Origin of the sequence: Baekduia sp. (assembly GCF_035685985.1) — a bacterium.
In the GTDB taxonomy this organism is placed as follows: Bacteria; Actinomycetota; Thermoleophilia; order Solirubrobacterales; family Solirubrobacteraceae; genus Baekduia.
The window spans coordinates 56,098-169,319 of sequence record NZ_DASRZV010000033.1 but is presented as its reverse complement, the minus strand read 5'-3'; the positions used below and the strand labels follow the sequence as shown (position 1 = coordinate 169,319).

100 protein-coding genes and 1 riboswitch (2 of these 101 only partly in view) are annotated in these 113,222 nt (G+C 73.8%); of the genes, 51 read left to right on the top strand and 49 right to left on the bottom strand.

Annotation, left to right across the window (positions count from 1 at the left end; all coding sequences use genetic code 11):
• On the bottom strand, positions 1–435 hold the 5' portion of the coding sequence (locus VFG42_RS22270; RefSeq protein ID WP_324911019.1) for a PASTA domain-containing protein. It extends 111 nt beyond the left edge of the window; the window shows 435 of its 546 coding nt (coding positions 1–435); its start codon is at positions 433–435; its stop codon lies off the left edge, out of view.
• 49 nt (positions 436–484) lie between these two features.
• Between VFG42_RS22270 and VFG42_RS22265 the strand changes: the two genes are divergently transcribed.
• On the top strand, positions 485–1,645 hold the full coding sequence (locus VFG42_RS22265; protein ID WP_324911018.1) for an SLC13 family permease: 1,161 nt from the start codon (positions 485–487) through the stop codon (positions 1,643–1,645).
• A 113-nt stretch (positions 1,646–1,758) separates the two neighbouring features.
• Here the strand turns inward: VFG42_RS22265 and VFG42_RS22260 are convergent, their stop codons facing one another.
• Both VFG42_RS22260 and VFG42_RS22255 read right to left on the bottom strand, forming a co-directional pair.
• The gene (locus VFG42_RS22260; protein WP_324911017.1) at positions 1,759–2,007 is read right to left on the bottom strand and encodes a hypothetical protein; all 249 of its coding nucleotides are present in this window, start codon (positions 2,005–2,007) and stop codon (positions 1,759–1,761) included.
• A 112-nt stretch (positions 2,008–2,119) separates the two neighbouring features.
• Positions 2,120–2,794: a transglycosylase family protein gene (locus tag VFG42_RS22255; RefSeq protein ID WP_324911016.1), complete on the bottom strand. Its 675-nt coding sequence runs from the start codon at positions 2,792–2,794 to the stop codon at positions 2,120–2,122.
• Between the two features lie 7 nt (positions 2,795–2,801).
• Positions 2,802–2,967: riboswitch (cyclic di-AMP (ydaO/yuaA leader) on the bottom strand.
• 128 nt (positions 2,968–3,095) lie between these two features.
• Here VFG42_RS22255 and ftsH point away from each other — a divergent pair.
• The 3 genes from ftsH to VFG42_RS22240 all read left to right on the top strand — a co-directional run bounded on the left by ftsH (position 3,096) and on the right by VFG42_RS22240 (position 5,847).
• Positions 3,096–5,132 (top strand): ATP-dependent zinc metalloprotease FtsH, encoded by a 2,037-nt coding sequence (gene ftsH / locus VFG42_RS22250; protein ID WP_324911015.1) that lies wholly within the window; start codon positions 3,096–3,098, stop codon positions 5,130–5,132.
• Between the two features lie 184 nt (positions 5,133–5,316).
• Positions 5,317–5,511 (top strand): hypothetical protein, encoded by a 195-nt coding sequence (locus tag VFG42_RS22245; protein ID WP_324911014.1) that lies wholly within the window; start codon positions 5,317–5,319, stop codon positions 5,509–5,511.
• 111 nt (positions 5,512–5,622) lie between these two features.
• Positions 5,623–5,847, top strand: a complete 225-nt coding sequence (locus VFG42_RS22240; protein WP_324911013.1) for a hypothetical protein — start codon at positions 5,623–5,625, stop codon at positions 5,845–5,847.
• Positions 5,848–5,854: 7 nt separating this feature from the next.
• Here VFG42_RS22240 and VFG42_RS22235 read toward each other — a convergent pair whose 3' ends face one another.
• Positions 5,855–7,015 (bottom strand): helix-turn-helix domain-containing protein, encoded by a 1,161-nt coding sequence (locus VFG42_RS22235; RefSeq protein ID WP_324911012.1) that lies wholly within the window; start codon positions 7,013–7,015, stop codon positions 5,855–5,857.
• An 87-nt stretch (positions 7,016–7,102) separates the two neighbouring features.
• Between VFG42_RS22235 and VFG42_RS22230 the strand changes: the two genes are divergently transcribed.
• From VFG42_RS22230 to VFG42_RS22210, 5 genes are all read left to right on the top strand, one after another.
• The gene (locus VFG42_RS22230; protein ID WP_324911011.1) at positions 7,103–8,029 is read left to right on the top strand and encodes an acyl-CoA desaturase; all 927 of its coding nucleotides are present in this window, start codon (positions 7,103–7,105) and stop codon (positions 8,027–8,029) included.
• Positions 8,030–8,137: 108 nt separating this feature from the next.
• Positions 8,138–8,461, top strand: coding sequence for a YbjQ family protein (locus VFG42_RS22225; protein ID WP_324911010.1), 324 nt, complete (start codon positions 8,138–8,140; stop codon positions 8,459–8,461).
• Between the two features lie 93 nt (positions 8,462–8,554).
• The gene (gene lon / locus VFG42_RS22220; RefSeq protein WP_324911009.1) at positions 8,555–10,855 is read left to right on the top strand and encodes an endopeptidase La; all 2,301 of its coding nucleotides are present in this window, start codon (positions 8,555–8,557) and stop codon (positions 10,853–10,855) included.
• Positions 10,856–10,883: 28 nt separating this feature from the next.
• Positions 10,884–13,193 carry a SpoIIE family protein phosphatase gene (locus VFG42_RS22215; RefSeq protein ID WP_324911008.1) on the top strand — a complete coding sequence of 770 codons (2,310 nt, stop codon included), beginning with the start codon at positions 10,884–10,886 and terminating at the stop codon, positions 13,191–13,193.
• A gap of 127 nt (positions 13,194–13,320) precedes the next feature.
• Positions 13,321–13,491, top strand: a complete 171-nt coding sequence (locus tag VFG42_RS22210; RefSeq protein ID WP_324911007.1) for a hypothetical protein — start codon at positions 13,321–13,323, stop codon at positions 13,489–13,491.
• On the opposite strand, the gene VFG42_RS22205 is transcribed toward VFG42_RS22210, so the two are convergent.
• The 4 genes from VFG42_RS22205 to VFG42_RS22190 are packed head-to-tail and all read right to left on the bottom strand — an operon-like array spanning position 13,488 to position 17,541.
• Complete coding sequence (locus VFG42_RS22205) at positions 13,488–14,474, bottom strand: COX15/CtaA family protein (RefSeq protein WP_324911006.1); 987 nt, start codon at positions 14,472–14,474, stop codon at positions 13,488–13,490. The genes VFG42_RS22210 and VFG42_RS22205 overlap by 4 nt on opposite strands.
• 38 nt (positions 14,475–14,512) lie before the next feature.
• The gene (locus VFG42_RS22200) at positions 14,513–15,556 is read right to left on the bottom strand and encodes a hypothetical protein (RefSeq protein WP_324911005.1); all 1,044 of its coding nucleotides are present in this window, start codon (positions 15,554–15,556) and stop codon (positions 14,513–14,515) included.
• Between the two features lie 14 nt (positions 15,557–15,570).
• Complete coding sequence (locus VFG42_RS22195) at positions 15,571–16,752, bottom strand: glycosyltransferase family 4 protein (protein WP_324911004.1); 1,182 nt, start codon at positions 16,750–16,752, stop codon at positions 15,571–15,573.
• A 3-nt stretch (positions 16,753–16,755) separates the two neighbouring features.
• Entirely contained in the window at positions 16,756–17,541 is a 786-nt protein-coding gene (locus VFG42_RS22190; protein ID WP_324911003.1) for a hypothetical protein, read from the bottom strand.
• Positions 17,542–17,569: 28 nt separating this feature from the next.
• Between VFG42_RS22190 and VFG42_RS22185 the strand changes: the two genes are divergently transcribed.
• Positions 17,570–18,553, top strand: a complete 984-nt coding sequence (locus tag VFG42_RS22185; protein ID WP_324911002.1) for a hypothetical protein — start codon at positions 17,570–17,572, stop codon at positions 18,551–18,553.
• Here the strand turns inward: VFG42_RS22185 and VFG42_RS22180 are convergent.
• Entirely contained in the window at positions 18,543–19,508 is a 966-nt protein-coding gene (locus VFG42_RS22180; RefSeq protein WP_324911001.1) for a glycosyltransferase, read from the bottom strand. The genes VFG42_RS22185 and VFG42_RS22180 overlap by 11 nt on opposite strands.
• Before the next feature lie 21 nt (positions 19,509–19,529).
• On the opposite strand from VFG42_RS22180, the gene VFG42_RS22175 reads away from it, so the two are divergent.
• The 8 genes from VFG42_RS22175 to VFG42_RS22140 all read left to right on the top strand — a co-directional run bounded on the left by VFG42_RS22175 (position 19,530) and on the right by VFG42_RS22140 (position 26,209).
• On the top strand, positions 19,530–20,405 hold the full coding sequence (locus tag VFG42_RS22175) for a hypothetical protein (protein WP_324911000.1): 876 nt from the start codon (positions 19,530–19,532) through the stop codon (positions 20,403–20,405).
• Between the two features lie 92 nt (positions 20,406–20,497).
• The gene (locus VFG42_RS22170; protein WP_324910999.1) at positions 20,498–21,115 is read left to right on the top strand and encodes an SIS domain-containing protein; all 618 of its coding nucleotides are present in this window, start codon (positions 20,498–20,500) and stop codon (positions 21,113–21,115) included.
• Entirely contained in the window at positions 21,112–21,720 is a 609-nt protein-coding gene (locus VFG42_RS22165) for an HAD-IIIA family hydrolase (RefSeq protein ID WP_324910998.1), read from the top strand. Before VFG42_RS22170 ends, VFG42_RS22165 begins: the two co-directional genes overlap by 4 nt.
• 15 nt (positions 21,721–21,735) lie before the next feature.
• The gene (locus VFG42_RS22160; RefSeq protein ID WP_324910997.1) at positions 21,736–22,746 is read left to right on the top strand and encodes a Gfo/Idh/MocA family oxidoreductase; all 1,011 of its coding nucleotides are present in this window, start codon (positions 21,736–21,738) and stop codon (positions 22,744–22,746) included.
• A complete protein-coding gene (locus tag VFG42_RS22155; protein ID WP_324910996.1) occupies positions 22,743–23,570 on the top strand; it encodes an SDR family oxidoreductase in 828 nt (275 codons plus the stop codon). The genes VFG42_RS22160 and VFG42_RS22155 overlap by 4 nt, the downstream gene beginning before the upstream one ends.
• The gene (locus VFG42_RS22150) at positions 23,567–24,556 is read left to right on the top strand and encodes a glycosyltransferase family 2 protein (RefSeq protein WP_324910995.1); all 990 of its coding nucleotides are present in this window, start codon (positions 23,567–23,569) and stop codon (positions 24,554–24,556) included. The genes VFG42_RS22155 and VFG42_RS22150 overlap by 4 nt, the downstream gene beginning before the upstream one ends.
• A gap of 4 nt (positions 24,557–24,560) precedes the next feature.
• Positions 24,561–25,265: a sugar phosphate nucleotidyltransferase gene (locus tag VFG42_RS22145; RefSeq protein ID WP_324910994.1), complete on the top strand. Its 705-nt coding sequence runs from the start codon at positions 24,561–24,563 to the stop codon at positions 25,263–25,265.
• Positions 25,262–26,209: a lysylphosphatidylglycerol synthase domain-containing protein gene (locus VFG42_RS22140; RefSeq protein WP_324910993.1), complete on the top strand. Its 948-nt coding sequence runs from the start codon at positions 25,262–25,264 to the stop codon at positions 26,207–26,209. Before VFG42_RS22145 ends, VFG42_RS22140 begins: the two co-directional genes overlap by 4 nt.
• Here VFG42_RS22140 and VFG42_RS22135 read toward each other — a convergent pair.
• Genes VFG42_RS22135 through VFG42_RS22115 form a run of 5 tightly spaced genes read right to left on the bottom strand, consistent with a single transcriptional unit; the run spans position 26,094 to position 31,548 of the window.
• Entirely contained in the window at positions 26,094–26,924 is an 831-nt protein-coding gene (locus VFG42_RS22135; protein ID WP_324910992.1) for a class I SAM-dependent methyltransferase, read from the bottom strand. The genes VFG42_RS22140 and VFG42_RS22135 overlap by 116 nt on opposite strands.
• Entirely contained in the window at positions 26,921–27,553 is a 633-nt protein-coding gene (locus VFG42_RS22130) for a class I SAM-dependent methyltransferase (RefSeq protein WP_324910991.1), read from the bottom strand. The genes VFG42_RS22135 and VFG42_RS22130 overlap by 4 nt, the downstream gene beginning before the upstream one ends.
• A complete protein-coding gene (locus VFG42_RS22125; protein ID WP_324910990.1) occupies positions 27,550–28,785 on the bottom strand; it encodes a glycosyltransferase family 2 protein in 1,236 nt (411 codons plus the stop codon). Before VFG42_RS22125 ends, VFG42_RS22130 begins: the two co-directional genes overlap by 4 nt.
• Positions 28,782–29,768 (bottom strand): NAD-dependent epimerase/dehydratase family protein, encoded by a 987-nt coding sequence (locus tag VFG42_RS22120; RefSeq protein WP_324910989.1) that lies wholly within the window; start codon positions 29,766–29,768, stop codon positions 28,782–28,784. Before VFG42_RS22120 ends, VFG42_RS22125 begins: the two co-directional genes overlap by 4 nt.
• A 1-nt stretch (position 29,769) precedes the next feature.
• Positions 29,770–31,548: a hypothetical protein gene (locus VFG42_RS22115; RefSeq protein WP_324910988.1), complete on the bottom strand. Its 1,779-nt coding sequence runs from the start codon at positions 31,546–31,548 to the stop codon at positions 29,770–29,772.
• A gap of 284 nt (positions 31,549–31,832) precedes the next feature.
• On the opposite strand from VFG42_RS22115, the gene VFG42_RS22110 reads away from it, so the two are divergent.
• The 3 genes from VFG42_RS22110 to VFG42_RS22100 are packed head-to-tail and all read left to right on the top strand — an operon-like array spanning position 31,833 to position 34,527.
• Positions 31,833–32,543: a transaldolase gene (locus VFG42_RS22110; protein WP_324910987.1), complete on the top strand. Its 711-nt coding sequence runs from the start codon at positions 31,833–31,835 to the stop codon at positions 32,541–32,543.
• Positions 32,544–32,569: 26 nt separating this feature from the next.
• A complete protein-coding gene (locus tag VFG42_RS22105) occupies positions 32,570–33,544 on the top strand; it encodes an NAD-dependent epimerase/dehydratase family protein (protein WP_324910986.1) in 975 nt (324 codons plus the stop codon).
• Entirely contained in the window at positions 33,541–34,527 is a 987-nt protein-coding gene (locus VFG42_RS22100; RefSeq protein WP_324910985.1) for a galactokinase, read from the top strand. The genes VFG42_RS22105 and VFG42_RS22100 overlap by 4 nt, the downstream gene beginning before the upstream one ends.
• Positions 34,528–34,530: 3 nt before the next feature.
• Here VFG42_RS22100 and VFG42_RS22095 read toward each other — a convergent pair whose 3' ends face one another.
• Positions 34,531–35,139 (bottom strand): hypothetical protein, encoded by a 609-nt coding sequence (locus VFG42_RS22095; protein ID WP_324910984.1) that lies wholly within the window; start codon positions 35,137–35,139, stop codon positions 34,531–34,533.
• Between the two features lie 12 nt (positions 35,140–35,151).
• Positions 35,152–36,369, bottom strand: a complete 1,218-nt coding sequence (locus tag VFG42_RS22090) for a glycosyltransferase (protein ID WP_324910983.1) — start codon at positions 36,367–36,369, stop codon at positions 35,152–35,154.
• Positions 36,370–36,390: 21 nt separating this feature from the next.
• Here VFG42_RS22090 and VFG42_RS22085 point away from each other — a divergent pair, with 21 nt between their 5' ends.
• Positions 36,391–37,341 (top strand): hypothetical protein, encoded by a 951-nt coding sequence (locus tag VFG42_RS22085; protein WP_324910982.1) that lies wholly within the window; start codon positions 36,391–36,393, stop codon positions 37,339–37,341.
• A gap of 19 nt (positions 37,342–37,360) precedes the next feature.
• On the top strand, positions 37,361–37,936 hold the full coding sequence (rfbC, locus tag VFG42_RS22080; protein WP_324910981.1) for a dTDP-4-dehydrorhamnose 3,5-epimerase: 576 nt from the start codon (positions 37,361–37,363) through the stop codon (positions 37,934–37,936).
• On the opposite strand, the gene VFG42_RS22075 is transcribed toward rfbC, so the two are convergent.
• Positions 37,933–39,135 carry a hypothetical protein gene (locus tag VFG42_RS22075; RefSeq protein ID WP_324910980.1) on the bottom strand — a complete coding sequence of 401 codons (1,203 nt, stop codon included), beginning with the start codon at positions 39,133–39,135 and terminating at the stop codon, positions 37,933–37,935. The two genes, rfbC and VFG42_RS22075, sit on opposite strands and share 4 nt — an antisense overlap.
• 119 nt (positions 39,136–39,254) lie before the next feature.
• Here VFG42_RS22075 and rfaE2 point away from each other — a divergent pair, with 119 nt between their 5' ends.
• The gene (rfaE2, locus tag VFG42_RS22070) at positions 39,255–40,739 is read left to right on the top strand and encodes a D-glycero-beta-D-manno-heptose 1-phosphate adenylyltransferase (RefSeq protein ID WP_324910979.1); all 1,485 of its coding nucleotides are present in this window, start codon (positions 39,255–39,257) and stop codon (positions 40,737–40,739) included.
• Here rfaE2 and VFG42_RS22065 read toward each other — a convergent pair.
• Both VFG42_RS22065 and VFG42_RS22060 read right to left on the bottom strand, forming a co-directional pair.
• Entirely contained in the window at positions 40,736–41,806 is a 1,071-nt protein-coding gene (locus VFG42_RS22065) for a glycosyltransferase family 9 protein (protein WP_324910978.1), read from the bottom strand. The genes rfaE2 and VFG42_RS22065 overlap by 4 nt on opposite strands.
• Positions 41,807–41,814: 8 nt before the next feature.
• A complete protein-coding gene (locus tag VFG42_RS22060; protein WP_324910977.1) occupies positions 41,815–42,405 on the bottom strand; it encodes a D-sedoheptulose-7-phosphate isomerase in 591 nt (196 codons plus the stop codon).
• A gap of 59 nt (positions 42,406–42,464) precedes the next feature.
• Between VFG42_RS22060 and VFG42_RS22055 the strand changes: the two genes are divergently transcribed.
• From VFG42_RS22055 to VFG42_RS22045, 3 genes are read left to right on the top strand one after another with little or no spacing between them, the layout of a single operon-like run.
• Positions 42,465–43,403, top strand: a complete 939-nt coding sequence (locus VFG42_RS22055) for a class I SAM-dependent methyltransferase (RefSeq protein WP_324910976.1) — start codon at positions 42,465–42,467, stop codon at positions 43,401–43,403.
• Positions 43,393–43,932, top strand: a complete 540-nt coding sequence (locus VFG42_RS22050) for a hypothetical protein (RefSeq protein WP_324910975.1) — start codon at positions 43,393–43,395, stop codon at positions 43,930–43,932. Before VFG42_RS22055 ends, VFG42_RS22050 begins: the two co-directional genes overlap by 11 nt.
• Positions 43,933–43,935: 3 nt before the next feature.
• Positions 43,936–44,835, top strand: coding sequence for a decaprenyl-phosphate phosphoribosyltransferase (locus VFG42_RS22045; protein ID WP_324910974.1), 900 nt, complete (start codon positions 43,936–43,938; stop codon positions 44,833–44,835).
• Here VFG42_RS22045 and VFG42_RS22040 read toward each other — a convergent pair.
• From VFG42_RS22040 to VFG42_RS22030, 3 genes are all read right to left on the bottom strand, one after another.
• The gene (locus VFG42_RS22040; RefSeq protein ID WP_324910973.1) at positions 44,819–45,778 is read right to left on the bottom strand and encodes a hypothetical protein; all 960 of its coding nucleotides are present in this window, start codon (positions 45,776–45,778) and stop codon (positions 44,819–44,821) included. The genes VFG42_RS22045 and VFG42_RS22040 overlap by 17 nt on opposite strands.
• Before the next feature lie 66 nt (positions 45,779–45,844).
• Positions 45,845–48,034, bottom strand: a complete 2,190-nt coding sequence (locus tag VFG42_RS22035; RefSeq protein WP_324910972.1) for a LamG domain-containing protein — start codon at positions 48,032–48,034, stop codon at positions 45,845–45,847.
• A 216-nt stretch (positions 48,035–48,250) separates the two neighbouring features.
• Positions 48,251–50,470 carry a hypothetical protein gene (locus VFG42_RS22030; RefSeq protein ID WP_324910971.1) on the bottom strand — a complete coding sequence of 740 codons (2,220 nt, stop codon included), beginning with the start codon at positions 50,468–50,470 and terminating at the stop codon, positions 48,251–48,253.
• A gap of 212 nt (positions 50,471–50,682) precedes the next feature.
• On the opposite strand from VFG42_RS22030, the gene VFG42_RS22025 reads away from it, so the two are divergent.
• Positions 50,683–53,637 (top strand): glycosyltransferase, encoded by a 2,955-nt coding sequence (locus VFG42_RS22025; RefSeq protein WP_324910970.1) that lies wholly within the window; start codon positions 50,683–50,685, stop codon positions 53,635–53,637.
• A gap of 11 nt (positions 53,638–53,648) precedes the next feature.
• Here the strand turns inward: VFG42_RS22025 and VFG42_RS22020 are convergent, their stop codons facing one another.
• The 7 genes from VFG42_RS22020 to VFG42_RS21990 form a co-directional block, all read right to left on the bottom strand.
• The gene (locus tag VFG42_RS22020; RefSeq protein ID WP_324910969.1) at positions 53,649–55,523 is read right to left on the bottom strand and encodes a methyltransferase domain-containing protein; all 1,875 of its coding nucleotides are present in this window, start codon (positions 55,521–55,523) and stop codon (positions 53,649–53,651) included.
• A complete protein-coding gene (locus tag VFG42_RS22015) occupies positions 55,520–56,311 on the bottom strand; it encodes a class I SAM-dependent methyltransferase (RefSeq protein ID WP_324910968.1) in 792 nt (263 codons plus the stop codon). Before VFG42_RS22015 ends, VFG42_RS22020 begins: the two co-directional genes overlap by 4 nt.
• 294 nt (positions 56,312–56,605) lie before the next feature.
• On the bottom strand, positions 56,606–58,792 hold the full coding sequence (locus tag VFG42_RS22010; protein ID WP_324910967.1) for a glycosyltransferase: 2,187 nt from the start codon (positions 58,790–58,792) through the stop codon (positions 56,606–56,608).
• Positions 58,793–58,802: 10 nt separating this feature from the next.
• Positions 58,803–59,714 (bottom strand): ABC transporter permease, encoded by a 912-nt coding sequence (locus tag VFG42_RS22005; protein WP_324910966.1) that lies wholly within the window; start codon positions 59,712–59,714, stop codon positions 58,803–58,805.
• Complete coding sequence (locus VFG42_RS22000; protein WP_324910965.1) at positions 59,711–61,024, bottom strand: ABC transporter ATP-binding protein; 1,314 nt, start codon at positions 61,022–61,024, stop codon at positions 59,711–59,713. The genes VFG42_RS22005 and VFG42_RS22000 overlap by 4 nt, the downstream gene beginning before the upstream one ends.
• A 35-nt stretch (positions 61,025–61,059) precedes the next feature.
• The gene (locus VFG42_RS21995; RefSeq protein ID WP_324910964.1) at positions 61,060–63,246 is read right to left on the bottom strand and encodes a hypothetical protein; all 2,187 of its coding nucleotides are present in this window, start codon (positions 63,244–63,246) and stop codon (positions 61,060–61,062) included.
• 5 nt (positions 63,247–63,251) lie between these two features.
• The gene (locus VFG42_RS21990; protein ID WP_324910963.1) at positions 63,252–64,427 is read right to left on the bottom strand and encodes a glycosyltransferase family 2 protein; all 1,176 of its coding nucleotides are present in this window, start codon (positions 64,425–64,427) and stop codon (positions 63,252–63,254) included.
• 73 nt (positions 64,428–64,500) lie between these two features.
• Between VFG42_RS21990 and VFG42_RS21985 the strand changes: the two genes are divergently transcribed.
• Entirely contained in the window at positions 64,501–65,667 is a 1,167-nt protein-coding gene (locus VFG42_RS21985) for a glycosyltransferase family 4 protein (RefSeq protein WP_324910962.1), read from the top strand.
• Here VFG42_RS21985 and VFG42_RS21980 read toward each other — a convergent pair.
• Both VFG42_RS21980 and VFG42_RS21975 read right to left on the bottom strand, forming a co-directional pair.
• Positions 65,631–66,758 (bottom strand): glycosyltransferase family 1 protein, encoded by a 1,128-nt coding sequence (locus VFG42_RS21980; RefSeq protein ID WP_324910961.1) that lies wholly within the window; start codon positions 66,756–66,758, stop codon positions 65,631–65,633. The two genes, VFG42_RS21985 and VFG42_RS21980, sit on opposite strands and share 37 nt — an antisense overlap.
• Complete coding sequence (locus tag VFG42_RS21975) at positions 66,740–67,867, bottom strand: glycosyltransferase family 1 protein (RefSeq protein ID WP_324910960.1); 1,128 nt, start codon at positions 67,865–67,867, stop codon at positions 66,740–66,742. The genes VFG42_RS21980 and VFG42_RS21975 overlap by 19 nt, the downstream gene beginning before the upstream one ends.
• Before the next feature lie 28 nt (positions 67,868–67,895).
• On the opposite strand from VFG42_RS21975, the gene VFG42_RS21970 reads away from it, so the two are divergent.
• The gene (locus VFG42_RS21970; protein ID WP_324910959.1) at positions 67,896–68,489 is read left to right on the top strand and encodes a class I SAM-dependent methyltransferase; all 594 of its coding nucleotides are present in this window, start codon (positions 67,896–67,898) and stop codon (positions 68,487–68,489) included.
• 6 nt (positions 68,490–68,495) lie between these two features.
• Here the strand turns inward: VFG42_RS21970 and VFG42_RS21965 are convergent, their stop codons facing one another.
• The 7 genes from VFG42_RS21965 to VFG42_RS21935 are packed head-to-tail and all read right to left on the bottom strand — an operon-like array spanning position 68,496 to position 76,011.
• Positions 68,496–69,611 (bottom strand): hypothetical protein, encoded by a 1,116-nt coding sequence (locus VFG42_RS21965; RefSeq protein WP_324910958.1) that lies wholly within the window; start codon positions 69,609–69,611, stop codon positions 68,496–68,498.
• A gap of 12 nt (positions 69,612–69,623) precedes the next feature.
• A complete protein-coding gene (locus tag VFG42_RS21960) occupies positions 69,624–70,298 on the bottom strand; it encodes a CatB-related O-acetyltransferase (RefSeq protein WP_324910957.1) in 675 nt (224 codons plus the stop codon).
• A 12-nt stretch (positions 70,299–70,310) separates the two neighbouring features.
• Positions 70,311–71,804: an oligosaccharide flippase family protein gene (locus tag VFG42_RS21955; protein WP_324910956.1), complete on the bottom strand. Its 1,494-nt coding sequence runs from the start codon at positions 71,802–71,804 to the stop codon at positions 70,311–70,313.
• A gap of 3 nt (positions 71,805–71,807) precedes the next feature.
• Positions 71,808–72,764 (bottom strand): glycosyltransferase, encoded by a 957-nt coding sequence (locus VFG42_RS21950; protein WP_324910955.1) that lies wholly within the window; start codon positions 72,762–72,764, stop codon positions 71,808–71,810.
• Entirely contained in the window at positions 72,761–73,891 is a 1,131-nt protein-coding gene (locus tag VFG42_RS21945; protein ID WP_324910954.1) for a glycosyltransferase family 4 protein, read from the bottom strand. Before VFG42_RS21945 ends, VFG42_RS21950 begins: the two co-directional genes overlap by 4 nt.
• Positions 73,888–74,511: a class I SAM-dependent methyltransferase gene (locus tag VFG42_RS21940; RefSeq protein ID WP_324910953.1), complete on the bottom strand. Its 624-nt coding sequence runs from the start codon at positions 74,509–74,511 to the stop codon at positions 73,888–73,890. Before VFG42_RS21940 ends, VFG42_RS21945 begins: the two co-directional genes overlap by 4 nt.
• A gap of 15 nt (positions 74,512–74,526) precedes the next feature.
• Positions 74,527–76,011, bottom strand: a complete 1,485-nt coding sequence (locus VFG42_RS21935) for a lipopolysaccharide biosynthesis protein (RefSeq protein ID WP_324910952.1) — start codon at positions 76,009–76,011, stop codon at positions 74,527–74,529.
• A gap of 44 nt (positions 76,012–76,055) precedes the next feature.
• Here VFG42_RS21935 and gmd point away from each other — a divergent pair, with 44 nt between their 5' ends.
• Positions 76,056–77,021 (top strand): GDP-mannose 4,6-dehydratase, encoded by a 966-nt coding sequence (gmd, locus tag VFG42_RS21930; protein ID WP_324910951.1) that lies wholly within the window; start codon positions 76,056–76,058, stop codon positions 77,019–77,021.
• Between the two features lie 6 nt (positions 77,022–77,027).
• On the opposite strand, the gene VFG42_RS21925 is transcribed toward gmd, so the two are convergent.
• Positions 77,028–77,981: a GDP-mannose 4,6-dehydratase gene (locus tag VFG42_RS21925; RefSeq protein ID WP_324910950.1), complete on the bottom strand. Its 954-nt coding sequence runs from the start codon at positions 77,979–77,981 to the stop codon at positions 77,028–77,030.
• Between the two features lie 92 nt (positions 77,982–78,073).
• Here VFG42_RS21925 and VFG42_RS21920 point away from each other — a divergent pair, with 92 nt between their 5' ends.
• Genes VFG42_RS21920 through VFG42_RS21905 form a run of 4 tightly spaced genes read left to right on the top strand, consistent with a single transcriptional unit; the run spans position 78,074 to position 81,476 of the window.
• Positions 78,074–78,916, top strand: a complete 843-nt coding sequence (locus tag VFG42_RS21920) for a WecB/TagA/CpsF family glycosyltransferase (protein ID WP_324910949.1) — start codon at positions 78,074–78,076, stop codon at positions 78,914–78,916.
• 11 nt (positions 78,917–78,927) lie between these two features.
• Entirely contained in the window at positions 78,928–80,178 is a 1,251-nt protein-coding gene (locus VFG42_RS21915; RefSeq protein ID WP_324910948.1) for a nucleotide sugar dehydrogenase, read from the top strand.
• A gap of 13 nt (positions 80,179–80,191) precedes the next feature.
• Positions 80,192–81,160, top strand: coding sequence for an NAD-dependent epimerase/dehydratase family protein (locus tag VFG42_RS21910; protein ID WP_324910947.1), 969 nt, complete (start codon positions 80,192–80,194; stop codon positions 81,158–81,160).
• 43 nt (positions 81,161–81,203) lie between these two features.
• Complete coding sequence (locus VFG42_RS21905; protein ID WP_324910945.1) at positions 81,204–81,476, top strand: hypothetical protein; 273 nt, start codon at positions 81,204–81,206, stop codon at positions 81,474–81,476.
• Here the strand turns inward: VFG42_RS21905 and VFG42_RS21900 are convergent.
• From VFG42_RS21900 to VFG42_RS21890, 3 genes are all read right to left on the bottom strand, one after another.
• Positions 81,473–83,023 (bottom strand): fused MFS/spermidine synthase, encoded by a 1,551-nt coding sequence (locus tag VFG42_RS21900; RefSeq protein WP_324910944.1) that lies wholly within the window; start codon positions 83,021–83,023, stop codon positions 81,473–81,475. The genes VFG42_RS21905 and VFG42_RS21900 overlap by 4 nt on opposite strands.
• Positions 83,024–83,098: 75 nt before the next feature.
• Positions 83,099–84,037, bottom strand: a complete 939-nt coding sequence (locus tag VFG42_RS21895) for a GDP-mannose 4,6-dehydratase (RefSeq protein ID WP_324910943.1) — start codon at positions 84,035–84,037, stop codon at positions 83,099–83,101.
• Positions 84,038–84,082: 45 nt separating this feature from the next.
• Positions 84,083–85,204 (bottom strand): glycosyltransferase, encoded by a 1,122-nt coding sequence (locus tag VFG42_RS21890; protein ID WP_324910942.1) that lies wholly within the window; start codon positions 85,202–85,204, stop codon positions 84,083–84,085.
• A gap of 37 nt (positions 85,205–85,241) precedes the next feature.
• On the opposite strand from VFG42_RS21890, the gene VFG42_RS21885 reads away from it, so the two are divergent.
• The 6 genes from VFG42_RS21885 to VFG42_RS21860 all read left to right on the top strand — a co-directional run bounded on the left by VFG42_RS21885 (position 85,242) and on the right by VFG42_RS21860 (position 93,108).
• Complete coding sequence (locus VFG42_RS21885) at positions 85,242–86,936, top strand: glycosyltransferase (RefSeq protein WP_324910941.1); 1,695 nt, start codon at positions 85,242–85,244, stop codon at positions 86,934–86,936.
• Positions 86,933–88,093: a glycosyltransferase gene (locus VFG42_RS21880; RefSeq protein WP_324910940.1), complete on the top strand. Its 1,161-nt coding sequence runs from the start codon at positions 86,933–86,935 to the stop codon at positions 88,091–88,093. Before VFG42_RS21885 ends, VFG42_RS21880 begins: the two co-directional genes overlap by 4 nt.
• Complete coding sequence (locus tag VFG42_RS21875; RefSeq protein ID WP_324910939.1) at positions 88,090–89,181, top strand: glycosyltransferase family 4 protein; 1,092 nt, start codon at positions 88,090–88,092, stop codon at positions 89,179–89,181. The genes VFG42_RS21880 and VFG42_RS21875 overlap by 4 nt, the downstream gene beginning before the upstream one ends.
• A 64-nt stretch (positions 89,182–89,245) precedes the next feature.
• Entirely contained in the window at positions 89,246–89,878 is a 633-nt protein-coding gene (locus VFG42_RS21870) for a hypothetical protein (protein WP_324910938.1), read from the top strand.
• A complete protein-coding gene (locus tag VFG42_RS21865) occupies positions 89,853–92,015 on the top strand; it encodes an O-antigen ligase family protein (RefSeq protein WP_324910937.1) in 2,163 nt (720 codons plus the stop codon). Before VFG42_RS21870 ends, VFG42_RS21865 begins: the two co-directional genes overlap by 26 nt.
• Before the next feature lie 7 nt (positions 92,016–92,022).
• Positions 92,023–93,108 carry a glycosyltransferase family 4 protein gene (locus VFG42_RS21860; protein WP_324910936.1) on the top strand — a complete coding sequence of 362 codons (1,086 nt, stop codon included), beginning with the start codon at positions 92,023–92,025 and terminating at the stop codon, positions 93,106–93,108.
• Positions 93,109–94,956: 1,848 nt separating this feature from the next.
• On the opposite strand, the gene VFG42_RS21855 is transcribed toward VFG42_RS21860, so the two are convergent.
• The gene (locus VFG42_RS21855; RefSeq protein WP_324910935.1) at positions 94,957–95,538 is read right to left on the bottom strand and encodes a TetR/AcrR family transcriptional regulator; all 582 of its coding nucleotides are present in this window, start codon (positions 95,536–95,538) and stop codon (positions 94,957–94,959) included.
• 60 nt (positions 95,539–95,598) lie between these two features.
• Here VFG42_RS21855 and VFG42_RS21850 point away from each other — a divergent pair, with 60 nt between their 5' ends.
• From VFG42_RS21850 to efeB, 3 genes are read left to right on the top strand one after another with little or no spacing between them, the layout of a single operon-like run.
• Complete coding sequence (locus VFG42_RS21850) at positions 95,599–96,087, top strand: nuclear transport factor 2 family protein (protein ID WP_324910934.1); 489 nt, start codon at positions 95,599–95,601, stop codon at positions 96,085–96,087.
• Complete coding sequence (locus VFG42_RS21845) at positions 96,084–96,524, top strand: hypothetical protein (protein ID WP_324910933.1); 441 nt, start codon at positions 96,084–96,086, stop codon at positions 96,522–96,524. Before VFG42_RS21850 ends, VFG42_RS21845 begins: the two co-directional genes overlap by 4 nt.
• 36 nt (positions 96,525–96,560) lie before the next feature.
• Positions 96,561–97,784 (top strand): iron uptake transporter deferrochelatase/peroxidase subunit, encoded by a 1,224-nt coding sequence (gene efeB, locus VFG42_RS21840; protein WP_324910932.1) that lies wholly within the window; start codon positions 96,561–96,563, stop codon positions 97,782–97,784.
• A 7-nt stretch (positions 97,785–97,791) separates the two neighbouring features.
• Here the strand turns inward: efeB and VFG42_RS21835 are convergent, their stop codons facing one another.
• From VFG42_RS21835 to VFG42_RS21825, 3 genes are all read right to left on the bottom strand, one after another.
• On the bottom strand, positions 97,792–99,306 hold the full coding sequence (locus VFG42_RS21835) for a sugar transferase (protein ID WP_324910931.1): 1,515 nt from the start codon (positions 99,304–99,306) through the stop codon (positions 97,792–97,794).
• Positions 99,307–99,416: 110 nt separating this feature from the next.
• On the bottom strand, positions 99,417–100,364 hold the full coding sequence (locus tag VFG42_RS21830) for a UDP-glucuronic acid decarboxylase family protein (protein ID WP_324910930.1): 948 nt from the start codon (positions 100,362–100,364) through the stop codon (positions 99,417–99,419).
• A 37-nt stretch (positions 100,365–100,401) separates the two neighbouring features.
• Positions 100,402–101,565: a molybdenum cofactor biosynthesis protein gene (locus VFG42_RS21825; protein WP_324910929.1), complete on the bottom strand. Its 1,164-nt coding sequence runs from the start codon at positions 101,563–101,565 to the stop codon at positions 100,402–100,404.
• Positions 101,566–101,624: 59 nt separating this feature from the next.
• Here VFG42_RS21825 and VFG42_RS21820 point away from each other — a divergent pair, with 59 nt between their 5' ends.
• The 5 genes from VFG42_RS21820 (at position 101,625) to VFG42_RS21800 (ending at position 108,951) form a co-directional block, all read left to right on the top strand.
• Complete coding sequence (locus VFG42_RS21820; protein WP_324910926.1) at positions 101,625–103,373, top strand: hypothetical protein; 1,749 nt, start codon at positions 101,625–101,627, stop codon at positions 103,371–103,373.
• A gap of 59 nt (positions 103,374–103,432) precedes the next feature.
• The gene (locus VFG42_RS21815; RefSeq protein ID WP_324910925.1) at positions 103,433–105,052 is read left to right on the top strand and encodes an acyl-CoA mutase large subunit family protein; all 1,620 of its coding nucleotides are present in this window, start codon (positions 103,433–103,435) and stop codon (positions 105,050–105,052) included.
• A gap of 141 nt (positions 105,053–105,193) precedes the next feature.
• Positions 105,194–107,047, top strand: a complete 1,854-nt coding sequence (locus VFG42_RS21810) for a diguanylate cyclase (protein WP_324910924.1) — start codon at positions 105,194–105,196, stop codon at positions 107,045–107,047.
• Positions 107,048–107,056: 9 nt separating this feature from the next.
• On the top strand, positions 107,057–107,527 hold the full coding sequence (locus tag VFG42_RS21805) for a DUF2269 family protein (protein ID WP_324910923.1): 471 nt from the start codon (positions 107,057–107,059) through the stop codon (positions 107,525–107,527).
• Between the two features lie 101 nt (positions 107,528–107,628).
• Positions 107,629–108,951: an RCC1 domain-containing protein gene (locus VFG42_RS21800; protein ID WP_324910922.1), complete on the top strand. Its 1,323-nt coding sequence runs from the start codon at positions 107,629–107,631 to the stop codon at positions 108,949–108,951.
• Between the two features lie 2 nt (positions 108,952–108,953).
• On the opposite strand, the gene VFG42_RS21795 is transcribed toward VFG42_RS21800, so the two are convergent.
• Genes VFG42_RS21795 through VFG42_RS21785 form a run of 3 tightly spaced genes read right to left on the bottom strand, consistent with a single transcriptional unit; the run spans position 108,954 to position 111,441 of the window.
• A complete protein-coding gene (locus VFG42_RS21795; RefSeq protein ID WP_324910921.1) occupies positions 108,954–109,964 on the bottom strand; it encodes a multicopper oxidase domain-containing protein in 1,011 nt (336 codons plus the stop codon).
• Entirely contained in the window at positions 109,961–110,347 is a 387-nt protein-coding gene (locus VFG42_RS21790; protein ID WP_324910920.1) for a cupredoxin domain-containing protein, read from the bottom strand. Before VFG42_RS21790 ends, VFG42_RS21795 begins: the two co-directional genes overlap by 4 nt.
• Positions 110,344–111,441, bottom strand: coding sequence for a hypothetical protein (locus VFG42_RS21785; RefSeq protein WP_324910919.1), 1,098 nt, complete (start codon positions 111,439–111,441; stop codon positions 110,344–110,346). The genes VFG42_RS21790 and VFG42_RS21785 overlap by 4 nt, the downstream gene beginning before the upstream one ends.
• A 244-nt stretch (positions 111,442–111,685) precedes the next feature.
• On the opposite strand from VFG42_RS21785, the gene VFG42_RS21780 reads away from it, so the two are divergent.
• Complete coding sequence (locus tag VFG42_RS21780) at positions 111,686–112,231, top strand: hypothetical protein (RefSeq protein ID WP_324910918.1); 546 nt, start codon at positions 111,686–111,688, stop codon at positions 112,229–112,231.
• 42 nt (positions 112,232–112,273) lie between these two features.
• Positions 112,274–113,222, top strand: partial view of an acyl-CoA carboxylase subunit beta gene (locus VFG42_RS21775; protein WP_324910917.1) — the 5' portion only. It continues 623 nt past the right edge of the window; only the first 949 of its 1,572 coding nucleotides appear in the window; the start codon lies at positions 112,274–112,276; its stop codon lies beyond the right edge, outside the window.

The window sequence follows — 113,222 nt, the reverse complement described above, 5'->3', positions numbered from 1 at the left end:
GAACCCGCCCTTGTCGGTCTGCAGGTCGGCCTTGAGGTTGGCGTCCTGAAGCTGCTTCTGGGCGTCGTCGGCCGACAGGCCGGTGACGTCGGGGACGTCGACCTCGACGACGCGCCGCACGCGCAGCGCGGTCAGCGCCGGGCGGGCGGAGCCCGAGGAGGCCAGGACGTCGACGACGTTGACGCCGGGCTCGAGGCTGACCTGCGCGCTCCACGAGCCGCCGGAGACCGACGCCTTCTTGCCGCGGACCACGACGGTCGCGCCCGACGGCGAGACCGTGCCGCGGATCTCGACGTTGTCGTCGCGCACCGTGTCCTGGTCGGCGGGCGTCGTGACCTGCAGGCGCACGGGCGCCTGGGCCGTGGCGGGCTTGCCGCCGCCGCAGCCGGTCATGAGGAGGGCGCAGGCCGCGCCGGCGAGGAGTCCGATCCGCATGGGTGCTGCCTTGAGTATGCGACAGGCGCAGCGGGCACGATGGCGGCTCGTGGACGGCAAGCGCGTCGAGCGTGTCCTGGTGACGCCCGCGGTGGCGGGCGCGGTGGTCGCCTTCGCCCTCGACGAGCGGGCGCGCGACGCCGCCGACCAGGCCCGCGGGCCGTTCCTGCTGGTCGCCGGGCTGCTGATGCTCGGGCTGGTCGCCGACCGCGACGGCGTCTTCGCGTGGGCCAGCGCGCGGCTGCTGGGCGTCACCGACCACCCGCGGCGGCTGCTGGCGGTGGCGCTGGCGCTGGTGGCGGTCGTGACCGCGCTGCTGAACCTCGACACGGCCGTCGTCTTCCTGACGCCGGTGCTGATCGGCGCGGCGCGCGGCGCCGGGGTCGGCGTCGAGCCGTTCCTCTACGGATCGGTGTTGATGGCCAACGCGTCGTCGCTGCTGCTGCCGGGCGCCAACCTCACCAACCTGATCGTGCTGGCGGGCGAGCCGGTGTCGGGCGCGACGTTCGTGGCCCGGACGCTGCCCGCGGCGCTGGCGACGGCGGTGGTCACGGCGCTGGGGCTGATGGCGCGCCAACGGCGACGCACACGGGAGGAGGCGCGGCGGGACGGCGACCCCGGCGCGCGCGCCACCCGCGGCCCCGAGGCCGACGCCGACCTCGACCGCGCCGCCGTCCCCCGCCCCCGCGCGCTCGGCGTCGTGGCCTGCGCGGTCGCCGCCGTGCTCGTGCTCGCCCTGCCCAACCCCGGCCTGCCGGTGCTCGCGGTCGGCGTCCTCGCCGTGCTCACGCGCCGCGACGTCGGGCGCGCGGCGGTGATCGAGGCGGTCGGGCCGCTGGCGCTGCTGGGGCTGTTCAGCGTCGCGGTCCTGCTCGGGGCCCTGGCGCGCGCCTGGTCGGGCCCGGCCGACCTGCTGGCCTCCGCGTCGCCGGCCGAGACGACCGCGATCGGCGCGCTGGCCGCGATCCTCGTCAACAACCTCCCCGCCGCCGTCCTGCTCAGCGCCACGCCGCCGCCCCATCCCCGCGCGCTGCTGCTCGGCCTCAACGTCGGGCCGAACCTCGCGGTCACCGGCGCGCTGTCGTCCTACCTGTGGTTCAAGGCGGCCCACGCCGCCGGCGAGCGGCCGAGCGCCCGGCGCTTCAGCCTGATCGGCGCGCCGCTGGCGGTCGTCGCGATGGCGGCGGCCCTGCTGACCGGCGCCCATTAACGGCCGAAGCCCCTGCTGGCGCAGGGGCTCCGGTCGAAGGAGGTCAAACAACGAGCTCGAGGAGGAGGTTCGTGCTCACCCCGGTGATCGGCACGCGCCGCCCGGACTTGAGGTCAGTCGGCCGCGACCAGGCGGACGGTCCGGCGGCCGCCGGCCAGCGCGCGCTGCCAGGGGCCGTCGCCGTCCAGGTCGCCGCCGGCGTCCAGCAGCAGCGCGGCGAGCGTCAGCGCGTCGTCGCGCTGCTGGGGCGGCGACGCGTAGGCGCGGTCGTGGCGGCCGGTGAGGCCGGGGCTGAAGCGATCCTCGACGTGGACCGTGTACGACGGCCCGAGCGTCAGGCTGAGCTGGTCGGAACCGGACACGGGGCGGAAGCCTCGCACAGATGCGCGCGACGCCTCCGCCGCGGCCATCCCGCGCGCGTCTCGGCCGCGCGGGACGGATCGGCATGTCCGGTGGTGGCTCGGTGGCCGTCGTCTAGGCCGAGGCGCCGCAGACCGGCCAGGGCGCCGTGCCCTGCGCGGACAGCAGCGCGGCGGCGCGCTGGTCCTGCTCGGCCTCGGAAGCCGCGGCGGGATCGCCGCTGCCGCCCATGGCCTGCCAGGTCGCCCGCGTGAACTGGTACTTGCCGCGGTACTTGCCGTCGGCGGAGATCGCGGCCGGGTTGCCGCCCGACTCGCACCGCGCGATGCGCTGCAGCGTGGACGACCCGGCGCCGGAGGACGCGGCGGCCGTCGACGCGGTCGAGGCCGCGCTCGCCAGGCCCGAGGAGAGCCCGAGCGCCGACGCGGTCTGCGGTCCGACGATGCCGTCGACCGCCAGCCCGTTCCGGCGCTGGAACGTCTTGACGGCCCGCGTGACGGCCGGGGTGAAGCGGCCGGTCGCCTTGAGGCCGAGCGCCGACTGCAGCGCCTGGACGGCGGTGCCCGACGAGCCGTACTGCAGGATCCGCGGCGCCGGGGCCTGCGCGGTCGTCTGGCCGAGGGCCAGCGGGGCGCCGAGCGCGAGCACGGCGGCCAGCGAGGCCACCATGCCGGTCGAGCCACGCCGGCGTCGTCTACGCATCGTCGCCAGCCGCTGGGCGACGGCCGCGCGACGGGCACGCGAGCGCTCCAGGGACGCCTGGCAGGCGCGTTCGAAGTCAGAGATCAACGGTGCTTCCTTTGCTCTTTCGCGCCTACGGGGTTAGCTGCCGGGCTCGCGCTGAAGAGCTGCGCTACGGCGCCGCGATGGCGCCGATTCGCCCCGGGAGCCGCGCGATCGCGACTCCAATGGGTCCCCCGTTCCCGGACGCCGTGGCGACCGGGACTCGGCTGGTGTACGGCCGCAAAGACAAGCACATCCGAGCGCGGCGTGCGACTTCACATAACCGTTCGGCGGCGACCTTTTCGGTGCGTCGGCCAACGCACGGGCCGAAGGCCGCCGTCATGGCTCGTACACTGCGCGCCACCGCATGCCTCCGGAGTCCGAAGCCCCCCGCCGCCGGGACGACCGCCAGCCGACCCCGTGGCGCGTCGAGGGCGCGCCCGAGGAGAAGAAGCAGGGCCCGATGGGCATGCCGCGCCCGCCCGGAGGCCGGCGCTTCATCTACTTCGTCGTCGCGCTGCTGGCGCTGAACTTCCTGTTCGCGTCGCTGGTGCCGTCCTCGCCCAACCGGATCGAGGTCCCCTACACGCAGTTCCTCAACGAGGTCGACGCCAACAACGTCAAGGAGGTCTTCGCCAAGGGCGACAGCCTCCAGGGCACGTTCAAGAACAAGGTCAAGCCCCAGGACTCCGACCACGAGCCCGAGACCAAGTTCACGACCTTCCGGCCGGCGTTCGCGCCGTCCAACGACAACCTGCTCAGCGAGCTGCGCCAGAAGAACGTCGTCGTCACGGCCAAGGCCTTGGACAACGGCCGCTCGATCTGGGCCGACATCCTGCTGTTCTTCGGCCCGACGCTGTTGTTGGTGGGCATCTTCGTCTTCGCCGCGCGGCGCGCCGGCGGCGCGGGCGCGGCGGGCCTCGGCGGCCTGGGCCGCTCGCGCGCCAAGCGCTACGACGCCGCCCAGGCGGCGCGCGTGACGTTCGCCGACGTCGCGGGCATCGACGAGGCCGAGGACGAGCTGGAGGAGGTCGTCGACTTCCTCAAGCAGCCCGACAAGTACCGCGAGCTGGGCGCGACGATCCCCAAGGGCGTGCTGCTCTCCGGCCAGCCGGGCACCGGCAAGACGCTGCTGGCGCGCGCGGTCGCGGGCGAGGCCAACGTCCCGTTCTTCTCGATCAGCGCGAGCGAGTTCATCGAGATGGTCGTCGGCGTGGGCGCGTCGCGCGTGCGCGACCTGTTCTCGCAGGCCAAGGCCGCGGCGCCGTCGATCATCTTCATCGACGAGCTGGACGCGATCGGCCGCCAGCGCGGCGGGTCGGGGTCGATCGGCGGCCACGACGAGCGCGAGCAGACGCTCAACCAGATCCTCACCGAGATGGACGGCTTCGACGGCTCGGAGGGCGTGATCGTCCTCGCGTCGACCAACCGACCTGATGTCCTTGACGCCGCGCTGCTGCGCCCGGGACGCTTCGACCGCCGGATCACCGTCAACCCGCCGGACGTCGAGGGGCGCGAGAAGATCCTGGAGGTCCACACGCGCTCGGTGCCGCTGGCCGACGACGTCGACCTCAAGGGCATCGCCGCCACGACGCCGGGCATGGTCGGCGCCGACCTGAGGAACTTGGTCAACGAGGCCGCGCTGCTGGCCGCCAAGGGCGGGCACAAGAAGGTCGAGTCGGCCGACTTCTACAACGCCTTCGAGAAGATCGTGCTCGGCACCGAGCGGCGGATCACGCTGTCGCGCGAGGAGCGCGAGCGCACGGCCTACCACGAGGGCGGCCACGCGCTGCTGGGGATGCTGGAGCCCGGCGCCGACCCGGTCCGCAAGGTCTCGATCGTCCCGCGCGGCCGCGCGCTGGGCGTGACGTTCCAGTCGCCGGAGAGCGACCGCTACGGGTACGACAAGGCCTACCTGCTGGGTCGCATCGTCGGCGCGCTGGGCGGCCGCGCGGCCGAGGAGATCATCTACGGGTCGGTCACCACCGGCGCCGAGTCCGACCTCCAGCAGGTCACGTCGATCGCCCGCTCGATGGTCGGCCGCTGGGGCATGTCGGACGAGATCGGCCTGGTGACGGTCATCAGCGACGAGCCGCAGTACCCCGGCGCGGGGCCCGCGTCGGAGGCGACGCGCGAGCTGATCGACCAGGAGGTCCGGCGCATCGTCGAGGAGTGCTACGCCCGCGCCGTCGCGCAGCTGCGCGACAACCGCGACCGCCTCGACGGCCTGGCCCGCGAGCTGCTGGTCCACGAGACGCTCGACGAGGGCGAGGCCTACGCGGCCGCCGGCTTCGTCCGCGGCGACGCCCCGGGCGACCGCCCGCCGCACGGCATGCTCAAGGAGCCGTCGGTCACGCCCCGCGCGCTGGGCCAGGCGCCGGCCTCGGAGCCGGAGCGGGACTAGCCAGGGATCCGGGTCACTCTATGACGAATAGTTCGTCATAGAGTGACCCGGATGGCCGGGGTCGAGGTCTGGTTGGGCCGGCCGCAACTTCCGCACCCCCGCGGCCGTTCTCCCCAGTGACGGCCCGCGGGGCGCACTGCAGTCCTCCCGATGAACGCGTCCCGGGGCCGTCCTCCCTCTCGCCATGTCCATCAGGAACGCCCTTGCCGGGGCGGCGCTCGTCGCCGCCGATCCCAACGCCTATGACTGGGGCGGCTACGGACGGCTGATCGACGCCGCGCACGCGCGCGGGTGGAAGGTGATGGTCACGTTCCGCGTGCGTTGGACCGCTTCGGACGGGGCGACGTACGTTGGTCCACCTGTAGGGGTGTACGGCTAGCCGGGGGGCAGGACACGGGGCCACACCCCCGAAGGGGAACCACCGATGCGATTGGATACCCGTAACCCGACGTGAGTTGATCCGTTCCTCGGGTAGAACCCCACCGCAGCGATGCCCACCGAAATCCCGACCATGTACGCCTCCGAAGTCCGTCAGCACCTCCTCCTCCTCGGCGAGGAGCGCGTCCTCGCGCACGAGGCCGGGCTGGACCACGACCGCGCGTACATGGCCGACCTCGACGACGAGATCGCCACGTACCGGTCGGCCTACATGGGCGCGGTCGTGACCGAGATCGCGATGCTGCGCGCCCGCATCGACGGCCCGCTGGTCGGCTAGAGACGGCCTAGGCGCCGGGCGCCGTGGCGCGCAGCGCCAGCGCCAGCTCGAAGCGCGCGTCGGGATCCTCGAGGCGCTCGCCGAAGAGGTCGCGCAGCTGGGCCATCCGATAGCGCACGGTCTGCGGGTGCACGTGCAGGCGCTCGGCGACGCGCGTCACCTGGCCGGGCTCGTCGAGCCACGCGCGCAGGGTCTCCAGCAGGCGCTCGCGCGCGCCGTCGCGCAGGTCGTCCAGCGGCGCGAGCGCGCGGGCGGCGAGGTCGGCGGCCAGCGCGCCGTCGCCGTGCAGCAGCAGGTCCGGAAGGTGGGCGTCGCTGAGCAGCGGCGAGCGCGGCGGCAGCACGCCGCGCTCCTGCAGGCCGAAGGCGGCCTGCGCGCGGTGCAGCGAGATCGCGGCGCGCTCCAGCGGGACGGTCGGCCCCAGCGCGGCGGGCGCGTCCTCCAGCGCCTGCTGCAGCTCGGCGGCGCGGCCGGGCGCGTCGGGATCGGGCAGGAACGCGAGCGCCAGGCCCTGCTCGGTGACGACGATCGCCTCGCCGCCCAGGCGCGAGGCGAAGCGGTCGGCGTCCTCGGCGCGCGTGACGAGGCCCGCCACGGTCTGCGGGCGCGGCCAGACCGCGAGCTGGGCGAGGTCGCGGACCTCCTCGGCGCCGGCGTCGTCGCGCGCGAGCAGGCGGACGAGCGCCCGGCGGCGCCGCTGGCGCTCGGCGAGCGTGACCGACTGCTCGGCGGCGAAGCCCTCGACCGACTCGGCGGAGATGCGGTCGATGTAGTCGAAGATCGCCGAGGCCAGGCGGTAGAGCGTGTCGGGGTCGAAGCCCGCCTTCTGGCCGAGCGCGACGCAGCGCTCCCAGGCGATCCGCGCGCCGAGGCGGTAGGCCGACAGCAGCGCGTCGAGCGAGCGGCCGGCGCGCATCTCGCCGCGCCCCAGCTCGACGTAGACCTCGCGGCGGTCGGTGGCGTCGGCGGCGCGCGGGTCCACCAGCGTGTCGACGAAGCGGCCGAGCGCGCGCTCGACGCCGTGGCGCAGCCCCCGGCCGAACGGGCCCTCCAGCGGGCGGCGGTACTCCGGGACCTCGTGGCCGATCGCGCCGATGATCTCCTCCGCCAGGCTCGGGAGGCCGGGCCGCAGCACCTCGGCCAGCTCTGACGGAAGCCGCTCCTGCATTTGTCATGAGGCTACAGATGCGCCCCGGACAGGCTGTGCCAGATCGATGTATGAGGCGCGCCGTTTGAGGGATAGCCTTCATCCCGCATGAGCCGAGCCCAGCGCAACACCAACCTCGCGGCGGTGATCCTGCCGCTCGTCGCCTTCGTCGTCGCGATCGTCCTGCTGTGGAACTCGTGGGTCGGCTGGTCCGACCTCGTGCTGATGGGCGTGTTGTACGTGTTGACCGGGCTCGGCATCACGGTCGGCTTCCACCGGATGCTCACGCATCGCTCGTTCCAGACTTCCAAGGCCGTCGAGCGGACGTTCGCCGTCCTGGGGTCGCTCGCCGTCCAGGGCCCGGTGATCCAGTGGGTCAGCGACCACCGCAAGCACCACGCGCACACCGACGAGGAGGGCGATCCGCACTCGCCGCACGCGGGCTTCGCGGGCGGCGGCGTGAAGGGCACCCTGCGCGGGCTCTTCCACGCGCACGTCGGGTGGATCCTGACCGAGGAGGGCGGCGCCAACCGCGCCAAGTACGCCAAGGACCTCGTCGAGGACCGCGGCATGAAGCGCATCAGCGACAACTTCCACTGGCTGGTGGTCGTCTCGCTGCTGCTGCCGGCCGCGCTCGGCTTCGCGATCGCCGGCGGCGACTGGAAGGGCGCGGTGACCGGCCTGCTGTGGGGCGGCTTCGTGCGCATCTTCCTGCTGCACCACGTCACCTGGTCGATCAACTCGATCTGCCACTTCTTCGGCACGCGCCGCTTCGCGGTGGACGACCACTCCACCAACGTCTTCTGGCTGGCGCTGCCGAGCTTCGGCGAGGCGTGGCACCACAACCACCACACGTTCCCGCGGTCGGCCCAGCACGGGCTGGCGCGCTGGGAGCGGCTGATGGATCCGTCCGCCGGCCTGATCTGGGCGATGGAGAAGCTCGGCCTGGTGTGGAACGTGGTGCGGATCACGCCCGAGCGCCAGGCGGAGAAGCTGGCGACGGCGTCGCGGAAGACGCCGGCGTCGGTCGGGTGAGGGCGCGAGCCCTCCGCCCGACGGCGAGGGTCGATGGCCCAACGTCCCCGTGCCGCGCCCCGTCGCGCGGCACGGGGGCGTAGCTCCTTCCGCGAGTAGGGTCGCCGCATGCTCATCAGCACCATGAACGACCTGCCCGGCTACGAGATCGAGGAGGTCCTCGGCGAGGTCTTCGGCCTCACCGTCCGCTCCCGCAACCTCGGATCGCAGATCGGCGCCTCCTTCAAGTCGCTGGTCGGCGGCGAGTTGAAGGGCATGACCAAGATGCTCGCCGAGGGCCGCGACCACGCGACCGAGCGCCTGCTCGAGAACGCCCGCGGCCTGGGCGCCGACGCGGTGCTGGCGTTCCGGTTCGACACCAGCGAGCTGGGGTCGACGTGGACGGAGATCTGCGCCTACGGGACGGCGGTGCGGGCGCGGAAGATCGCCTGAACGACGAGGCGTGAGGAGATGTGAGTCCGACGCGCTAAGATCCATGCGACGGTTGCACTTGCAACGGTTTCGCGGACACAAGGATCTTCTCACGTGACCTCTCTCCTCCTCATCCCGCTCGACGACACCGTCGTCTTCCCGACCATGGACGTGACGCTGCCGGTGGACGCCGCCGGCGAGGAGCGCGTCCTGCTCGTGCCTCGCCACGAGGGCGAGTACGCGAGCGTGGGCACGATCGCCACGGTCGCCCAGAACGTCCGGCTGCCCGGCGGCGGCCGCGGCGCGATGCTCGAGGGCATCTCGCGCGGCGTCGCCGGCGCCGCCCACACCGATCACGCCGGGCGCCTGCGCGTCGAGGTCGAGGAGCGCGTCGACGACGTGCCCGTCGACGGTCGCACGCGCGACCTCGAGCGCGAGTACCGCGCCACGGTCGAGGAGATCCTCGAGCTGCGCGGCGACGACGGGCGCATCGCGTCCTGGGTGCGCGCGATCACCGACCCCGGCGCGCTGGCCGACACCTCCGGCTACGCCCCCGACCTGACCTTCGAGCAGAAGGTCCACCTGCTGGAGCAGGTCGACGTGACCGAGCGCCTGGAGCTGGCGCTCCGGTACCAGCGCGAGCGCCTCGCCGAGCTGCAGGTCCGCGCCAAGATCCGCGAGGACGTCGAGTCCGGCGCCGCCAAGCAGCAGCGCGAGTACGTCCTGCGCAAGCAGATGGAGTCGATCCGCCGCGAGCTGGGCGAGGACGACGGCTCGGTGATCGACGAGTACCGCACCAAGATCGAGGCCGCGGACATGCCCGCCGAGGTGCGCGAGCAGGCCGAGCGCGAGCTGGGCCGCCTGGAGCGCTCCGGCGAGCAGTCGGGCGAGGCCCAGACGATCCGCACCTACCTCGACGTCCTGATCGACGTCCCGTGGGGCAAGCGCTCCGAGGACCGCCTCGACCCGACGGCGACGCGCGAGACGCTCGACGCCGACCACGCCGGCCTGGGCGACGTCAAGGACCGCATCGTCGAGTACGTCGCGGTCAAGAAGCTGCGCGAGGAGCGCGGCATCGAGGCCGACAAGCGCAGCGGCGCGATCCTCACGCTCATCGGCCCGCCCGGCACCGGCAAGACCTCGATCGGCGAGTCGATCGCCCGCGCGATGGGCCGCGAGTTCGTGCGCATGTCGCTCGGCGGCGTCCGCGACGAGGCCGAGATCCGCGGCCACCGCCGCACCTACATCGGCGCGCTCCCGGGCCGCCTGGTGCGCGCGCTGCGCGACGCCGGGACCATGAACCCCGTGATCCTCCTCGACGAGGTCGACAAGGTCGGCGCCGACTGGCGCGGCGACCCGTCCGCCGCGTTGCTGGAGGTCCTCGACCCCGCGCAGAACTCCACGTTCCGCGACCACTACCTGGACGTCGAGCTGGACCTCAGCGAGGTCGTGTTCATCGCCACCGCCAACCAGGCCGAGACGATCCCCGGCCCGCTGCTGGACCGCATGGAGGTCATCCGCTTCGACGGCTACACCGTCGAGGAGAAGGTCGCGATCGCGCGCGACTACCTGTTCCCGCGCCAGCGCGAGCGCAACGGGCTGCGGCCCGAGGAGGTCGTCGCCGACGACGGCATCCTGCGCACGGTGATCTCCGAGTACACGCGCGAGGCGGGCGTCCGCCAGCTGGAGCGCGAGCTGGGCAAGGTGCTGCGCAAGGCCGCTGTCCGAATCGCGGCCGACGAGTCGATCGGGGCGGGTGGGGTCCGGGTCATCGACCTGGACGCCGTCCGCGACGCGCTCGGCCGCCAGAAGGTCTTCCACGAGGCCGCGCAGCGCACCGCGGTTCCCGGCGTGGCGACCGGGCTGAGCGTCACCGGCACCGGCGGCGACGTCCTCTTCATCGAGGCCAACGCCACCCGGTCGTCCAAGCCCGGCCTCCAGCTCACCGGCCAGCTCGGCGACGTCATGAAGGAGTCGGCGCGGATCGCGCTCACGTTCGTCCGCGCGCACGCCGAGGATCTCGGCATCGACCCGGACGTCTTCGAGCAGCGCGAGTTCCACGTGCACGTGCCGGCGGGCGCGATCCCCAAGGACGGGCCGTCCGCGGGCATCACGATGACGACGGCGCTCGCGTCGCTGCTCACCGGCCGCCCGGTCAAGCACACGGTCGGCATGACCGGCGAGGTCACGCTGCAGGGCCGCGTGCTCCCGATCGGCGGGCTGAAGCAGAAGGTCCTGGCCGCCCACGCGGCGGGCCTGACCGACGTGATCCTGCCCGAGCGCAACCGCGGCGACCTCGACGACGTCCCGGCCGACGTCCGCGAGGCGATGCGGTTCCACCCGGTGATGACCGTCGCCGAGGTGCTGGAGCTGGCGCTGGAGCCGGTTCCCAAGCAGGCCGAGACGCTGGCCTAGGCCAACGCGCGGGCATAGAGTCGGCGGCGTGGAAGCTTCAGACGACCGCACCGCCGGCTCCCGCGCGCTCCCGCCGGCCATCCTGGGCCTGCTGGCGCGCGTCGCCGACCTGCTGGAGGCGCCGCTGGACGCGCCGGTGATGCTCGAGCGCCTGAGCGGCCTCTTCGTCCCCGAGCTGGGCGACGTCGTGGTCGTCGACCTGCTCCAGGACGACGGCACGCTGCGCGGCGCGGTCACCGCCGCGGTCGATCCCGCGATCGCCGACGACCTGCGCACGCTGCGCGAGCAGCATCCGATCTCGACCGAGAGCGAGCATCCGGTCGCGCAGGCGCTGCGCCTCGGCGAGCCCTATGTGTTGCAGGACCTGCGCAATGAGGTCCACCGCTACGCCGACTCGCCCGAGCATGTGCGACATGTCGTCGGCTTCGACTACGAGTCCGTGCTCTCGGTCCCGCTGGTCGGCCGTCGCGCGCGCTTCGGGGCGATCTCGTTCGTCCGCCGCGCGGGCCGCGACCCGTTCACGCCCGACGAGGTCACGCTGGGCCGGATCATCGGCGCGCGCGCCTCGCTGGCGCTCGACAACGCGCGGCTGCTCGCCGACCTGCGCGAGACCGAGGGCCGGCTGGAGGCGATCGTCGAGAACCTCGGCGAGGCGGTCGCGGCGATCGCGCCCGACGGCACGCTGCGCTTCGCCAACGCGGCCGCCGCCGAGTTCGCGGGCGCCGAGAGCGCGGCGGCGCTGGTGGCCGGTGGCGGCGGCATGGCGCTGCTGGCGCGCTGGAACGTCTTCGACGAGGCCGGACGGCCGATCGCGCCGGAGGACTACCTGGTCGTGCGCGCGCTGGCGGGCGAGACGCCGGCGCCGCGCATCCACCACGTCGTCGAACGCGAGACCGGGCGCGACCGCTGGCTGATGACCCGCGCCGCGCCGGTCGCCGACGCCGCCGGCGACCTCGACTTCGTGGTCTGGGTCGGCGAGGACATGACCGCGGTCAAGCGCCAGGAGATGCGCGAGCGGCTGCTGTCCAACGCGAGCAAGCTGCTGGGGTCGTCGCTGGACGTCGACGCGACGATCGACAAGGCCGCGTGGGCGGTCGTGCCCGAGCTGGCCGACTGGGCGCGCGTCGACCTGCTCGACGAGCGCGGCACGCTGGTGCAGATGGCGATCGCCCACCGCGACATCGAGAAGGTCGAGCTGCTGGCCGAGTGGCGGCGCGACTTCCCGCCGCCGCCCGAGCACGATCGCGGGCCGTTCGCGGTGCTGCGGTCCGGGCGCTCGATCGTGTGGTCGTCGGTCAGCGACGAGGACGTCGCCGCGTACGCCCAGGCGCCGCGCCATCGCGAGTTGATGGAGTCGATCGGCACGCGCTCGATGCTGATCGTCCCGATGATCGTCGGCGAGGAGCTGATCGGGACGATGCAGCTGGCGAGCACCGGCGAGTCGGGGCGGATGCTCGGCGAGGCCGACCTGGAGCTGGCCGAGGAGCTGGCGCGCCGGGCGTCGATCGCGGTCGCGCACGCGCGGCTGCACGCGGCGCGCACGCACGTCGCGACGACGCTGCAGCGCTCGCTGCTGCCGCCGCGGCTGCCGGTGATCCCGGGCCTGACGATCGCGGCGCGCTTCCGGGCGGCGGGCACGGCGTCGGAGGTCGGCGGCGACTTCTACGACCTGTTCGAGAGCCGCGACCGCTGGATGGTGCTCATGGGCGACGTCACCGGCAAGGGGCCGGGCGCGGCGGCGATCACGTCGCTGGCGCGCTACACGATGCGCACGGTCGCCCAGTACGAGGACGACCCGACCGTCATGTTGGGGCGGTTGAACGCGACGCTGGGCAGCGACCCCGAGCGGCGCCAGATCTGCACCGCGGTGTGCGTGGAGGTGCTGCCCCGCGAGGCCGATCCCGCCGACCGGCCCGGCGCGGGCGCCCGGCTGCGGATCGTCTGCGCCGGCCATCCGTCGCCGCTGCTCGTGCGCCGCGACGGCGGCGACGTCGACGCGGTCGGCCGGCCCGGCACCCTGCTGGGCGCGTTCCCCGAGGGCCGCTGGTCGGTCACCGACGTCGAGCTGGGCGACGGCGACTCGCTCGTGCTCTACACCGACGGCGTGACCGACACGCGCGGGCCGGACGGGCGGCGGTTCGGGTCCGAGCGGCTGGAGGAGACGCTGCGCGCGATCGGCCCGGCCGAGGCCGAGGAGATCGCCGGCGGGATCGACGCGGCGCTGCGGGCCTTCGGCGAGCAGCGCGACGACGTGGCGGTCCTGGTGCTGTCGGGGACGGCCTTCGACGACCCGCGGTCGATCGTCGTCGGCTCGACGCCGGAGCCCCGCGCAGCCTAGCTGACCATTCGTTCGGTCCCGACTTGATGGCATCTGCCACGAAGTCGTCCGGAGGATGCGGGATAGTCGCGCGCGCAGCCCTTGACCCGCCGGGCACCGGCGTGGCATTGACCGCTGCAGGAGGGTCATGGACCGCTCGCTCCCCATCTACGCCAGCACCGCCAGCCGCCGCGGACGCGGCCGTGGCTGGTCGCGTCGCCGGCGCCGATGGCTGCGGATCCTGCGCCCCGGAGCCGTCGCGGTGATCCTGGCGCTCCTGGCGGCCGGCGCGACGGCGGCGGAGCGGGCGCTGGGCTAGCGGAGGACCGCGGGCTCGGGCTCGGCGGCGCGCGCGGGGGCCGCCGCGGGCTCGGCCGCGCGCTCAGCGCGTCCGGCGGCCAGCCAGGACCAGAGCAGCGCGTTCCAGGTCAGCGAGACCGCGGAGACGTGGAGCCAGACGGTCCAGGCCGGGTAGGCGAGGATGTGGTACTGGAGCGTGCCGATCGCGCCGGTGATCGCGACCATGACGCAGACCGCGCCGAGCGGCAGCAGGAGGTCGCGGGCGCCGCGGAGGCGGGCGAAGACCCAGAGCGCGACGGCGGCGACGCCGAAGACGGCGGCGATCCGCGCGTGGATCGTGATGATGTTGTTGAAGGTGTCGTCGCCGAAGATCGTCAGGCGCGTCACGACGTCGCCGGTGCCGGAGCCGCCCGCGTAGGGGCCGGAGGCGGTGACCGCGGTCCCGACGAAGACGACCGCGCCGCCGAAGACCGTGAGCACGCGGACCAGGCCGACGAGCAGCCGGTCGTGCGACGGCGTCTGCGCCTGCGCGCGGCGCTCGCGGACCACGCGCCAGACGAGCGTCGTGGCGACGATCAGCGTGCCCATCGACAGCAGGAAGTGCGACATCACCGTGACCGGGTTCAGGCCGGTCAGGACGGTGATCCCGCCGAGCACGGCCTGGACGACGACGCCGGCGAGCAGCAGCGCGCCCAGCACGGTGAAGTCCCGGCGGTAGGGGCGGCGCAGCAGCGCGAAGACCAGGCACAGGACGGCGGCGATCGAGACCGGCGTCGTGACCATGCGGTTGCCGAACTCGATGTAGGCGTGGCCGTCCGACGGCGTCACCGACGTGCCGTTGCAGCGCGGCCATTCGGGGCACCCGAGGCCGCTGCCGGTCAGCCGCACCGCGGCGCCGGAGATGATGATGAGCGTGAAGAGCACGAGCGCCGCCCACGCCGCGTACGCATGGACGCGCGGAGAGACGGGGAACCGCTCGCGGAGGCGATCCAGCCGGGACATGCGACGTACAGGATGCCAACTCCGCGCGCGGGTGCGTGTCAGAGCGCTCGCAGCGCGGCGGCCAGCCCCGCGGCGGTGCGCTCCCAACCCGCGCTGACGCGCTCCATGCCCGCGCGGACGCGGGCGCCGCGGTCGGTCCAGTCGGCGATCAGGTGCTCGGCGGCGTCGGCCGCGGCCAGCGGGTGGGCGGCCAGGATCGCGGTGTCGGGACCGAGCGCCGCGCGGGCCGCGTCGTCGTCGGGCGCGACGACCGGCTGGCCGCAGGCGAGCATCGCCAGCGCGGCCGGACGCCAGCCGCGCACGGGCGGCGCGAAGGCCACGGCGGCCGACGCGAACGCGTGCGCCAGCGCCTCGGCGCCGGGATCGACGCCCAGGAACGGGAACGGCAGCTCGAGGTCGGCGCGCACGCCGCTGACCGCGAAGCTGAGGTCGGCGCCGCGCCGCGCGTGCAGCTCGGCGGCCGCCAGCAGCCCGAACGGCTCCTCGCCGTGGATCAGCACGAGGTCCTCGCGGCGGTGGACGGGCATCGGGACGTAGGCGGCGTCGGCGCCGAGCGGGAGGTCGCCGCCCAGCCAGCTCGGGCCGATCGTGGCGATCCCGTCCGTCCAGCCGGTGTGGGCCAGCGGCGGCGGGTCGGACGTGAGCAGGACCGCGCGGGCGCGGGCGCCGGGGACGACCAGCGTCAGCGGCGCGGCGGTCCAGCCGGCGGCGAGCAGGACGTCGGCGGCCAACAGGCCGGCCGGGGCCGCGGCAGCGCCGTCGTCGTCCGCGGCGCCCGCGTCCGGCTCGGCATCCGCCGCCGGGCGCGCGGCGCTGATCCGCAGTGCCCCGCCCTCGGTCACCTCGGCCTCCGGCGCGGGCGGGCGCGCCAGCAGCTCCTCGACCTCGTCCTCGGCGAGCGTCGTCAGCGCGACCCGCTCGGCGTCCAGCCCGGCCAGCAGCTCGCCCGGCACGCCGGCGTCGCGCGGCGTCGCGTGGCCGGGGCCGAGGATCAGCGTGACCGTGAGCGGATCGTCCGCGGGGCGGCGGTCGCGCAGCGGCGCGGCGCCGTCGCGCAGCAGGCGCCCGAGGGCGAAGGGCACCGGCGGCGGCGCCATCAGCCGCCCCCGCGCTGGGTGTGGGCGATCGCGGCGACCAGGCCCTGCTCGACCTGCTCGGCGGCGTGGTCCCAGGTACGCTGCCCCCGCAGCGCCGCGCCGCCGCGCGCGCGGGCGGCGCGGAGGTCGGCGTCGGTCAGCAGGCGCTCCAGCACGTCGGCGATCGCGATCGGGTCAAGCGGCGCGAAGTCCACCGGCCCGTCGCGGCCGAAGGCCTTGACGACGCTCGGCGCGTCCAGCTCGACGCACGGCAGCCCGCAGCTCAGCATCTCCTGCGCCACGAGCGAGTAGTTGGTCATCGACAGCACCAGCCCGACCGTCGCCTCCGCGTAGTACGCCGGCAGCTGGGCCTCGGGGACGACGCCGAGGTTGCGGTACGGGAAGTCGACGCCGGGCGGGCCGCCGTGGCCGAACAGCCACGCCTCGGTCCGCGGCCGCCGCCGGTGCAGCTCGCCGAGCGCGGCCAGCGCGACCGGCACGCCGCGGCGCGGCGTCGAGGAGCGCGCGTAGGCGACGACGACGTCGGTGCGCCGCGCGATCGACGGATCCGGCTGGTAGCGCTCGCCGTCGATGCCGAGGTCGAACGACGTGGCGGGCAACCCGTACAGCTCGCCCATCGTGTCCGCCAGCCACCGCCCCGCGGTGATGGCGTACACATCATGTCGGTAGGAGTCCTCGGCGTAGGCGCGCTGGACGCTCGTGCCGAAGAACTCCGGCTCATGGTCCTGCACGAGGTACGCCCGGCCCGCCGCCGGCAGCGTCAGCGCGCGCGTGAGCGTCTGCCAGCCGGTGGCCAGCACGACGTCGGCGCCCGCGAAGCCCTCGAAGCCGTAGGTGACGCCCGCCGCAAACGGCCCGAACCAGTCGCGGAAGTCGTCGGCCGCCCGCGCCGGGCCCTGCTTCAGCCGTCGGCCCGGATCGTCGATCCAGATCGAGCACGTGTGGCCGCGGCGCTCCAGCGCGCGGACGAGGTTGGCGATCGTCGTGTGCCCGCCGCTGCCGCGGACGAAGAACGGCACGACGAAGGCCAGCGACAGCTTGGCGCCGACGGCCGGCGCGGGGAGCAGCGCGCCCTTGGGCGCGGCGCGCAGCGCGGTCAGCTCCTGGATCTCGACGTACTCGTCGTTGACGAACGGGCCCGCCAGCTTGCGCTTGATCTTGGTCTTGATCCCGAGGCCCATGAGCTAGCTCATCACCTCGGTCAGCGCGGCGGGCAGGCCGTCCTCGTCCGGCCACGCGCGGGCGGTCGCCAGCGCGCGTTCGCGCAACGACCCCAACCGCTCGCGGTCGCGCGCGAGGAGGTCGAGCAGCCGCGAGGTGCCGCGCTCGTCGTCCCACGCGGTGTAGAGCGCGTTCTCGCCGTCGACGACGTACTCGTCGGCGCCGGAGACCGGCGTCAGGACCGCGGTCGCGCCGTCGCAGAACGCGGCCAGCGGCGCGCGCGGGAAGCCCGCCACGCGCGGCAGGCCGACCCAGACGTCGGGCTCGGCGTCCACCAGCCGCGCGGGCTCGCGCATCGCGGCGACCGCGGCGCGGGCATCGTCGTCGGCGGCCAGGACGCGCAGCGGCCCGTCGTGGACGGGGACGGCGCCGGCGACCGCGCGCTCGCGGCCGGGCCGGGCGACGAGCACCGGCGGCGCGCCGGGCGCGCGCAGGATCGCCAGCTGGTCGGCCATCCAGCGGGCCACCGCGACGACCGGGATCGGCAAGGTGTAGGTGTCGAGCGCGGCGCGGGCGGCGGCGCTGCCCGCGGGATGGTCGCGGTCGTCCATGGCGGTCAGCCAGAGCACGCGGCGGTCGGCGTCGACGGCGTCCAGCAGCGCGGCCCCGCGGGTCCCGATCGCGAGGGCGAGGTCGAAGCGCCGGCTGGGCGTCTCGCCGGGGCGAATCGTCGTGGCGTCGAAGCCGGGCAGGGCGGGCGGCTGCTCGCCGTCGGGCGCGAGCAGCGCGACGGCGGGGCTCGTCGGCATCGAGGCGCAGCGTAACGTATGACCTCCGATGCTCCCCGCCCCGCTCCGCCTCGCCTTCGTCGGCCAGCAGACGTTCTTCCGGGCGTGCGCGTGGGAGGAGGACTCGGCGCGGGCGACGACCACGTTCATCGAGTTCCGGGACGGTCGCGACCCCGAGTTGCTGCGCGCGCGGCTGCACGCCTTCGCGCCCGACGCGATCGTCGTCTTCCGCCCCGACGTGCTGCCGCGCGGCGTGTTGGCGGACTTCGCCGTGCCGATCCTGGGGTTCCTGACCGAGCCGATCTCGCGGACGACCGACGGCGGCGCGGCGGCCGGCCACTGGGACCTCGAGCAGCGCCTGAAGGAGACCGCGCGCATCGACCGCCAGAACGTCGACCGCATCGTCTCGTTCGACCCGCTGATCGTGCCGACCGTCGACCGGGTGATGGAGGTCTGGCGCTCGCTGCCGATCCCGGTCGCCGACCGCCTGTACCGGCCGGTGCGCCGCCGTGATCCGGGCGACGACGGTCCGCCGCGGATGCTCTTCGTCGGCCGCTCGACCGTGCACCGCGAGGCGTTCCTGGCCGACGTCAAGGACCGCTTCGACTGCCTGCACGTCGCGTTCGGCATCCAGGTCGACGAGCTGGAGCGCCTGCTGGACCGCCACGAGATCACCTTCAACATCCACAACGAGCCCTACCCGAGCTTCGAGAACCGCGTGCTCCTGCACCTCGCGGCCGGACACCTGGTGATCAGCGAGCCGCTCTCGCCGACCCACGGCCTGGAGCCCGGCGTCGACTTCGTCGAGGTGACCGACCCGGAGGCGCTGACCGCGGTCGCGGCGGCGGCTCGCGCGGACCCGGCGGCGTTCCTGCCGGTGCGCGTGCGCGGCCGCCAGAAGGCCGAGCTGGTGCGCGCTTCGCGCGTGTGGCCCGCGCTGATGCGCGACCTGTTCGCCGACCTGAAGGCCTTCGGGACGCACCGCGAGGCGACGGCCGGGGCGGCGGCGGCCCCGGGCGCGCTCAGCGCCTGAGGCGGCGCCTGGCCGCGCGCGCGGCGCGGCGGGCGAAGGACGGCGGGTGCGGCGCGGGCGGCGGCGGTCCGGCGTGGGCATGGGCGAGCGCGGCGCGCAGGGCGTCGGCCTCGGCGGCGGCGGTCGCGAGGTCGGCGGCGACGCGACGGGCGACGGCGGAGGCGGGCGGCGGCGGGTCGGCGAGCACCCGCGCGAGGGCGTCGGCGATGCCGGCGGCGGCAGGCGGCGCGGGCGCGGGCGGCGGCGTCAGCTCCGCCGCCCGGGCGACCGCCGCGTCGAGCGCGAGCGTGTCGCCGGGATCGACGAGCAGGCCGCCGACGCCGTGCTCGACCGCCTCGGCGTGCGGGTGCGCGGTCGACAGCACGACCGGCGTCCCGCTCGCGAAGGCCAGCAGGACCGAGTCATAGGGGTCGGCGTCGTCGTGCGCGACGACGACCGCGGCCGCGGCGATCGCGCGCCCATGGTCGGCGTGGCTCGGCCGCGCGGCGGTCGCCGCGGCGACGTCGAGGACGCCGGACCGGTCGGACGCGGGCGGCAGCGGCGACGCGGGCGACACGCTCGTCGGCACCCACAGCGGCACCTGGCCCGGCTGCAGGTCGGCGATCAGGTCGGCCGCGGCGCGCGTCGGCGCCAGGAACGCGAGCGGCAGCGCGGTCGCCGACACGCCGTCGACCGTGTCGTCCTGCACCAGCAGGCACGCCCACCGGCGCGCGTCCAGCGCCAACGCGGACGCGGCCGTCGCGCCGCCGGCGCAGACCGCGACGTCCCACGTCTCCCCCGCCGCCTCGGCGAACGGCACGATCCGCACGTCCTCCAGGCCCGGATAGGCCCAGTGGCGGTGCTCCTGCTCGCGCGCGAGCACGATCGCGGCGCCGTCCAGCGACGCCGCGTGCGCCACGACGGCGCCGACGCCGGGGCGGAGCTGGAGGTCCTGGAGCACGAAGGCGACGCGCAAGGCGACGTATCGTACGGTCGCGTGACGCGAGTGGTCTTCCTCGGGCGGCGGGCGCTGTTCGGCGCCCATGTCCTCAGCGCGCCGGCCGGCGGCGTCCAGCCGGCGTTCGTCGAGGCGCGCGGCCGCGCCGACGAGCGCGGCCCCGACGCGCTGCGCGCCGAGATCGCCGGGCACGCGCCCGACGTGGTCGTCGTCCTGCGCCCCGACGCGATCCCGCCCGGGACGCTCGACGGCCTCGACACCACCGCCAAGGTCCTCGGCGTCGTCGCCGACCCGCTGCACGGCAACGCGTACCACCAGGCCGAGCTGGCGCGCGCCGACGCCGCCGCCTTCGACCGCGTGATCGTCACCGACCCGCGCTCGGTCGACGCCGCCCGCGCGCTCGCGCTGCCGGTCTGGCGCACGCTGCCGCTGCCGGTCGACGACGCGCTCTACCGCGCCCCGCGCCCCAGCGGCCGGCCGCCGCGCGTCGTCTACCTCGGCCACGCCTCGATGCACCGCGAGGAGACGCTGATCGGCCTCAAGCACGAGTTCGACCTGCCGCACTACGCCTATGGGTTGCTCGGCGAGGAGCTGCGCGAGGTGCTGCACGAGGCCGACGTCGGCCTGGTCGTCGGCGACGACGCCGGCCTCGGCGTGCTCGACCACACCATGATGGTCCACCTGGCCGCCGGCCACCTCGTCGTCGCCGAGCCGCTCCACGAGCGCCGCGGGCTGACGCCCGGCGTCCACTACCTCGAGGCGCCCGACCGCGACGCGTTCCGCCGGATCGTCGCCCGCCTGCACGCCGCGCCGGACGCCTGGGACCGCGTCCGCGTCCAGGGCCACCACGCCGCGCGCCGCTGCGCCGCCTCCCGCGTCTGGCCCCGGATCGTCGCCGACCTCCTGGCCGCCTGACGACCGCCGCGGGCGGGTAGGCCAAACGGCAGCTTGACGCCTGGCACCACAAGGGGTCGCTGAGCGCTGCGGGTTCGTCTACGTTGCCCGCGATGACCTACGCGGCAACGTACCTGGGCGAGGTCGCCGACATCGCGGCCACGATCTCCGCCGATCACATGGAGCGCATGGCCCACGGCATCGCGGCCGTGCGCGAGCGCGGCGGGCGGCTGTTCATCGTCGGCGTCGGCGGTGGCGCGGGCCACGCGTCCCACGCGGTCAACGACTTCCGCAAGATCGCGCACATCGAGTCCTACACGCCGACCGACAACGTCTCGGAGCTGACCGCGCGCGTCAACGACGACAGCTGGGAGTCGTCCTACAGCGCCTGGCTGCGGACGTCGCGCATCGACGCCGACGACGCGCTGCTGGTCTTCTCGGTCGGCGGCGGCTCCAAGGAGCACAACATCTCGATGAACCTCGTCGCGGCGATGGACCTGGCCGTCGAGGTCGGCGCGCCGATCTACGCGATCGTCGGCAAGGCCGACGGCCACGCCGCGCAGGTCGCCGACGTCGCGATCGTCGTGGAGTCGCCGGCCGCGCGGCGCACGCCGCACGTCGAGTCCTTCCAGGCGATCCTGTGGCACCTCGTCGTGTCCCACCCCGCGGTCGAGGCGCAGCCCGGCAAGTGGGAAGAGGTCGACGGCGTGGGCGCCGCCGCGGGGTCGTGACCGACGCCCCACAGGCCGCGGTGTTCCTGGACCGCGACGGCGTTCTCAACGATCCCGTCCCGGATCCGGTCGACGGGCGGGCCGAGTCGCCGCTGCGCGCCGCCGACGTCGCGCTCGCGCCCGGCGCCGTCGCGGGCCTCGCCGCGCTGATCGACACCGGGCTGCCGCTGGTCGTCGTCTCCAACCAGCCCGCGGCCGCCAAGGGCAAGGTCGCCGACGAGAACCTGCTCGCCGTCCACGACCGCGTCGTGGCGCTGCTGGCCGCCGAGGGCCTGGAGATCGCCGACTGGCGCTACTGCTTCGACCACCCGCGGGCGCTGGACGTCGCGCGCCGCGACTGCGCCTGTCGCAAGCCGCGTCCCGGCCTGCTGACCGCCGCCGCGGCCGACCACGGGCTCGACCTCGGCGCCAGCTGGATCATCGGCGACACCGACGCGGACGTCGGCGCGGCGCGCGCCGTCGGCGCGACTGCCGTCCTCGTCGAGCACCCGGACACCGCGCACCGGCGCTCACCGGACCTCGTCGCCGACGCGGTCGTCCCCGACCTCGCGGCCGCCGCGGCCTGGGTCGCGGCGCGCGTGGATCGCCATGTGGCGCTGCGCTGAGCGGAGCGGGTCGCGATGACCCTGCGCGTCGGCGTGATCGGCTGCGGGCTGATCGGGCGCAAGCGCGCCCAGGCGCTGGACGGCGACGCGCTCGTCGGCTGCTACGACGTCGACCCGGACGCCGCCCGCGCGCTGGCGGCGGGCTTCCCGGACCACGCGCCGGCCGCGTGCGCGACGCTCGACGACCTCTGGGCCCTGGCGCCCGACGTGGTCGTCGTCGCGGTCACCCACGACCGGCTCGCGGAGCTGAGCGTCGCGGCGCTGGAGCACGGCGCGCACGTCCTGGTCGAGAAGCCCGCGGCGATCTCGGTCGCGCAGGTCGACGCGATCGAGGCGGCCGCCGACGCGGCGGGCCGCCGGGTCAAGGTGGGGTTCAACCACCGCTTCCACCCCGGGATCATGCGCGCGGTCACCGAGGCGCGCTCGGGCGTCCACGGCGACGTCCTGCTCGTCCGCGGCCGCTACGGCCACGGCGGCCGGCTGGGCATGGAGGACGAGTGGCGCTGCGACGCGCGGCGCTCCGGCGGCGGCGAGATCGTCGACCAGGGCATGCACCTGCTCGACCTCACGCACTGGCTGCTGGGCCCGCTGCCGCTGCACAGCGCGCTGCTGCGCACGCAGTTCTGGGACACGGCGGTCGACGACAACGCGGCGCTGCTGCTCGGCGTCCCGGACGACCGGACCGCGCCGTGGGCGCAGCTGCACGTCACGTGGACCGAGTGGAAGAACCTGTTCTCGCTGGAGATCTACTGCCGCGCGGCCAAGCTGCACGTCGAGGGCCTCGTGCGCTCCTACGGCCCGCAGACGCTGACGATCTACAAGATGCGGCCGGAGCTGGGACCGCCGGACGTCGAGCGCCTCGACTGGCCCGACGAGGACGTCTCGTGGCTAGCCGAGTGGCGCCACTTCCGCGCGGCGATCGCCGCCGGGACGCCGGTGCTCGGCGACCTGGCCGACGCGCGCTTCGGCTGGGAGACGATCGAGAAGGCGTATGAGATGAGCGGCTACGCGGGGGCGGTCACGTGAGCCTCGCGCGGCACGTGCTGGTCACCGGCGGCTCGAAGGGCATCGGCGCGGCGGTGTCGCGGCGGCTGGCCGCCGACGGCTGGCGGGTGACCGTGGCCGCGCGCTCGCGGGACGCGATCGCCGCGACGGTGAGCGCGCTGGACGGCGACGGCCACGACGGGCTCGTGCTCGACGTCGGCGACCCCGCGGCGTGGGAGGCGGCGGCGCCGTCGCTCCAGGACCTCGCGGGCGTCGTCTGCGTCGCCGGGACGATCGGCCCGATCGGCCCGGCCGCGGCGGTCGACCCCGGCGCCTTCGCCACCGCGCTGCGCGTCAACGTGCTCGGCACGTGGCTGGCCGCGCGCGCCACGCGCCCGGCGCTGGAGCGCTCCGGCGGCGCGCTGGTGTCGTTCTCCGGCGGCGGCGCGACCGGCCCGTTCGCGCGCTTCGACGCCTACGCCGCGTCCAAGGTCGCGGTCGTCCGCGTCACCGAGAACCTCGCCGCCGACGGGCTGCGCGCCAACGCGGTCGCGCCCGGCTTCGTCGTCACCGACCTGCAGGACGACGTCGTCGCCGCCGGCCCCGAGCAGGTCGGAGACGACTACTACAACAAGGTCCAGGAGGCGGTCGCCGCCGGCGGCGGGGAGCCGCCCGAGGTCGCGGCCGGCCTCGTCGCGTTCCTGGTCTCCGACGCCTCGCGCGGCATCAGCGGCAAGCTGCTGAGCGCCCGCTGGGACCCGTGGGAGGACCCGGCGTTCCAGGAGCGCCTGCGGACCGAGCCCGACCTGGCCACGCTGCGCCGGATCGACGACCAGTTCTTCACGACCACGCCCTCCTCGCCATGAGCCTCGTCTCCGTCGTCGTCCCCGTCTACAACGAGCAGGACACCGTCCCGACGTTCTACGAGCGCGCGGCGAAGATCCTCGAGCGCTCCGGCATGGACTGGGAGATCATCTTCGCGCTGGACCCGTGCACCGACCAGACCAAGTCGGTGATCTTGGACCTCCGCGACCGCGACCAGCGCGTCAAGCTGCTGGAGTTCTCGCGCCGCTTCGGCCAGCCGGCGGCGACGCTCGCGGGCCTGGCCGCGTCGTCGGGCGACGCGGTCGTCGTCATCGACGTCGACCTCCAGGACCCGCCCGAGCTGATCCTGCGGATGATCGACCGCTGGCGCGTGGGCTACGACGTCGTCTACGCGCAGCGGCGCACGCGCGAGGGCGAGACGCTGCCCAAGCGGATCGTCGCCGCGCTCGGCTACCGCGTGATCAAGCGCGTGGCCGAGGTCGAGATCCCGCCCAACACGGGGGACTTCCGGCTGATGAGCCGGCGCGTGGTCGACCACGTCGTGGCCCTGAACGAGGCGCACGGCTTCCTGCGCGGGCTGGTCGCGCTGGTCGGCTTCCGCCAGACGTCGATCCAGTACGACCGCGACGCGCGCGCGGCGGGCGCCTCGAAGTACAACCGCTTCTTCGGGTCGATCTACATCGGCCTCAACGGCATCGTCTCGTTCAGCCGCTATCCGCTCCAGCTGATCTCGATCGCCGGGTTGTTGTCCGCGTTGCTCGCGTTCCTGCTGGCGACGGGCTACCTGGTGGCCAAGCTGGCGGGCGCGAGCTTCCCGCTGGGCAACCCGACGATCGTCATCATCGTGTCGCTCTTCAGCGGCCTCCAGCTGCTGTCGCTGGGGATCATGGGCGAGTACGTCGGGCGGATCTACGACGAGGTCAAGCGACGGCCGAAGTTCATCGTCGACCAGGCCTACGGGATCGAGGCCCGCGCGCCGCGCGAGGGCGCCGAGGACGTGCGCGAGCGCTACGGGCTGGAGGCGTGAACGCGTGAGCCTCGCGCCGGCGTGCATCCTGGCGGGCGGCCTGGGGACCCGGCTGGGCGCCGCGGTCGCCGACACGCCCAAGCCGATCCTGCCGGTCGCGGGCGAGCCGTTCCTGGTCCACCCGCTGCGGCTGCTGGCCGAGCACGGCGCGACGCGCGCGGTGATCTGCGTCGGCTACCTGGGCGAGAAGGTCGAGGCGACGCTCGGTCCCGAGCGCTTCGGGATCGAGTTGCGCTACGCCTACGACCCGCCCGGCCTCGCCGGGACGGCGGGCGCGATCCGGCCGGTGCTCGACCTCCTGGGCGACCGGTTCCTGCTGCTGTACGGCGACACGTACCTACGCGTCGACTACGGGGCGGTCGACCGCGCGCACCGCGCGTCGGGACGGGCGGCCCTGATGACCGTGCTGCGCAACGAGGGACGCTGGGACGCGTCCAACGCGCGCTTCGACGCCGAGCGCGAGGTCGTCATGGCCTATGACAAACGCGCGCCGACCGCCGACATGGCGTGGATCGACTACGGCCTCGGCGTGCTGACGCCGGAGGCGCTGGCGGTCGCGCCGCGGGCCGACGACCTCGCCGAGGTCTACGGCGAGCTGGCGCGCCGCGGCGAGCTGGCCGGCTACGAGGCGACCGAGCGCTTCTACGAGATCGGCACGCCGGCGGCGCTGGCCGAGGCCGACGCGTTCCTGGTCGCGGGGGCGGTGTGACCGCCCAGCAGAAGCGCACGATGGCCTGGGCGCTGGTCGGCGTCCTGGTCCTCTGCTTCCTGGGGCTGTCGGTCATCTCGCAGGTCGGCGACATCAAGGACTTCGACTGGCGCTTCTCCCCCGGCTGGCTGGCGGCGAGCATCGCGTGCCTGCTCATCTTCCAGCTCATGCACGCCGCGCTGTGGACGGGGCTGGTGCGGGCGACCGGCGGCGACCTGCCGCTCGGCGCCGGGGTGCGGATCTTCTCGGTGTCGCTGCTGACCCGCTACGTGCCGACGCAGATCCTGATGGCCGTCACGCGGTTGAGCATGCTCGCGTCGCGCGGCGTGCCGCGCTCGATCGCCGCCGCCTCGTTGGCCTATGAGTTCCCGCTGGCGGTCGGGTCGTCGTTCGCGCTGTCGGTCGCGTTCCTGATCGACCTGCCGGAGCTCGAGCACCACGAGTGGCGCTGGCTCGTGTTGCTGGCGCCGGTCGCGTTGTTGTCGCTCTTGCACCCGCGGGTGGTGGACGCGATCGAGAGCCGCCTGTCGGCGCGCCTGAAGGTCGAGTCCGACCACCTCACGCTCCCGCTCGTGCGCCTCGTGCCGTTCGTCGCCGGCTACGTGACGTCCTTCGCGGTCGCCGGCCTGGGCGTCTACGCCTTCGCCCGCTCGGTCTACCCCGGCGCCCACCTCGACCTCCGCGTGCTGACGTCCTACGCCATCGGCTACAGCGCGGCGGTCCTGGCCTTCTTCATCCCCGGCGGCCTCGGCGCCCGCGACGGCGCGACCGCCACCGCGCTGGCCGCCGTCATGCCGAGCCAGGTCGCGATCGCGACCGCGGTCGGGATCAGGTTGGCGCAGACGCTGATCGAGCTGGCGTACGCGGCGACGACGGAGCTGCTGCACCGGCGACGCGCGCGACTCCGACGATCTGCACGCCCCAAGGCGATGACGGGGCGTTGAGCCGGAACAGCGGCCCGAAGCCCGCCATCGCGACGCGCGCGAGGCCGGTGGGCTCGCCGGCACCGGTCCGGACGTCGTCGACCAGCGCCGCGCCGCGCGCGATGACCAGGCGCCGGTAGAGGTTGAAGAACGGGAAGCCCGCGCCGGTCGTCGTCTCGACCGCGTAGCCGGCGGCGCGCAGGGTCGCGGCGAGCGACCGCGGCGTGTAGTGGCGGCGGTGGCCGATGTGACGGTCGAACGCCGACATCCGCCCGCCGGGCACGGTGACGACCAGGCGGCAGCCGGGCGCCATCAGCCGCGTGGCGGCGGCCAGCAGCGCGACGTCGTCGTCGACGTGCTCCAGGACCTCCGAGCAGACCGCGTGCGTGGCCCAGCGCTCGAGGTCGCCGGGCACGTCGGCGCCCGCGGTCAGGTCCCCGCACACGAACCGCGCGGCGGGCACCTTGGCCTGGGCACGGCGCACCCCGACCGCGCTGGGCTCCAGGCCGAGCAGGGCGGCCGACGGCCAGCGCCGCGCGGCGACCGCCAGGAAGTCGCCCAGGCCGCTGCCGACGTCCAGCAGCCGCAGGGGCGCGCCCTCGGCCTCGAGCAGGTCGAGCGCGACGCGGCGCCGGTAGCGCTGCGCCGGGTTGCGCTCGGCGGCGGCCGCGTAGTCGTCCCAGTGCCGGTCCCAGTCGTCGTGGTGCGCCTCGACCGCGCGGTCCTGGGTGCTCATGCGCCCGCGTCCTCCGGCACCCGGCAGACCGCGAACGTGTTGAGGCCGAGCTTGTGGCGGTGGCAGCGGATGCCGCGCGGACGGAACCCGGCGGCCACCAGCAGCGGCCACAGGTCGCGCGGGTCGTAGTAGCGCTTGTGGTCGTCCATCTCCTCGGCGGGGCTGAGGCCCAGGCGGAACGCCGAGAGCTCCAGGAAGCGCTTGCCGCGCCACGACGGGACGTTGAGCAGCGCCGTGCCGCCGGGCGCCAGCACGCGGCGGATGTGCCCGAGCGCCTCCCGCGGCTCCCACAGGTGCTCGAGCACCGACAGGCACAGCACGACGTCCAGCGACGCGTCGGGCAGCGTCGGGAGCACGTCGGGCAGCGACCCCTCGACGGCGCTCACCTTCGGGATCTCCTTCAGGCGCTCGGCCAGCGCGAGGTCGACGAGCAGCACGGAGGCCGCGTCGTCGACGAGCGTCGACGCGAAGGTGGCGTCGTAGCCGCAGCCGAGGTCGGCGACGCGGCGGCGATGAAAGCTCCCGTGCCGCCGCACCGCGCGCGTGCTCAGCCAGACCCCGAGGCGGTCGACCGGCGTGTGCCGGCGGTGCTGCCCGTAGGAGCCGGCGCGGACGGTCTCGGCCGTCATGGCCGGTCCCGAGTCCGCGTCGCGAGCATGGCGCCGTGCAGCAGCAGCGTGCAGGCGAACAGCATGAAGCCGCTCAGCATCGCGGTGAGGCCGACGACCGCCAGGTGGTTGATGGGGGCCGACGGGTCGTCCAACTTGAAGTCGTTGGTCAGCCAGAGGTGGACGAGCGGGACGACCATGACGACGCCCACGCAGCAGAGCCCACCGGCGACCAGCACCGTGCGCGTGTAGGGCAGGAGCCGGCTCCAGCGCCTTCGCGCCTCGCCGGTGTAGTCGAACAGCACCTGCGCGACGGCGCCCAGCAGCACGCTCGTCAGCCCGATCGTGGTGAGCACGAGGCCCAGCATCGCCACGTACAGCGACAGCGTCACCGGGCCGATCTCGATCGGCCCGCCCGCCAGCGGCAGCGTCAGCAGCAGCCCGAGCGCCAGCAGCACGAGGCCGGGCTTGAACACGAAGAACTCCGACCCGTGGACGAACATCGCGCGGAGGTTGATCCAGGCGGCCTGCCACGGCGAGAACCAGCCCATGCGCTTGTGGTGGCTGACGCGGCCGTCGCGGTCCTTGAGGAACCGCACCGGCACCTCGGAGGTGCGCGCGTGCATGTGCACCGACTTGAGCACCATCTCGGAGGCGTACTCCCAGGACTGCGACTGCAGGTCCATGCGGATCAGCGCGTCCTTGGTGATGCCGCGCATCCCGCAGTGGATGTCGGAGAACTCGCTCGAGTAGAGGCGGTTGAGGATCCAGGTCGTCACCGGCGTGCCGAAGTACTGGTGCAGCCGGGGCATCGCGCCGGGCTGGATCGAGCCCTTCCACCGCGACCCCATCACGTACTCGTCGCCGGCCTGGAAGCGCTCGACGAACGGTCGCAGCGAGCGGAAGTCGTAGGTGCAGTCGGCGTCGCCCATGACGATCCACTCGCCGCGGATGTAGGGGATCGCGTCCATGTAGGCGCGGCCGAGCCCGCGCCTGGGCGTCCGCAGGACCCGCGCGCCGGCGGCCAGCGCCAGCTGCGGCGTGGCGTCGGTCGAGCTGTCGATGATGAGGATCTCACCCGGGACGCCCGCCTCGCGCAGGCCCTCGTGGCACCAGGCCACGAAGTCCTGGATCGTCAGCGCCTCGTCCAGCGCCGGGATGACGATCGACAGCACCGGATCGGGGACGTCGCGCTCGGGGACCAGCAGCTCGATCTCGGGGTCGAGCCGGAGGGTCTCGGCCACCGCGCTCATGAGCGCACCTCCGCACGCGCCTCGACGATGTTGTGGTCGATCGAGTCGACCAGGGCCTCGCGCGACGTGTAGCTCGTGCGCCACCCGAGCGCCCGCAGCCTGCCGGAGTCGAAGCGAACGACCGGCACGTCGCCCTTCCAGCCGCGCGTGCCGCCGCTGAACTCGTAGCGCACGTCGGCCGGGTCCAGCCCGAGGCGCGCGCAGCAGAGGTCGGCGATCTCCGCCACCGTCACGTAGTCCAACGTCCCGGCGTTGAAGACCTCGTAGGGACGGCCTTCGGGACGGTCGGCCATCGACAGCATGGCATCGACCACGTCGCTGACGTGGATGTAGGACTTGCTCTGCCGACCGTCGCCGAGGATCCGCAGCCGCTCGGGGTCGTCGCGCAGCCGGCGCACGAAGTCATAGGTCACGCCGTGCGTCTGACGCGGGCCGACGACGTTGGCGAAGCGGAACACCACCACCTCGATCCCGAACATGTGCGAGTAGGCCGACAACATGGCCTCGCACGCGAGCTTGGACGCGCCGTAGGTCGAGACCGGGTGCATCGCCCCGGCGTCCTCGCGGACCGCCTCCTCGCCCCGGTCGCCGTAGACGCCGGAGCCCGACGAGTACACGATCCGCCGCACGCCGGCGACCCGCGCGGCCTCGATCGCGTTGTTGGTGAGGTAGGTCCCCTGCCAGAAGTCGATGGCCGGCTCGGTGACGGCCTTGGCGATGTCGGGGTTGGCCGCGTAGAGGAACATGCGGTCGCAGCCCTCGATCGCGGCCGTCGTCGCCTCCAGGTCCTGCAGGTCGCCGACGACGAACGTGAGGCGCTCGTCGTCCAGGACGTCGTCGAGGTAGGCCGGCGTGCCCGAGCTGAGGTTGTCGTACACGACGACCTCCTGCTCCGGGTCGCGCAGCAGCGTCCGGGTCATGTGGCTGCCGATGAAGCCGGCGCCGCCGGCGACGAAGTTGCGGGTGGTCGTGCTCGTGCTCATGTCACTCCACGCGGAGGTCCTTCAGGATCAGGAGGATGGGCTTGGTCGGCTGCGCCGAGGGCTTGGCGAGCAGCAGGACCTGCTGCACGCCGCGGCGCAGGCGGAACGTGACGTCCAGCTCGTTCGTGGCCTTGGGCAGCGGCTCGCTCCCGACCCGGCCGTCGGGCAACCGGATGAGGAGGTTCAGCCGCGAGCGGGCAGGGACGTCCGAGCCACGGATCGCCGTCGCCTTCAGGTGCACGTCGCCCGCCGACGGCATGACGATCTTCACGCCGATCGGGTTGGGGAACATCAGCACGTCGATGCCCTGGTCGTCGAACGTCGTGTAGCTGCGATCGCCGCGCTGGGCACCGATCGCGGCGACCTCGCCGATCGTCGGCCCGCCGGATGTCACCCACGTAGCCGCGCGCGAAACCGGTGAGAAGTCGCGCGTGAGCGCGTCCCACAGCTTCGGGTGCGTCCCGCGCAGCGGCTGGTTCTGACCGCTGAACGACAGCGCCAGGCCGATCATCGACCCCCACACGATCGCCGCCACGCCGAGGATCGTCACCCACCGTCGGCGCGCACGCAGCCAGACGACCAGCGCCGGGATCAGCAGGAACGACGCGAAGTCGACCTCGTAGCGCATCGTCGCGCCCCAGAACGCGATGGCCGCCACGACCACCAGGCCGATCGCAATCAGCACGAACGTCGCCAGCACCGCGCGCAGGTCGGGATCGATCCGGCGCCGGAAGGGCACGGCGAGCAGGATGAGCAGCAGCGGAGCGAGCACGAAGATGCCGCCGGTCGGCTCCACGCCGTCGTAGAGCGGCGGCACGTGCCCCGGGTAGGCCGGCGGTGGCGGGAGCAGGACGAACGGGAAGAGCACCGACAGCCGCGGCGGCGCGGCAAGGTAGTACCAGAGGCCGGGCGGCAGGTAGGACAGGCTGAACGCGTCGCGCGCGGTCACGTCGACGCCGGCCAGCTGATAGCTCAGCCCGAACTCCGTGATCGAGCCGAAGCGCGCGTCGTTGTAGGCCGCCAGGAAGGCGCCGACGACGGCGATCGGGGCCAGCAGCGCGGCCGCGAGCGCCCGCCGGCGCTCGCGCGGCGCGCCCCGCAGCAGCCACGCGCTGAGCGCGATCAGCCCGGCGGCGGTGAGGACGTGCGAGGGTCGCGACGCGACCGCCAGCCCGAGCGCCAGGCTGCCGAGCGCGAGCCGTCGCGCGCTCGGCCGCTCGCCGTCCTGCCGCAGCAGCGCGCCGAGCAGCAGCCACGCGCCGAGCATCGCGAAGCAGAGGCCGGCGGAGATCGCGACCTCGTACTTGTCGGGGCGCCGGATCGTGTAGGGCAGCACGTTGGCGAAGCCCAGCAGCACGATGCTCGCGTTGACCTTCCACGTCGCCGCGTGGGGCGCGAACCTTCGCTGAACACTCAGAAGAAGGAGTGTCGAGAAGAGCAGCGCCAGCGTGGCGAACAGCGCGATCGCCAGCGTCTGGGAGAACGCGAAGCCGAGCAGGCGCGCGGGCAGGAAGAGCAGGACCGCCGGCGCCGGGCCCCAGTAGGCGTACAGCTTGCCGTCGTAGAGGCTGAGATCGTGCAGCGAGCCCGTCCCGATCTGGTTCTCCGCCGGATCGTACGGGTTGCCCAGGTTCACCAGCGAGTCGGGCGCGTCGGCGAGCGACAGGCGCCCGTGCAGGAACGCGTCGGCCATCCGGCCGTAGAGGCCGTCGGCGCCCGACGTGAAGCGGATCGGCACCGACGACGACGCCGTCCAGACGTAGAAGGCGCAGAAGAGCACGAGGATCCCGATCCGCAGCCAGGTGCCGCGGCTGACGCCGCGAATCGCGGTTCGCGGGATGCCGACGCGCAGTCCCCGAAGCCGGGAAGGTACGTCGCCGATGACCGGCGCTTCTTGCACACTGCGACCGTAGGGAAGCCGTCCGAACCCGGACCACAGCCAAACGGCCCTGAGACGGGCCCGCCCGTGCCGGTTGGCAGGCCTCACCGGTGGTGCGGCGCGATCTGCCGCCTGTCAACCCGTAGTTCCAAAAGCCGTGATGAGCCGTCCATGATGCAGCCACGATGCTCGACACGATCCAGACCAAGATCTTCGCGGACGGCGCTGATCTCGATGGCATCCTGAGGCTGGCGGCGGATCCGCTGATCGGTGGGTTCACGACGAACCCGACGCTGATGTGGAAGGCCGGTCTGACGGACTACGGCGACTTCGCCAAGCGGTTGCTGGAGTGCATCCGCGACAAGCCGATCTCGTTCGAGGTCTTCGCCGACACCGAGTCGGAGATCCGGCGCCAGGCGCGGCTGCTGGCGAGCACTGGTCCCAACGTGTACGTGAAGATCCCGGTCACGACGACGACCGGCGAGTCGATGGCGCCGCTGGTGCGCGAGCTGTCGGAGGACGGCGTCCAGGTCAACGTCACGGCGCTGTTCACGACCGCGCAGGTCGAGCTCATCACGGCCGCGGTCGCCGACGGCGCGCCGTCGTGCATCTCGGTCTTCGCGGGCCGGATCGCCGACGCGGGCATCGACCCGCTGCCGATCATGCGGAAGTCGTTGGACATCATGTCGGCCGCGCCGCGCGCCGAGCTGATCTGGGCCAGCCCGCGCGAGGTGCTCAACCTCGTCCAGGCCAACGAGATCGGCTGCCACATCATCACGATGACGCACGACCTGCTCCCGAAGGTCAAGAGCCTGGGCAAGGACCTCACCGTGTTCTCGCTGGAGACCGTGCAGATGTTCCGCCGCGACGCGGTCGCGGCCGGCTTCTCGCTCTAGAAGACCAAGCCCTCCATCCAGTGCCAATGCGACGGGCTCTGATCACCGGCGGCGCCGGCTTCGTCGGCAGCACGCTGGCCGACCACCTCCTCGACCTCGGCGTCGAGGTCGCGATCCTCGACGACTTCCGCACCGGACGGCGCGAGTTCGTCGTCGACGCCCTGGCGCGCGGCGCCGAGCTGTTCGAGGGCGACGTCCTCGACGACGCGACGTTGGCCGCCGCCATGGCGGGCGCCGACGTCGTCTTCCACCTGCAGGCCAACGCCGACGTCCGGCACGGCCTCGAGCACCCGCGGCTCGACCTGCGCGAGAACGCGGTCTCGACCTCCAACGTGCTGGAGGCGATGCGCGCCGCGGGCTGCCGCCGCATCGCCTTCTCCTCCACCGGCTCGGTCTACGGCGAGCCGGAGGTCGTCCCGACGCCCGAGACCGCGCCGTTCCCCGTCCAGACCTCGCTCTACGGCGCCTCGAAGGTCGCCGCCGAGGGCCTGATCTCCGCCTACGCGCACGGCTTCGACTTCGCCGCCACGATCTTCCGCTTCGTGTCGCTGCTCGGCGAGCGCTACACGCACGGCCACGTCATCGACTTCTACCGCCAGCTGCGCGCCGACCCGACGCGCCTGGCCGTGCTCGGCGACGGTCGCCAGGAGAAGTCCTACCTGTACATCCAGGACTGCGTCGACGCGATGATGACCGCCGTCGAGCACCAGGGCGACACGGCGGGCACCGACATCTACAACCTGGGCACGGACGCGACGGTCGTCGTCGACGAGTCGGTCGCGCTGATCACCTCCCATCTCGGCGTCGACCCGGTCATCGAGAAGGCCGGCGGCCGCCGCGGCTGGGCCGGCGACTCGCCGCTGATCCACCTCGACACCACCAAGATCCGATCACTGGGCTGGAGGCCGACGTTGACGATCCCCGAGGCGATTGCCCGGACGCTGGACTGGCTGGACTCCGAGCCCGCCATCGCGCTGCCCGCCGAGACGGTGGCGTCATGAGCGTCATCTACTCGCGTGCCCCGCTGCGCATCTCGCTGGGCGGCGGCGGCACCGACCTGCCGTCCTACTACCGCGAGCACGGCGGGTACCTGATCAGCGGGTCGATCGACAAGTACGTGTACATGCTCACGCACACGGTCTTCCAGAAGCGCTACCGCCTCAAGTACTCCGAGATGGAGGAGGTGGACGAGACCAACGACATCATCCACCCCATCTTCCGCGAGGCGCTCAAGCGCCACTGGGAGGGCAGCCCGCTGGAGATCGCGGTCGTCGCCGACGTCCCGGCCGGGACCGGCATGGGCTCCTCGGGCGCGTTCACCGTCTGCCTGATCAAGGCCTTGTCCTTGGCCCGCCGCCGGTCGATCACCGCCGGCGACCTCGCCGAGCGCGCCTGCGAGATCGAGATCGACATCCTCAACGAGCCGGTCGGCAAGCAGGACCAGTACGTCTCCGCCCACGGCGGGATCTGCGCCTACACCTTCCAGACCGATGGCACCGTCGACGTCGAGCCGCTCAACCTCGACGACCGCACGCTGCGCCGCCTGCGCAACAACCTGCTGTTGTTCTACACCGGCGAGGCGCGGTCGGCGTCGAAGATCCTCGCCCACCAGGTCGAGAAGTCGGCGGCCAACGACGACGACATGTTGGAGAACCTCCATCGCACCAAGGAGATGGGGTACCGCAGCCGCGAGCTGCTGGAGGCCGGCGACCTGGAGGCCTACGGCGAGCTGATGCACGAGCACTGGGAGAACAAGCGCCGACGCTCGCCGGGGATGACCGACGAGCACATCGACCGGCTCTACACGCTCGCACGCCGCTCCGGGTGCCTCGGGGGCAAGCTCGTCGGCGCGGGCGGCGGCGGGTTCCTGTTGGTCTACGCCCAGCGCCCGGACGACACGCGCCAGGCGATGGCGGCCGCCGGAGCGACCGAGCTGCCGTTCGACTTCGAGTTCCGCGGCGCGATCGGCAACGAGTCGCTGTAGGGCTCAGCCCTCGCGCGCGCCCTCGAGCTGCGCGACGCGCGCCTCGAGGTAGGCGAGGTCGGCGGCCTGCTCGCGCGCCCGTTGCCGCTCGGCGGCGAGGTCCGCGGCACGGGCGGCGGCGACCGGTCGCAGGCGATGCGCGTCGGGTCCGAAGGCCAACAGGTGGTGCGCGGCGGTGGCGGCGGGGTCGAGCGTGACGGCGCCGAGCGGGGGCGTGGCCGGGTCGTCGTCGGTGACGATCGCCGACGCCCGGACCGGGACCTGGCGGGCGACGACGGTCGCGATCTCGGAGGGCACGAGGCGGCGCAGCTCCTCGACCTGGTTGGGCGACCACGGGACGGAGAGCACGACGGTCGCGCGGTCGGCGACGCCGACGAGCCACTCCATGAGCGGCGCGACGTCGTCCAGCCCGTCGAGGACGTCGAAGACGGTGACGACGAGCCGGGCGCCGTCGGTGGCCGCCTCCTCCAGGGCGGTCGCGGCGGCGGCGACGCCCGCGGGCGTCGCGAGGTCCGCGTCGACGTCGCGGCCCAGGTCGAGCCACGCCGCGCCGTCGCCCAGCAGCGGCGAGATGTAGGTGTTGCGAAGCTCCGCGTCGAGGCCGTCGGACATCGGCACGGCAGGCTATCGGCGCAGGGCGCGGTCGCGCAGCCCGCGGGCCTTCATCAGCCGGCCGCGCAGCGCCAGCGCGTAGCGGATCGCCTTCTGCTCGGTCAGCTCGCCCACCAGCGTCTTCTCGGTCTTCAGCCGCCACGCGCGCTCCTGGGCGTCGGCGGTCACCGAGGCGAGGTCCGACACCAGCCGCGCGCCGGCCGGGGCGAGCGGAGGCGGCGGCTCGGCGGCCACACGTCGCAGCGCCAACGCCATCCGCTGCGAGGCGTGGCGCCAGTCCGGCCACGCGCCCGCGGTCTCCAACGCGCCGCAGCGCAGCCGGTGCAACAGGCGGCGATCCCGCGCCAGCAGGTCCAGCGCGCGCGCCGTGCCGTGGATGTCGTCCCAGCCCACGATCAGCCCGTTGACGCCGTGGGCGACGTATTCGTCATGGCCGGTGACCGGCGTCGTGACGACCGTCGCGCCCATGTGGAAGGCCTCCAGCGGCGGGCCGTACATGCCCTCGGCGCGCGACAGCTTCAACAACACGTGCGACTCGGCGAACAACGCCGCCATCTCGCTGTGCGAGAGCCCGGCCAGCACGCGGTCGACGCCGGCGGGCGGCTCGCCCTGGTGCGGCGAGACCCACGTGACGTGCGCGGGCTCGCGCATCGCGGCGACCGCGGCCAGCGCGTCGTCGACGCCCTTGTGCACGTAGCCGCGCGCGCCCTCCAGCACGACGCGCAGCGGCTCGCCGGGCAGCGCGGGCGTCACGCTCGGCGGCGAGACGAAGACGTCCTTCGGGATCCCGTTGCGCGCGTAGAGCACGCGGTTGCCCGGCTGGTAGTCCTCCAACAGCTCGGCGATCCAGCGCGCCTCGGTGACGAAGCGCACGGGCAAGCCGGTGGTCGCCGCGGCGGCGAGCTGCTCGGGCGAGCGCGGCTCGTAGGTCGAGTCCTCCAACAGCTGGATGAAGTAGGCGTGGCGGTGCGCGCGCAGGTCGAAGAGGACCGAGGTCGTCGCCCACCACGTCGCCAGCGCGACGTCCCACTCGACGTGGAGCGCCTCGTCCAGCGTCAGCACGGGGACCTCGTCCAGCGCGCGGTAGGTCCAGCCCGGCGCCGTCGTGTCGCGCGCCAGGACCAGCTGGGCGTCGATGCCGTGGTGACGGCGCAGCTGCACGGCGTGCTCGACGATCACGCCGACCCCGCCCGAGAGCTGCAGGTCCTGGAGGACGAAGGCGACGCGCACGGGCGACTATCGTACGGCGCCGTGCGCCCCGACCGCCTTCCGTACGCGCTGCCGGCCCCGGGTGAGCCGACGCGCGTCGCCTTCGTGGGCGACCCGGCCGCGTTCGGGCCGCACGTGCTCGGCGCGCCCGCCGGCGGGCTGATCCCGACGCTGGTCGCGCCCGGCGATCACGACGCGCTGCGCGCCGCCGACCCGCACGTCGTGGTCGCGCTGGCGCCCGAGAGCTTCGCGCCCGGCGCGCTGGACGCCGTCGCCGCGCCGGTCCTCGGCGTGGTCGCCGCGCCGCTGCAGGGTCCCGAGCACGACCCGCATCCCGTCTACGCGGCCAACCTGGAGGCCTTGCGCGTGCTGGCGCCCGACAGCGTCGACCGCGTGGTCCTCACCGACGCGCTGTCCTGGGAGTCCGCCGCGACGCTCGGCCTGCCGCTGTGGCGTGCGATGCCGCTACCGGTCGACGACCGGCTCTATCGCGCCCCGCGGCGCACCGCGCGACCGCCGCGCGTCGTCGCCCTCGGCGCGGCGACAGCGCACCGCGACGAGGTCCTCGACGGCCTGCGGCGCGAGTTCGCGCTGTCGCGCCACGCCGGGCCGCCGGGCGCCGAGGATCTCCGCGCCGCCCTCGACGCCGCCGACGTCGCGCTCAACGTCCACGCCGAGCGCTGGGTGATGGCCTTCGAGCCCACGCTGCTGGTGCACCTCGCCGCCGGCCACCTCGTCGTCACCGAGCTGCTGGAGACGCTCTACGGCCTGGAGCCCGGCCTCGACCTCCTGGTCGTCAGCGACCACTATGAGATGGACCTGCGCGTCCACCAGCTCTTCAAGACGCCGGAGATGTACGACCGCGTCCGCCTGCGCGGCCACCACAAGAGCCGCCAGTTCAAGGCCTCCATCATCTGGCCGCGCGTGATCGGCGACCTGCTCGCCGACCTCGCCGCCTTCGGGACGGACCGGCAGCGCCCGGCGACCGCCTGATCTGCCAGGCTTGCGCGCGATGCCCTTCGACCTGATCGAGACCGAGCTCGACGGCCCCAAGCTGCTGCAGCCGAAGGTGTTCGGCGACCACCGCGGGTTCTTCGTGGAGACCTACCGCCGCAGCGACATGATGGCCTTGGGGATCCACGAGGAGATGGTCCAGGACAACCACTCCCGCTCCACGCGCGGCGTGCTGCGCGGCCTGCACTTCACGGTCGGCCGCGGCGCGGGCAAGCTCGTCCGCTGCGCGCGCGGCGCGATCTACGACGTGCTCGTCGACCTGCGCCGCGGCTCGCCGACCTACGGGCAGTGGGAGGGCTACGAGCTGACCGACGAGAACCTCCGCGTCCTCTACGCCCCGCCCGGCTTCGGTCACGGCTTCTGCGTGCTCTCCGACGTCGCCGACGTGGTCTACAAGCTCGACGCCTACTACGACCCGGCGACCGAGCGCGACGTCTCCTACAAGGACCCGCAGATCGGCGTGCGGTGGCCGCTGGGCGACGACGAGCTGCTGGTCTCGCAGCGGGACGTCGACGCTCCGCTGCTGGCGGAGATCGCCGACGGGCTGCCGTTCGAGTACGTGGGCGAGCGCTAGGAGACCGCCGCGGCGTCGCCGCCGAGGCGCGTGATCGTGTCGACCGCGAGTTGGTGGATGTCGACGCGGAGGTCCGGCGGGCGGATCGCGAAGCGCTCGGCGCCCTCGCAGACGATCACGTCGGCGCCGGCGGCCGCGGCGTAGTCCGGGTCCCAGCCGAAGGGGACCCAGCAGAAGTGGACCTCGCGGAACGCGTGCGCGAGGAACCAGGACAGCCCGGCGTAGGCCGGGTTGCCGAGGCTGTAGGAGTCGCCGAAGATCACGACCGTCCGCGCGTCGTCGGCGGTGTCGTTGCGCATCACGGTCCGGGTGCCCACGTGGCCGCCGACGGCGAAGAGCGCGTCGAGGTTGCTCTCCACCTCCTGGGCCCGGCCCCAGCTGTGGTGCTTGCCGGTGACCTCGACCAGCTGCGGCACGTAGCGGCGGCCGAGGTCGCCGACGTGCAGAGCCCGGCTCAGCGGCATGTCCCCGGGCAGGACGTCATCGGGGATCCGCGCGTCGAGCCCCTCCGCCACCAGCTGCCCCAACGCGGCGTTGCCCGCGTAGGTGAGGTGCGTGTCGGTGCGCAGGAACGCGCCGCCGGGCACCGCCGCCAGCTCGGCGACCGGGTAGAGCAGCCCCAGCTCGGGCCGGGCGGCGAGGCGCGCCGCCGGCACGTCGGCGATCCCGGGCAGCGGCTCGGGGAACAGGTCGGCCAGGACCGGCAGCTTGTCGGGCACGATCAGCCCCAGGAACGCCGCGCCGAGACGCTCCGCGCCCTCCCGGCGCTCGGCCATCGCGGCGGCCCAGGCCGCGTCGAAGCCCTCGTCCGGCCCGACCGTGCCCTGGTACTGGTCGAGGATCGCGTTGCTGCCGCCGCCGAGGAAGATCCAGCCGTCGCGTCCGGTCACCGCGACGCCATCGTCCGACCACGTCCCGGGCGCGGCCCAGAACTCCGCCAGGTCGTCGGTGTGCACGTTGACCAGCGGCCGCGCCGGCGTGGCCGCGGCGACGGCGTCGGCCGCGCGGCGCGCCGCGTACTCGTCGCTGGCCAGGATCACCTGCAGCAGCGCGGTGGCCGTCTCGACGTTGCCCAGCTGCAGGGCGATCTCGTCGGGGCGCGGCGTCCGGTCGAGCAGGGCCTCGTAGAACGCGACGACGTCGGCGTCGGTCAGCGCTGCGGGCGTGGGAGGCGCGGGCGGCGTGGGAGGCGCCCCCACCGGGGCCGCTCCCCACCGTGACCGCAGCCGGGCGAGCGACCTGGACGACATGGGGCTCATCCTACGCGGCGCGGGGGCCGCGATGACCGCCGCCGGAGGCACGCAGTAGCGTGCCTGCCGTGCCCTCCGAGCTCTCCCACACCGCCCGCGACGTCGCCGCGGACGTGCTCGCGCTGCGCGACGCGCGCGTGCTCGTCCTCGGCGACGCGCTCCTGGACGTGTACGTCGACGGCCACGTCGAGCGGATCTCGCCCGAGGCGCCGGTGCCGGTCGTCCACGAGCGCGGCAGGCGCGAGGTGCTCGGCGGCGCGGCCAACGTCGCGGCCAACCTCGCCCAGCTCGGCGCGACGGCGATCCTCGCCGGCCGCGTTGGCGCCGACGCCGAGGGCGAGCGCGTGCGCGTGCTGTCGACGGCACAGGGGATCGACGTCGGCGCGGTCGTCACCGACGCGACGGTCCCGACGTCGCGCAAGGTCCGCGTCCTGGCCGGCTACCAGCAGGTCGTCCGCGTCGACCGCGAGGAGCTGGACCCGGTCGCCCCCGCGACGGCCGCCGCGCTGCTGGAGCACCTCGACGCCTTCCTGGCCACCGCCGGCCCCCGCGCCGTCGTCCTGGCCGACTACGCCAAGGGCGTGCTGACCGAGGCGCTGCTGGGCGAGGCGATCGCCCGCTGCCGCGCCGCCGGCGTCCCGGTCGTCGCCGACCCCAAGAGCGACGACCTCAGCCGCTACGCCGGCGTCACGATCCTCAAGCCCAACCGCCTGGAGGCAGTCCGGGCGGCAGGCGGCGCCAACGCCGGGCCGGAGGCGCTCGTCGCGGCGGTGCTGGACGCCAGCCGTGCCGAGAACGTCGTGCTCAGCCTGTCGGCCGACGGCGTCATCGCCGCGGGCGCCGCGCTGGATGAGCCGATGCTGCTGCGCTCCCAGGTGCGCCAGGTCGCCGACGTCTCGGGCGCCGGCGACACGATGGTCGCGCTGCTGGCCGGCTGCGCGGCGGCCGGGCTGCCAATCGAGCGCGGCGTCGTCCTCGCCAACCTCGCCGCCGGGCGCGTCTGCGAGAAGCCCGGCACCGCGACGCTGACGGCCAGCGAGCTGCTGGAGACCTTCGGTCGCGAGCACCAGGACCGCCCCGGCAAGTGGCTGGCCGACCGCGACGTCGCCGCCCGGATCATGGCCGCCGAGCGCGCCGACGGGCGCCGCGTCGTCTTCACCAACGGCTGCTTCGACATCCTGCACGCGGGCCATGTTCGGCTGCTGCAGAAGGCGCGGTCGCTCGGCGACGCGCTCGTCGTCGCGATCAACACCGACGACAGCGTCCGGCGCCTGAAGGGCCCGACGCGTCCGGTCAACTCGCGCGACGACCGCGTCGCGGTGCTCAGCGCGCTGGGCTGCGTCGACTTCGTGTGCGAGTTCGAGGAGGACACGCCGCTGGAGCTGATCCTCGCCGTGCGGCCCGACCTGATCGTCAAGGGGGGCGACTACGCCGTCGAGGACGTCGTCGGCGGCGCCGAGGCGGCGGCGTGGGGCGGGCGCGTCGAGATCGTCCCGCTGCTGGAGGGCCGCAGCACGACGCGGATCCTCCAGACCGAGAGCGGCCTGGTCTAGACGTCGGCGGCGGCCGCCGCGAGCAACGCCGGCGACGGCGACACGTCGGCGACCGGGTCCAGCCGATGGCAGGCCAGCGCGTTGCGCGTCGGCGGCGTCTGGCCGAACAGCGTGCAGGGCTGGCACCAGAGGCCGGACGTCCGGACGATCTCCGAGCCCTCGGCCAACGGGGCCCACTTGCCCTCGCGGCCCGAGGTGAAGATCGTCCGCGTCGGCGTGCCGTGGTAGCTGGCGATGTGCACCGGCCCGCCGTCCATCGTCAGCAGGCCCTCGGCCCTCGCGATGCGGTCGCACAGCGCGTCGAAGCCGTGGTCCTCGCGCGTCGCGCCTGCGCCCAGTTGCGCGGCCAGCTCGTCGGCGAAGGCGCGGTCGATCGGCGCCGCGACGACGGTCAGCGGCCGGCCGGCGGCCCAAGCGCGGGCGATCGCTGCCCACTGCTCGACTCCGAGCGACCGCGTCGGCGACTGCCGCCCGCTGACGGCGACCAGCAGCGTGCCGTCGGACGGGCGGCGCCGCGCGCGCGGCCGCGGCGGCGCGTCGGGCGCGAACGGCAGCCCCCACGCCACCGCGAGCAGGCGGCCGAACGCGACCGTCTCGTGCTCGTCGTAGGCGTCGTAGGGGACGCGGATCGCGGCGCGCGAGCCGCGGTTGGTGGCAAATGCAAACGCGCGGCCGCCGCGCCGTCCGGCCGCCAGCGTCAGCCCCTGGGAGAGCCCGAAGAGCTGCTCGGTGTTGACCACCACGGCGTGGCGCCCGGCCAGCGCCGCCAGCGCGGCGGCGGGACGGTCGTCGTAGGCAACGTGGTCCAGCCCCTGATTGCGCGCCCACGCCGCCGAGCGGCGCTCGACCACCCAGCGCACGTCGGCGCGCGGGTCGCGGCCGAGCTCCTCGACGGCGATCTGCGCGGCGATCAGGTCCCCCATGCCGCCCGGCCGGACGACCAGCAGCCGCCCGTCGGCCGCGCGGGCCGCCGACGCCGCGGCGCCGATCGCCCGCCCGACGACGGCCGCGACGAGCGACAGCGGCCGGTCGACGTCCTTCAGGCGCTCGGTCGCGTAGGCGGGCACCTACGGCGTCAGCTCGCGTAGTTGGAGGGGAAGAGCGAGCGCTCGACGAGCTCCACCAACAGGTGGATGACCACGATGTGCAGCTCCTGGACGCGGTCGGAGTGCACGCCGGCGGGCGTGCACACGTCGACGTCGGCGAGCGCGCCGAGCGGGCTGTCCTCGCTGCCGGTCAGCGCCAGGACGAAGCCGCCCTGGGCGCGCGCGGCCTCGGCGGCCAGGACGACGTTGGCGCTCGTTCCGCTCGTGGAGATCGCGACGAACGCGTCGCCCTCCCGCACGTGGCCCTGCACGTAGCGCGCGAAGACCTGCTCGAAGCCGAAGTCATTGCCGACGCAGGTGAGGTGCGCGGGGTCGGCGATCGCGGACGCGGCCAGAGCCGGGCGCACGTCGCGAAACGAGCCCGACAGCTCCTCGGCGAAGTGCATGGCGTCGCACAGCGAGCCGCCGTTGCCCGCGGCGTAGACCTTGCCGCCGTCGCGCAGGGTGTCCACGAGGCCCGCGCCACCGCGCTCGATGGCGGCGAGGACCGCCTCGTCGCCGGCCACGCGGGCGACGTTGTCGGCGACGGTCGCCAGCGTGCTGTCGATCACGGAACGCATCGGCGCAGACCTTAGCCGCCGGTCCTTCCGCGTGACCTGGAGGCTACGCTGCCCCTTTCATGGCCCATGACAGCCTCGTACGGCCGCCGGCCGCCGACCGCCTGCACGCGACCTGCCCGGTCTGCGACTCCGACGTCCCCGAGCTCCGCCTCGTCCTGCGCGACCACCAGTCCGACGAGACCTTCGCCGCGGTCACCTGCGGGACGTGCGGCGCGGTGTACCTCGAGGATCCGCCGACGCCGGAGGCCATCGGCCGCTACTACGACACGCCGGCGGGCGCGCAGATGCACACCAAGCCGGGGCCGCTGTTCACGGCGATGCGCGACCGCCGCTTCGCCAAGGACCTCGAGCCGCTGCTGACGCGGCTGAATCCCGACGCGCCGATCGCCGACCTCGGCACGGGCGACGGCTCGGTCGCCGAGCACCTGCACCGCCACGGGCGCGCGAGCCTCGGCCTCGACGTCTATGACCCCTCGGCCTGGCGCCACCCCGACGTCCCCTACCGGCAGATCTCGTTCGCCGGCCCCGGGCTCTCGGCCGAGGACCTGGCCGTCGCCGGGACCCAGGCCCGCGGCGCGGTCATGCGCCACGTGCTGGAGCACGTCCACCGGCCCGCCGACGTCCTGGCGAGCCTGCGAGCCGGCGGCGTCACGCACGTCCTGATCATCGTCCCCAACATCGGCTCGCGACTGGTCGGACCATTGGGCAGTTCTTGGTATTACTGGGATCCACCGCGCCATCTGACGTTCTTCACGGCCGACACGCTGCGCCGCTGCGCCGCCCGCGCCGGGTTCCGCGTCGCCGCGTTGGACACCTACGGCCTCGACGAGCTGGCGACATCCGCCCACCGCGCGCTGCTGCTGCGCGGCGGCGCGCGCGCCCACAAGATCGCCCGCGCCCTGCGCCCCACCGGCCCGATCGCCGGCGCCGCGTCGGTCCTCCAGGGGCCCGTCGGCGACACCGTCCTGCACGCCGTCCTGGTCGCAGATGACCGATGACCGTGTGCCGCTGGTCGTCGACATGGACGGAACGCTCTTCTCCTCGGACTCGACGATGCTCATGACGGCGCGGCTGCGCGCGCGCCGGCCGCATCGCGTCCCGGGCCTGTGGCTCGCCCGCCGGCGCGGCGACAAGGCCGCGATGAAGCTGTACCTGCACCGCCACGGCGCCGTGCCGATCTCGTCGTTCACGCCCTACGCGCCGCTGGCCGAATGGCTGGAGACCCAGCGCGGGCGGCGGCCGATCTACCTCGCCACCGGGGCGCCGCAGGCGCTGGCCGACGCGGCCGCGCGGAGCACCGGGATCTTCGACGGCGCGTTCGGGACCGAGCCCGGGCACAACAACACCGGGACGCGCAAGGCCGCACGCCTGGTCGCGCGCTTCGGCGAGCGCGGCTTCGACTACGCAGGCAACTCGGAGGCCGATCTGGCCGTCTGGCGCCACGCCCGTCGCGCGATCGTCTGCAACGCGCCGGCCGAGCTCGCCGAGCGCGCGGCGGAACTCTGCGAGCTCGAGCGCGTCCTGTAGATCGTGGCCTCGCTTCCCAAGACCTCCCGCCGTCCCGTGCCGCTGCTCGTCCTGCAGACGATGCGGCCGCGGCAGTGGATCAAGAACAGCTTCGTCCTGGCCGGCGTCGTGTTCAGCGGCCGGCTGGACCACGTCTCGTCGATCGGCAACGCGCTGGTCGTGACGATCGCGTTCTGCCTGGCCTCGGGCGCCTCGTACCTGCTCAACGACGCGCGCGACGCCGAGACCGACCGCCTCAATCCGCGCACGGCCGGACGGCCGATCGCGCGCGGCGACCTGCCGGTCGGCGTCGCCTACGCGGCGTCCGGCGTGGCGCTCCTCGCGGCGCTGGGGCTGGCGCTGGTGGTCAACCTCGCGAGCGCGGGCGTCGTGGCCGCGTTCCTGGCGCTCCAGTTCGCCTACACGTTGGGGCTCAAGCACGTGCTGTTCATCGACGTGATGGCGATCGCGGCGCTGTTCGTGCTGCGCGCGTTCGCGGGCGTCGTGGCGGTCGACGCGCGGATCTCCCCGTGGCTGCTCCTGGTCACCGGGCTGCTGGCGCTGTTCCTGGCGTTGACCAAGCGCCGCGGCGAGGCGGTCGCCATGGGCGGGCAGTCCAACCCGCAGCGGCCCGTGCTCGACTACTACTCGGTCAGCCTGCTCGACGAGCTGATCGGCGTCGTGACGCCATCGGTCGTCGTCGTCTACGCGATCTACACCGTGCTCGGCGCGTCGACCGACACGATGCTGGCGACGGTCCCGTTCGTGCTCTACGGAATCTTCCGCGTGCTCTTCCTGATGCACCACCGCGACCGCGTCGGGATGACCGAGGAGGTCGACGCGCTGGTTTACCGGGACGCGCCGCTGCTGGCCTGCGTCGTCCTCTGGGGCGTGGCCTGCGCGGTGATCATCCTGACCGCGTGACCGCGGCCTTCTCGGTCCGGCGGCGCTCCGCGCGGTCGTGCGCGGTGACGATCCCGGCGTAGAGCAGCTCGACGCCGGTCTGCAGCAGGCGGGCGATCCCCGCGACCGCGAGCGCGATCGGCGCCGCGATCACGGCGCTCAGGCCGGTCACCAGGCCGAGCTCGCGGGCGCCGAGCCCCCCCGGCAGCGCGAAGCCGACCATGCCGGTGATGAAGCCGAGCCCGAAGGCGGCGACGACACCGACCATGTCGCCGGCGTCCACCGGCGTGATCGCCTGCAGCGTGAACAGCAGCGAGACGCCGGCCAGCGAGAACGTGACGGCGTTGGCGAGGACGAGCACGACGACGGCCCGGAACGGCAGGACCTGGTCCAGCGGCTCGCGGCCGACGCGGCGCAGCAGCCGCGACGTCAGCCGCGCGAACGGCGCCGGGTGCAGCAACGCCACGCCCGCGACCGGCAGCACCGCGGCGATCAGCAGCGCCGCCTCAACCTGCGGCAGCAGCGGGATCGCGGCGACCGACGCGCCGGCCAGCGACAGCGCTATCTCGTACACCAGCGCCACCGACGACGCCTTCTTGGGGACGCCCTCGCGCTCGTTCATCGTGATGCGCAGGGCGAACACGAGCGCGCCGGTCGGGACGTAGCGCGCCAGCAGCGCGAAGCCATAGATCGTGCGGCCGCGCGACGGCTTGATCGGATGGCCGAGGCGCCGGAGCACGGCCAACGCTATCTCCGCCTGCAGCAGCTGATAGAGCGCCAGCGGCGGGATCGCGGCGACCAGCCACAGCGGCTCGAAGCGCAGGTCCGCGTCGGCGACCTTCGACCACTGCGAGGCGACCGCGAGCACCAGGAACACGACGACCAACACGGCGATCGGCAGCTGGAGCCAGCGCGGCAGGAGCGGTCGGGCCGCCGGAGCGTCTTCGGAGACGGGCGTTCCCATCCAGCCTGAGTGTGCCACACGCCATGAGGACTCCGGCGCCCGCGCCGTCTCCGGCGCGGGCGCGGATCAGCTGCCGGCGGTCGAGCTGCCGGTCGTCACCGCATGGCCGAACAGGAACTGCTGCTGCCACCCGGAGGTGGAGGTCCAGGTCCAGTCGGTGGTGGAGTTGAGGTTGGTGGAGTCCACGAAGGACACGTGGACCTGCCCGTTGACGACCGTCGCGCTGGGACTGGTCCCCGCGGCCACCTGGTGGCCGAAGAACTCGGCCTGTTGCCAGGCGCCCGTCGGCGACTTGTACCAGTCGCTGATCGTGTTGCCGTTCTGGGAGTCCACGAAGAACACGTGGACCACGCCGTTGAGCAGCACCGCCGACGGGCTCGTGCCCGTCGCGACTCGGTGGCCCCAGAGGAATGTCTGCTGCCAACCTGCGGTCGGGCTGCGCGACCACACCGTCAACGTGCTGTTGTTGAGCGAGTCCACGTAGACGGCGTTCGGCGTGCCGTTGGCGTCGACCACCGCCGTCGGGCTCGTGCCGGCGACCACCGGATGCCCGAACAGCGGCGTCTGCGTCCAGCCGCCCACGAACGTCTGCTCCCAATTGGTGAGCGAGTTCAGCCCCGTGGAGTCCGGGTAGAACACCATGTAGCGCTGGGCGGTGGTGAGCGTCTGGTCCGCGCCGTAGGTCGTCCACGACCCGTTCACCGCGACGACGCGGTAGTGGTAGGTGCGGTTCACCGAGAGGCCGTCGACCCACCGGCTGTAGGTGTGAGCCCCGGACAGGCCGTCGTTCTCGGCACTCGTCGTCTGGCCGTAGGCCGTGGTGGGGCCGTACTCGAAGTGGTAGGACGTGCCGGTGACACCCTGCCGATCGACGGTCGCGTTCAGCATCGCCGACGTGTCCTTGACCTGGCTCGCCGTGCCCGTGGTCGCCGTCGGGGACGCCACCGGGGCGGGATCGGGCGGGTCGCCGCCCGCGTCAGGGACGCCCGAGACGGCGTGCAAGGGCGGATCGCGGAACCCACCGCCGTTGCGGTCGGTCATGCCGCCGGTGCGCCCGTGATACCCGTCGCCGTAGAGCTTGGTGACCTGCCAGGGATGCTCGGTGTCCCAGCACGGCCACTTGATCTTCGCCGTGCAGAACTTGACCTTCCAGAGCTGGGTGATCTTCCACGATCCGTGGAGGTCGTTGTGCCACGGTAGGAAGCTGGTCGTCTCACCGTCCTTCTCGGGATCGAAGTCCAGCGCCTTGGTGACCCCGAACGAGTCGGTGCGGTCCGCCCAGGCCAGGCGCTCGGGCGTGCCGACGATGACCTGGTCGTGCTGTTCGTAGCACCAGCTGGTGCGCAGGAAGACGGCGTAGAGGCTCTTGTACTGCGTCGCGCCGGTGAGCGGGTCCCTGGTCCGGTACAGGCGGTCCCACCGGTTGGTGATCTCCTTGCATCCGTATCTGCCCGCGGCGCGGCCCACCGCGCTCCCCACGTCCTCGGGGACCGCGGTCTGCTCGGCAGAGACCTGATCGACCGTGAACCCCGCTGGGAGGTACTCGGTGCCCATCGGCTCGTCGAGCGCGTCCGCGATGCCGCAGTCCGACCAGTACTGCCGGGCGGTCACGACGAGATCGTCGAGCTCGGCCGTCGTCATGCCGTACTCCGAGGCCGAGTGCTGGCTCAGGCTGCAGGTGACCACCGACGCGAAGTGCGTGGCGACCTGCGTGGCCGTGAGCGACGAGTTGTAGGTGCTGACCTCGTCGATCGTGCCGTTGAAACGCTGACCGTTGTCGGGCTTGTTGCCATTGCCGACGACGACCGTGTTGGGCACGACAGAGCCCACCGCCCACGCCCCGTCGCCGCGCGGCACACCGTCGACGTAGAGCTTCTGGGTCGCACCGGCGACGACGAGAGCCACCTGATGCCATTTGCCGTCAGCGACGTCGACGTTGCTGTTGACGACGACGCCGGTCGGCAAGTTATAGGCAATCACCTTGCCGGAGGACACGAACAGGCCGAAGCCCGCGCCCGCGAAGACCAGGATCCCGTGATAGCCAGAGCTCGCGTCCGACGTCCGGATCCATGCCTTGCCGGAAACCGACCCATCGGGCAAAGGCCCGGGGGCGCCGCCGAGGACCGCGGCGTTGGCGCCGGAGAACGTCACGGCGTGGTTGTCGGCCCCGAAGAGCCCTGAGGCGCCGAAGGTCGCCGTCCCGCCGGTGAGGGTCAGCGCGGCACCGCCGGTGACCTCGTTCGCCGCCGACGACACCCCGGAGAGCTCGTTCAGACGCCAGAAGCCGGCGGGACTGTCCCCGCGGACGGCGCTGTTGTACACGACGCCGTTGGGATCGGCGGCGTGGGCCGCCGCCAACGCTCGCGCTGGACCGGCGCCACCTGGCTTGGACCGTGGCGCCGGCGGCGACTCTAGACCGCAGGTCCCCCTGACAGTGGACGGATATCCGTCCAACTACTGAGAGGATTCTGACTAGCCCGCGGCCGGCTTGTACCAGTCCAGGTACTTGCCGCAGGCCTGACGCACGGGCACCGTCCGCTCGGTGCCCTTCGGCGTGATCGCCAGGGTGCTCCCGGGGAGCACGACCGTCGGCGAGTTCCAGCGCGGCTCCTCGGGCCGGAGGCGGATCGCCGTCGGGCCGGCGGCGGTCACCGCGATCTCGCCCGCGGGGTAGAACTGGCCCTGGCGGTCCAGGGTCGCGGGCAGCGTGACGTTCAGGCCCGACGCGGTGACGCGCACGCCGGCGCGCCACGCGTAAGCGAGGCTGATGGTCCAGCGGCCGGGCTTCAGCGTGACAGGGAGCGACACCGCCTGGCCCGCGCGCAGCGCCGGCACCGCGACGTACACCGGCGCCGTGCGGACGCCGGCGGTCCCGCCGCCGCGCAGGACCGCGCGACCCTCGTCGGATCGGCAGTCGAGGACCTGCCCGGACTGCCCGTGCTCGCCGGAGAGCGTTCCGCGGACCTCACCGGGGCCGGTGCGCAGCCACAGGCCGAATGGCCCGGAGGTCTTGATCAGTCGGAAGTTCGGCGGCGGCTGGCTGCCCGACGGGTCGGTCGTGCCGATGACGGCGTCGACCTGGTCCAGCGTTCCGACGTAGGTGGTGTCGAAGTCCGTGTTCTGGAGGTAGGCAGGCGCCTTCTCCGGCCGTGCGGGCAGCCCACCGAGCCCGGGCTGCAGGACGCGGGCGCCGCGCAGGTACCAGGAGCCGAACTCGTCGTTGCCCAGGTAGAACACCGTCTTGCCCTTGACCAACGGCCGCAGCTGGGCGAGCTGGCGCTCGTGGGTGAGCGGGCCGACCGGCATGAAGCGCAGGGCCAGGGCGGTCGACACGGACATGAGCGCCAGCAGCGCGACCGCCAGGACGCCGACCGCCGCGCGCGGCGCGAGCACGCGCGGCGAGCGCGCCGGCGGGACAGGCGCGCCGGCGGGCGCGGCGCCGGCGCCGGCGCGGCGCCACCCCAGCAGCCCGACGGCGGCGAGCGCGACCAGGAACGGCGAGAGGATCACCAGGGCCTTGGCGGTCGCGTACGGCGACTGCGTCCGGTCCGACCACGCCCACACCAGCAGGCAGGCCAGCGCCGCGGCGACCAGCTCGGGCTCGCGGCGCGCCAGCAGGCGCGCGGCCCCGGCGACGGCCGCCACCAGGACGACCAGGGCGAAGATCGTCGAAAGCGTCTCCGCCGCCGGGGCGTAGCGGAAGTCCGCGCTCAGCCACACGCCGGTGACCTCGAAGAAGTGCAGCGGGCCCGGCAGGTTGCCCAGGCCCGTGGCGTCGATGCCCGTGCCCGTGCCGCTGCTGCGCATGAACTCCCAGAAGTGGTGAAGCCGCGGCGCCTGTGGGATCAGCAGGACGATCACCGCGACCGCCCCGACCGCGACCGGCCCGACGAGCGCGCGCACCTGCCCCCGCACGCGGCCGACCAGCCCGGCGGGCCGCGAGGTCGCGGCGAAGCCCACGATCGCGAGCACGACGGTCAGGCCCGCCCAGCCCAGGCCCGGGATCGCGTAGAGCGACAGCACGCCCCCGGCCAGGACCGCCATCGGCGTCAGGCGCACGGCGCTCGTCGACGTCGTCGTCCTCGCGTCGCGCAGCGAGACGACGATCCCGACGAGCAGCGCGACCAGCAGCGGCTCCTTGAACGCGCCCTCGCCCATGTACGCGGCCAACAGGTACGGGACCCCGGTCGCGACCGACGCGATCGCGCGCGCCGGGCGCGGCAGGCCGTCAAGCAGCCCGTAGAAGCCGATCGCCACCAGCACCGGCCCGGCGATCGTCATGCCGGTGAAGACGCCGACCATGTCCAGGCCGAGGCACTGCGCCAGCTGCGCCGACACCGCGTGGGGCCCGACCGGGTAGTAGCGCATGAACCCGCTGACGCCCGGATCGATGTACCCGTCCGTGAACGCCGCCGCGATCGGCAGGTGCAGGAACATGTCGTTGTCGAAGCTGACGCCCAGGATCCCGAAGCGCGCCTGAGCCCAGAACGGGATCAGCGTGACCAGCAGCGTCACGACCCCGACGGCCGCCATCAGCGGCGGCGGGCGATGCGCCGGATGTCTGACCATGAGGGCCGCCCCGCCCACGATCAACACCAGCGACGCCAGGCCCGGCAGGATCTCGTGGCCGGGCAGATGCAGCCCCGCCGAGGCGACCAGCATCGCGACGCTGAGCCCCACGGCAGGGGCCATCGATGTCCACCTACGGACACCGCAGAACGAGCACGCGAGCTGTCCGATCAGCGTGGAGCCGATCACCACGATCACGGCTCCGAGGACGGTCGCGGCCACCTACGACCGTTCCCGCATTGGTTGCTGCCGGCGCATCCCGCCACACTCTATGAGGTTGCCCGCCGGGGCGACGAGCCCCGGGGAACGGGCCTTCGACGGCTACGATCCGCCCGGTGAACGTCTGCACCATCGTCGCCAAGAACTACCTCGCGCATGCGAGGGTCCTGGCCCGGTCCCTGGCCGCGCAGCACCCGGAGTCCCAGCTCACGGTGCTCGTCCTCGACTCCTTGGAGGGGTACGTCGACCCCGCCGACGAGCCGTACCGGCTGTGGGGTCCCGACGACCTCGAGTGCGAGCCGTTCGACGAGATGGTCAACGCCTACAGCGTGATCGAGCTGTCGACGGCGGTGAAGCCGTGGCTCCTCAGAAGACTGCTCACCGAACAGGACCACGCCGTCTACCTGGACCCCGACATCCGGGTGGTCTCGCCGTTGGACGAGATCCGCGAGCTGGCCGTCGAGCACGGCATCGTGCTCACGCCGCACAACCTCACGCCGATCCCGCGCGACGGCCGCTATCCGTCGGAGGAGTCGATCCTCATCGCCGGGGCCTACAACCTCGGGTTCATCGGCCTGGGGCGTGGGGACGCCGCCGACGAGCTGCTGGACTGGTGGTCGGAGCGGCTGGCCACCGACTGCGTCGTCGACCCGGGCTCGGGCCGCTTCGTCGACCAGAAGTGGATCGACCTCGTGCCCGGGATCTGGCCCGACACGCACATCCTGCACGACCCGACCTACAACATCGCCTACTGGAACCTCCACGCGCGTACGCTGGAGGTCGACGACCCGCGCCGCCCGACGATCGACGGCCGCCCGGTTCGCTTCCTGCACTTCAGCGGCTTCAGCCCCGACCGCCCCGACGAGCTGTCCAAGCACCAGGACCGGATCGTGCTGGACGAGCGCCCCGACGTGCGGGCGATCTGCGACGTCTACGGCGCCGAGCTCGTCGAGCAGGGCTACCACGAGGCGTCGAAGTGGCCCTACGGGCTGGCGAGCCCGGCGGCGGGCCACGCCGCCGGCGGGGGGCTGGACGGCGTCAACGTCGTCGGCTACCTGACCGCCGAGCTGGGCGTCGGCGAGGTCGCGCGCCAGGCGATCGGCGCGCTGGACGCCGTCGGCGTCCCGACGATCCCGGTCGGCATCCCGTCCGGGGTCAACCGCGAGGGCCACGACTTCGAGCACGCCTCGCACGCCTACGGCCCGTTCTCCACCAACCTGGTGTGCGTCAACGCGGACATGCTGCCGACGGTCGCCGGGCAGCTCGGGCCGGAGTTCTTCGAGGGCCGCGGCACGGTCGGCTGGTGGTGGTGGGAGACCGACGAGCTGCCCGAGCGCTGGCACGGCTCGTTCGACCTGGTCGACGAGGTCTGGGCCGGCAGCCGCTTCGTCGCCGAGGCGCTGGCCAAGGTCTCGCCGGTGCCGGTCGCCCACATCCCGACGCCCGTGACGATGCGCCCGGGCGTCGTGGCCGACCGCGCCGCGGTTGGCCTGCCCGAGGGGTTCGTCTTCCTGTTCTCCTTCGACTTCAACAGCGTCGTCGCACGCAAGAACCCGGCCGGGCTGATCGAGGCGTTCAAGCGCGCGTTCCCCGAGCCGCGCGAGGGCGTGACGCTCGTGCTGAAGTCGATCAACGGCGACCGCCACCCCGAGGCCGTCGCCGCGCTGAGCGAGAGCTTCGCCGGCCGCGACGACATCGTGCTGCGCGACGAGTACCTCGACGCCGAGCTGCGCGACGTGCTCGTCGCCAGCTGCGACTGCTACGTGTCGCTGCACCGCTCCGAGGGCTTCGGCTTCACGCTGGCCGAGGCGATGCTGCTCGGCAAGCCGGTCGTCGGCGTCGCCTACTCGGGCTCGGCCGACTACCTCTCCGACGAGACCGGCTTCGTCGTCCGCCACGAGCTGGTGCGCATCGGCGAAGGCGCCGATCCCTACCCGGCCGACGGCCGCTGGGCCGAGCCCGACCTCGACCACGCCGCGCAGCTGCTGGTCCAGGTCGTCGACGACCCTGAGGAGGCGCGTCGCCGCGCCGAGCGCGGGCAAGCGTTCATCAAGCGCCACCACTCGCCGGCGGCCGCCGGCCTGGCGATGGCCCGGCGGCTGTCGCGCCTGGTCGAGGGCCAGGACGTCGCCGACGTCCTGGACCCGCCCAAGTTCCAGGAGGCCCAGGACGCGCGGACGAACACCCTGAACGCGATCCAGGCCCCGGCCCCGGCGCCGCTCTCGGCCCCCGGCCGGGCGCTGGACCGGGCGACGCAGCGGCTCCTGCGCCGGGCCACGGGCCACCGGCGCGACCTCGACCAGGCGCTGTGGTGGTCGGTGGAGAGCTCGGCGGCGGCCGCGCAGCAGGCGCTCGCCGACCACGGTCAGCGCCTGGGGCGCCTGGAGGCCTACGTCACCGCGGCGCGCCTGGCCGAGAGCCGGCGCGTGGCCGAGCTGCGGGCGCTGCAGAACGGCCTGTCGGGCGAGGTCGCGGCGACGCGGGACGGCCTGGCCGAGCTGGAGGACGCGCTGCGCCCAGGGTCGGAGGTGGAGGACGCGGCGCTCACGCGGTTCGAGGCCGACGGGGCCGGGCGCGTGATCGGCTTCGAGGGCGGCGGCGCGGAGGCGGGCGCCGACGCCGCGGAGGCCCTGCGCGCGCGCCGACGTCGTTACGACACGCTGCTGGAGGGCGTCACGCCGGTGCTCGACGTCGGGCCGGCGCTCGGCGACGGCGACGCGGTCGCCGCGCTGGAGGGCCTGGACGAGGGCTCGCAGGGCGCGGTCGTCGCCCTGGCGCTCGTCGAGCGCCTGGACGAGGACGCGCTGCGTCGCCTGCTCGCCGCCGCCCACCGCGCGCTGCGCCCGGGCGGGCGCCTGGTCCTGGAGTCCGTCAACCCGCACTCGCCGCGCGCGCTGCACGCCTTCTGGGCCGACCTCGACCGCACGCGCCCCGTGTTCCCCGAGGCGCTGCTGACGCTCTGCCGCGACGCCGGCTTCGCCTCCGGCTACGCGTTCGCGCCCGAGGGCACGGGCGACTGGGACGCCGACCGGGGCGACAGCGACGAGTACGCCGTCGTGGCGACGCGCTGACGGCGCGCTACCTAGCCGCGGTGCAGCAGGCGGCGCAGCGCGCCGCCTGAGGGTTGCGGCGGCGCCGGTGGCGCGGTCGAGACGGGCGGCGGGGCGGCCGCCGCGTCCACCTGCGCGCGCAGGGACGCGATCTCCTGGTCGCGCCGCGCGACCTCGGCGTGCAGCCAGTCGACCGTGTGGTGCAGGTCGGTCGCCCGCTTCTCCAACTCGGCCATCGACGGCGCGCGCCCCATGACGTCGGCGCGCTGGCCCAGCGGGCCGAGGTACAGCGGGCGGTCCACGACCCGGCGCAGGCGCTGGGCGCAGGCGACGACCGGGTCGGGGTCGTCGTCGGGCGCGATGCGGATCACCGCGGCGAGCATGCGCGCCTCGCGCTCCAGCGCGGCGTCGAGGTCGAACGCGACGTCGGCCTCGCGCGCGAGCTGCTCGGCCAGGTCTCCGACCGTGGTCAGCCCCTCCGGCCAGCGGCTCGGCGGGCACGCGCCGGCCAGGCGGATGGCGGCCGTGAGCACGCCGCGCTGCAGGACGTCGTCCAAGGTGTAGGAGTCGTCGAACCACTCCTCGTCGATCGCCGCGGTGTCGCCGTCCGGCGTCAGGAGCACGTGCTGGGGCCCGAGCTCGATGTCGCGCGGGGACGCCGGCGCGCGCTCGACGTGGCGGCGCCAGAGGCCCAGGAGCCGGACGCGCTCGTCGGCATCGGCGGCCTCCAGCAGCTCGATGATCGGCGTGCCCGCGACCAGCGGCGCGCGCGGCTTCGGGCGCAGCTGAAGCGTGTCCTCCTGTGCGGTCGGCCCGTCGTCGCGCAGGCGCGCGCGCTCGAAGACGACGCCATCGGGCGTCCGGCGCACCTCGGTCTGCACGGCGAAGAGCGGACGGCGGCGGTGGCCCCAGAACGTCGCCAGGCGATCGGCCGGCCAGAGCGCGTCGGCGCCGGCGCGATCGCCGTCCGGCGTGGCGATGACCAGGAAGGAGTTGGCGAACTGCCCGCCCAGCCCGGCGCGCACCAGGCTGCGCCAGAACGGCTCCTCGGCGGTCAGCGTCGGGCGGAAGTGCGGCGAGGCGCCGCTGGGAAACGACGGCGTCCGCCACGCGACGGGCGCGGTGTCGCCGTCCAGCAGGCCGTCGGAGAAGGCGATCCGCGCGTACTTGTAGTCCGGGAAGACGTGGTGGACACGTGGCGCCAGGCCCGCCTGCGCGAAGAGGGCCTCCAGCGTCGCGCGGTCGAACGTCCGCACCGGGCCGGGCTCGGGGTAGTCCTCCAGGCCGGCGAACGGCCGGGCCAGGTGGTCCTCCGGCGCGCCGGTCACGTACTGCACGCCGAGCCGGTTCTCGATCGCCAGCACCAGCGCGCCGCCGGGCTTCAGCGTCGCGGCGAGGTGGCGCAGCCACGCGACGCGCTCGGCGATCCCGTCGCGGCCGCCGACGTACTCCAGGACGCCGACCACGACGACGACGTCGTAGGTCGGCTCGGCCGGCACCGCCTCGACGGGCCCGAAATGCACGCGCACGCCGTCGAGGTCCGCGCAGCGGCGGGCCGCCGCGCGGGCGCGGACGCGGTCGGGCTCCAGCGCGTCGACGGCCGCCACCGTCTCGCCGAGGTAGCGCGTCACCGCGCCGCAGCCGGCGCCGACCTCCAGGACGGTGGCGTCCGCGGGCAGGTCGAGCGCGCGCATGATGTGCGAGCGCTCCGACGAGAAGTGGTACTCGGTCTCCCAGGTGTGCTCGTAGCCGCGCAGCTCGTCGGAGAGCACCGAGCGGTCCTCGACGCGGCCGAGCACGTCGTAGACCTCCTCCTCCCCGCCGTCGCGCCAGTCGGCGCTCGTCTCCGAGAGGAGGTGGACGCCGTCGACGACGTCGCCACTCAGCTCTCGCAGGGGCGTGGTCACAGCTTCTGCAGGATGCCGAGGCCGCAGCCGTCCTGGTACACGATCTCCCCGGGCCGCGCCGGGTCGCCGACGTGGCGGTTGAGGTTCATGAACGCGACCTCGCCCTTGTGCTTGCGCAGCCAGTCGTCCAGCGCCTTCTGCACGCCGCCGAGGCCGTTGGCGTCCCACGAGCACGCGTAGGCGCTGGTGTCGTGCAGCAGCATGATCGTGTACGGGTCCATGCGCGGCACCCAGCGGTCGAGCTCACGCAGCGTGTGCTCGTACTGATGCGAGGAGTCCAGGACGATCAGCTGCGGCATGCCCAGCAGCGTCGACTCGGAGTCGTCGACCGCGTCCTGCGCGGCCGAGTCGCCGAGCTTCAGGGCCACGTGGCCTCCGAGCCCGGCACGGTCGATCCACTGCTGCGTGAACGCCGTCGCCTTGGGATCGATGTCGATCGACACCAGCTTGCCGCCCTGCCCCATCGCCCGCAGCCAGAACCCGATCAACAGCGCCGAGTACCCGTAGTAGTGCCCGAGCTGCACGACGCGGCTGACGCCATTGCCGGAGATGAGCCCCTGGATGAAGCTCATCGCCGGCACGTTGATCTCGCCGATCGAGTCGGCCGCCAGCGTCGCGGCGTACCAGTCCTCCATCAGCTGCCACTCGTCGTCGGTGAGCACCTGGTAGATCGCGGGCACGTAGTCGGTCCCGTGCAGGTGATGCCACCAGAACCGGCCGTGCGGGTCGTCGCGGAACCGGCGCGAGCGCGCGGCGGCCGCCGTGGTCGAGGACTGTCCGGAGCTCATCTCCAAGGGAGAGTAGTGCCAACGGGTCAGGGGATGTGCCCCGCCGGACGGGACGTCGGCCTCCGGCGCAGGCGCGATCTCGGCCAGACCACCTTGGGGAGCTCAGCAGAGCAGGGGCCCCAGCTCGAGCAGACGCTGGGCCTGGGCCTCAGGGAGAGACCTCGCTGATGGCGGCACCAAGCTAGCACAGCACTGAGATCCGACAAGCATACTGAAAGTCTGTTCGTTGAATACGTTAGTCGAGCTGCGGAGGTTCGCCGCGGTCAGCGACGATCAGCGGCCGCCCGGCGCGCCTCAGCCGCGCTGGCGCCGCAGCCGCGCCGCGGCCCGCGACGGCAGCGACCCGCGCTCGGCGAGTGCCTCGAGGAGCCGGGTTCGCCCATCGGGCTCGGTGAGGAGGTCGCCGAGCTTCTCCAGGAGCACGTCGTCCAGGAGCGGCCGATCGGGGCGGACCAGGCGCCAGGCCTCGTCCTTGATGCCGTCGCGAACGGACCAGTAGTCGTGCTCGGCCCGCGCCAGGTCGGAGGCCAGGCGGGTGGTGGCGGGCGCGGGTAGGTGGATCGCGGCGCGGTAGGCGTCGGCCAGGCCGGCGCCGGTGGCCTCCCACGTCAACGGCGCGCCGGCCTCGCGCAGCGCGGCGACCAGCTCGGAGCGGGCGGCGTCCGAGGTCAGCACCGGCAGCGCGCGGGCCGCGCTGGCGCGGGCGTCCCAGGGCACCAACAACGACAACTCGGTGGGGAGGGTGTCGCGCAGCGCGGAGACCGGCGCGGCCAGGCACGGCGTCCCGGCCGCGGCCGCCTCGAAGGGGATCAGCCCGAAGCCCTCGTAGGTGCTCGGGTAGACGACCGCGGCGGCGGCGCCGAGCAGCCAGGCCTTCTCGGCCTCGCTGACCGCGCCGACCACATGCACATGCCCGGCGTGCTCGGGATGGCGCAGCAGCCACTGGGCGTCGTCGCCGCTGCCGGAGCCGTGCAGGACCTCGGCGCCCGCGATCACCAGGTCGCCGTCCCAGCCGTGCTCGCCGCGCAGCGCGCCGAGCAGCTCAAGGGCGAAGCGGACGTTCTTGTGGCGGAACCGCGAGCCCAACACCAACAGGAACGGACGACCCTCCGGCACGGCGGCGGCGCCGGCGCCCGCGCCGAGCCCGGCCGGTGGCGCGGGCACGGCCGACAGCCTCAACAGCTCGTTGCGCGCGCCCAGCGCGACGACGCGCGCGCGCTCGGGCGCCACCAGGTCGTCGGCCAGCGCGTCGTCGGCCGCCGTCCGGGAGAAGAACACCACCACGGCCGCCAGGCCGAGCGCGTCGCGCGTCGCGACGCGGTAGTCGCGCCAGCGCTCCGCGCTCTCGAAGACCGACGGCGTCCGGTAGCCGATGAGGTCCTGGTTGGTCACCACGGTCCGCTCGCCGAGCCGGTCGAGCTGCGCCATCTCCTCCGCGGACTCGACCTGCCAGGGCCGGTGGACGACGTGCGTGCGCCCGAGCTGGTCGAACGGCGTCCCCGCGTCGGCCAGCTCGATCGTGCCGCCGAGCGAGCCGAGCGCGCGGGCCGCGTCCTCCCCCATCCGCCCCGGGACCAGCGCCCGGACCGCGACGTCGTCGCGCGCGGCCAGCGCGCCGATCAGCTCGACGAGGTGGACGGTCGTCCCGGTCACCGCGCCGCCCGCCAGCGGCCGCGCGTCGATCGTCACGCGCAGCGGCTCCAGCGCGACCGCCGCGGCCAACAGCGCGCGCGCCAGCCCCGAGTGGCGGTCGTGCGCGGCGTCCTCGACGGCGAGCGCGGGCTCCACGGCCGGCGTCTCGCCCGATCCGCGATGGCCGACGTAGACCTCGTCGGCGATCACGTGCGCCAGCCCGGCGGCGGTCGCCCGCGCGCACCACGCGGCCAGCGCGTCGGCGGGCGAGCCGGAGCCGGCGGCCGCGCCGGAGCCGAACGGCCCCACGAGCGCCCGCGCCGGCGCGCCGACGAGCGTCAGGTGCGCCAGCGCCGACGGCGCCCGCGGGTGCAGGCGCGGGGAGCGCTCGCGCACGCGCGCGGCGGCGTCGGGCACGGTCAGCGACGGCGGCAGCAGCGGCCACGCCAGGTTGCGCCGCGGGCCGCTGAGGAACGCCGCGCTGTTGCTCAGCGGCGTGATCGTCGCGGCGTCGGGCTCGTCGGCCGCGACCGCCAGCAGGTCCTCCAGGAACGACGGGCCGACCTCGGTCTGCCCGTCGACGAGCACGAGCGCCGCCTCCGGGTACCGCTCCGACGCCGCGTCCCAGCCGGCGACGACGTCGTCGCCCAGCGCGTGCACTTCCCGCTCCGCCGCCAGCTCGCCCGCCGCGCGCACGCCCTCGGCGTCGCCCGCGACCAGCAGCGGCACGTCGGCGCCCACCGCGGGCAGCAGCGCGGCCAGGCAGCGCGCGACGTCGTCCCGGCCGCCCGCCGCGACGACGATCGCGACCGGCACCTGTGCGTCGACCTCGGCGCGCTCAGCGGGCACGGCGCGGAGCCTAGAGGTCTTCGGCGACCTTCGGGGCCAGGGACCGGAACAGCAGGAAGCCGCCGACCACCGACGCGACCACGATCCCGATCGGGATCAGCAGCAGCCAGTCGCTGGACAGCGCCTGCGACGGCGCCGTCCACGACGGGTCGACGAGCGTGTGGCGCGCGAAGGCCAGGGCCGCGGCGAACGGGTTGCAGAAGAAGATGTCCACCAGCAGCTGCCCGTGCTTCTGGCCGGCGATCGTGTCGACGGTGAAGAACACGCCCGAGGCGTAGAACAGCACCTGCAGGACGACGCTCCAGATCGGCTCGATGTCGCGGAAGCGCACGAACGCGACCGACAGGATCATCGCCATGCCGAACGCGAACAGGATCAGCGTCGCCAAGGCCACCAGGAACAGCAGCCACGAGGCGCGAGGCGTCGCGCCCGAGGCCAGCAGGAACACGATCACCGGCACGAGGTTCAACAGCAGGTTGAACGTCGCCGCCATCACGCTGGCCATCGGCACGGCCAGGCGCGGGAAGTCGATCTTGCGCACGAGCGTCTCGCGCGTCATCAGGCTGCGGACCGCCGCGTTGGTCGCCTCGTTGAGGAACGAGAACAGCACGATGCCCAGCAGCAGCGCCTCGGGGTAGTAGCGCACGCCCTGGTCGAGGTTCAGCCCGAAGCTGAAGACCACGAACAACACGCCGAACAGCAGCAGCGGGTTCATGAGCTGCCAGAGGTAGCCCAGGAACGAGCCGAAGAACTTCAGCTTGAAGTCGGTCGTCGCCAGCGTCCAGGCCAGGCGGAACAGCCGCCGCGGGTCGTCGCCCAGCGCGGTCGGCCCGAGCACGCGGCGCATGCCGTCGGCCGCGGGCAGCCCGGCCTCGGGGCCGGCGAGCGCGCCGCGCGGCTGCTCGGTCGTCGTCTCGCTCACGGCTGTCGGACCTCCGCGGCCACCTGGCGCTGGAGCTCGACGTAGAACGTCGGATCGATCAGGGCGCCCGAAGGATCGGTGGAGGACACGACGACCGAGCGCATCCGCTCGCGCCGGTCCATCCAGGCCGCGCCGGATCCGGAGTGCGCGACGCCCGCGGTCACCCCGTAGCGGTCGGGGGCGAGCACGTTCTCGAAGCCGAAGTAGACGATGACCTCCTCCCCCGCCGCGAAGGACTCGTCGCGCAGCTCCTTGTGCGTGTTGCCCGCGACGACGCGCTCGTCCTCGGAGTTGCGCAGCGCGAAGGCGAACGTCGGGTCGGTCGCGTCCTGGTGGAAGCGCACGTGCATGCAGAACGTGCACCGCTGCTGCGCCTCGAGGACCTCGACCTGCTCGCCGGTGGCGTTCATGAACCACCCGCTGATGACCTCGGCGCTGCCGTCGCCGGCGCGCAGCTCGTCGGGGTTGGCGCCGCGCAGCGCCGGGTTCCCGCTCGCCGCCTCGATCGCCGCCGCGTCGCCGCCCGCCGCCGCCTCCTCGGCCGCGCGCGCATCGCGCGAGAAGTTCAGCTGCAGGTAGTGCATCGACACCGGCTGGGGCTCGCCGACCTCGACGACGTGGCCGCGCTCGAGCAGCATCGCGCGATCGCAGAAGCGCTCGACCGACCCCATGTCGTGGGTGACCAGCACGACCGTCCGGTTCTCCCGGCGCAGCCGCGCGAACTCGTCGAAGCACTTCTGCTGGAAGGCGGCGTCGCCGACCGCCAGCACCTCGTCGATGAGCAGGATGTCGGCGTCGACCTGGATCATCACGCTGAAGGCCAGCCGGACGAGCATGCCCGACGAGTAGTTCTTCAGCTTGAGGTCGACGAACTCGTGCAGCTCGGCGAAGTCGAGGACCGCGTCGACGCGGTTGCGCGCCTCGCGCTGCGACAGGCCGAGCATCGTCGCGTTGATGAGGATGTTGTCGCGCGCGGGCAGGTCGACGTTGAAGCCGACGCCCAGCTCGATGAACGTCGACACGCGGCCGTCGACGTACATGCGGCCCTCGTCGACGCCGTAGATGCCCGCCATGCACTTCAGCAGCGTCGACTTGCCGGAACCGTTGCGCCCGACGATCCCGAAGAACTCGCCCTTGTCGACGTGGAAGCTGACGTCGCGCAGCGCCTGGAACTGGTTGTGGCTCTGGCGCCGGAACGGGTGCAGGACACGCTCCTTCAGCGTGTGGACCTGCTCCTCGGGGATGCGGAACTCCTTGTGCACGCCGTCGACCAGGACGGCGGGCTCGGGCCTGAGACCGGCCGTGCTCATGGGGCGCCATGGTAGGTGGTGGTCACGGTCACGGCTCAGGTGTAGAAGCTCTGGAAGGTGAGCCACATGCCGGCGATGGTCGTGCCGACCAGCAGGCACACGAACGTCGTCGCCACGACCGTCGCGCGCCGGCGCCCGGCGCCGAGCGTGGCCACCGACGCCAGCGCCGAGATCGCGGCGATCGCCGGGAAGACGTAGCGCCCCTGCTCCGGCGTGCCGTCCAGCGGCACGTTGCCCAGGTTGGTGTAGGCGGCCTCGACGGCGAAGATCACCACGACCGGCACGCTGATCAGGAACAGCGTCTCGGGGATCCGCGTCTTGACCGCCTTCCAGTCCACGACCGCCAGCCGGGCACCGAGCGCCGCCGTGCCGACGCAGACGACCAGGATCAACACGTAGGTCAGCTGGGTGAACTTGATCGCGTACCACCCGAAGGCGCCGAACCCCTCGCGGATGTAGATGTCGAAGAACGGCCAGCGCATCACCGTCAGGTCCGTCAGGAACGGCAGCTTGAACGGCACCAGCACCTGCCACATCCAGCTCAGGTAGGTGCGCAGGTCGGTCAGGCCCGCCACGCCGGTCGGCGACGTGCCGCCCGGGGTCGTCAGGACGTCGCGGCCGAAGCTCGAGGCGACCTCGCCCCAGACCAGCGTCACGGCCGCGAAGCCCGCCGCGGCGACCACCGCGCCGATCCAGGTGTCGCGCGCCCGCCGGCCGCGCCAGAGCATGAACGCGACGGCCAGCAGGGTCGACGGGAACAGCTCGTAGCCGGTGGCCTTGAAGATCGGCGCCAGCGCCAGGACCGCGCCCAGCGCGATCGCCAGCCGCCAGGTCAGCCCGCGTCTGAGCCCGCGGATGCAGAGCCAGACGACCGCGGCGCACGCCATGTTGACGCTGTTGTCGTTGTTGACCGCGCCCGCGATGAAGCTGAACATCGGCGCGAAGCCGACCATCAGGCCGCCGGCCACGGCGATCTCGCGCCGGCGCGGGAGCAGCTCGCTGACGGTCAGGAACGCGAACAGCGCGGTGAGGCCGCCGAGGATCGCGTTCATCCACCGCACGGCGAGCAGCTGCGCGAACGGCGAGTGGTTGCGCGCCAGCAGGTAGGCGGGCGACATCAGCGCGTAGTAGGCGGGCGAGTGCGCCGAGACGGCCGGGTGGTAGCCGCCGCCGTCGTTGCGGGGCAGGCCCTTGCCGTGGTTCTTGTCGCGCGCCTGCCAGGCCTTCTCATAGGCCTTCAGCCACGGCATGCGCGCGTCGGGCCGCTCGAAGACCGTCAGCTCACGGGTCGCGTCGATCGCCACGGCCTCCTGCGAGGACCACTGGATCCGGCCGGGCTCGGGCGCCTTGTCCACCGCCTTGCCGGTCTCGGCGAAGTACTGGACGGCCCCGAAGTGCTCGCTCTCGTCCGGCGCCTGGAAGGTCGGCGAGATCAGCGCCCAGGTCGCCGCGGTCGCGATCGTCAGCGCCACCACGCCGAGCCCCGCGCGGCGCTTGGACAGCGACGGGGCCACCGCGAGCAGCCGGACGCCGCCGTAGAGCAGCAGCGGGATGACGCCGAAGAAGATCACCCAGTACGTCCACGGCCCGACCCAGCCCGCGCGCCACATCGACGCGCGCTCGAAGATCGTCCCCAGCTGCGCGAGCATGCTGCGCTGCACGTGGTCCTTGCCCAGGAACGTGAACGAGATCCGGAACGGGATCGTCTTCTTGCCGTCGACCGTCGGCGTGCGGTCGGCGTTGCCCTGCAGCGTGCGGCCCCACGGGTAGATCGTCCCGCTGCGCGGCGTCAGGCAGATGTCGGCCATCGTGTAGCCGTCGGGCGTGTCCGGGACCGCGCGGTCGAGCGTGATGTCGATCTTCTGGAGGCTCGGCAGATCGACGGCCGGCCGGCTGCCGGTCAGCACCTCGCCGCCGGTGCCGCGGTGGGTGCTGGACTCCCACAGCCGGACCTTGAGGTCCATCGCCGGCTTGGGGTCGCTGCGCGTGTCGATGTTGTAGCGGATGCGCTGCGTGCCGTTGGGCACGCGGATCCGCGAGTCGCAGAGGCGCTGGCCGCCGTCGACGACGATGCCCGCGTCGCGTGGGGCGACGGCGTTGGAGCCGATGACGACCTCGCGCGGCTTGAGCAGCGAGACCAGGACGAGGATCCCCATGACCCCCAGGACCACGGCAGCCGTGATCCAGACCCGGCGGTCGCCGGGGGCGAGGCGGGCGATCATCCGCCTCAATGGTCGCGACGCAAGCCGAGGATGCTCAGCAAGAATGACGAGAAGAAGATCTGGATGCCGATGATGACGAGCGTCGCGGCGATGATCGCCAGCCGCTCCTCGGAGAGCGCGCCCGCGCCGTCGGCGATCCACTTGCCCAGGATCACGGCCCCGGCGATCGCTCCGATGCCCGCGACCGCGGTGCCGAGCAGCAGCCCGTCCTCGAGGTTGAAGCGCCGGCGCATCCGGTCGAACCACGGGTCCTTCTCGCCCATGAAGTACGTGCCGTAGGCGTGGGCGCAGAGCCCGAGCGAGACGATCTGCGTGCCGACGACCATCAGCAGCGAGCTGGCGATCATCGTGTGCAGCTGCCACTCGCGCCCGAAGACGTCGATCTGCAGCAGCGAGATCAGCGCGACGATCGTCCCCAGCAGGGCCATGATCGCGCCCGGGATCAGGAACAGGTGCGTCGGCGAGTGGACGAGCAGGAACCGCAGGTGCCGCCAGCCGTCCCGCACGCGCGACAGCTTCGTCTCGCCGCCGCGCGGGTGGTACTGGATCGGGAACTCGCGGATGTCGAGCTTCTCCTTCGAAGCCCGGATGACCATCTCCGACGCGAACTCCATGCCGGTCGTGCGCAGGTCCAGCACGGGCAGGACGTCGCGCCGCAGCGCGCGCATGCCGCAGTGGGCGTCGCGGATGCCGGTCTTGAAGAAGAGGTTCAGCGTGCCGCTGAGCACGGGGTTGCCGACGTAGCGGTTGAGCCAGTGCATGGCGCCCGGCTGGATGTTGTCCATCCGGTCGCCCATCACGAGCTGCGCGCCGCTGTCGAGCTCGCGGACGAAGTTCGGGATCTCGTTGAAGTCGTAGGTGAGGTCCGCGTCGCCCATCACGATGTACTTCCCGCGGGCGGCGCCGAACCCGGCCAGGTAGGCCGAGCCGTAGCCGCGCCGGGGCTCGTGGACGACGCGCGCGCCCGCCGCGGTGGCCAGCTCGGCCGAGCGGTCCTCGGACGCGTTGTCGGCGACGACGACCTCGCCGGCGATGCCGGCCGCGTCCATCGCCTCGAACGCGGACACGACGCACGCTTCGATGTTCTCCTCCTCGTTGAGGCAGGGGATCACGACGGAGACCAGCGGCTCCGCGACCTCGGCCTCGCTACGAGCGGAGGGTGTGTGTTCGATCGTGCTCACGGCGATCTGAGGACTTCAACGGCGCACAGACAAGAAGGTTGCGCCGAACGGCGGCCTGCAAGGCTAGCGGGTCATGCGGATATGCATCGTGTACGACTGCCTGTTCCCCTGGACCGTCGGCGGCGCCGAGCGCTGGATGCGCAACGTCGCCGAGGCCCTCGCGGCGGACGGCCACGAGGTGACCTACCTGACGCGGCGCCAGTGGCCGGTCGACGAGCCGCCCGCGCTGGACGGGGTCCGCGTGATCGCGGTCTCGCGCGAGGAGCCGCTGTACGGGCCCGACGGCAACCGCACGATCGGCGAGCCGCTGCGCTTCGGCTGGGGCGTGCTCGCCCACCTCGCCCGCCACGGTCGCGACTACGACGTCGTGCACACCGCGTCGTTCCCCTACTTCTCGCTCTTGGCGGCGGGCGCGATGCGCCGGCGCGGCGGCTACCGGATCGTCGCCGACTGGCACGAGGTCTGGAGCGACGCCTACTGGCGCGAGTACCTCGGCGGCCTCCAGGGCCGGATCGCGCGGCTGATCCAGCGCGCCTGCGCCCGGGTCCGCCAGGAGGCGTTCTGCTTCAGCCGGCTGCACGCGCGGCGGCTGCGCGAGGAGGGGCTGCGGTCCGAGCCGACGGTCCTGCGCGGCGAGTACGCGGGCCCGGAGGAGCCGTTGACGCGCCGGGCGCCCGAGCCGCTGGTGGTCTTCGCCGGGCGCATGATCCCCGAGAAGCAGGCGCCCGCGGTCGTGGGCGCGGTGGCCGCCGCGCGCCGGCGCGTCCCGGAGCTGCGCGGGATCATCTTCGGCGACGGCCCGCAGCTCGACGCGGTGCGCGCCGAGATCGAGCGCCTCGGCGCCGGCGACTTCGTGCGCGCGCCGGGGTTCGTCGACGCCGCCGAGGTCGAGGACGGCCTGTCGCGCGCGACCTGCCTGCTGCTGCCGTCGATCCGCGAGGGCTACGGCGCGATCGTCGTGGAGGCCGCCGCGCACGGCGTCCCGTCGGTCCTGGTCGCCGCGCCCGACAACGCCTCGGTCGAGCACATCGACGAGGGCGTCAACGGCTTCGTCGCGCCCGACGCGTCGCCGGAGACGCTGGGCGCGACGCTGGCCACCGCCTACGAGCGCCGCGAGGCGCTGCGCGCGTCGACCGCCGCGTGGTTCGCCGAGCACGCCCACGAGCTGTCGATGCGCACGTCGCTGGAGCGCGTGGTCGCGTCCTACCGGTCGACGGCGGAGCCCATCGTCCGCCGGTAGGCGGCGGCGGTCAGCTCCGCCGTCCGCTCCCAGCGGAAGCCCGCCGCGCGCTGCCGGCCCAGCGCGCGCAGGCGGTCGCGCTGCGCGCCGTCGCCCAGCAGGCGCGCCAGCCCGGCGGCCAGCGCGTCGACCGACTCGGGGTCGACGACCAGCGCGGCGTCGCCGACGACCTCGGCCAGCGAGCCGCGGTCGCTGGTGAGGACCGGCACGCCGCGCGCCATCGCCTCCAGCGGCGGCAGGCCGAAGCCCTCGTACAGCGACGGGAACGCGAAGACCTCGGCCAGCGCGTAGAGGCCCTCGAGCTGCTCCAGGCTCACCCACGCCGGGAAGCGCAGGTCGGCGGTCGTGCCCAGCCGCTGCGCCAGCGCGCGCAGCTCGGCCTCGTAGGGCGTCGGGTAGCCGGGCAGGACGAGCACCGGCCGCGGCGCGGGCAGCCGCGCGTGGGCCTCGATCAGCCGGGCGAGGTTCTTGTGCGGGCGCTTGGCCGACACGGTCAGCAGCACCGGGCGGTCGCCGAGGTCCAGCTCGGCGCGCAGCTCCGCCTCGGGCGTGACCGCGACGTCGGGCACGGGGTTGACGCCCAGCGGCACGACGTCGACCTTGCCCGCCGGGACGCGCAGGTGCTCGACGAGGTCGTCGCGCGTGGAGGACGCGTCGACGATCACCCGGTGCGAGCGGCGCGCCGCCGCCGGCACGAGCAACCCCATCACCTTGCCGCGCAGGCCGAAGTGCGTGTCGGGGACCAGCTTGTAGTTGAGGTCGTGGATCGTCGTGACGCGGCGGAACGGCCCGGCCAGCGGGCTCGTCGAGGCCAGCGAGTGCACGAGCGGGATCCTGGCCTTGGCCGCCAGGCGCGGGACGAGGACCTGGTCGCCGTAGACCCACTGCTTGCGGTCGCGGGCGACGACCGGGACGACGACCTCCTCGACGCCCGGGCCCCAGTCGGCGCCGGCCGCGTCGCGGTTGACGAACGCGGTCAGCCGCAGGTCGTCGCGCGCCGCCAGGCCGCGGGTCAGCTGCCGCGCGTAGGTCTCCATCCCGCCCTGCTCGCCGGGCGTGAGGAAGACGAGGTTCAGGCCGACGTGGAGCATGCCCGCTCGTAGACCGCGAACGTCTCGCGCGCCGCGCGCTCCCAGGTGAACGAGCGCCCGTAGGCGCGCGCCGCCTCCGCCCCGCCCCGGAACGGCTCGTCGATCGCGCCGTCCAGCGCCGCGGCGGCGCCCGGCGGGTCGTCGGGGTCGAACGGCCGGACGAAGTCGCCGCCGACCTCGCGCAGCACGGGGATGTCGGAGCACGCCACCGGCACGCCGCGCGCCAGCGCCTCGATGACCGGCAGGCCGAAGCCCTCGGCGCGCGTCGGGAACGCCGCGGCGGCCGCGAGCTTCCAGAGCGCCTCCAGCTCGACGTCGGCCACGCGGTCGGCGAAGCGGACCCGCTCGGTGATCTGAAGCTCGTCCGCGATCGCGCGCAGCTCCACGTCGTAGGCCTCGGGATGGCCGGCGAGCACGAGGATCGCCTCGCGCTCGGCCATCAGCGGCAGCGCGCGCAGCAGCAGCTCCTGGTTCTTGTGCGGGCGCTTGGTCGCCACGTTGAGCACCACCGGCCGGCCGCGCGGCAGGTCGAACGTCGCGCGCACCTCGTCCTCGGGCGCCGCGGGCCCGATCGGCCGCGTGCCGTGGTGGACGACCGTGAAGCGCTCCGGCGCCAGGCCGAGCGTGGCGACCGCGTCGTCGCGCGCGGCCGCCGCGCCGGTGACGAGCGCGTCGGCGTCGCGCACCGAGCCGGTGATCAGCCCGCGCATCGCCAGCGTCGTGACCGCGGCGAACGTCGAGTGATGGAAGAACGTGACGTCGTGCAGCGTCGCGACATGGCGCACGCCGGGCGTCCACGGCGCGCCGGTCGCGACGAGGTCGTGGACCAGGTCGGCGCCGGTCAGGCGCGCGTGGCGGGCCACGGAGACCAGCTCGGCGGCGGCCCGCCGCAGGCGCTGGCCCTCGTCGGCGCGGAAGGTGGTGATGTCGGTCCAGCCGTCGCGTCGCAGGGCGGCGGAGCCCCGTCGCGTGGTCGCGACCTCGAAGCGCGTCTCGGGGAACGCCAGCCGCAGGGCGGGCGCCAGACCACGCAGGTAGGTCTCGGGCCCGCCCGAGACGCCGGGGTCCAAGAACATGGCGTTGAGGACGACGTGTCGCGGGGTCGGCACGGCGCTTGATGCTACGTTCGCGTCGCCTATGGCGTATTTCGACTGGCACGAGCAGCCCGGCTACTTCGCCGACGTCACCCGCCACTTCGCCCCGTCCGCGGAGCTGCTGGACATCGGCTGCGGCAACGGCTGGCTGGCGGAGCACTTCCCCAGCTGGACCGGCCTGGACGGGTCGCCCGACGCGGTGGAGCGCGGGCGCGAGCGGGGCCGCGAGATCGTGCTGGGCAACGTCAACGTCGACCTCCCGTTCCCCGACGCGGCGTTCGACGGCGTCGTCATGAAGGACCTGCTGGAGCACGTCGACGATCCCGTCGCCCTGGTGCGCGAGGCGCGCCGCGTGCTGCGCCCCGGCGGGACCGTCTTCGCCTCCTCGCCCGACGCGCAGCGCTGGGTCTGGAACGACTACACCCACAAGCGCCCGTTCACGCGCAAGGCCTACAGGATGCTGTTCGCCGACAACGGCTTCGCGGTGCGCGAGGCGGGCTACGAGTCGGTGATGCCCGGCACGTCGATCGTCTCCCAGCGCATGCCCGACCACCGGCGCCCGGCGCCGCTGCGCGCGGCGGCGTGGCTGCCGATCGTGCGCCGCAACGTGTACGTGGTCGCGACGCGCCAGGGCTGACCGGCGTCACGCCGCCGGCAGCGGGCGGCCGCACGCGGCCAGGAAGCGCGCGGCCTCGGCGCGGGTGGTGTGCTCGCGTGCCCAGGCCAGCGTCCCGGCGCGCAGCGCGCGCTCCCGCTCCGGGCCCAGCGCGTCGATCCGCGCGCGCAGCGCCGCGACGTCGTCGTAGGCCAGGCAGTTGACGCCGTCGACCAGGCCGTGCGGCGCGCAGCGCGGCGGCTTGGCGTCCAGGTGGCGGAAGCACGGGATCGCCCCGGCGGCGGCGATCTCGTAGTGGCGCAGCGCGTCCCAGCCCTCGCGCTTGACGGTGATCCCGAAGCGCGAGGAGCGCAGGTCGGCGTAGTACTCGTCCTGGGTCTCGAACGGCTTGGCGACGCTGGCGCCGACCGCCTCGGCGACCTCGGGGTCGACGATGTGCGACTGGAAGCGCCGCGGGCGCGGCGCGTCGAGCAGGTCGTCGCCGACCACCGCCGAGGCCGGGATCGAGATCGCGATCGGCCGCACGCCGCGCGTCGCGCCCAGGCGCTCGGCCAGCGCTCCCGGCAGCAGCCCGAAGCAGCGCCAGAACGCGGTCGCGGACGTGACCTCGCGCTTGAAGTACACCCCGCGCCGGTGGGCGCGCGGCAGCGTCAGGCCGCCGGGCCGCAGCCAGAACGCGGGCGCGTAGGGGTACATCTTGGGCGTGTCGGCGCCGTCGACGACCGCCAAGGTGGTGGTGTCGGGCAGCAGCGGCAGCAGGTCGCTCAGCGCGCCGGCGCGGCGCCACAGGTCGCCGATGACCACGAGGTCGAACTCGCCGGAGGCGACGCGCTCGCTGATCCACGTGCGGTCGACGTCGAGGTCGTCCAGCAGCCCGCCGTAGAGCGTGAACGCCCGCCCGTAGCGGCGCGCGCGCCGCTCGGGGCCCTGGTCGCGGTAGAGCTGGTCGGCGCGCGGCTGGTCGACCACGCGCTCGCCGAGCAGCTCGCGCAGCCCGTGCATGAGGCTGTCGGAGACGTAGTCGTCCGAGCCGCTGGTGAGGAAGAGGACGCGCGGCAGCGGGCCGGGCGGCAGCACGGGCTCCCGCCCCGCGTCGGCCGGCCGCGGGCGCAGGCGCGTGCGCAGCGTCGAGGTGCGTCCCATCGGCGCCGGAGGCTAACGGTCGTCGCCCGCCGCGGGCTCGGCGGCGGCCAGCAGGGCCTCGACGTCGCCCGAGCACAGCAGGTCGACGTGCGCCACGACGCGCTCGTCGCTCCACGTCCACCACGCCAGCTCCCGCAGGCGCGCGATCGTCTCGTCGTCGAAGCGCTTGCGCACCTCGCGCGCCGGGCTGCCGACCACGATCGCGTAGGGCTCCACGTCGCGCGCCACGACCGCGCGACCGCCGATGACCGCGCCGTCGCCGATCCGGACGCCGGGCAGGATCAGCGCCTCGCTGCCGATCCACACGTCGTTGCCGACGACGATGTCGCGCTCGGGCCGCGGGTGGCCGTCCCGGTTGGCGCCGGGCAGCCCGAAGGCGGCGCGCAGCGGGTAGGTCGTGACCCAGTCGACGCGGTGGTTGCCGCCGACCGCGAAGGCGACGCCGACCCCGATCGAGCAGTAGGCGCCGACGTGGACGCGCGCCTTGTCGCCCGCGCCCACGAAGACCTGGAAGCTGCCGTAGGTGTGCGGGCCGACCGTCGCGCGGCCCGACGCGACGGCCTCTCGATCGGTGAGCGTTCCCACGAGATCGCCGTCGTGGTCGAGGTGGCGGCCCTGGTAGCGCAGCGCCAGCTTGAGCCGGTCGATGGCGTCCCAGATCCGGGACCGATGGGATTTGACGGCCATCGCCGCAGGAATCTAGCGGCCGCCCGCCGGCCGCAGCCGGCGCAGCGACTCATACAGCTCGGGCGGGACGGCGCGCAGCGCCACCAGCGCCACGAGGAACACGACGCCGGTCGCCAGCGCCGGCCAGATCGGGTCCGAGCCGACGGCCAGCGCCACCGCGGTGCCCGCCGCGGCAGCCGGGAGCGCCGCCGCCCCGATCCGCGCGAAGCCCGAGACGCTCAGCTCGCGGCCCACGCCCGCGCGGCGCAGCAGCACGACCATCGTCGCGCTGAGCACGACGTCGGCCACGAGCGCGGCGATCGCGCCGCCCTGCGCGCCGGCGGCCGGGAGCAGGACCAGGCCGGCGACGATCACCGCGGCCAGCCCGATCAGGTTGCCGCGCACGATGTCGCGCTGGCGCTCCAGCGCGACCAGCAGGATCACGCAGCTCTGCGTGACGAAGACCGTCACGAGCGAGAAGGCCTGCACGGCCAGCACGGGCGCGGCGCCGGCGTAGGCCGAGCCGCCGAGCACGACGACCGCGACGTGCGCGCCGAAGCACAGCAGCAGCGCGCTGAGCAGGCCGAGGATCAGGCTCGACTCCAGCAGGCGCTGGGCGACGTAGCGCAGCCGTCCGGGGTTGTCCCGCGCGGCGACCGAGACCACCGGCAGCGCGACGCTGACGACCAGCAGCGGCAGGCCGGAGAGCACCTCGATGACGCGCGCGCTGGTGACGAGGTAGCCGAGCTCGCGGTCGGAGAGCATCAGGGACCCCATGACGACCAGGATCCGCAGGTAGAGCACCGCGAGCACGCCCGCGATCGCCACCGGCAGCGCGATCCGGACGATGCGGATCCACTCGGCGCGGTCATAGCGCGGCGCCACGAGCGCGATCGCGCCGCCGATCAGCGGGACGGCCACGACCGACGCGACGCCCACGACGGTCTGCACGCCCAGCAGCGCGAGCAGGCTCGCACCGCCCGCGACGAACGCGACGGTCGCCACCAGCGCGACGACCTGCTTGGACAGCTCGAAGAGCGTCAAGCGCGTGTTGCGCAGCTCGACGCCCAGCGGCAGCGTGAGCACCGCCGAGATGGCCATCATCACGATGCCCACGCCGGCCAGCGCCGTGCCCTCCACCAGCACGTTGTCGTAGCCCGCGACGACCGCGAAGAGGATCGCCAGCCCCACGCCGACGATCGTCAGCACGATCCGGATGCCGAGGATCACGCCGGTCAGCGAGCGCCGCTCGGGGCCCGCGGGGATGAGCGCCAGCTCGCGCGTGCCGGCGATGTTCATGCCGCCGTCGGTGACCCCGTTGACGATCGTCATGAGCGCCATGACCGTCCCGTAGCGGCCGAACTCGTCGACGCCGAGGTGGCGCAGCAGGACGATCGAGGTGAGCGCGGCCAGGATGTTGGTCAGCCCGAAGCCGACGACGCGGACCAGGCCGCCCTGGGTGACGCGATGGGCGAGGTCCTCGCCGGCCAGCGGGTCCTCGGCCGCGATGATGTCGGGGTCGGCCATCGCTCACCGCTCCTCGCGCGCCCGCCGCAGCTGCTCGCGCGCGGTGATCGACCGGTCGACGGCGCCGTCGGGGATCGGCAGGCGCCCGCCCCGCGCGGCGGCGGCGCGCCAGCCCGCGATCCGGCCGGCCAGCGGCTCGGTGGCGCGGAAGCGGACCAACCCGTACATCACGATCAGCGCCTCGAAGGCCAGGGCGCGCGCGGCGGCGCGGGAGCGCAGGACGCCGTAGCGGCGCAGCAGGAAGCCGCGCTGGAAGCCGGCCAGGCGGCGCTGCAGCGGCGAGTCGATCCCGGTCGTGGCGCCGCCGAGGTGCACGCCGCGGGCCGCGGGCGCGGCCGCCGCGGTCCAGCCGGCGAGGCGCAGGCGCAGCGCGAGGTCGACGTCCTCGCCGTAGGCGAACAGCCGGTCGTCGAAGCCCCCGACCTGGTCCCAGGCCGCGCGCCGGTAGGCCGCCGCGCCGCCGCTGGGCCCGGCCAGGACGCCGGCGGCGTCGGGCTCCGGGGCGCGGTGGCGCAGGCGGTTGTAGGCGGTCAGCGTCGCGTCCAGCTCGATGCCGAACGCGTCGACGACGTCGGCGCCGTCGGCCGCGCCGTCCGCGCGCGGCTGGAGCGTGAGCCCGGCGACCGAGCCGACGCGGTCGTCGGCGGCCAGCGGCGCGACCAGCGCGTCGACGAAGCCGTCCTCGGCGAACACGTCGTTGTTGACCAGCACGACCGCCGGCCGCGTGCCCGCCGCGGCGCCCGCGTTGGCCGCGCGCCCGAAGCCGACGTTGTCCTCCATCTCGATCAGGTGGACGTCGGGGAAGCGCCGCGCGACCGCGTCCGGCGTGCCGTCCCCCGACGCGTTGTCCACCACGATGAGTCGGTGCCCGCCCGCCGCGCACTGCTCCGCGAGGTGCTCCAGGCAGCGCAGCGTCAGGTCCCGTGCCCGCCAGGTGACGATGACGACGTCGGCGGTCACGGCGCCCCGAGCGCGGCGTAGGCGTCGGCGAGCCGGTCGGCGGCCGCGGGCACCGAGAAGCGCTCCAGGCGTGCGGGGTCGGGCGCGCGGCGCGCGCCGGGCGGCTGGGCCAGCGGCCCCGCCTCCAGCGCGTCGGCCAGGCCGAGCCAGTCGCCGGGCGCGAACAGCGTGGCGTCGTCGCCGACGACCTCGGGGATCGCGCCCGAGCGGGTGGTGACGATCGGGACGTGGCCGCCCAGCGCCTCGGCCAGCACCATCCCGAACTGCTCCTCCCACGACCAGACCGGGATCGAGGCCAGGACCAGGCACGAGGCCTGCGCGTAGAGGCCGGGCATCTCGTCGTAGGGCACGGCGGCGCGCAGCTGGACGCGGTCGCCGAGGCCGAGGTCGGCGACGACGCGCTCCAGCCGGGCGCGCTCGGGCCCGTCGCCGATCAGCAGCGCGCGGACGTCCTCGCGCCCCCGCTGCCGCAGCACGGCCAGCGCGCGCAGGAGGTCCTGATGGCCCTTCTCCCACACCATCCGCGCGGCGCTGAGGATCAGGTGCGAGCCGTCGGCCGGCGGCGTGGCGTCGCGCGCCGCGCCGAAGCGCTCCACGTCGATGCCCGGCGGCGCGACGCGGATCTTGTCCGGGTCGGCGCCCTCCAGCAGCAGCGCCTCGCGCGCCCGCTCGGTCGTGGGCAGGAAGAGGTCGGTCGCGGCCAGGACGTCGCGCCGGTAGCGGCGCGTGCGCACGTTGCGGTAGGCGTCCTTGAACGGAAGCGTCTCCCACACGGTGAGCGCCAGCTTGTACCCCAGCGCGTCCTTGTGGCGCGCGGCCTGCCAGGAGAACCACGTGCCCAGCTCGGCGGCGTGGACGACGTCGGCGCCGCGCAGCGCGTCGGCGAGGCCGAGGTGGCGCTGGCCGACGGCCTTCAGCGCCAGGCCGCGGGCGGGCAGCCGCTCGGGCAGCAGGCCGCCGGTGGTCCGGACCGGGATCGTCGGCAGCGTGAGCGAGCTGATGTTGTAGTCGTTGTCGGGCGGGACGACGACCGCGACCCGCGCGCGGCCGTCGTCGTGCAGCGCCTGCCACGGCCGCAGGTCCCACGGGTTGGCGGCCGTGCCGCGCAGCACGACGACCCGGGTCATGCGGGGTTGTGCGCGCGGACGTAGACCTGGGCGACCAGGAACTCCGACGACCTGCCGCCGGTCAGGCGCGACAGCCCGGCCGAGCGGCCCAGCGGCGGCCAGGCGACCTCGTCGACCGCCCACCCGGCGCCCGCGACCGTGTCGCGGATGTCGCGCGGCGTGAACCAGCGCAGGTGCGTGCGGTCGCGGTGGCCCCAGTCGCCGTAGCCGAACGTGCCCTTGAAGACGAGGTCGCGCACGAGCGAGTAGTGCCGCGCGTTGGGCACCGAGACCGACAGCGCGCCGCCGGGCCGCGCGATCGCGCGCAGGCGCTCCAGCACGGTCGCCGCGTCGGCCAGGTGCTCGAGCACGTCGAGGCACAAGATGGTGTCGAACGTCCCGAGGTCCTCGTCCAGCGCCTGCTCGACCGGGGCGACGACCACGCGGTCGAGCACCTCGGCCGCGCGCGCGGCGGGCTCGGGCAGCACCTCGATGCCGACGATCTCGGTCGCGCCCGCGGCGCGCAGGCCGGGCGCGGTGCCACCCTGGCCGGTGCCGACGTCGAGCACGCGGCCCAGCGGGCGCGGCAGCGCGGCGATGACGTCGCCCCGCTCGTTGGCGTAGTAGCCGGTGTCAGGCATCGCGGGCAGGGTACGTCACGTCGCCGACCGCCCGAGGCCCGGCAGGTGGGCGCGCACCTCGGGCGGCAGCGCGCCCGAGGCCAGCAGCACCGCGCCGTAGACCGCCAGGCCGATCGCGGTCGCGGGCACGCTCGGCAGGCCCGGCAGCGCGCCCGCCGCGGCGCCCAGCCCGGCGCCGGCCAGGACGCGCAGCAGGCGTCCGAGGCCGACCGCCAGGCCCGGGATCGCCCGCCGCAGCGCGACCAGGTAGGCGCCGGCCAGCACCGCCTCCCCCAGGACCGTGGCCCACGCCGCGCCGCGCGCGCCGTGGTGGTGGGCCAGCACGAGCACGGTCACCGCGGAGACCACGAGCGCCAGGAGATTGCTGAGGGCGATCGCGCGATGGCGGTGGTCGGCCAGCAACGTGAAGCCCAGCGCGGCGATCACGAACGTCAACCCGAGGGCCAGGCCCTGGACGCGCAGGACGCCGATCGCGCCGTCGAAGCCGTCGCCCGCGACCACCGCGATGATCGCGGGCGCGCCGAGCGCGCAGGTCAGCGCCGCGGCGCCGCCCAGCGCGGCGGTCGTCCCGGCCAGCGGCGCGACCATCGCCCCCAGGCGCGTGGCGGGCCCACCGTCGGGGTCGCCGTCGCGCTCGCGGGCGGCGCGGGCGAGCACCGGGAAGGCGCCGGTGACCAGGATGCCGGGCACGACCGCGACGACCAGGTACACGCGGAACGACGCGGCGAACAGGCCGGTCTCGTGCGCGGTCGTGACCAGCCCGCAGAGCACGAGCGCGGTGTAGATGTAGGCCTGGCCGCTGGCGGTGGCCACGCCGAAGGTCAGCGCCGGCCGCACGACCCCGCGCCACATCCCGGCCGCCAACCGCGGGCGCAGCGGATAGCGCCCGGCGACCAGCGCGATCGTCGCGGCGAGCACCGCGACCGCGGCCACCGGCGCGACGCCGAAGAACGTCCCCAGGCCCGCGCCCGCGACGACGAGCAGGGCGTACGACCCGGTCGTCACGCCCTGGCGCAGGACGTCGAGCACGGCGAGCGTCCCGAGGCGCAGCTCGGCGCTGAGCGGGACCGTGAGCGTCGTCGCCACGCCGGCCAGCAGCACGCCGGCGCCCTGCAGCGCCGCGCCGCCGACCATCGTCGCGTCGTAGCCGAGCGCGACCGCCGCCAGCACCGTGGCCGGGATCGCCACCAGCGAGAGCAGCACGCGCAGCGTCAGCAGCATGCGCAGGAAGTCCTCGCGGTCGGTGCCGGAGCGGTGGCTGTACTCGCGCAGGCCGAGCGTCGAGATCCCCAGGTCGCTGAGCGCCGCGACGATCGTCGCCAGCGCCACGACGGTCTGGAAGCGCCCGTAGTCCGAGGCCCCCAGATGGCGCGTGACGAGCGCCGCGCCGAGCACCGACAGCGCCGCGCCGAAGCCGTATCCGACCACGCGCAACGCCCCGCCGCGCACGACGAGGCGACCTGCGCCCGAGGCGTCGTGGGTGTCGGCGGGACCGGTCATCGTCGCGGCATTCTCCTGGGCCAGGCGGCTAGGCTGTCGCGCCGATGCCCAAGTCTGCGCTCATCACCGGAATCACCGGCCAGGACGGCTCCTACCTCGCCGAGTTGCTGCTCGAGAAGGGATACGAGGTCCACGGCATGGTGCGCCGCGCCTCGACGGAGAAGTTCGACCGGATCGAGCACCTGCGCGACCGCATCACCCTGCACCAGGGCGACCTGCTCGACCACCGCTCGCTCACCGACGCGCTGCGCGCCAGCAAGCCGGACGAGATCTACAACCTCGCCGCGATGAGCTTCGTGGCGGTGTCGTGGATCCAGCCGACGCTGACCGCCGAGTTCACCGGCGTCGGCGTGACGCGCATCCTCGAGGCGATGCGCGAGGTCTGCCCCGAGGCCCGCTTCTACCAGGCGTCGTCGAGCGAGATGTTCGGCAAGGTCCTGGAGGTCCCGCAGACCGAGTCGACGCCGTTCTACCCGCGCTCGCCCTACGGCGTGGCCAAGGCCTACGGCCACTTCATCACGGTCAACTACCGCGAGTCCTACAACCTGCACGCGACGAGCGGCATCCTCTTCAACCACGAGTCGCCCCGCCGCGGCCTGGAGTTCGTCACCCGCAAGATCACCTGGCACGCCGCCGCGATCAAGCACGGCCTGCAGCAGGAGCTGGCGCTGGGCAACCTCGACGCCGAGCGCGACTGGGGCTACGCCAAGGACTACGTCGAGGCGATGTGGTTGATGCTCCAGCAGGACAAGGCCGACGACTACGTCATCGCGACCGGCAAGACCAACACGGTCCGCGAGTGCGTCGAGATCGCCTTCGACGAGGCCGGCCTGAGCGACTGGGAGCGGTACGTCAAGATCGACCCGGCGTTCCTGCGTCCGGCCGAGGTCGACCAGCTGATCGGCTCGCCCGCCAAGGCCAAGGCCGACCTCGGGTGGGAGCCGCGGACGTCCTTCGAGGAGCTGATCCGCCTCATGACCCGCGCGGACCTGGAGCTGCTGAAGCCCTAGCGGCGGCTACGGCCGCCGCGCGCGCAGCAGCGCGAGGTCCGCGGACACCATCTCCGCGATGAGGTCCTCGAAGGGGATCTCGGGCTCCCAGCCCAGCGCCGTCCGGGCGTGCGAGGGATCGCCGATCGACGGCGTGGCCTCGGGCGGCCGGACGAAGGCGGGGTCGACGCGGACGCGGTCGCGTCCGCCCTCGACGCCCGCGGCGGCGAACGCGGCCTCGACCAGGTCGCCGACCGTGCGGCCGACGCCGGAGGCGAAGACGTAGTCGTCGGGCCGGTCGGCCCGCAGCGACAGCCAGGCGCCGCGCATGATGTCGGCGGCGTGCGACCAGTCGCGCACCGCGCCCAGGTCGCCGAGCGTCAGCTCGTCCTCTAGGCCCAGCGCGATCGCCGCCGCGCCGCGCGTGACCTTGCGCGGCAGGAAGCGCTCCGGTCGGCGCGGCGACTCGTGGTTGTAGGTGATGCCGCTGACCGCGAACAGCCCGAGCCGCTCGCGCAGCACCCCCACCAGCTGGTGGGTCGCGAGCTTGGCGATCCCGTAGGGCGAGCGCGGACGCATCGGCGAGGTCTCGCGCTGGGGCGACTCGCCGGCGTCGCCGAAGATCTCGCTCGACGTCGCGACGAAGACGCGCATCGCCGGGTCGACGCGGGCGGCCTGCGCCAGCAGCGTCCCGGTCGCGCCCGGGATCGCCGCCATCACGCCGGCCGGGTCCTCCCAGGAGGCGGGCACGAACGTCGGCGCGGCCAGGTGGTACAGCTCCTGCGGCGCCACCTCCTCGACCGCGCGCACCAGCGTCGAGGGCTCCAGCAGGTCACCCGGGACGCCGCGCACGCCGGCCGGGACGCGCCCCGGATCGCGCGCCACGCCGGCCACCTCGTAGCCCTGGGCGAGCAGCAGCTCGGCCAGGTAGGAGCCGTCCTGACCGGTGACGCCGGTGATCAGCGCTCGCCGTGCCGTCACGTCGTGTGCCAAAATGGAGTAGACCGCGCCACCGCGGGGCAGCCTACGCAAACCGCGAAACCTCCCGCGCGCAGGCTCGTTCTACCCTCTGCATGCCCGCCTCCGGACCCCTTCCCATCGACGACGCGCGCGCTGCCGACGGCGATCCCGCCGTTCCGCCGCCCACCGTGCCCGTCCTCGGGGTCCCGCTCGCGCTCACCGACTACGAGCGCACGATGGACTGGATGGACGCGACGATCGCGCGGCGGGGCAAGGGCTACATCTGCGTCGCCGCGACCCACACCGTGGTCACCGCGCAGGACGACCCCGAGCTGAAGGCCGCCGTCACCGGCGCCTCGATGGTCGTCCCCGACGGCCAGCCGGTCGTCTGGGCGATGAACGCGCTGGGCCACAACCTGTCCAGCCGCGTCTACGGCCCCGACCTGATGGCCAAGTTCTGCGAGCGCTCCGCGCTGACCGGCGCGCGCATGTTCCTCTACGGCGGCCGCAACCAGGGCGCGCTCGTGCAGCTCGCGCTGAACCTGCGCCGCCGCTTCGACGGCCTGCAGATCGTCGGCGGCTACTCGCCCCCCTTCCGGACCTTGAGCGCGGAGGAGATCGACGCGGTCGTCGCCGAGATCAACCACGCCAAGCCCGACGTGGTCTGGGTCGGCATCGGCGTCCCCAAGCAGGAGAAGTGGATGGCCGCGCTGCGCGACCGGATCGACGCTCCGGTGCTCGTCGGCGTCGGCGCCGCCTTCGACTTCCACGCGGGCCTCGTGCCGCAGGCGCCGTCGTGGATGCAGTCCGCGGGCCTGGAGTGGCTCTACCGCCTCGGCCAGGAGCCGCGCCGCCTGTGGAAGCGCTACCTGACCAACAACCCGCGCTTCGTGCTCGGGTTCGCGCGTCAGTACGTGCACCACCGGCGGGCTTTGGCGCGCGACAGCGCGCGATAGCCTCACGCCGCATGACCGAGGTAGCCGTCATCGGCCTGGGCAGGGTCGGCCTTCCCCTGGCGCTCGCGTTCGCCGACGCCGGGCTCTCCGTCATCGGGGTCGACAACGACCCGACCCGGATCGAGGCGCTGCGCGCCGGCCGGATGCCGTTCGACGAGCCGGGCGCGCAGGCGGTCCTGGACCGCGTCCGCGAGCGGTTGACGCTCGCCGACCGCGCCGCCGACGCGCACCCCGCGCGCCACATCGTGCTCACGCTCGGCACGCCGGCGATGTCGCACATCGAGATCGACCTGCGCCAGATCCGCTCGGTGCTCGACGACCTCCTGCCGCACCTGCGCGAGGGGCACGCGCTGCACCTGCGCTCGACGATCGCGCCCAACACCACCGACTACGTCGCCGGCTACGTCGCCAAGCACCGTGGCTTCGAGATCGGGACCGAGGTCTTCGTCGCCCACGTCCCCGAGCGGATCGCCTCGGCGAAGTTCTTCGAGGAGATCTCGACGCTGCCGTGCATCGTCGGCGGCGTCGGGGAGCGCTCGGGCGCGGTCGCCGCCGAGCTGTTCGAGGTGCTCGGCGCGCCGATCGTGCAGACCACGCCCGTGCAGGCCGAGCTGGCCAAGATCTGGACCAACATCCTGCGCTACGCGAACTTCGCGCTGCCCAACCTGTTGATGATGGACTGCGAGCAGTACGACGCCAACGTCTTCGAGGTCGTCGAGCTCATCAACAAGGACTACCCGCGCGGCGGCATGAAGCTCCCGGGCTTCACGGCCGGGACGTGCCTGCGCAAGGACTTCGCCTTCTCCGAGGAGCGCTCCAACGCGCCGGGGATGCTGCTGGCGGTCTCGCGCGTCAACGAGTCCGTGCCGCTGTTCCTCGTGCAGGGGTTGAAGCGGCGCCTGGACGGGTCGTTGAAGGACAAGAAGATCGCCGTGCTCGGCCTGGCCTTCAAGTCCGACACCGACGACGAGCGCGACTCGTTGTCCTACAAGCTGGTCCGGCTGCTGGAGCGCGAGCTGGCCGACGTCGCGATCCACGACCCGCACGTGCCGACGCCGACGTCGTCGCTGGGCGACGCGGTGCTGGACGCCGAGGCCGTGGTCGTCGCGACCAACCACTCGGAGTTCGCGTCGCGCGACGTGCTGCGCCAGATCGTCGAGGGCGCCAAGCGCGACGCGCTGGTCGTCGACCCGTGGAACAGCTGGGGTGCCGCGCAGGTCTTCGCGCACGCCGACGAAGTGCTCGCGCTGGCCGCTCGATAACGTCCTCCGGCGCATGAACCGTGTTCTCGTCACCGGCGGCGCCGGCACCATCGGCGCGGCGGTCGTCCGCCGCCTCCTCCGCGATCCGCGCTTCGAGGTGCGCGTGTCCGACCAGCGCGAGGCGCCGCAGTGGATGCGCGAGGGCTGCGAGGTCCATCAGGGCGACCTGCGGGTGCTCGACGAGGCGCGCAAGGCCACGCAGGGCTGCACGCACGTCATCCACCTCGCCGCGATCGTCGGCGGCATCGGCAATTTCCACAAGCTGCCCCACACGCTGACCGAGGTCAACAACGCGCTCTACAACGGTGTCGTGCGCGCGGCGCTGGACCACGACGTGGAGCGGTTCGTGTACGTGTCGTCCTCGATGGTCTTCGAGCGCGCGACCGAGTACCCGACGACGGAGGCGCACATCCACGACACGCCGATCCCGGCCAGCGCCTACGGGTTCTCCAAGCTCACGGGCGAGGTGTACGTGAAGGCCGCCCACGAGGAGCACGGGTTCCCCTACACGATCTGCCGCCCGTTCAACGCCTACGGCCCGGGCGAGATGCCCGAGGACGAGCCGGGGATCGCGCACATGGTCCCCGACGTCATCAAGAAGTGCCTGGCGCTGCCCGAGGGCGCGCCGCTGCCGATCTTCGGCGACGGCACCCAGACGCGGACGATCACCCACATCGACGACATCGCCGACGGCATCGTCGTCTCGATGGCCGCCGAGGCCGGGCTGCACGAGGACTTCAACATCTCCGCCGCCGAGGAGATGACGGTCGCCGAGATCGCGCGCGTGATCTGGGAGGAGACCGGCCGCGACCCCGAGGCCTTCGCGCTGGAGCACCTGCCGACCTACCCGGTCGACGTCGTGCGCCGCTGGCCGAGCGTCGAGAAGGCCGAGAAGCTGCTGGGCTGGAAGGCCCAGATCGGCGTCCGCGAGGGCATCCGCCAGACGGCGGACTGGCTGCGCGGCGTCATCCCGGCCGCCTAGGAACGGCCGTTTGCCCCGTTGTGGGCCGGGTAGCGCAACGGGCATGGCCAACCTGAGCATCCGCCGACGCAAGAGCAAGAAGCAGCGCGCGGTGAGCGCCGTCGGCAACGCCGGCTCCGCCGCCTGGACCTTCCTGAAGGCCCGCTTCGCCTGGCTCATGGGCAAGAAGGCGGCCAGGGTCGCCGTGCCCGCCGCCGCGGCCGGCACCGTCGCCGTCGTCGCCAAGAAGCGCTTCAGCCACGACGACCCGTCGTCGCGAACCTCCGCGCCGACGGCCCCCAACGGCGTGCCGACGGCGCCCGCGGGCGTCGCCTAGGAGGACGGCGGCGGCTTGATCGTCAGCAGCTGATCGACCGGGGCGTAGTCGTCGCGCAGCAGCTTCCCGCCCTTGGAGAAGCGCGCCATCGCGTCGCGGTCGAACACGGCCGCGCCGTTCTCGTCGGGGTCGAACCCGCGCCACGTCCGCGGCGCGTCCGATGACAGGATCTCGAGGTTGCCGCTCTCGCCGGACACGTCGCCGGCGGCGTCCGGCACCGCGGCCATCTGCACGTCGCGGAACTGCCGCCGCAGCGTCGCCACCACGGCCCGCGCCAGGTGCATCCGCTCGAGGTCGATCAGGTTGATGATGTACAGCCCACCGGGCTTGAGCACGCGGCGGACCTCGTCGTTGTACTCGCGCGTCAGCAGCTGCCACGGCACCGTGTAGCCGCTGAACGCGTCGCCGACCACGACGTCGGCGCTGTGGCTGGGCACGTCGCGCATCGACACCCGCGCGTCGCCGACCACGGCCTTCAGGGCCTCGGAGGTCCTCAGCCCCAGCTTCTCGCGGTCGAGGTCCACCAGCTTGCCGTCGACCTCCAGGACGCGGACGTGCGAGCCCGGCCGCGTGGCGACCAGCAGCTGCGGGAGCGTGAACGCACCGCCGCCGACGAAGACCGCGTCCAGCGCCGCCGGCGGCGCCTTGACGTCGTCGATCGCGCGGGCGATCCACGCGGTGTAGGGGAACTCGAGCTGGGTCTTGTCCTTGAGGTCGACGAACGAGTTGCTGACCCCGTCGAGCATCAGCTCGCGGCCGTCGGGGTCCTGGGCGTCGAGCACGATGCTCGCGCAGTGGTAGGTCGTGTCCGCGTCGCACGGCGAGTCCCGGGTGGCCGAGAGCGTGCCGAGCCCGACGAGGGCGACGAGCGCGGCCGCCATGACCGGCGGGCCGAGCGCGCGCAGGTAGCCACCGAGCAGCAGCCCGTAGACGCCGAGGCTCACGCCGATGATGAGCACGGCGGTCGACACCGGCACCAGCGGGACCAGCACGAACCCCGTGCCGAACGTGCCGACCAGCGCGCCCGCCGTCGCGTAGGCCGAGAGGTGGCCGACGGTGGCGCCGCTGGCGCCCAGGTCGCGCAGCTGGATACGGGCGATCGTCGGCGAGATCGCGCTCAGGACCGCGGCGCTGGGCACCAGCGACGCCAGCGTGACGCCGAGCGCCGCCAGGTTGCCGTGACCGCGCGCGCCCGGCCCCAGCCAGCGCACGATCGGCACGGTGAGCAGCGCGAGCAGCCCGCCGACGATCAGCAGGCCGACCGCCAGGCGGCGCGGCTCGGTGCGGTCGGCGACCGATCCGCCGACCCACGCGCCCAGCGCGATGCCCGCCAGCACGGCGCCGATGATCGACGTCGTGGTCTCCAGCGTCAGGCCGACGTACGGCGCCAGCAGGCGCACGGCCAGGATCTCCAGCATCAGCACCGCGCCGGAGGCGAGGAAGACCGTCAGCGCGGCGATCGGCGGCGCCAGCGCGCCGGAAGGCGGCGCGGCGGGCGCCGATGCTGGTGCCGCCGCCGGGCGGCGGCGGGAGCGGGTCGAAGGCACCCGGCGACACTAGTCAGGCCCGCTCTTCTCAACAAGACGCTGACCAGTGCCGCCTGGCAGGCGGCGCGGCGCCCGCTACGGCGTCGCGTCGAGCGTGGCGCGCAGGCCGTCCAGCAGCGACACCTTGGCCTCCCAGCCCAGCTCCTCGCGCGCGCGGGAGACGTCCAGGCAGGAGCGCTCGATCTCGCCCAGGCGCGAGTCCTCGAAGCGCGGCGCGAACGCGTCGGCCTGCTCGGGCGCCAGCTCCTTGAGCGCGTCGACGATCTGCAGGACGTTGGTCTCGCGGCCGGTGCCGACGTTGATCTCGCCGGTCACGCCGGACTGCGCGGCGGCCAGCTGGGCGGCGACGACGTCGCCGACGTAGACGTAGTCGCGCGTCTGGGTGCCGTCGCCGTAGATCACCGGGCGCTCGCCGGAGCGCAGCTTGCCGCAGAAGATCGCGATGACGCCGGCCTCGCCGAGCGGATCCTGGCGCGGGCCGAAGACGTTGCCCAGGCGCAGCGTGACGTTGGACTGCGAGTACAGGCGGCGGTACCAGCCCAGGTAGCGCTCGGCGCAGAACTTCGACTGGCCGTAGGCGGCCATCGGCAGCGGCTCGGTGGTCTCGGGCGACGGGATGGCCTCGGCGTCGCCGTAGATCGCGCCGCCGGTCGACGTGTTGACGACGCGCCCGACGCCGCTGACGCGCGCGGCCTCCAGCACGTTGATCGTGCCGACGACGTTGACGCCGGCGTCGAAGGCCGGGTCCTCGATCGACTTGCGCACGTCGATCTGGGCGGCGAGGTGGAAGATGACGTCCGGCGCGACGTCGCCGACCAGCGCGGTCAGCTCGCGCGCGTCGGTGATGTCGACCCGGTGCAGCCGCGCGCCGCGATCCAGCGCGCCGGCCTCGAGGTTGCTCAGCCGCCCGGTGACGAGCGTGTCGATGACGTCGACCTCGGCGCCCTGGTCCAGCAGCGCGTCGACGAGGTTCGATCCGATGAAGCCGGCTCCGCCGGTGACGATGGCACGCATTTCGGAGCGGAGGCTACAAGTCGCCCCGCCGGTCCGGCGGTTCTCTCAGCCCAGGCTCGCGTACAGCTCAGCCAGCCGCGGGGCGACGACGTCGGGCGCGGCGCGGCGGCGCGCGGCGGCCAGCGCGGCGGCCGGCGCGGCGGGATCGGCGATCACGCGGGTGGCCGCGGCGGCCAGCCCGGGCGCGTCGTCGCGGGGCGCGAGCGCGACGTCGCCCCGCAGCTCGGCCAGCGCGCCGACCGCGGTCGCCGCGACGGGCAGCGCGGCGGCCAGCGCCTCCAGCGCGGCGAGGCCGAACGTCTCGTGGGCGCGGCTCGGGACGAGCGCGACCCGGTGGCGCGCGCGCAGCCCGGCCAGCTCGGCGCGCGACACGCGGCCGGTGAACGTCACGTCGGAGTGGGCCGTGAGCGTGCCCAGCGCGTGGCGCAGCGGGCCGTCGCCGCAGATCGTCAGCGGCAGCCCGGCCGCGACCGCCGCGGCGATCGCGACGTCGACGGCCTTCTCGCGCGAGAGGCGGGAGACGACGAGCGCGCCGCGGCGCCCGGAGTGGGTCGGCGGCGGCGCGTCGACGAAGTCCCGCACGACGTGCCCGAGCACGCGCGCCCGGTCGGCCCCCGGCGCGCCCAGCGCGACCAGCCGCTCCCGCGCCGCCGCGCTGGGGACGACGAGCACGTCCGCGTGCTCGACCAGGCGCCGCTGCTGCAGCGCCAGCCCCGCCGCGTAGGTGACGGCCTCCACGCGCGAGCCGCGACAGCCCAGCCGCACGCCCGGCGCCGTGTCGCGTCCGTGGCAGCGCGTGCAGTCCTCGCCGCGCGCGTTCACGCACGTCCCGACCGCGCACACCAGCCGGTAGTTGTGCAGGTGCAGGACGGTCCGTGCGCCCGCGTCCCGAGCCGCGGCCAGGGCGCGCCAGCCGAGCGACGGGTGCAGGTTGTGGGCGTGGACGATCCGCGCGCCCGTGCGCCGCACCGCCGCCGCCACGTCGTCCGGGTCCAGCCCGCCGCGCAGCAGCCCCTTCGCCGCGCGGGAGGGCGGCAGCGCGGCGCTGTCGCGCTCCAGCACCTCGGCGTCCTCGCCCAGATGGCTGCGCGTCAGCCACGCGAGGTCCTCCACGACGCGCTCCTCGCCGCCGGGCGTGCGATAGCGGTTGTGCAGGAAGAGGATCACGGAGCCTGGAACCTATTCCCTACTGTCCGTTCTGTCCGTGCCCGCGCCCGCCGCTGTCATCCTGCCCACCGCCGGGCGCCCCGCGTACCTCGACGTCTCGCTGGCGTCGATCGTGCCCCAGGCGCGCGCGCTGGGCGCCGACGTCCTCGTCGTCGACGACGGGCCGAGCGAGGCGACGCGCGCGGCGGCCGCCCGTCACGGCGCGCGCTACGTCGCCCACGAGCGCTCGCTGGGCCTCAACGCGGCGCGCAACACGGGCGCGCGCGAGACCGACGCGCCGCTGCTGGCCTACGTCGACGACGACGTCCGCGTCCACCCCGGCTGGCTGGCCGCGCTCGTCGTCGCCGACGCCGCGCTGCCCGCCGCCTACGGCGTCCTCACCGGCCCGATCCTCGCGGTCTTCGAGGACCATCCGCTGCCGCTCTGCGGTCGCGAGGACCCGCCGGTCACGCACCTCGACCTCGGCCCGGCCGACCGCGACGCCGAGCACGCCTGGGGCGCGAACATGGCGGTGCGCCGCTCGGCGCTCCAGCGCGTCGGCGCCTTCGACGAGACGCGCGAGCTCTACGGCGACGAGCAGGAGTGGCAGGCGCGGCTGAAGGCCGAGGGCGGGCGGATCCGCTACGTCGCGTCCGCGGCGCTCGACCACCGGCGCGTCGGCGACGACGCGCGCGTGTCCGCGCTGGCCCGCGCCGCCTACCGCCGCGGGCGCGCGTCGCGGCGCTTCGACGTCTACAAGGCGCCGCACCCACCGGCGCCGTCGCCGCGCGCGGAGCTGCGCGTGCTCGCCGGCTGCGCGCTGCACGGCCCGCGCTTCCGCTGCGCCAACGGGCCGATCCTCACCGCCCATTCGCTCGGCCGGATCCGGTCGCTGCTCGACGAGCGCCTCAGCGTGCCGCCGCCCCCGCCCGCCACGCCCGGCGTCGACGACTTCCTCTCCGGCCGCAGCGGCCTGGTCGCCGGCAGGCGCGGCGCGCTGCTGCGCGCCCACGACGCGCTGCTGGACGTCGCCGCCGCCGCGCCGCGCCGGCGTCGTGCCCTGCGCGCCGCCGCCGCGCGGCTGCCGCGCCGGCGCGTGCTGGTCGTCGGCGTCGTGCGCACCGACGTCCCCAACCTGGCCGCCGCCGCGCGCGCCGAGCTGGCGCGCTCGCGCCACGACGTCACGCTCGACCTCGCGGCCGCCCGGCCCGGCCTGGGCAAGTTCGAGAACCTCGACGCGCTGCTGGACCGCCACGCGCCGCTGAGCGCCTTCGACTGGGTGATCGTCGCCGACGACGACGTCGCGTTCCCGCGCGGCTTCCTCGACGCGTTCATGGCCGTCGCCGAGGCCGGCGGCCTCCAGCTCGCCCAGCCCGCGCACCGCCGCCACTCGCACGCGGGCTGGGAGATCACCCGCCGCGTGCCCGGCGCCGACTGGCGCGAGACGACGTTCGTGGAGATCGGCCCGGTGACCGCGTTCTCGCGCGCCGCCACCGCCGAGCTGCTGCCGTTCCCCAAGGACCTCAGGATGGGCTGGGGCCTGGACGTGCACTGGTCGGCGGTCGCCCAGCGGCGCGGCTGGCGGATCGGCGTCGTCGACGCGACCCCGATCGGCCACACGTTGCGCCCCGCCGCGTCCGACTACCCGCGCGAGACCGCCGCCGCCGAGGCGCGCCGCTTCCTCGACGGCCGTCCCTACGTCACCCGCGACGCCGTCCGCACGCTCGCGACGCACAGGGTCGGCGAGCGATGAGGGTCCTCGTCGTCGCCGAGTTCTACCCGCGCGTGGCCGACCCGGTGCTGGGCATCTGGGCCCACCGCCAGGCGCTGGCCGCGCGCGACCACGGCGCCGACGTGCGCGTCGTCGTCCTGCACCGCCCGATCGCGCCCGCCGCGCGCTTCCGCGACCGCGAGGCGTGGCGCGAGCTGCTCGCCCAGCCGCGCCACGTCCAGCTCGACGGGCTCGACGTGCGCTACCTGCGCTTCGTCTCGCCGCCGCGCGGGCGCTCGTACGCCTCGTGGGGCGCGTTCGCGGCGCCCGGGCTGGCCGTCGAGCTGCGCCGGATCCGCCGCGAGTTCCCCTATGACCTGATCCACGCGCACTACGCGGTCCCCGCGGCCGACGCGGTCCTGCGCGCCCGCGACCGCGCGCCGCTGGTGATCTCCGAGCACGGCGGCGACGTCTTCCACACCGCGCGCCTGCCCGCCGGGCGCGAGCGCATCCGCCACGCGTTCTCGGCCGCGCGCCTCGTGCTCGCCAACTCGCTGGGCATCGAGGCCGCCTGCCGCGACCTCGGCGCCGAGCGAACACGCGTGATCCACCTCGGCACCGACCTGACGCCGATGGAGCGCCGCCCGCCCGCGCACCCGACGCTGGTCACCGTGGGCCAGCTCGTCGCCCGCAAGCGCCAGGCCGACGTGATGCGCGCGATGTGGGTGCTGCGCGACCGCCACCCGCACCTGCGCTACCGGCTGATCGGCGACGGGCCGGAGCGCGACAGCCTCGCGGCGCTGGCCCGCCAACTCGGCCTCGCCGAGCGCGTCGAGTTCACCGGCGCGCTGCCCCACGAGGAGGCGCTCAAGCGCGGCCGCGACGCGAGCGTCTTCGTGATGCCGTCGACCGACGAGGCGTTCGGCGTCGCCTACGTCGAGGCGATGGCCGCCGGCCTCCCGGCGGTCGGCTCGCGCGGTGAGCCCGGTCCGGAGGACATCGCGAGCCTCGGCCACGGCATGCGGCTGGTCCCGCCCGGCGACCCCGAGGCGCTGGCCACCGAGATCGACCACCTCCTCGACGGCGACTGGGGCGCGCGGATCGGCTCGGCCGCCCAGGCGATGGTCGTCGAGCACTTCACCTGGGACGCCTGCGGCGTGGCGACCGTCGCCGCCTACGAGGAGGCCCTGGGCCGGTGACGGCCGCCGCCGACGACCGGCCGGTCCTCGTCGTCACCAACCTCGTCGCGCCGGATCGCGCGGGCGCGTTCGCGGCGCTGCACGAGCGCGAGGACATCATGTTGGCCCTGTTCGGCGGGCGCTCGCACCACGCGACCGGCGCCGTCGCGGACCCGGGCGTCCCGTTCACCGCCGTCGCGCAGCGCGACGCCTACACCTTGGCCGCGTCGGGCCGCTTCCGCGCGGTGATCGCGGGCACCGCCGGGCGCGCCGCGCTGCCCGCCGCGCTGCTCGGGGCCCGCCGCGCGCGCGTGCCGTTCCTGCTGTGGACCGCGCTGTGGGCGCACCCGCGCACGCCCGCGTTCGCGCTGGCGGGCACGCCGCTGCTGCGGCTGATCTACCGCAACGCCGACGCGGTCATCGCCTACGGGTCGCACGTCAGCGCGTTCGTCGCGGCCCGCGGCGCGCGCAACGTGCACGTGGCGCCCCAGGCGGTCGACGTCGCGTTCTGGAGCGCGCCCGCCGACGCGCCACGGCGTCCGGCGAGCGCGACCTTCGCCGCGCTCAACGTCGGCCGCGCCGCGCGCTACAAGGGCGTCCCCGAGCTGCTGGAGGCGTGGCGCCTGTCCGGGCTCGGACCGCCCGGCGACGCGCTCACGCTCGTCGGGGAGCGAAGCGACGACGACGCGACCGCCCTGCCGGCCGGCGTCGCCCGCGCCGGACGGGCCGATCCCGAGGCGCTGCGCAACTTCTACGCCGGATCCGACGTCCTGGTCATGTCCGCCATCGAGACCCGCGACTTCCTCGAGCCGTGGGGCCTGGTGGCCAACGAAGCCATGCACCAACGACTGCCCGTCATCGCCACCACCGCCGTCGGCGCGGCCGCCGGAGGGCTCGTCCAGCACGAGCGCAACGGCCTGGTCGTGCCAGCGGGCGACGCCACCGCCCTCGCGGGCGCGCTGCGCCGCCTGCGCGACGACGCGCCGCTGCGCGCCCGTCTGGGCGCGGCTGCCGCGGCCGACGCCGCCGCCCACACGTTCGCCGCGTGGGCCGCCGGCGTCTCCGCCGCGCTGGTGAGCGTCGGCGCGGGCCGGGAAGGGGATCGATAACGTGTCCACCTCGCAGGGACTCCACCGTCACGTCCGCCAGCACGGAGGCCCGCAACGCCGGACCATGCGCCTCCGCCACCGGATCGCAACAGCCCTCGCCCTCCTCGTCGCGCTGCTCGCGCTGCCCGGCCTCGCCTACGCCGGCAGCGGCGACGCCGCGATCAGGGACTGCGCCAACGACGGCAAGCTCGACAAGACCTACACGCAGTCCCAGCTGGCCGACGCGATCGCCCACCTGCCGGCCGACGTCGACGAGTACTCCGACTGCCGCGACATCCTGCGCCGCGCCCAGCTCAACGGCGGGTCGTCGGGCGGCGGGTCCTCCAACAGCGGCGGCGGCGGGACCACCGGCGGCGGCGCCACGGGCGGCGGCGGCGGCGGCACGGGCGGCGGCGGCACGACCGGCGGCGGCAACGCCGACACCGGCACCGCGTCGGCCGGCCCGGCCACCGACCCGCTGCAGGGCGCGACCGACGCCGAGCGCGCCGCGTTCCAGAAGGCGGTCGCCAACGGCGACGCGCCCGTGAAGCTGGACGGCCGCCCGATCACGCCCGGCGCGCTGGGCGGCGCCAAGACCAACGGCCTCTCCGACCTCCCCGCCCCGCTGCTCGCGATCCTCGCGCTGCTGGTCGTGGCCGGGTTCGGCGCTGCCGCCTTCGGAACCCGACGCCTTGTCCACGGTCGCCGCCCCGCCTGACGCACGCATCCTGAGCGGGGACCGGGCCCGGCGGCGCGCGCCGCGGCGGCCCGGCCCCGAGCTGCTCTTCGGCGCGGCGCTGACCGCCGCGCTCACCGCCGTCGCGCTCCGCGGCGGCGGCGGCCTGTCGTTGAACTCGACGACCAAGGTCGAGATGGCGCTCGACGTCGTCGGCGGCCTGCTGGCCGTGCTCGCCGCGCTGGCGGCCGGCGTCCGCCGCCTGTGGGGCGGCATCACGATCGCGCTCTTCGCCGCGCTGGCGATCCTGACCGCGGTCTCGATCACCTGGGCGGTCCAGCCCTCCGACGCGTTGTTGGAGGCCAACCGGACGTTCTCCTACCTGATGGTCTTCGCGGGCGCCGCGATCCTCGCCCGGACGGTCGGCGCGTGGTGGAGCGGGCTGCTCGGCGCGATCGTCGCGACGACCACGCTGATCAGCCTGTGGGCGGTCCTCACCAAGGTCTTCCCCGGCGCGCTGGCCTCCGAGGAGACCTACGCGCGACTGCGCGAGCCGTTCGACTACTGGAACGCGGTCGGCCTGACCGCGGCGCTCGGCGTCCCCGGCGCGCTGTGGCTCGGCGCGCGGCGCACGGGCCACGGGGCGGTCAACGCGCTCGCCTACCCGATCGTCGGCGTCCAGATCCTGACCGTGATGCTGGCCTACTCGCGCGGCTCGCTGCTGGCGGTCGCGGTCGGCTGCGCGTTCTGGTTCCTGGTCGTGCCGCTGCGCCTGCGCGGCGTCGCGGTGCTGGCGGTCGGCGCGGTCGGCGCGCTGGCGGTCACCGGCTGGGTCTTCGCGCAGGACACGCTGACCAAGGACGGCGTGCCGCTCGACGAGCGCGCCACGTCGGGCCACGAGCTGGGCGTCGCGGTGCTGGCGATGATCCTGGTGCTGCTGGCCATCGGGCTGGCGATGGTCTTCGCGGCCGCGCGCCAGGCGCCGTCGCGGGGCGCGCGCCGCCGGGCGGGCGCGGTCATCCTCGTCGGCGTCGCGCTGCTGCCGGTCGCGGTCGTCGTCGCGCTGGCGATGTCGACCAAGGGCCTGGGCGGCTCGATCACCGACGGCTGGAAGTCGCTGACCGACCCCCACGACCAGACGACCGTCCTCAACGACCCCAGCCGCCTGACGTCGGTGGGCTCGGTGCGCGCCAAGTACTGGAACGAGTCGATCAAGATCTTCAGGGCGCACCCGCTCAAGGGCGTCGGCGCCGGCGGCTACGAGACCGCGCGGCTGCGCTACCGCACCGACAACCTCGCGGTGCGCCACGCGCACGGCTACGTCGTGCAGACGGCGGCGGACATGGGCCTGCTCGGCCTGCTGGTGTCCGGGCTGCTGCTGATGGCGTGGATCGGCGCGACCGGCCGCACGCTGGGCTGGCGGGTGCCGTGGCTCTCGCGCCCGGGGCCGAAGGTCGCCTACGGGCCCGAGCACGTCGCGATGGCGACGCTGGCGACGACCGTGCTCGTCTTCGGCGTGCACTCGTTCATCGACTGGACGTGGTTCGTCCCGGGCACCGCGGTGATCGCGCTGGTCGCGGCCGGCTGGGTCGCGGCGCGCGGGCCGCTGCACGAGCCGGCCGCCGAGCCGCGCCTGCTGCGCGAGCGGATCGCGCTCGGCGCGCGCCGCCCCGAGCGCGTCGCGGCGGCCGTCGCCGGGCTGGCGCTCGGCCTGCTGGCCGCGTGGGTGGCCTGGCAGCCGGAGCGCTCCGTGGACGCCGACAACGCCGCGCTCGCCGTGGTCGACAAGGACCCCGCCAAGGCGTTGGCCTACACCAAGACCGCGCAGGACCGCAACCCGCTCTCGATCGACCCGCTGCTGACGCGCGCGGTCGTCGAGAACACCGCCAAGCACCCGGACCGGGCGCGCGAGGCGCTGGTCGAGGCGGTGCGCCTGCAGCCGTCCAACCCGCAGACGTGGGAGTACCTCTCGCGCTTCACGGCCGAGCAGGACCGCGACCCGGTGCTGGCGCTGCGCCTGCTCGGGCCCGCGCTGTACCTGGATCCGAAGTCGCCGACCGGCGCGCAGGACTACCTCGAGGCGCTGCGTCTGGCCACCCAGCAGGCGCAGGAGAAGGCGGATCGCAAGGCCGCCGCCAAGGCCGAGGCCGAGAAGAAGCACAGGAAGAAGAAGGGCTGACCTCCGCGTGCGGCTGCTGGCCGTCTGCCAGGTCGACCGGCCTGGCGGTCCCGAGATCGGGCTGCTGCGGCTGCTGACGCGGCTGGCCGGCCGTGGCTGGGACGTGGCGCTGACCTCGCCCGGGCACACGCCGGCGGTCGAGCTGACCGAGGCGGGCTACCCGTGGGAGGCGCTGGAGGTCGGCGGCCTGGAGCACGGCGCGGGCGCGCGGGCGGTGGCGTCCTGGCCGCGCGCGCGAAAGCTCTCGCGCGAGGTCGACGTGACCTACCTGAACGGGACGGTCGCCGGCCGGCTGCTGCCGGCGCTGCGCGGGCACGCGACCGTGCTGCACGTCCACGACATCGTCGACCGCGTGCCGCGCCACTGGCACGGCGCCGACCTCGTGCTCGCCGACTCGCGCGCGGTCGGGGCGCGGCTGGACCCGCTCGACGTCCACGTGATCGGCTGCCCGGTCGACCTGGACCCGCCGCGGGCCGGGACGCCGCCGTGGCCGACCGACGGGCAGGCCGGGCCGCGGGGTCCGGTCGTCGGCTTCGTCGGGCGGCTGGTGCCGCGCAAGGGCGCGCTGGACCTCGTCAAGGCCGCGCCGGCGATCCGCGCCGCGCGCCCCGACGTCCGGATCGTGATCGTCGGCGACGACCCCTACGCCGACGAGGAGTCCGACTACGCCGCGGCGGTGCGCGCGTCGGACGAGGTCGAGCACGTCGGCCGCGTCACCGGCGCGGCGAGCATCCTCGGCCACCTCGACGCGCTCGTGCTGCCCAGCCGCCAGGAGCCGTTCGGCACCGTGGTGGCCGAGGCGATGGCGGCGGGCACGCCGGTCGTCGCCACCCGCGTCGACGGGCTGCCCGAGCTGGTGGCCGACGGCGTCACCGGCGCGCTGGTCGAGCCCGGCGACACCGCCGCGCTGGCCGTCGCGGTCCTGCGCGTCCTCGACGACCACGCCGCGATGTCCGCCGCCGCCCGCGCCGCGGCCGAGCGCTTCGGCGCCGACGCCTACGCCGAGCGCGTCCACGACCTCCTGGTCGACGTGCTGCCGGGCATCCGCGCCGAGGAGCGCCGCCGCGGGCTGCACGACGGCGCGGCGACCTAGGCCGCTGCCGCCTGGCCTATGGGTCATTTGCACGGTTATGCGCACCGAATGCATGGGGAATCCCCAATGGATGGCGAGGTTCGCCCCAACAGCGCACAGCTACCTGCCGTCTGGCTCGGAGTTCGCCGGACTACGCTCGCGCGATGTCGGCCACCATGCCCGCTCAGACGCCCGCCGGGACCCGACGTCGAAGCGTCCCGCCGATGGCGATCGCCCTGCTCCAAGCACTGGCCGTCCTCGCCCTCATCCTGTTCCTGACGCGGCTCGCGTTCCTGCAGCACAGGCACTTCGCGGGCGACCTGATCAACGACGCCTGGTACATCCAGCACCAGGCCGACGCGCTGCGCACCATGCACGCGCCATCGCTGTACCTGCACACCTCCCTCGCGGCCTTCTACCCGATCTTCGCGTTCTACGGCGGCACGCTCTTCGTCGTCGCGGCCGCGCTCTCGCTGCTGACCGGATCGGCCTACGTCGCCGAGGCCATCGTCTACGTCGGCGCCTTCGGCGCGGCCTACGCCGGCTGGTTCTGGCTGGCCCGCATGGCGGGCGTCCGCGGCTGGTTCGCCCACGCCGCCGGGATCGTCTACGTCACCGCGCCCTACGTCCTGACCAACTTGTACCAGCGACAAGATCTGGCGGAGACGGTGGCCACCGCGGCGATGCCGCTGATGGTCGCCTCAGCGCTCAGCGTCGGTCGCGCCGACCGTCTACGCGCCGGCCCGGCGGCCGCGCTCGCCGCATCGACGATCGCCTTCACCGGCAGCCACAACGTCACGCTGCTGTGGGGCACGATCGTCCTGGTGTTGGGCGCGACGATCATCGCCGTGGTCGTGCCGCCGGCGCGCGGGCTGATCTCCGGCCGCGGCGCGCTACGCATCCTCGCGATCGTGCTGCCGGCCACCGCGGTCAACGCCTGGTTCCTACTACCCGACCTCGCCTACTCGCACGACACGGCGATCGCCCAGCGGCTGGCGGACGCGCAGCGCCGCCTGCGGGCCTCCAACGACGACCTCTCGCTGGGTCACCTCCTGACGCCGACGCGCCCGGACACCGCGGCCGGCGGCGGGCTCACGCTGCCGGTCCTCGCGCTCGGGTGGGCGCTGCTGGCCACGGCAACCCTCCGGTCGCGCCGGGGCACGCCGTGGCCGCGCCTGCTCGTCGTACTGACGATCGGCGCCCTGGGCATCGCGGCGTTGATCAGCCAGGCGCGCATCATGGCCGACCTGCCGAGCCCGTTCGTGCTCCTCCAGCTCGGTGAGCGCCTGGACACCTTCGCGCTGTTCGGGGTCTGCGGTGCGCTGATCGCCGCGCTGGCGCTCGCCGGCCGCCCGGCGCCATGGCTCGCCGGTCTGCTGGCGCTCGTGCTCGCCATCGGCCTGGCCCAAGCGGTCAACCAGATCAACCACGTCATACGGTTCCCGAAGGCTACGCCCCCGACGTTGGACAGCTGGTCGGCGTACGGCCTGGGCGACTACGCGGACGGCACCGCGACGATCGTGCGGCCGCCGGCCAACCAGGCCGCGGTGGCCCTCTCGCACGCCATGGCAGAGGGCGATGAGGCCGAGATCACCGCCACCGGAAACCCCGGCGACATGATCCTCGTCAACGTCATGGCCCCGATCTCCATGGTGCGGGTCGAAGGCGCGGACGTCCTCGGCCGCTGGATGGTCCCGCCCGACAACCCAGGCTGGCAGCAGCGCTGGTATCTCGCGTTGCGGATCCCCCGGGACGCGACCGGTCAGAGCCACACGATCGTGGTCCGCGCCGCGCGTTCGACCCCGATCGTCGCCGGACGGGTGATCTCGATCCTCGGGATCGTCGGACTGCTGGCCATCGCCCTGCTGCTCACGTGGCGGCGTCTACGGCGTCCCGCACCGCGCGCGCCGCGACCTCGCCGGCGACCAGCAGCGGCTCTCTGGAGCGCCACGCCCGCGCCAGCACGAACGCGCCCTCCAGCCCGGCGATCATCGCGATCGCCAACTCGCGGGCGCGCTCGTCCGGCACGCCGGCGGCGGCGAAGCGCGGCGCGAGGCCGTCGATCCACGCCGTGAAGACGTCGGCGGTGGCACGGCGCAGCGGCTCGGACGTCGAGGCGACTTCCAGGGCGACGGTCGCGATCGGGCACGCGTCGCGCCAGCCGGTCTCCTCCAGGTGCTCGGCCGCGCCCGCGAAGAAGTCGCGCACGCCGGCGACGACGTCGGGCGCCGGGTCGAAGACCGCGGGCCCGAGCATCCCGTACATCTTGCCCGACCAGCGGATGACCTCCTCGCCGAGCTGCTCCTTGCCGCCCGGGAAGTGGTGGTACAGGGAGCCGAACGGCGCCTGCGCGGCGGCGACGATCTCCTTGACCCCGGTGCCGGTGTAGCCCTTGACGCGCAGCAGCTCCGCGCCGGCCTCGACGATCCGCTGTCGCGTGGGGTTCGACATCCGTGTCGAGCGTAGCGTACGATCCCGCTAGAGCGATCTACCTAATCCGGAGGACGACCGATGTCGGGATGGACGAAGGTGGCGGCGGGCGCGATCGGCGCGGCGGCCGCCCGCGCGGCGTACACGGGCGCCACGCGCGCGCTGCTGCGACGCAACGTCAAGGCGCTGATGGCCGGCGACCCCGGGCCGCTGCTGGCGCTCTACCACCCCGACGCGGTGCTGACGTTCCCCGGCGAGCACTCGTGGGCGCGCGCCTACCGCGGCCGCGACGAGATCGCGGGCTTCCTGCGTCGCTTCCTGGACGCGGGCCTGCGCGGCGAGCTGGGCGCGATCTTCCTCGACGGCCCGCCGTGGGCGACCCGCGTCGCGATCGAGTTCGTCGACCACGCCCACGACCCGCGCACCGGCGAGCGGATCTACGAGAACCGCGCGGTGATCGTCCTGCGCACGCGCTGGGGCCGCGTCGTGGCCGAGGAGGTCTACGAGGACACCCAGAAGGTCGCGGCCTTCGACGAGCGCCTCGCCGAGATCGACGCGGTGACGGGGTGACCGGCCCGGAGGTCGTCAAGGCCGCGCACATCGCCTCGGCCTTCGCCGCCTACGGGCTGCCGCTCGCCTACCCGTTGCTCATCCCCTACCTGCGCCGCCACCACCCGGGCACGCTGCCCGGCGTCCACGACGCCCAGCACCGCTTCAGCGTCTGGCTGACCGGGCCGTTCACGGGCCTGCTGCTGGTCTTCGGCGTCTACCTGGCGACCAAGGAGCACCAGTGGGACCGGGCCTACGTGCAGGCGGGCCTCACGGCGATCGCGATCATCGGCGCCGCCGGCGGGCTGATCGTCCGCGACACCGCCAAGCTCGCGACCCTCGCGGCCGCCGGCTTCGGCGCCGAGTACGACCGCGTCTACCGCCGCTACCTGGTCACCGAGACCGCCCTTGGCGCGCTCGTGATCCTGATGATCTTCCTGATGACCGTTAGGCCCTAACATGTTCGGCCGCCCTAACTTCGGGCGCTCGAACCCATGGCTTTCACCCGACGCGCATTCCTCGCCACCGGCGGCGCGACCGCCGCGGCCGCCGCCGCGGCCGGCGTCGGCTACGCGGCTGGCCAGGACACCGGCGACGACGGCAGGCCCGGGTCCGGGTCGCACGTCGTCGACTTCCACGGCGACCACCAGGCCGGCATCGCCACGCCCGCCCAGGACCGCCTGCACTTCGCCGCCTTCGACGTCACCGAGGGCGTCACCGCCGCCGAGCTGCGCGACCTGCTGAAGCAGTGGACGCAGGCCTCGGCGACGATGGCCGGCGGCAGGCCGATCGGCACCGGCGCCGCGGGCGCGCCGCTGGCCCCGCCCGACGACACGGGCGAGGCGCTGGACCTCACGCCCGCCAACCTGACCGTCACCTTCGGCTTCGGCGCCTCGCTGTTCGACGACCGCTTCGGCCTGGCCGCCAAGCGGCCCAAGAAGCTCACGCGGCTGCCCGACCTGCCCGGCGACGCGCTGGACCACGACCGCTCCGACGGCGACCTCTGCGTCCAGGCCTGCGCCGACGACCCCCAGGTCGCCTTCCACGCGATCCGCAACCTCGCGCGCATCGGCCGCGGCCTGGTCACCGTCCGCTGGTCGCAGCTCGGCTTCGGGCGCACGTCGACGACCTCGCGCGCGCAGGCGACGCCGCGCAACCTGCTGGGCTTCAAGGACGGCACCGCGAACATCAAGCTCGAGGACCGCGCCGCGCTGGACCGGTACGTCTGGGTCGGCGGCGACCGCCCCGACGAGCCCGCGTGGCTGAAGGACGGGTCCTACCTGGTGGCGCGCCGCATCCGCATGCTGATCGAGGTCTGGGACCGCGCGTCGCTGAAGGACCAGGAGCAGACGATCGGGCGCACGAAGGTCATCGGCGCGCCGCTGGGCGGCAACGACGAGTTCCAGGCCTTCGAGCCGCGCGCGCTGCCGCTGGACTCCCACGTCCGCCTCGCCCACCCGGACACCAACGGCGGCATCCAGATCCTGCGCCGCGGCTACTCGTTCACCGACGGCCTCGAGTCCCTCGGCCAGCTCGACGCCGGCCTGTTCTTCCTGGCCTACATGCGCGACCCCAGCGCGTTCGTCGCGCTGCAGAACCGCCTCGGCGCCCACGACTCGCTCAACGAGTACATAAAGCACGTCGGCTCCGGCCTCTGGGCGATCCCGGGCGGGATCAAGCCCGGCGGCTACGCCGGACAGTCGCTCTTGGAGAGCTAGGCGGCCCTCAGAACGCCCCGCGCCGTGTGAACACGGCGGGCACGGTCTTCATCAGGATCGAGAGGTCGAGGAAGACCGACCAGCGCTCGAGGTAGAGGAAGTCGAGGCGGACGAGGTCGTCGAAGTCGAGGTCCGAGCGGCCGGAGACCTGCCAGAGGCCGGTGATGCCCGGCAGCACGAGGTAGCGCTTCTTGTGCCACTCCTCGAGGCGGTCGAAGTCGCGCTGGGGCAGCGGGCGCGGCCCGACCAGCGACATGTCGCCGCGCAGGACGTTGATGAGCTGCGGCAGCTCGTCGATCGAGAAGCGGCGCAGCACGCGGCCGACCTTCGTCACGCGCGGGTCGTGGCGCATCTTGAACAGCGCGCCGCTGGCCTCGTTGTGCTCCTCCAGCTCGGCCTGGCGACGGTCGGCGTCGGCGTACATCGTGCGGAACTTCAGGCACGGGAACGGCGCGCCGCCGATGCCCGGACGCCACGACTGGTAGAAGACCGGCCCGCGCGAGGTGAACTTCACCAGCGCCGCGCACAGCGCCAGCAGCGGCGACAGCAGCGCCAGCAGGAGGCTCGCCACCGCGAGGTCGAACGAGCGCTTGACCGCGAAGTCGATGCCGTCGAAGACCGGCGGCTTGAGCTCGAACAGCGGGACCGACTGGCCCGGCACGAACTCCGCGCGGTGGATGAGGATCTCCATCGTCGACGGCGCGATCCGCACCACGACGCCGCGCTGGTGGCAGGTGTCGACGAGCTCCAGCGCCCGCTGCTGCGGGAACGCGGGGTCGGCGATGATGACCTCGTCGACCTTGTGGCCCTCGACGATGTCGCCGATGTCCTCCAGCCCGCCGAGCGACCGCAGCCCGTTGTCGGGGCGCGGCGTCAGCGACACGAACCCGACGACGTTGACCGGCGCGTTGCCGCCCGCCGCCAGCAGGGCGTGCGCGACGTCCTCGATCTGCTCGCCGGTGCCGACCAGCACCGCGCGGCGCTTGTAGCCGGCGCTGCGCAGCATCCAGCCGGTGGCCTGCTCGTAGGCGTAGCGCGCCGTGGAGACGTAGGCCACCGCGAAGAACAGCGTGCCGTAGAAGATGTAGTAGGAGGAGAACTCCTCGCCGTTGACCACGGCGAAGATCAGCGCGACGAGCGTCGTCTGGAACAGCGACGCGACGATCCGCGTCAACCCGGGGCGCTGCGCGCGCTCCGCGTACAGGCCCGACCGCGCGAACAGCAGCGACGCGACCAAGAACGCGAACGGCACGTAGTCCTTGGCCTGCTCCCAGGAGACGTGCGGCTCCCAGGCGTCGCGCGCGACGGCCTTCAGGCACAGCGCGGTGAAGATCGCCAGGACGATCGCGCCGAGGTCCAGCGCCAGCAGCGAGACGACCCGCGCCCCGCGCCGCAGCGTCGACCACCGCAGCAGGAACGAGAGCAGCGGCGGCCGCTTGGCGCGCATGTCCCGATCGGGCAGCACGTCGAAGGCCGGGAGCTCCAGGCCGCCTCCGAGCTTCGCGGGGTTGACATCGGGCATCTGCCGTTCCTCAACGGACGAGGGTGGCAGATGTCGCGGGTTCGGCATGCGAAATACGTTTCAAGGCGCGCCAAGAAGCGGGATCGGCCCGCTCCGACGGCCGTTAGACGCTAGCGTGCGGCGCCGACGAGCACGTCGACGCCCGATTCGTCGAGCGTCCGCTGCAGGCCTTCGCGGAGCTGCACCTCGGGCTCCCAGCCCAGGATCTCCTTGGCCAGCGCGATCTCCGGCTGGCGGATCTGCGGGTCGTCGGTCGGCAGCGCCTCGTGGACGATCTCCGACGAGGAGCCCGTGAGCTCGATGACCGTCTCGGCCAGCTCCAGCAGCGTGAACTCGTTGGGGTTGCCGACGTTGACCGGGTCGTGGTAGCCGGACTCGGCCAGCGCGATCATGCCGCGGATCAGGTCGTCGACGTAGGTGAACGAGCGGGTCTGCTTGCCCTCGCCGAAGACCGTGATCGGCTTGCCCGACAGCGCCTGGCGCAGGAACGTCGGGATCGCGCGGCCGTCGTGCGGGCGCATGCGCGTGCCGTAGGTGTTGAAGATGCGGATGATCGCCGTGTCCACGCCCTGCTGGCGGTGGTAGGCCATCGTCAGCGCCTCGGCGTAGCGCTTGGCCTCGTCGTAGACGCCGCGCGGGCCGATCGGGTTGACGTGGCCCCAGTAGCTCTCGGGCTGCGGGTGGACCTGCGGGTCGCCGTAGACCTCGGAGGTCGAGGCCAGCAGGAAGCGCGCGCGGTGCGCCTTGGCCAGGCCGAGCGAGTGGTGCGTGCCGTGCGAGCCGACCTTCAGCGTCGCCAGCGGCAGGCGCAGGTAGTCGATCGGCGAGGCGGGCGAGGCGAGGTGGTAGACGAAGTCGACGGGCTCGTCGACGAAGTACGGCGACACGATGTCGGTGTGCAGCAGCGTGAACTCGGGGACCCGGATGTGCTCGATGTTCCGCAGCGTGCCGGTCTCGAGGTTGTCCACGCAGATGACGCGGTTGCCTCGGCGCAGCAGCTCGTCGCACAGGTGCGAGCCCAGGAAGCCGGCGCCGCCGGTGACCAGACAGGTAGCCATGCGTGAGAGCCTAGCCGCCGGTCGTCGGGCCGGGCCTCTAGGCCGCGAAGTCCACGTGCACGTGGCGCCCGCGCTCCAGCAGCACGACGCGCCCGGCCTCGCGCAGCGCGAACAGGGCGGCGCGCTCGTCGGGCGTCAGGTCGACGTCGTGGGGCGGCCGCGTCCCGGCCTCGGCGTAGCGGCGCTCCAGCGCGAGCGCCTCGGCGTCCAGCGGCGGCGGCGCGATCGCCGCGTCGTCGCGCGGCTCCTCGCCGCGCTCCAGCGCGACGAGGCGGACGAGCGCGTCGTTGGTCGGCCCGTGGCGGCGCGCGGCGCCGTCCAGGACGGTGGCCTCGCCGAGCAGCTCGTCGTCGCCCAGGCGGCGGACCTCGACGACGTCGCCGCGCACGGGCGCCGGGTCCAGCGCCTCGACGCAGCGCAGCTGGTGGAAGCGCCCGCCCAGCCAGCCGACGCGCGCCTCGGCCTCGGCCACGCCGTGGACGACCAGCACGTGCCCGCCGTGCTCCAGGCGCGCGTCGATCGCGACGTCCAGGACGCGGCCGCCGAGCGGCCGCTCGGCCTCGGGATCCGCCGGAGCGTCCGGGGTCTCCGGCGCGCCCGGCACCGCGCCCTCCGCCCACGCGCCCTCCTCGCGCTTCCAGATCGGCGCCTCGGCCTTGATGCGGTCGATGATCTCGCGAGCGCCCGCGAACGCCTCGGGCCGGTGCGGTGCGCTGGCGGCCACGACCACCGACGCCTCGCCCAACGCCACGCGCCCGTACCGGTGGTCGGCCGCCGCGCGGCAGAGCCCGTGGCGCTCGATCGCCTCGGCGACGATCGCGTCGATCCTCTCGGCGGCCATCTCCGCGTAGGCCTCGTAGTCCAGGAACGCGACGTCGCGCGTGGTCCCGCTGAACGTCACGATCGCCCCCGCCCGCGGATCGCGCACGCGCTCGGCCACCGCGTCCAGCGACAGCGGACCGTCGACGACCGCGCCGCCGCTGACCGGCGGGACGACCGCCAGCTCGTCGCCCGGCGCCAGCTCCACGTCCGGATCGGCGTACTCGCGGTTGACGGCGAGCACCAGCGACGTGCCGGGCGCCAGGTGCTGGACGGCGGCCAGCGCGTCGGCGACGCGCGCGCCCTCGGGCAGGTCGAGCACCAGCTCGTCCCTCCCGGCCCGCTCCCGCAGGCCCGCGAACAACCGGACGCTGACCTTCACCAGCGAAACAGTACGGGCCTTCGCGCGTAAGCGACGGGCGCCTGCCCCGTTGCGCGAGCATGCGAACGCCACGATCCGCCGCGCTGGGCGCGGCCGCCGCCCTCGCCCTGCTCGCCCCCGCGGCCCCGGCCGTCGCGGGCATCTGGTCGCCGATCGCCTCCGGCACGACCGCCGACATCACCGCCGTCGACGACGTCCGTCAGGACGTCCTGCTCTACGGCACCGCCTCCGGGCAGCTGCTCGAGAACGGCGCCGTCCGCGCCACGTTCGCGGGCCGCTCGATCAACGACATCGCGCTCAACCCGTCCGGGTCGATCGGCCTGGCGGCCGCGTCCAACGGCCTGCTGCTGCGGACCACCAACCACGGCGACAGCTGGACGACGATGACGCTGCCCACGACCTACGCCCAGCCGACGCCGTGCGCGTCGACCGGGCCCAAGAGCCTCCCGATCACGGGCAACCTCAACGCGGTCGCCTGGGCGAGCGACACGGTGGCCTACGTCGTGGCCGCCGACCAAGGCGTCGTGCTGAAGACCGTCGACGGCGGGGCGACCTGGGCCGACGCCGGCCGCCAGAACGACGGCAGCTGCCGCGTGAACACCCACGGGAAGCTCCTCACCGACGTCGCCACCGTCCCCGGCTCCGGCGTCGCCTGGTTCGTCGACGACTCGTTCGGCGCGACGTCCGTCACCACGGACGCCCTGGCGACGCCCGCCCCGCGCCGTGCCACCGCCAGCGCCGTCAACTGCTTCGACCACCGCCCGCGGCTGGCGCTCGACGTCGACAACCCCAACCGCGCGTTCATGGTCGACCGCTGCGACGGCGCGCTCCAGCTCGGCACGACGACCGACGGCGGCACCAGCTGGGACCTGTCGCACCGCTACTTCGCCGGCGACCCCGACGCGCTGCGCGGCCTCAACGACGTGGCGATCGCCGGCGGCTCGGCGATGGCCGTCGGCAACGACGGCGCGATCCTGATCGCCAACGACACGCGCGACGTCTACTTCCAGCGCGCCGACGGCGCGCTCTCCACCACCGACTGGCTGTCGGTGTCCAAGCGCGAGGGCGCGCACGCGGTCGTCGGCGGCGCCGGCGGCGCGCTGATCCAGACCGACCGGGCCGCGCAGATCCCGGACGTCGTCCCGCCCGCGGGCACGGTGACCGGGCCGACGACCGCGACGGCGGGCGTCCCGGTCACGCTCACGCTCGTCGCGGGCGACGACGCGGGCGGCAGCGGCCTCGCGCCGGCGGCCACCGTGTGGACGGCGCCCGGCGTGCCCGCCCCCGCCTTCGTGCCCAACGCCGTCGGCGGCGCGGCGACGTTCACCTTCTCCGCGGCCGGCGTCTACCCCGTCACGGCCACCTTCGAGGACCTGGCGGGCAACCGCGCGACCGCCGGGACGACGGTGACCGTGAGCGCGCCGATCAAGGGCCCGGCCCCGACCCCGACCCCGAACCCGACGCCGGCCACGTCCACCCGGACGACGACGGCCTCGGTCCCCGGCGCGAAGCTCTCGCTCGGCGTGCCGCGCGCGTGCGTGGCCCCCGGGGCGACGTTCCGGGTCACGCTCACCTGGAAGAAGCAGAAGCGCAAGGGCAACCGCTTCGTCAAGGTGCGCCGCGCCGACTTCTACGTCGGCGCCAAGCGGGTCAAGGTCGACACCAAGGCGCCGTTCACGCAGACGCTGACGATCACGGCCGGGACGAAGTCCGGCTCAACGGTCACGGTCCGTGCCCGGGCCTACGTCAAGGTCTCCAAGGGCAGGTCGCCGACGAAGTCGATCACGACCACGGTCAAGGTCTGCTGAGCCCACCCAGCCGGGGGTCGTGGCACCCGATCGGGCTACCGGTCCGTAAAGTTCGGGGCATGGCCACGACCCCTGCTGAGGAGCGCCTCACCGTCGCGCCGATCGTCGGCCCCGACGATCCGAGGCACTTCACCGACTCCGGCATCGAGATCAAGCCCCTCTACACGGCGGCCGACGTCCCGGCCGACCTGGAGCTGGGCGAGCCCGGCGAGTTCCCGTACATCCGCGGCCCGCACCGCGAGATGTACCGCAAGCAGTTCTGGACGATGCGCCAGTACGCGGGCTACGCGTCGGCCAAGGAGTCCAACGAGCGCTACCGCTACCTGCTGTCCAAGGGCGGCACGGGCCTGTCGATGGCCTTCGACCTGCCGACGCAGCTCGGCCTCGACAGCGACAACCCGCGCTGCCTGGGCGAGGTCGGCCGCACCGGCGTCGCGATCGACACGATCGACGACATGCGCACCGCGTTCGACGGCATCCCGCTGGACCAGGTGTCGACGTCGATGACGATCAACGCGCCGGCCGCCTGCCTGATGCTGCTGTACGAGCTGGTCGGCGAGGAGCAGGGCGTCGAGTCCAAGCTGCTGCGCGGCACCACGCAGAACGACGTGCTCAAGGAGTACATCGCGCGCGGCAACTACATCTACCCGCCCGGCCCGACGATGCGCCTCACGACGGACCTGTTCGCCTACTGCAAGGAGAACATCCCGAAGTGGAACACGGTGTCGATCTCCGGCTACCACTTCCGCGAGAAGGGCTGCTCGGCCGTCCAGGAGGTCGCGTTCACGCTGTCCTCCGGCATCGCCTACGTGCAGGCCGCGGTCGACGCGGGCCTGGCCGTCGACGACTTCGCCCCGCGCCTGGCCTTCTTCTTCAACGGCCACAACAACGTCTTCCAGGAGGTCGCGAAGTTCCGCGCCGCCCGGCGGATGTGGGCGCACATCATGCGCGACCGCTTCGGGGCCCAGAACCCCAAGTCCATGATGCTGCGCTTCCACACGCAGACCGGCGGCGTGACGCTGACCGCCCAGCAGCCGGAGAACAACATCGCGCGCGTGGCGCTGCAGGGCTTCGCCGCGGTCTGCGGCGGCACGCAGTCGCTGCACACCAACGGCTACGACGAGGCGCTGGCGCTCCCGACCGAGCGCGCCGCCAAGATCGCGGTCCGCACCCAGCAGGTCATCGCCCACGAGTCGGGCGCGACCGACACGGTGGACCCGTTCGCGGGCTCCTACTTCATCGAGGCGCTGACCGAGGAGATCGAGTCGCGCGCGACCGAGCTGATCGCCAAGGTCGACGAGCTGGGCGGCAGCGTCAACGCGATCGAGTTCATCACCGGCGAGATCGACGAGTCGGCCTGGGGCTACCAGGAGCGCTACCGCCTCGGCCAGGACATCGTCGTCGGCGTCAACAAGTACGAGGAGGACGAGATCGAGGTCCCGGACCTCCTCCGCGTGGACCCCGAGTCCGAGAACCAGCAGGTCGCGCGCCTCAAGGCGTTCAAGGAGAACCGCGACCAGCAGCAGGTCGACGCCCAGCTGGAGCGCCTGCGCAACGCGGCCCAGGGCACCGACAACGTCCTGCCCTACATCAAGGACGCCCTGCGCGACCGCGCCTCGCTCGGCGAGGTCTGCGGCGCCATGCAGGACGTCTTCGGCAAGTACCAGCCGAAGTTCTGACGGGGCGGCGCGCCCCGCGCGCCGCCCAGGTTCCCGACACGGACGGTGTGCTTCCGGGTACACCGTCCGTCGGAGAGAGCTGTGGAAGGACCAGGACGGAGCCTGCCTGATTGGGTCTGGGACGCGCAGGACGAGGGCGCGGTGCTCCTGGACGCCCACCGGCGGGTCGTCGCGGCCAACCGGGCCGGGCGAGCGCTGCTGGGCGTCCGGGCCGGCGACGTCGTGGCCCAGCCGGCGAACGCGCCGTCGCACGTGCGCGTCCGCGAGCGCGCCGGCCCGGACGGCGACACGCTGGTCACGCTGACCGACGTCTCGCGCGAGATCCGGGCGCGCGAGCGGGTCGAGCTGATCGCCGAGTCCGTCGAGGAGTTCCTGTTCCGCCGCCGGCTGGCGCCCGACGGCACGGCGCCGGTGATCTACGCCAGCCCGGGCGTCGAGCGCCTGATCGGCGGGACCGTCCCGCCCGGCGAGAGCGTCGAGCAGGCGTGGACCGCCGCGATCCACCCCGAGGACTGGCCGCGCGTCGAGGCCGGGATGCGCGGGACGCTGCGCGGCGAGCCCAGCGCGCTGGAGTACCGGATGGTCGGCCTGGACGGGCAGGTGCGATGGGTGCGCTCGCGCACGCGCATCCGCGTCGAGCGCGACACGACCTACGTCGACGGCGTCGTCGCCGACGTCACCGCCGAGCACCAGTTCGCCGAGGACATGGCGCGCTTCCGTGGCGTGGTCGAGGCGTCCGGCTCGGCGATCGCGCTGCTGGACCCCGACTGGCGCGTGCGCTGGATGAACTCCGCGGGCCTGGCGATGACCGGCCTGACGGCCGAGACGATGGTCGGCGTCCCCTACCTGGAGCTCGTCGGCGACGAGGCGCGGGTCGACCACCTCAACGCGGAGCGCCCGACCGTCGAGCGCGACGGGCGCTGGTCGGGCGCCAGCGTCCTGCTGTCGATCGACCGCACGCGGCGCCCGCTGCCGGTCGAGGCGACCACCTACCGGATCCTGCACCCGACGACCGGCCGACCGCTCGGCCTGGCCTGCATCCGCCGCGACGTCAGCGACACGCGGCGGCTGGCGCGCGAGCACGAGGCGATCGGCAACGTCGCGACCGCGATCGCGGCCGGCCTCGGGCGCGACGAGCTCTACGAGGCCGTCTGCCGCGAGGCCGCGCACCTGCTGGGCGCCGACGCGGGCGGGATCGCGATGCTCGGCGCCGGTCCCGGCGCGCGCATGGTCGGCACGTGGCGCGCGCCCGGCTCCGACGACCGCCTGGAGCTGGCGATCGCCCGCCTCGCCCCCGGCCTGCGCGCCGACGGCGCGGGCGGCGACGCGTGGGCGCTGGATCTCGGCGACGGCCACCACGGGCTCGGCGCCGCGGTCGTCGCCGAGGGCCGGCCGTGGGGGCTGATCGTCGCCTGCCGCGTCGGCGGGCCGTTCTCGGCCGAGGACGAGCGCGCGCTGAGCCGGCTCGGCGGCCTGGTCGGGCTCGGCGTCGGCGTCGCGAGCTCGCGCGAGTGGCTCGTGCGCCAGGCGACGACCGACGGCCTCACCGGCCTGGTCAACCACCGCGCGTTCCACGATGCGCTGCGCGCCGAGGCCCAGCGCTGCACGCGCTACGGCCATCCGCTGTCGGTGGCCGTGCTCGACCTCGACGGCTTCAAGGGCGTCAACGACCGCCATGGCCATCAGGTCGGCGACGAGCTGCTGGTCGCCGTCGCGCGCGGCCTGGAGCGGATGACGCGCGCGACCGAGGTCGTCGCCCGGCTCGGCGGCGACGAGTTCGCGATCCTGCTGCCGGAGACGACCGCCGAGGGCGCGCGGGCGACCGCCGAGCGCGTCCGGGCCGCCGTCGCGGCGCTCCCCGGCGCCGTCGCCCACGGCGTCACCGCGTCGGCGGGCGTCGCCGATCTCGAGCGGACGGGCTCGACCGAGGAGCTGCTGCGCGCGGCCGATCGCGACCTCTACCGCGCCAAGGGCCTTCGCCTGACCGACATGTAGGCTCAGGCCATGCTCGCGATCACGTTCTACGGCGTCGTGCTGGCCGTGCACATCATGGCGGTCGTCGTCGCGTTCGGGTTCGCGTTCGCGTTCCCCGCGTTCATGCCGTGGGCACGCCGCACGCACCCCGAGGCGATGCCGGTCATCCACGAGCTCACCGGTCGCCTGGGGCGCTTCGTGATGGCGCCGGCGATGGTGCTCGTGCTGGCCGCCGGGGTCTACCTGGCCTCCAAGGCCGACGTGTGGTCGGAGACCTGGGTGTCGGTGCCGCTGCTGATCCTGATCGTCATCGGCGCGCTGAGCGGCATGGTCTTCGCGCCCAGCGATCGCAAGCTGGCCGAGCTGGCCCGGCGCGACCTCGCCGCCGGCGGCGAGCTGTCGGCCGAGTACGACGCGCTCTTCCGCCGCGTCGCGTTCTTCGGGCTGATCCTGATCGCGCTCGTCCTGATCGCGATCTTCTTCATGGCCGCCAAGCCGTAGGACTAGCCGATCGCCGGTCGCGCGCGCCGGCCATCGGGTGTAGAAGCGACGCTCCAGAACCTTTCCCGAGGGGGTCCGTCGTGCCCGGCCGTCGTCTTGTCGTGTCGTTGGTCCTCGCGCTCGCCGCGTGCGCTCCGGCGTCGGCGGCCGTCGTCTCGCCGAGCGGGACGTTCACGTCGGTGGGCGTGGGGCGCGCGTTCGTGTGCGCGGTGCGCGCGAGCGACGCGTCGCTGTTCTGCTGGGGCAACGACGCCTACGGGCAGGCGACGCCGCCGTCCGGCACGTTCACCGCGGTCAGCGCCGGCGACGAGCACGCGTGCGCGATCCGGACCGACCAGACGCTCGTCTGCTGGGGCTACCAGGTGCCCGGGAAGGCGACGCCGCCGCCCGGGACGTTCACCGCGATCAGCGCCGGCTACCTGGACTCGTGCGCGATCCGGACCGACCAGACGCTCGCGTGCTGGGGCTACGACGACGTGCCCGGCCAGGTCGCGGCGAGCACGCCGACCGGGACGTTCACGGCGGTCAACGAGCGCGGCAACAACGAGGCGTGCGGGGTGCGCACCGACCAGACGCTCGCCTGCTGGGGCAGCAACGCGGTCGGGCAGTCCGCGCCGCCGCCGGGGACGTTCGTGTCGGTCGGCTCGACCGACGGGTTCGGGTGCGCCGTCGCGACGACGGCGTCGATCGCGTGCTGGGGCATGGCCAAGTACGTGGCGACCCAGCCGAGCACCAGCGACTGGGCCACGGTCAGCGCGGGCGGGGAGTACGCGTGCGGGCTCCACGTCGACCAGACGCTCGGATGCTTCGGCCTCGACGGCAGCGGCGTCCAGTCGCCGCCGGCGGGCCGGTTCACCAGCGTCGTCGCCGGGACGTTCTTCGCGTGCGCGATCGCCGTCGACCGGTCGCTGACCTGCTGGGGCCTGGCGCCGGCGCTGCCCACGGCGCCGCCGCCCGACGACGGCGGCACGCCGCCCGCGCCGACCCACACGACCACCACGACGACACCCCCGCCGCCCCAGACCACACCGACGCCGACGCCGTCCCACACCGGCACGACGCCGACGCCGACGCCCGGGCCCGCCGCCGGCCACGCCGCGCCGGCCATCACCGCCGCCCAGGCCTTCACGCTGCCCTCCGCCAAGCGCTGCGTCTCGCGCCGCCGCTTCACCATCCACATCAAGAAGATCCGCGGCGTGACGTTCGTCGGCGCGGTCGTCAAGGTCGCGGGCAAGCGCGTGAGGACGATCGCGCGCAAGCGGATCTCCGCGCCCGTCAACCTGACCGGCCTGCCGAAGGGGACGTTCCGCGTGTCGATCACCGCGCGGACGTCCGACGGACGCGCGGTCACCGGGACGCGCGCCTACCACACGTGCGCGCCGCGGCGGGCGCCGTCGTCGTCGTCGTCGAAGCCGAGGTTGTAGCCCTACGGCGAGACGAGGTAGTAGCCGACCATCCCCGCCTGCATGTGGGTCATCACGTGGCAGTGGTAGAGCCAGCGGCCGGGGTCCTGCTCGCGGAAGCGGATCCGCACACCCTGTGAGGGCAGCAGCCCGGGCGCGTCGCCGAAGCCGTCGGACGCGGTGACGTCGTGCCAGCGGTGGCCGTGGATGTGGAACGTGTGGAACTCGCTGCCGAGCGTCAGCACGTTGAACGCGACGTCCTGGCCGACGCGCGCCGTCGGCGTCGGCGTGTTGCCCGCGTAGGCGCGGCCGTTGATCGCGCTGAACGCCTTGCGCGCCTTGATGTCGGCGGGCATGTACATGTGGAAGAAGATCGTGTGCTCGACGTCCGGCGGCGGCTCGTCGCGCGGGCGGACGACGATCGCGCCGAAGAGGCCCAGGTTGGTGGACATCATCTCCATCGGCCCGTGGTCGTGGTAGGGCCAGACGCCGATCGAGTCGTCGCCCGCGGTCCACTCGTAGGTGTACGACGCGCCGGGCTTCACCGCGCCGGACGGGCGCGTGTAGATCCCCATGTACGTGCCGTCGTCGTTGGGCGCGTAGTGCACCCCGTGCGGGTGCATCGTGTGCGGCATCTTGTACTTGGTGTCCTCGTTGCGGAAGTGGATCCGCAGCGTGTCGCCGGGGCCGGCGCGCAGCACGGGGCCGGGGATCCCGGCGTTGTCGCCGATGCCCGCGGGCGGCAGCGGCTGCTCCCAGTTGGGCGTGCAGGCGACGTAGGCCAAGGCGTCGTACTTGACGTTCTTGACCTTGCCGTCCTTCCAGGCGTCGTGCCCGGTCGGGACGATCGACCAGCGCACGTTGCGCGCCGCGATCCAGTACTCGCGCACGCCGGGCGGCGAGGGCGCGGCCTGCGCGGCGCGGGCCCGGGCCGGCGCCTTGGCGGTCGCCGCCGTCGGCCCGCCGCCACCCGCCGCGACCGCCACCGAGCCCATCCCCAGGCGGCAGAGGAGGTCGCGGCGCGACAGGCTCACTTGGCGGCCTTCTTGACGACGACCGTCATCGTCATGACCGCCTGGTGCTGGCTGCAGTACAGCTTGTAGGTGCCGGCCTTCTTGAAGGTGTAGGAGTAGCTCCCGGCGCCCTGGGTCGGGGAGTGGAAGTCGGTGGGGCCGGAGTCCACGTAGACGTCGTGGAGGTTGAAGCCGCTGGAGTGCCAGACCCACTTGACCTTGTCGCCGGCGTGGAGCGTCAGCTTGGTGGGGTCGTAGTAGTCGTCGTTGACGCCGACCTGGTGGGTCTTGGCCTTGGGCTTGGTCTTGTGGGGCTGGGCGACGGCCGCGGGAACGACCGCGGCCGCGGCCGCCGCCAAGATGGCGGCGCCCGCGGCACCCCTGCGCGCGGCCTTGCTGCTCATTGCGTGACCGTGATCTTCCCTCGCATGAACGTGTGGATCGCGCAGAAGAACGAGTAGGTCCCGGGCTTGGAGAACGAGACCTTCACGCTCTGCGGGAACGGCGTCTTGCTGTCGCCGTCCAGCACCCCCGAGTTGACGAACCCGTCACCGTGGTTGGTGCCGTCGATGACGACCGGCTGCCCCGGAGGATCGCTCGGGAGCGCCCACTTCGGGTCGAACGCGAGCGTCGGCGGCCCGGTCTTGCCGGTGCCCGGCAGCGGGCCGATGAACGTCGCGTCGGCGGCCTTGATCGCGGCCTTGATGTCGTTGGAGAACGTGAACGTGTGGTCCTCGGACGTGCCCGCGGACATCGTCAGCGTGATCGGCGTGTTGACCTTCGTCGTCAGCGCGGCGGGCGTGAAGCGGAGCAGGACCGCGGTCTTCTTGTCCGGGCCGGCGATGACCGTGTCGGCCGGCGCCTTCTCCTTGTTCAGCTGCTTGAGCGCCGCGATGCCCTTGGCGAGCTGCGCGGCGACACGCTGCTCGTCGGCCTTGGCCGAGGGAACGGCCTTGCTCTTGGGGACGACCGTGACCGTGCCCTTCATGCCCGGGTGCAGCACGCAGTAGTACGTGTAGGTCCCGGCCTTGGGGAACTTGACGACGAACGGCTTGGGCGCCTCGCCCGTCGGGAACCCGGAGCCCACCGGCTGGGTGCCGTCATAGGCCTTGCCGGAGCCCGAGCCGAGGCCGACGATCGCCGGGATGACCGGCGTGCCCTGGCCGTTGAACCAGAACGGCTTGCCCGCGGCGTCGTTGACGCCGGTGATCGGGATCGACGGGTCCAGCGACGCCAGCGGCGGCGGTGCCTCGCCCTTCTTGGGGAAGTTGACGAGGTGGAAGCTGTACGGCTGGAACTTCACCGAGTCGCCGGCGTGGACCGAGATCCCCGACGGGAAGAACTGGTTGAGGTCGCCGTCCTTCGGGACGCCCGGAGGCGCCTTCTTCAACGGCGGGCCGAGCGCGACCGTCTTGGTCGCCGCCGATGCCGCTGCCGGCAGGGCGAGACCACAGGTGGCCAGGGCCGCGAGCGCGATCCTGAGACTTCGATGCTGCACGATGACGACTCCCCAAGGTTTTGCGGGTGGGCAGAACTGCGACTGGACCTGAGAACCAGCTCCCGCGCTGGGCGCCGCGGGAAGAACGTAAGCGACGGTGAAGAGTCGGTGAAGGTGGTAGACCGCACATCGGGCAACCCCCTAAGGGAACCCTCAAGGTGCGGCTACCCGTACCTCGGGCGAACCGTTGCAGGCGGTGTGCGATGGGAAGGGAGGCGCAGCCAGGGCGCGAACTCCAGCCCCGATGCCCGAGCCACGCGCCCAGCGCACCCTCGTGAAGTCCCCGCCCGAGATCTGGTCCGAGATCAGCGACGTCAGCATGCTGGCGCGCCACCTCGGCGAGTTCGGCGAGATCCGCATCGCAAGCCTGGAGGCCGAGACCACCGTCGTCTGGGAGGGCGACACCGCACGCGGCACGGTGGAGCTCGAGCCTTCCGGCTGGGGCACGAAGGTGACGATCGCCGCCGAGGCGGTCGCGATCGAGGTGGACGTCGAGGTCGAGGTGGAGGTCGAGTACGAGGTGGAGCCGGAGCCCGCTCCGGAGCCCGAGCCCGTCGCGGAGGCCCCGCGGCAAGGGTTCTTGGCACGCCTGTTCGGCCGCCGGGCCAAGGCCGCGCGGCCGGAGCCGATCGTCGTCCCCGAGCCGGTCGCGCCGATCATGGCCACGCGGATCGAGAAGCGCGTCGAGAAGCGGAGCGAGTCGCTGGCCGACGAGCGCGTGGAGGCGGTCCTGGTCGGCGTGCTGGACGACCTCGGCTCCGCGCATCACCGCCCGTTCTCGCGCGGCTGAACGCACCCGATCGGGCCGGCGAACTAGAGTTCGCCGCCGCCCATGACCCAGCGCGAGAAGAACCCCGAGACCTTCGAAGAGAAGCTCGCCCAGCTCAACGAGCTGCGCGAGGCGGCGATGCACTCGTCGCCCGAGGCCGAGGAGAAGCAGCACGCACGCGGCAAGATGACCGCGCGCGAGCGCATCGAGAAGCTGCTCGACCCCGGCTCCTTCCAGGAGCTGGACACGTTCGTACGCCACCGCACGATCGACTTCGACATGCAGAAGACGCGCCCGTGGGGCGACGCCGTCGTCACCGGCCACGGGACGATCGACGGCCGCCGCGTGTGCGTCTTCAGCCAGGACTTCACGGTCTTCGGCGGCTCGCTCGGCGAGGTCATGGCCGAGAAGATGTGCAAGATCATGGACCTGGCGGCCAAGATCGGCTGCCCGGTGATCGGCATCAACGACTCCGGCGGCGCCCGCATCCAGGAGGGCGTCGTCTCGCTCGGCGCCTACGGCGACGTCTTCACCCGCAACGTCAAGTGCTCGGGCGTCATCCCGCAGATCTCGCTGATCATGGGCCCGTGCGCGGGCGGCGCGGTGTACTCGCCGGCGATCACCGACTTCATCTTCATGGTGAAGGAGTCGTCGCACATGTTCATCACCGGCCCCGACGTCATCAAGACGGTCACGGGCGAGGAGGTGGACTTCGAGTCGCTCGGCGGCGCGATGACGCACAACACCAAGTCGGGCGTCGCGCACCTCGCGGCCGACGACGAGGAGCAGCTGCTCGAGGACACGCGGTACCTGATGTCCTTCCTGCCGCAGAACAACCTCGAGACGCCGCCGCGGGTCCACCCGACCGACGACCCGGACCGCCAGGACCCCGAGCTGGACACGGTCGTCCCGGACAACCCCAACAAGCCGTACGACATGCGGAACGTCATCCGCCTGGTCGTCGACGACGGCGAGTTCTTCGAGATCCACGAGCACTACGCCAAGAACATCG

Excerpts from the sequence above, each read along its gene's own strand:
- ftsH (WP_324911015.1), top strand. The coding sequence starts at position 3,096 with ATGCCTCCGGAGTCCGAAGCCCCCCGCCGCCGGGACGACCGCCAGCCG.
- VFG42_RS22245 (WP_324911014.1), top strand. The coding sequence starts at position 5,317 with ATGTCCATCAGGAACGCCCTTGCCGGGGCGGCGCTCGTCGCCGCCGAT.
- VFG42_RS22240 (WP_324911013.1), top strand. The coding sequence starts at position 5,623 with ATGCCCACCGAAATCCCGACCATGTACGCCTCCGAAGTCCGTCAGCAC.
- VFG42_RS22235 (WP_324911012.1), bottom strand. The coding sequence starts at position 7,015 with ATGCAGGAGCGGCTTCCGTCAGAGCTGGCCGAGGTGCTGCGGCCCGGC.
- VFG42_RS22230 (WP_324911011.1), top strand. The coding sequence starts at position 7,103 with ATGAGCCGAGCCCAGCGCAACACCAACCTCGCGGCGGTGATCCTGCCG.
- VFG42_RS22225 (WP_324911010.1), top strand. The coding sequence starts at position 8,138 with ATGCTCATCAGCACCATGAACGACCTGCCCGGCTACGAGATCGAGGAG.
- VFG42_RS22210 (WP_324911007.1), top strand. The coding sequence starts at position 13,321 with ATGGACCGCTCGCTCCCCATCTACGCCAGCACCGCCAGCCGCCGCGGA.
- VFG42_RS22205 (WP_324911006.1), bottom strand. The coding sequence starts at position 14,474 with ATGTCCCGGCTGGATCGCCTCCGCGAGCGGTTCCCCGTCTCTCCGCGC.
- VFG42_RS22195 (WP_324911004.1), bottom strand. The coding sequence starts at position 16,752 with ATGGGCCTCGGGATCAAGACCAAGATCAAGCGCAAGCTGGCGGGCCCG.
- VFG42_RS22190 (WP_324911003.1), bottom strand. The coding sequence starts at position 17,541 with ATGCCGACGAGCCCCGCCGTCGCGCTGCTCGCGCCCGACGGCGAGCAG.
- VFG42_RS22185 (WP_324911002.1), top strand. The coding sequence starts at position 17,570 with ATGCTCCCCGCCCCGCTCCGCCTCGCCTTCGTCGGCCAGCAGACGTTC.
- VFG42_RS22170 (WP_324910999.1), top strand. The coding sequence starts at position 20,498 with ATGACCTACGCGGCAACGTACCTGGGCGAGGTCGCCGACATCGCGGCC.
- VFG42_RS22160 (WP_324910997.1), top strand. The coding sequence starts at position 21,736 with ATGACCCTGCGCGTCGGCGTGATCGGCTGCGGGCTGATCGGGCGCAAG.
- VFG42_RS22150 (WP_324910995.1), top strand. The coding sequence starts at position 23,567 with ATGAGCCTCGTCTCCGTCGTCGTCCCCGTCTACAACGAGCAGGACACC.
- VFG42_RS22135 (WP_324910992.1), bottom strand. The coding sequence starts at position 26,924 with ATGAGCACCCAGGACCGCGCGGTCGAGGCGCACCACGACGACTGGGAC.
- VFG42_RS22130 (WP_324910991.1), bottom strand. The coding sequence starts at position 27,553 with ATGACGGCCGAGACCGTCCGCGCCGGCTCCTACGGGCAGCACCGCCGG.
- VFG42_RS22125 (WP_324910990.1), bottom strand. The coding sequence starts at position 28,785 with ATGAGCGCGGTGGCCGAGACCCTCCGGCTCGACCCCGAGATCGAGCTG.
- VFG42_RS22120 (WP_324910989.1), bottom strand. The coding sequence starts at position 29,768 with ATGAGCACGAGCACGACCACCCGCAACTTCGTCGCCGGCGGCGCCGGC.
- VFG42_RS22110 (WP_324910987.1), top strand. The coding sequence starts at position 31,833 with ATGCTCGACACGATCCAGACCAAGATCTTCGCGGACGGCGCTGATCTC.
- VFG42_RS22105 (WP_324910986.1), top strand. The coding sequence starts at position 32,570 with ATGCGACGGGCTCTGATCACCGGCGGCGCCGGCTTCGTCGGCAGCACG.
- VFG42_RS22100 (WP_324910985.1), top strand. The coding sequence starts at position 33,541 with ATGAGCGTCATCTACTCGCGTGCCCCGCTGCGCATCTCGCTGGGCGGC.
- VFG42_RS22095 (WP_324910984.1), bottom strand. The coding sequence starts at position 35,139 with ATGTCCGACGGCCTCGACGCGGAGCTTCGCAACACCTACATCTCGCCG.
- rfbC (WP_324910981.1), top strand. The coding sequence starts at position 37,361 with ATGCCCTTCGACCTGATCGAGACCGAGCTCGACGGCCCCAAGCTGCTG.
- VFG42_RS22060 (WP_324910977.1), bottom strand. The coding sequence starts at position 42,405 with ATGCGTTCCGTGATCGACAGCACGCTGGCGACCGTCGCCGACAACGTC.
- VFG42_RS22055 (WP_324910976.1), top strand. The coding sequence starts at position 42,465 with ATGGCCCATGACAGCCTCGTACGGCCGCCGGCCGCCGACCGCCTGCAC.
- VFG42_RS22050 (WP_324910975.1), top strand. The coding sequence starts at position 43,393 with ATGACCGATGACCGTGTGCCGCTGGTCGTCGACATGGACGGAACGCTC.
- VFG42_RS22040 (WP_324910973.1), bottom strand. The coding sequence starts at position 45,778 with ATGGGAACGCCCGTCTCCGAAGACGCTCCGGCGGCCCGACCGCTCCTG.
- VFG42_RS22030 (WP_324910971.1), bottom strand. The coding sequence starts at position 50,470 with ATGGCCCCTGCCGTGGGGCTCAGCGTCGCGATGCTGGTCGCCTCGGCG.
- VFG42_RS22015 (WP_324910968.1), bottom strand. The coding sequence starts at position 56,311 with ATGAGCTCCGGACAGTCCTCGACCACGGCGGCCGCCGCGCGCTCGCGC.
- VFG42_RS22000 (WP_324910965.1), bottom strand. The coding sequence starts at position 61,024 with ATGAGCACGGCCGGTCTCAGGCCCGAGCCCGCCGTCCTGGTCGACGGC.
- VFG42_RS21995 (WP_324910964.1), bottom strand. The coding sequence starts at position 63,246 with ATGATCGCCCGCCTCGCCCCCGGCGACCGCCGGGTCTGGATCACGGCT.
- VFG42_RS21985 (WP_324910962.1), top strand. The coding sequence starts at position 64,501 with ATGCGGATATGCATCGTGTACGACTGCCTGTTCCCCTGGACCGTCGGC.
- VFG42_RS21980 (WP_324910961.1), bottom strand. The coding sequence starts at position 66,758 with ATGCTCCACGTCGGCCTGAACCTCGTCTTCCTCACGCCCGGCGAGCAG.
- VFG42_RS21970 (WP_324910959.1), top strand. The coding sequence starts at position 67,896 with ATGGCGTATTTCGACTGGCACGAGCAGCCCGGCTACTTCGCCGACGTC.
- VFG42_RS21965 (WP_324910958.1), bottom strand. The coding sequence starts at position 69,611 with ATGGGACGCACCTCGACGCTGCGCACGCGCCTGCGCCCGCGGCCGGCC.
- VFG42_RS21960 (WP_324910957.1), bottom strand. The coding sequence starts at position 70,298 with ATGGCCGTCAAATCCCATCGGTCCCGGATCTGGGACGCCATCGACCGG.
- VFG42_RS21955 (WP_324910956.1), bottom strand. The coding sequence starts at position 71,804 with ATGGCCGACCCCGACATCATCGCGGCCGAGGACCCGCTGGCCGGCGAG.
- VFG42_RS21945 (WP_324910954.1), bottom strand. The coding sequence starts at position 73,891 with ATGACCCGGGTCGTCGTGCTGCGCGGCACGGCCGCCAACCCGTGGGAC.
- VFG42_RS21940 (WP_324910953.1), bottom strand. The coding sequence starts at position 74,511 with ATGCCTGACACCGGCTACTACGCCAACGAGCGGGGCGACGTCATCGCC.
- VFG42_RS21935 (WP_324910952.1), bottom strand. The coding sequence starts at position 76,011 with ATGACCGGTCCCGCCGACACCCACGACGCCTCGGGCGCAGGTCGCCTC.
- gmd (WP_324910951.1), top strand. The coding sequence starts at position 76,056 with ATGCCCAAGTCTGCGCTCATCACCGGAATCACCGGCCAGGACGGCTCC.
- VFG42_RS21920 (WP_324910949.1), top strand. The coding sequence starts at position 78,074 with ATGCCCGCCTCCGGACCCCTTCCCATCGACGACGCGCGCGCTGCCGAC.
- VFG42_RS21915 (WP_324910948.1), top strand. The coding sequence starts at position 78,928 with ATGACCGAGGTAGCCGTCATCGGCCTGGGCAGGGTCGGCCTTCCCCTG.
- VFG42_RS21910 (WP_324910947.1), top strand. The coding sequence starts at position 80,192 with ATGAACCGTGTTCTCGTCACCGGCGGCGCCGGCACCATCGGCGCGGCG.
- VFG42_RS21905 (WP_324910945.1), top strand. The coding sequence starts at position 81,204 with ATGGCCAACCTGAGCATCCGCCGACGCAAGAGCAAGAAGCAGCGCGCG.
- VFG42_RS21895 (WP_324910943.1), bottom strand. The coding sequence starts at position 84,037 with ATGCGTGCCATCGTCACCGGCGGAGCCGGCTTCATCGGATCGAACCTC.
- VFG42_RS21880 (WP_324910940.1), top strand. The coding sequence starts at position 86,933 with ATGAGGGTCCTCGTCGTCGCCGAGTTCTACCCGCGCGTGGCCGACCCG.
- VFG42_RS21870 (WP_324910938.1), top strand. The coding sequence starts at position 89,246 with ATGCGCCTCCGCCACCGGATCGCAACAGCCCTCGCCCTCCTCGTCGCG.
- VFG42_RS21855 (WP_324910935.1), bottom strand. The coding sequence starts at position 95,538 with ATGTCGAACCCCACGCGACAGCGGATCGTCGAGGCCGGCGCGGAGCTG.
- VFG42_RS21850 (WP_324910934.1), top strand. The coding sequence starts at position 95,599 with ATGTCGGGATGGACGAAGGTGGCGGCGGGCGCGATCGGCGCGGCGGCC.
- efeB (WP_324910932.1), top strand. The coding sequence starts at position 96,561 with ATGGCTTTCACCCGACGCGCATTCCTCGCCACCGGCGGCGCGACCGCC.
- VFG42_RS21835 (WP_324910931.1), bottom strand. The coding sequence starts at position 99,306 with ATGCCCGATGTCAACCCCGCGAAGCTCGGAGGCGGCCTGGAGCTCCCG.
- VFG42_RS21830 (WP_324910930.1), bottom strand. The coding sequence starts at position 100,364 with ATGGCTACCTGTCTGGTCACCGGCGGCGCCGGCTTCCTGGGCTCGCAC.
- VFG42_RS21820 (WP_324910926.1), top strand. The coding sequence starts at position 101,625 with ATGCGAACGCCACGATCCGCCGCGCTGGGCGCGGCCGCCGCCCTCGCC.
- VFG42_RS21815 (WP_324910925.1), top strand. The coding sequence starts at position 103,433 with ATGGCCACGACCCCTGCTGAGGAGCGCCTCACCGTCGCGCCGATCGTC.
- VFG42_RS21805 (WP_324910923.1), top strand. The coding sequence starts at position 107,057 with ATGCTCGCGATCACGTTCTACGGCGTCGTGCTGGCCGTGCACATCATG.
- VFG42_RS21790 (WP_324910920.1), bottom strand. The coding sequence starts at position 110,347 with ATGAGCAGCAAGGCCGCGCGCAGGGGTGCCGCGGGCGCCGCCATCTTG.
- VFG42_RS21780 (WP_324910918.1), top strand. The coding sequence starts at position 111,686 with ATGCCCGAGCCACGCGCCCAGCGCACCCTCGTGAAGTCCCCGCCCGAG.